The following is a 115,343-nucleotide window of genomic DNA, read 5'->3' on the forward strand; positions in this document are numbered from 1 at the left end:
TAGCCTGGATAATCTTTATTATTATAAATATTTAAAATAGGCCCCGAAGGGTCATTAAATTCCCTCTCTGGAATACTTAAATCACCTGCTTTGAAATAAGGAAGATCTTTATTTATTGCATGACTAACTTGCCGGGAAAGTGCAGTATCAACGTCAACGTTATCATCCGGAGTAAAAGTAAATGTTGTTCTTTTCACTTCCGTATTACTACTATCAGTACAAAAAATAGTTACTAATGAATCATATCTAGCAGCGACCTTTTCCTCACCGGATTTATGTGAATGGGCTATCCAATAATTATGGTTGCTTGGGTATTTATCTAAAAACGTTGAACGTCCAATATATATAGATAATTGTTTTTCCTCTGGAAGATAAGTGAATCCGGAAAAATCCATTTTTTTATTAGAATCAGGGGTTGTCTCAAAGTCAGGATTATAAAGTGAAGGAAGAATCACTCGATAGGCCTCGGGATCCTTATACAATAAAACATCAATGCTAAAATCATCTTGAGATTGATATATTTGATAGACAGAGTTTCCAGTACCATCGGCAGAAGGAATAATATTATATGAACTGGTTAACTGCCCTACCCTAAAAATATCATTTTTCGGATCGTTATTTATACATTCTGCAACAAAATAAGCCAATTCGTTGGAAACATCACCATCACTGGTTGTTGTGAATATATATCTCTCCACAAATATTTCGTTATCACCTAGCATAATAAAAATAGCAATCTCAGGTTTGTATTTATGTTCTTCTTTTTTCTTAGTCGAGTTGTGAGAGGTAAATATGTCTCTGGAGTTGCTGTTGGTATAATCATTCTTGAATAACTTAGGCTCGACATCAACAAGCAGAATGTTACTTTCTTTATCGTATTTATAGCCAGAAAAATCTAAATTCATATCAGGTCGTTCAATAAAGTAGTCATAGCTGGTTCTGATATTTTTTTGAGATTTAACCAGTTCGAAATAAAAATCAACAACATAGATATTTTCGTCAGCGGAGAGCTGATACAAGATATTGTCGCCTATATCTTCCTTGATTTGTTCATCTGCAACCTTACCCATTTTTACAGTGTTTGAAACCTGATTAAAAGCTGTTGCAAACGACTGATTAAAATGCTCACTTTTGGTGATATTTTCGCCAGAACTGGTACTATCAGGCTCGGTGCTGTTGACAGGAACAGTGAACTTAACTGTCTGATAAAACCTCCCATTACGCAGGATTTCAGCTTCAACGGAAGTTGCAATCGTGTATACATAGTCACCCGAGCGATGAGTCAGATCACGAAGGCCTTGCAATCCCATTAAACGATCTTCTCTGGGAGCTGTTTCCGAAAAAGAATAATGGTAGTAATTATTTGATTTGATATCAATTGCGCCTGGCGTTACCTTAACGATATCAGCTTCCCTAAAGTCTATAGGGTCAGCATATTGTGATATAGCCTTGAATTTACCAACTGTATTAACACTCCCACTTCCATTATTTGACTCATTTTCACCAGATAACACATCGAAAATTACACTTATATTAACATTCTTAACCGCCTCGTTTACATACACACCATTCATGCTATTACTACGATAAACAGACCGCTGCCCATGATGATTGATGTTACCCATGAAAATAAAGTTTTTAAATCTTGAGTCATTTATAGCATTTGCTATTAAGAGTGACAATTCATCACTTACATCTCCATTGTGGTCAGTGGTAAAACTTACTTTTATATTTACTGGAAGATGATCATCAGCAGTGATGTGAATTGTAGCATCGGTACTGAAATTACAACTTGTCTTATATTCACCATTTCTACTTTCTTTTATCACAGATAAAGTTAGTTTATTTTTATCAATATAATTTGAAGCCAGTACTGGAGCAGATAAATAACCTTGTTCTTTATTGTAAGTGAATCCTGACAGATCCATTTCTACTCGATCAGTATAACTAAAATCTAAGTGGGAATCATTATCCCCACTTAACTTTTCATCTTTTCTCTCAACGCTAATGGAAATATTGGCTAAATCAGGATTTAAATCTTGCTTAATGAAGAAGTTATTTTCTTCCGGATTTTCACTAACTTTAATTGTACCGCCAGAAAAACAACCATAGCTAAAGATATTATCATCTCCTTCTGCATTAACTTTCTTACCTATCTCATTTACCCAGTCATATTTTTCAAATTTATTGATATCCAGATGAAAAGTTTTTAAAGGATATCCTGGATATCTCATCAGCACTGTAATCGTAGAAGAAAAGTAGAGCGTCTTTGACTTCATTATCATGTTGACTGGCGGGAATGGAAGCTCTTCTAATGTTGGTTTATCACTCAGGGTTTCAGGGTTTAATACTAATTTTAACAGGCCACCTTCACCATCAGGATAGAATCCTTTCAGAACATCAAAATAACCCTTGGCTGTTTTGAAAAATTTTACTGCAGGCAACGGATATTGTTCCGATCCTTTATAAATTTCATAAAGGGGTAATCCTAGCAACTGCCCCCACAAAGGGAAATAACGAAGCTGATCTAAGGAAGAATTCTGCTCTGTAGAAGAATTCTGATCTGAAGAGTTAGCTTGTTCTAAAGAAGAATTATTGGTTGCCGATCTTTTTTTTCTGCTGTTTTCATGATTTGAATTATCTGCAGATAACTCATTCTGAACATTCGTTACTGTATCGCCTTCTACTGGAACACTTTTCTCTTCTGATTCCGATGAGTTAACTGGATCTTTTATTTCTGGATGCGTGGTCAAAATATCAAAAAAGTTAAGGACACCATCAGATGGGATGATATATCCAAATTTATCTAACACAAACTGTATAGACGAGTTGAGCTTATTATATAGGGATGCATTATTTTTTACTGTTTTCAACGTTTCGCGCACTGTGACTAATCTTTCTATTACTTCTCGATTTTTTTTGGAGAAATTCGTGGGAATGCTAAAGATATTGCCAAGTTCATCTGCGATTCGCCTTGAAAGGCTGGTAACTTCATCGGCACTCATTGAAGTTTCTCTTGCAATCTGTCGTATCCAGGTTTCTTTATCAACCCCTTTCCCCGCTTTTCTTATCTGAGACATCGTATTGATATAATCAACTGTAAAATTTACATATTCTGTTTTTTTCGCTGTATTGTTTACAAAATAATCAAAATACTCTTGGTATTTAATTCTATTGGATAATGATGACGAAGGGGGCACTCCTTCGAACGAAAATGCGCTTGAACCTGAACCTGAACCTGAACCTGAACCTGAACCTGAACCTGAGTCTAGACTTGAACCTATACCTGAATCAGAAACTGAACCAGATTCATTCTTCTTTCTCTCTAAGAAACGTTTAAGATCATCATCAATATCTTTGCGGTTTACGGTCTCAAAGAGATCATCTCTATCCACATCTAATGCATTGCTTACATCATCATCAACAGTTCCATTTGCTTTACCCTTTGTAGCAACGTCACGATGAATGGGCTTTTCATACAGAGATAAAAGATCATCTTCTATTTTATTTAGCTCTGCTAAATCAGTTTCAGAAAGAGTATTGCCTGCACGTTTTTTGATATCTTTAACCAGAAATAAGGTGGTATTTTCTGGTATACCCGCGGTTGATGCTATAGACTCATAAACATCCATTCTTTTATTTAATTTAACTCCTTCAGAAATACTCGCCAATGCTGTGAGGAAATCAAATGACTTGTCAGCAACGTTAGAAACAGAACTGCGAAACTCGTTCTTGAATGCGTTAAAGCTATCACCCACAGGGTTAGATCCCACTTTAATTTTTAGTTTATTTATCCCACTAAGTTTCGCGCTCTTTATTATCTCAGTCAATATTGCACCGGCCCCTTCCAGAATTGAATCAGCAACCAGGCCACCCGTTAACCAGTAGCCGAAAGTTCTTATTGCATTTAATTTCGCATCCTGTACTTGGTCATAATTCTCAGCAAGGTCGAATGCAGCGTGAGCTGAGAAAAAATTCACTGCGAAATCAAATGCTAACATTAGATAATATTTCAGACTCATGAAGTTAATACTCAATGGTAATGTCACCAGAGTAAAAGCCGTAATGAAAGTATCCAGGATTCCTTTTCGAACTTTCTGGTCATCTTCGTCGCCGCTGATGAAAGCAGAATCGATATCCTTAAAAAGCTTACTGAATGTCTGCTCATAGAAATGATTTTTGAACTCTTCAGTATTATCTAGTTGATCAAATGAAAACAACGGGAAGGATTCATAATCCCATACAACTCTTGGTTTTCTTTTAACTTCATATGCACTCCAAATAGTTCTATCACCACTGGATTCTGAAACTTCAAACCATTTTTTTGCATCATTTTTTTGATCAATCACAGCGATTCCATTGACTATAAAATCTATTAATTTTGGTGAGAGTATTTTTTCCGAACTTTTTAAAATGCCGAATCTTTCTTTTCTTTCACGCTTATTAAGGTTTATTAATGAAGTATTGACCTTATTCCAGTAGATTGGGAATCTGGCCAACTTACGATTAACAACATCATAAAGCAACCCCTGCTCTGCAGTTTCTATATTATCGTCATCTACAAGTATTAAATAGATGTTACTAAGGTCTACTTTATCCACCTTATCACTGTTCTTTATATACTCATTTACACTATGGATACTTTCATTAGGACGATTAACCTGAAATGGAACTGTAGTTCTGTTAGGGTTAGGTAGATAGTTAATTTTTATTTTATGTAACTTCCTACCGCCAACTTCATTGTTATAATATTTTTTAACTTTTTCGATTGCATCTTTTTCACTTGTAGTAAGGTATTTGCTAGTTATTAACCCACCTTCATTCGGTATAAATACCACCTCCTGTTCTTCATCTTTTAGTGTCGGAATACCGTATAAGAAATTGAGAGAGTCTACAGCACTCTGCTGAATATTTTTTTTAATCTGGGGGTCTCTCTGAAAAGCTTTAACTCTCGATGTTAATATGCTTTGAAAATTATAACTTTGAGATAAAATGCCAATCTCTTTAGCATGTTCTACGTAGTCAGTGTAAGGTATACTCAAGTTTCCTTTGCTATATGATGTTTCCTGAGTTCTGCGCATTGGAAATTTAGTGAGAACCTCATGCATAGGAAGAACTTGCATATTATTATAACTATACAAAGTATCAGCCTGCTCATACATTTCTTTTGTATGTGAGGGCCATCCGTAAAAGATAGTATTAAAACTCGACGCCAATCCGGGATCTGCAGTATAGCTCACTAATAGTTCTGTATCATATTTCAAGCCAGCAGCAGAAAAAACTGAATTCCCTGTATTTAAGGCATCAATGCCTTCCATTATATTTTCCTTGTACATCTCGTTCCAGTTTACTAAAGTTGGGTGTTTAGCCAACTCCTCTCCTGACTGTTTAATTTTATCAGTTATTTCTTCTGACAGAGTTTTTGTTGATATCAAGGTATCAATTCCCGTAACAAGCAGGGGGTTGTAACTTTCCAGGAGTTTTTTAAACTCTTCAGAATTAGCCGGGCTAAAAGCGGGCCTTTTGTAGCGTAAATAAACTTCTTTTAGCACAAATGTAATTGCATAAGACAATTTATTCCTTAGCCTTTCAAAATCGTTGTCATGTATATCTGGTGGAATGAATTCATCAACGTAATCACAAGCATAAATAACTTCGTCATTTATATAACTAATAGTATCATTCGATAGTATATTATTTACCTCCATGTCATGGGCTCTCATGTATTCTTTTCTGCTTATTTTCCCTTTTACATAATCACAATCATCTGAAAGATATTGTCTTGCATTATTAATTTCGATAACACCTGGGCTTGAAATCTTTTTCCTCGATGAACCATACCTTTCAATTTTGCGATCTAATAGATCTTTTAAAATAGCCACTGAGAGAATATCACTGTATTTTTTTAACTGGCAATAATATAAAAACTGATATGCATTCTGCTCGCTAATGACTTCCTTATTCACCTTACGTTTAATATTTAAATTTTTATCCGAATTAATTTCCTGAACAATATTATTGACAACATCATGTTCATCAATACTTTTAGCATGCTCTAACAGAGATTTTTCATTGATGAGTTCAATATAATAAGGCATTGATTCTATTATTTTATTCGTTATTTTAACGTTCATCTCTGGCGAGCTGTAGTTCATCGCTTCGTACCACTCAGCTATTTTTTTATGTACTAGCTGATGAAGCTGCTTGACGACTTCAAGTCTTTTTTGGTAGCTTGATACACCTGTAATGCTCGATAAGTCATCGCCTCGTTTAAAAGTGACTATATTATTAATGTCGGGATCTATTGATTCAAAATCACTTTTTTTGATTTCATTTCTTAGATTATTATTATAATTTTTCGGCATTGTCACCATAAACTTATTCATCATGTAGAGATAATCTTCATTAAATACTGTTCTTTTAATTGTTTTTATATCTACATTATTTACCACGTGTTTGTTAACATCCTTTACAAAATGATCTTCAACTTTGTAGATTGCTGTTAATGTTTGTTCAAGCTGCGATATTCTTTTTCTTGTGCCTACACTCTGATTTAAATGTGCTTTAGCGTAAGCGGCATTAATTTTTCTTGCCTTCCACTCTGGTAATTTTGAAGCGTCAAAATTTTTAAATTTATCTGATATTTTTTTCCTGTTAACCAGTTTGACGATTAAACTAATTGTAAAATAAGCGAGGGCTAATACTGCAATCGTACCTAAAACCACTCCTCTTTTGGTTCTTTTTTTAGAAGGCGCTGTAAAGTTCTGTTTTACGTTAATATCAAATTTCTTGGGTTCGGCTACTAAATTTCGGGGGGCAAACAACCCCACATCCTGTGCTTGCGCGGCACTATTTTCAATAGAGATGTTATTATCTCCATCGTCTTCATAGGAAAGAACATCCGTCAATATTTGACTGACTTCATCTACATCCTCATGCTCAAAAATACGATTGCATATCTGTTTTATTTCTTCTTTTTCTTCTTTAGTAAACAGTAAACCACGCATCTCTAAATGCCTGTCCACCTGGCCTTTATACTGCCTATTCGCTGCTGCATAGCCAAATGCGGCCCCGCCAATCAACCCAGAAGAGAAACCCGCCATAATACGCCAGCGTTCTCTTTTTAAAAGTCGTATAACTCTGCTTTCTTGTGGGTTTTTTATATTATCGGAAGAGGGGTTAGCATGAGGTTTTCCTGAATCGGAGCCTATATCATCAAGAATAAAATTACGCTGCTTATTGCTTGTGCCAGCACTATTATTCAGAAGTGATTTACTTTCAGTATCATCCGTTGTTCCAACCAGCTCGGTATAATTGCCCGTTGGGTTATTAATCAATCGTTCTTTTGCAGATACAACAATCTCTTCGAGGGGGATATCATTTTGCCCTTCATCTACTGCTGATTTACCTTTCTTGTAGATCTTCCAGCCTTTATACGCCATATCTCCGGCGGGAATGAGTAACGCCACAGTACCGATGATGTTGGCCATCAGGCTCCTGTTGTCATATTCACTTCTCTGGCTTTCTAGCTGCTCAAATTTCATTATTTTTAACGTTTCATTCTCTTGTTCATCAGCGCTGGAGAATGTCTGCATGCCTATATAGCCTGATGCAAGCCCTGAGCCTACCGTAACAAGATACATGGCAGCGTTCTGTAGCAGGTGCGTCATCGTATCAAAGCCTTCTGCCGTCCGGTCAACAGCGGAGTAACCCGTTTCTGATGCCTCCGCTTGCGGCAGCGAACTAGCAAGATACGCTGCCGTCCCAACACCCAGAGCGCTCAGGACCGTGGTATGGTTACGGATTAATTCTCTCGTTACTGCAATCGCGAGTTTTTTTGCCTGGAAAAGTGCTCCTCTGGTCACACCCACCGCCAAATTAACGCCACCAATTACCGTATTCGCAGCGCCTTTGGCAGCATAACTCCCCAGGTTTGCCAGCCCGGTTGCGGCATCTTGAATACCATACTGATTAACATTAATATGCGGCTGGACCATGTTCATGACGTTTTCATGCGTCCAGTAATTCATCAGCAGATTGGCGACGGTTTCGGTACTCTTCAGCGACAACTCTTTGCCAGACTGTCGTAATGAGTCAGCGATAATTTCTTTTACTTTCTGACTGACCAGTAGGCGAGTGATAGTTTTAGAGACCAGCAGATCGCGGTCAAAGTGGCCCCACGAGGTCCATGAGCCCCAGATATCGTTTTTGATCACATCCCAGGTGGTTGGGTTATCCTCAATCAGGTCATTAACAAAATTAAACCAGTTAACAATACCAACAAGATGTTTACTCCAGCCATCTGGCACGCTATAGGCCAGTTTGCTCAACTCCTGCAATCTATTTTCTCTTGTTTTTTTATCAGCGATGCGCATGATGTTTACTAATTTATAGACATATCTGAACGCTCTAATTGAGTCGATATATTTATCAAACCCTGTGACATTTACACCTGATTTCATTAGCGCTTCGATTGAGATATGTTCTTCTAACTCAGTACTCTTTTCGTTCATTATGACATCAAACGCATTTATAGCTTCGGCATCCGTAACTCCACCATCACCTTCCTTCCATTCTTCGCCACCATAATATCCCTGAATGAGATTTACAGCAAACCTCCCTGTTTTTAATATTACCGTGCGGTCATTATTATATACCGCTAGTATTGAGTGTTTAACGACGGCATACGTGAGATTTAAAGCAGCCTTGGCTCCACCATCATTGTGGTAGCGAATATAATTCTCTAAAATCTCTAGCCCACCATTCCCCAACACTTGCTTTGGTATTCTGTGCCGCAGTTCAGCAAAGTTGCTGACCAGTTTTTTGGTAAATACGGTATTTTTGGTTTTATTTTTAAGTTCCTGATGATAGCGATCGTTGACCAGGAAATCCCATAATCCCTCTGCTCGGTTAAAGGACTCATGCACCTCCATCATGGCAAAGGTCTCACGGGTTACATCCCATGCAGAGCTGTCTGCTACAACACTCCCTGTCAACTTATAGTATTCGGGTAAAACATACAGATTAAAAAATTGATAATGATTAGCAAGAATCACCTGAAGATAAGTGATTTTTACCCACGGAGAGGGTTCTTGCATCATCTCATTAACCACTTCGACGAATGTATTATATTCATCTCTTGCTTCGCTGCTTAGTTGGTCAAAATTGCTTAGATGGCTTCTGAACCATGCAAAAGAGGTACTGATGGCGTTCATCCAGCCAGCCAGTGGTTCTGGCAAAGTCTGATGATTATAAGATAGTGCTTTTGATACGAAGTCTAATGGGTTTTTCTCCGCAGGAAGATCCTGAATGTCGTTGTAATATTTTATTAAAGCGCCGCTATATTCAGTAAGCGAGATAATTTCATCCCAGTTCCATTGCTCCGGGATCTGACCACCATTCTCTCCCAGACTCCCTTTCACGTATTGCATCGCCCGTGTTGCGTTGGCCTTGATCCAGTTGCCAGAGAAGCTATTTTTTAACAGATGCATGCTTGTCACTACATCATCTATCCCCAGCGCCAACATTTTTTCCCAGCTTGTCGCCGTCTGTGATTTCTCATATGCCCTGACGAGATTGAGCGCTGTTTGCAAATACGTTCTAAACTCCTCTATCCACATCTTGTGGCTAGCAGATTTAGCTTTATATCCCTCTGGAATTAACACACCATAAAAGCTCGTTTGTAAATCTGATTCTAGCTTTTTAACCAGGTCAATAAGCTGTATAGCGGCTTGAAGTCTTTTTACCAGAGAACTCGTGGCGGTAATCTCTTTTATCAGCGATTGAATATGGGCCCAGTTCACCGCGTTGATATTTTTTTCAGTGCTACGCTTAACGTCAGCGCCCTCAGTTTCGCGGGTAAGAGCTGCACTGCTGCTGGTCGACGGTGATATTTTAACTGCCGCAACCGATGCCTGGTCTTGTGCAATTAAATGATTGTTTAATTGCTCCAGTAACCAACTGTCCAGTTTGTCTCGCCATTCATCTATTTGTAATTCTATCCATGAAACCGCCACGTTCCAGACAACATTCATTCCATAGTTAATCACCAGGCCCATAACACCGTCAGACTGCTGTAACCATCCCAGTCCAGCAGCCTGTGCCGCCTTACTATCCGTAATCCCCATCGCCTTAGCAGAATGACCTGCTAATTCCGATAGACTAAAATCCACATCACTACTCTCAGCACTGTTTTTATTAATGCCGGATACTTTTACGTTTTCATTGGTCTCTTCATTTACGCCTTCATTTTTTAATAATTGATCGCTTTCAGAACCCATAAAAAGACCCTCGCGCAAAAGCTTAAGCTAAGATGTGAATTCAGGATGAGACTGGAAATAAAGATGATGTGCTAGCTTGAGGATAGGAGCGCTGCTACCAAAAATCAAAAAACAAGGATCGATTTAATTATCCAAGTAAATCAGATAGATAAAAAAACAACATTGATTTTTAACGACTTTATTCGTGTGATTTATGTCAACTTTCAGAAAACACCCATCAAAAAATCTGGTCCTGGAGGCTGACTACCTGCCCCGTCACTTCATGCAGATAGCCAACGCATCCCGAATTACCGCTCGCGCAGCGCCTCTTTCGCTTTATTAAACGGTTTAATTAAATAATCCATAATCGTCTTCTCACCGGTTTTAATATCCACCGTTGCCACCATGCCGGGGCTGATAGAGAAGCGCGTGCCCGCTTTATTCTGCACGTAATCGTGATCGGTGCGGATATAAACGCGGTAATAATAGACTTCCGGTTTGACTTCATCCTGAATGGTATCCGGCGAAATCCCTTCAACTTTGCCCGGCATACCACCGTAAATTGCGTAGTCGTAGGCGGAGATTTTTACCGTGGCTTCCTGGCCGGGATGGATAAAGGCCACGTCACGCGGTGATACGCGTGCCTCAATCAACAGGCGGTCGTCCATTGGCACAATGGTCATCAGCTCCCCGTTGGGGGGCACTACACCGCCGCGAGTGGTGACTTTGATGTTTTTCACAATGCCACGCACCGGCGCACGGATGGTCAGACGCGTTACGCTGTCTTCACGTCCTTTAATGGTTTCCGCCAGGCTGTCGGCTTCGGCAGTGGCTTTTGCCAGGTCTTCACGCGCCTGCACATAATATTGTGAACGGGTGTCGGTCAGTTTCAGCTCCAGGTCCGATTTATCCCGCTGTAAGCGCAGAACCTCAACGCTACTGGCTGCGCCGGTTTTTGCTAACCGCTGTGTAATACCCAGTTCCTGATTTGCCAGCGCCAGAGACTGCTGAATTTGTCCGGTGGTGTCATTGAGCTGCGCACGCCGGGTTTTGTACAACCGGGTTTCTGAGGCGATAAGATCCGGATAGGCCTGGAGTTCCGCCGGGAATTTCAGCGGTTGATCGTTCACTTCGGCATTCAGACGCGCCGCCGCCGCCAGAGAAGCGCGATAGCGCGCCGCGCTTTCGCCGACGCTGGAAGCAAAGCGGGTGGGATCAAGTTTGGCCACGATCTGCCCGGCTTGTACTTTATCCCCTTCGTGTACGTAAAGCTCGGCGACAATCCCGCCCTCCAGCGAACCCAGCACCTGGTCACGCGAACTCGGGATCACTTTGCCAGTCCCGGTAGAGACTTCATCCAGCACGCCAAACCATGCCCAGACGCCCGCCACCAGCATCAGTAGCAGGCTGAGCAGAATCAGCCGTACCGAGCCAGAATAGTGCGCTTCAGAACGCAAATCCGCATCGAGATCGTCGGCACTGTCGCCGGGTGCGGCACCCACTAACTGTAACTTCGCGAGTTGTTTCATTCTTCATTGGCCTCCGGGCGATTGAGCGCAGGACGCGTAGGCGGCAGGGCATTATCTTTCGGGCTGTCCATCACCAACTGCCCCTCTTTCAGCACCAGAATACGGTCTACCAGAGAGAGAATTGCCGCACGGTGCGTGGCCACAATCAGGGTGCGCCCGTTGAGCCAGTTGCCCAGCCGTTCGATAAACTCCTTCTCGGTGTGATCATCCAGCGAAGCCGTTGGCTCATCCAGCAGCACAATGTTGGGATCGCGCAGTAACATACGCGCCAGCAGCACAGACTGGCGCTGACCGCCAGACAGCCCTACCCCGCCTTCCATCACCGGATGGTCCAGCCCGAGGGGCAACCGGCGGATAAAATCAGCCCCGCCACTCACGGTCAGCGCGGCAAAGATCGCCTCATCGCTGGCGTGGGGGGCACCCATAATCAGGTTTTCACGTAGTGTGCTGTGGAACAGGCGCGCATTCTGCGTCATCAGGCCAACGTTGCGCCGCACGTCTGCCATGTCGATCTGCGGCAGGCTGAGGTTATCTAGCCTGACTTCGCCCCCCACCAGCTCCACACCGCCTGCCAGTGCCTGCAGCATGGTGGATTTACCCGCCCCGTTGCGGCCCAGCAGGGCAATGCGTTCTCCCTGCTTAATGGTGAGACGATTAATGCGCAGCGCGATGGTCAGTGAGTCGTTGTAGTAGCGGAACATAGCGTCAGTAAACTGATAGTTACCAAACAGCACCGGGCAGTGAATGCGCGTCTCTTCCCGGCTGTTCTCAACCGGCAGGGACATCAGGGAATCAAGGCTGGTTTTCGCCGCTTTGACCTGCTGCCAACGTGCCAGCACGCCGCACAGCGTCGCCATGGGGGCAATCATACGTGAGGAGAGCAGCGAAGCAGCCACGATAGAACCGGTCGTGATATCGCCATCAATCACCATTGGCGCACCGACCACGATCACGCTGGCGTACACCAGCCCCTGAATCGTCACACCCCAGGTGATCAGCGAGTGCATCACTTTGCGCATCTCGACGCCCGACTGCGCCGTAATGCGAATGTAGCTGTTCCACTGTTGCAGGAAGCGATCTTCTGCCTGCATCAGCTTGATATCCTCCAGCCCCTGCACACTCTCCACCAGCACGGCGTTGCGCAGCGTGGCTTCCTTGAGATTTTTATGTGCCAGAATCGCCAGTTTCTTCTGCACAAACAGCCCCGGCAGGATCATCAGTAACACCGCCACCGGGGCGATCCACGCCAGCTGCGGTGCAATGATCGCCATCACCAGCAGGAACAGCAGGAAGAACGGCATATCCACAATCGCGGTAACGGTGGTGGACGTCACCATTTCACGGATCGATTCCAGTTCACGCAGTTGGGAGATAAACGTCCCGGTGGAACGGGGAATGGCGCTGTTGCGCAGCCGCAAGGCATGACCAAACACCCGGTCGGAGACGCGCATATCCGCCCGCTTGCCCAGCAGGTCCGTGACGTGATCGCGCGCCACGCGTAACACATAGGTGAAGATCACCGTAATAATCACGCCGCCATACAGTACATACAATGTGGGATAGGATTGGGCCGGGATCACCCGATCGTACACCTGCATTGAGAAGATAATGCCGCCGAGCGCCATCAGGTTAATCAGGAAGGAAGCCAGCATGACATGGCTGTAAGGCCGCATCTCCTGGAACACCAGGCGGCGCAGCCAGTCGGGCTTAGCCGCTTCCAGATAGCGATCGATACGGCTGTCTTTACCGGAAGCCAGCGGGCGGAAAGCCGCCGCATGGCGAATCTCTGGCAACAGTGTGCCGAGCGCCAGCGGCGTGGGTTGTTCTTCTCCGGCAAAATGGACCCGCACTTCATCTTCGCCATCAAAGCTGGTGATAACCCCCACCTGACCGTCGGCCATTTCCACTGCCAGCGGCAAGCGCCAGCTCGAAACCTCAAACTGCTGCTCTTTAAACAGCTGCAACGAAAGCCCCGCTTGCCGTGCCAAATGGCGCAGCGCCTTGTCACGCGTCTGTTTGCCCTGCCATTCGCTGGCGGCGAGGATCATGCCGGGTGAACAGGGTAAGCGATAGTGATTGGCGATCAGGATAATGGCCGTGGCCCAGCCGTGCAGCGGTATCTTTTCCGCCTCGTCGGGCTTTCCGGCTGGACTGTCTGGGATCTGCATCTGTGTCATGGCTGGATCTCCACCGACTGAATTCGCTGATTATTCAGGCCAAACGCCGACCGCATATGCCCGGTGCTGTAGAGGCAGTCGAGTTGCAGTGAGCGCAGCTGGCTAATGGTTTGTTGCAGGGTAAAGCGCGTCTGGAACACTTCCTGCTCGGCATTGAGCACGTCCAACAGCGGACGGGTGCCGAGTTGCAGGTACTGGTCCTGATACAGCTGCTGGGTTTTCTCACCCAACTGCTGCTGACGCGCCATGATCGAGAGGCTAAGGGCGAGGCTCTGCGCCTGATCCTGCGATTCATTCAACTGCTGACGGGCTTTCAGTCGCGCTGAATCCACCGCTGCGTTGGCCGCGCCCACCGCATGGGCTGCGGCATCGCGCCCGGCGGTCAGCCCGCCGCCCTGGTAGAGCGGCATCTGGACTTTAATAAACGCCGAATACTGAGTCTTATCCAGCACTTCACTGCTGGAGTAGTGATTGTTCAGGTAGCGAGTGACTTCCGGCTCCAGCGAGATGGTGGGCATCATCTGCGCATTGGCGTTATCCAGCTTTGCCTGCGCCTGACGCGCCTGCGCCCACGCGGCCAGCACCGCCGGAATCAGCCGGTCATCGTTGCGTAGGTTCTGGCAGGAGTTCATGAGTTTTTGCGGGAAGTCATCACTGACTTTTTTCACCAGCGGCCAGCCGAGGTAAGTGGCAAGGGAGGCACGCCAGCGATCAAGATTGGCCTGGTACTGGGTAAGCGTGGTGCGCGCACCTTCAATACGGGCATCGGTTTGCGTGGCATCCGAAAGTGACGCCGCGCCTTCGTCGTTACGCTGCCGCGCAAGGTCGCCAATTTTTTGTAATGCAGCGAGCTGTTGTTGGGCGATTTTAACCAGTTGTTGATAGCCCTGAACTTCGATCAGCGCGGCGGCGGTGTCATGGGCCACGGTATCAATACTGACCAGCACTTCCGCTTGCTCCTGGGCAACGCCCGCTTCAGCGGAACGCACTGAACTGCTGACTTTACCGAAGTCATACAGCATCTGAGAAACCGACAGCACAAACGACGGACTGTACCCTTTTTCGGTGTAGCTATTGGTGTAGCCGTTGTTCATACCGGCACTCACCTGTGGATAGTATTTCGACTTCGCCACATCCACCTGCGAGCCCTGTTCCTGCAATTTTCCTACTGCTTCTGCGATATCCGGGTGCCACTGCACCGCGCGTGAAACCGCCTGTCCGATGGTTAGCGTATCCGGGACATGGGCCAGTGCCGGGGCAGACACTTCACCGGTTAATGCGGGGAGATCTTGTTGCTGCGCCAGATTGTCAGGCGCGATTTGGGTAATCGATGAGAACGGTGACTCCGCGGCCACCCCTTGAGAACTGGAAAAAAGCATGCCAGCACACAGCATACTGAGTTTGAAGGAACGGCGATATATTGCGCTTGATTGCATCAAATCCATCGATAGTCCACCAATATGTAAGAGAAATGGGCACTTCCTTGTGCCCTTGTGCTTGCATCCTTACGTCGGTATATCAGCCGTTAAACGTTATGGATCTGGTGTGGTTGCTGTACCAGTTCCTCCAGAGTTGCATTGACGCCTTCCAGGGTAATCAGCTGCGTACTGCTGTAAGCCGTACCCGTACCATCACGGTCAATTGATAGCACAGTGTTACCGTCAGAAGTATGGTCCACTTTCACAAAATCATTAATATTACTTGTGGAATCATTCCATCCGATCAGCAGGTTGCTGACGTCAATTTTGTCACCGTTCGCCACAGAGAAATCGGTCCAGGTATCGTGACCGTTTCCGCCCGTCGCATCGGCACTGCTCAACAGGTGATACACCAGGGTATCGGTGCCTGCTCCCGAAGTGATGGTGTCGTCATAGGCGCTACTGGTCAGCGTGTCATTACCACTGGTTCCGGTGATTGTCGGATGCAGCTCAATCGTGAACGTGTTGGTGGTAATGGTGCCGTTGGTAGACGCCAGGCTGTAGCTGAACTCCTCTTTGTGGGTAATGGTCTGCGCATCCAGGCCTGCGGTCAGGGTGTAGGTGTAGCTACCGTCGGCCGCAATGCTCAACGTACCGTAGTCACCCGCCACCTGAGTGGTACCACTGCTGCTCACGGTGGTGGTGTCGCCGTGCTCATTGGTGATGCTCAGGGTGCCGGTATGGCTGGTAGACGAATCGCTGTAGATGCTGCCATGGGCTGAGGTGGCATCACTGTCCGCCGTCTCAACGCTGGCGGTCGCGAACAGACTGTTCGTACTCAGCAGCGCCGCAGAGTGGGTCAGGTCAACCGTCAGCGTGGCGGATGTCACCGCACCGTGGGAATCCGTCACCGAGTAGCTGAAGGTATCGGCACCTGGCAGTGTTGCAATGTCGATGCCGGCCTTCAGCACGTAGGTGTAGTTCCCGTGCGAATCAATCGTCAGCGTACCGTAAGCGGTGGTGATGGTTGTAACACCGGTGCTGCCTACCGTCTGGCCTGCAATGGTGGTCACCGCCGTGCCAGCCGGGATGGTTCCCGCTACGGAGCTGGTGTCATTGGTCAGCAGGTTACCGGTGACCGTACTGGAGACAGAGAGCTGCTCGGTTGACACGTCACTGGTGGTTCTGACGGTGTTGGTGGTCAACAGCCCCACGCCACTGGCAGCAAGGAACACGATATAGGTGCCTGAACCGTTCAGTGTCACCGTGGTACTACCGGAGTTAGTCACCGCGAAGATGGAGACCAGCGTACTGAACAGCGTGGTTGCGGAGACCTTGGTATAGCTGTTGGTGGCTGCATCCGTCAGTTTGTACACCTCCAGATAGACCGTTGACAGCACCGAGATACCGGTTTGCGAACCGGTCACCGCCAGCGTACGGGTCTCACCATTGCCCACCGTGAACGACAGGTATGGGTTGTTACCCAACACGTTGAGGTTGATGACATCCCCAAGTCCCACTGACAACAGCGCTGAAGCAGATTTCGACGTCACACCGTGCGTGGTGGTCTGCGTAGTCGCCGTGTAGTTCAGGTTGGTAACATCATTCACCGCACTGATCAGGATGGCACCGGTTGCCGAGGCGCTGTTAGAAACGTTGCCCGCCGCATCCGTCAGGGTAACCGCGAGCGCCGCGCCGGTGGTCTGAGCGGTGGTCAACGTGACAGAGAAGCTGCCGCTGCTGTTCACCGTACCCGTACCCACCACGTTGCCGCCAGCATCACGGACCGTGACGGTGGTTCCCGCTTCACCCAGACCGGTGAGGAGGGTCCCGGCATCATTCACCACCAGCGAAGTTGGCGCGTTTGGCGCAACAGTATCAACAATCAAGGTTGACGTTGCTGCGTTGCCCACGTTGCCTGCTGCATCCGTTACCGTCACGCTCAGGTTGTGCGTGCCGTTACTCAGCGTTCCACTTTGATATGTCCACGCCCCCGTAGCGGCATTCGCGACCACTGAACCCAGCAGCGTTGCACCATCGTAGATGGTGACCAGGCCACCCGCTTCCGCCGTACCACTCAACAGCGGCGTTGCATCACGGGTATAAGCCCCGTTGGCAATCGTCGTGTTAGGGGTAACATCGTTGTTGGTCACGGTCAGCGTTGAGGCATTCGGCGCTACCGTATCCACCGTCAGCGTGAGCGTAACGTTGGCTCCGGTGTTACCGGCCGCATCGGTCTGGTTGATGACCAGCGTATGGGTTCCCTGAGACAGCGTCGACGTGACGAAGCTCCAGGTGCCGTTGCTGGCAACGGTAGTGGTGCCCAGCAGCGTGGTGCCATCGTAAACACTGACTTTCGCCCCCACTTCACCACTGCCGCTTAACTGCGGTGTGCTGTCGTTGGTGACCGCGCCGTTGGCAATCGCCACTGGCGTGCTGCCGTTGTTGTTGGCCGCTGCCGCCGTCAGACCCACTGGCGCAATGGTATCCACGATGATGGTGGCCGAGGTGGTGCCACTCACGTTACCGGCAGTATCTCTGACGCTGACGTTGAGGGTGTGCGTACCTTCAGCCAACGCGCTGGAGATAAAGGTCCAGGTGCCCGCACTGCCTACGGTGACCGAGCCAAGCACGTTGGTGCCATCAAGGATGGTGACCACACTGCCCACTTCTGCTGACCCGCTCAACAACGGCGTGTTGTCGTTGGTTGCGGCCCCATTCGCCACTGTGACGTTTGGCGTCACGTTGTTGTTGGTGATCGCCAGCGTAGAAGCCGTTGGCGCGATGGTATCCACCGTGATGGTGATGGCCGTTGAAGAGACGCCGGTATTACCCGCCGAATCCGTCGCCTTCACGCTCAGCGTATGGTTACCTTCGCTCAACGCATTGGTGGTGTAAGTCCATGCGCCAGTGGTGGCGTTCGCCGTGACCGATCCCAGCACGGTTGTACCGTCGTAGACGGTAACAATGCTACCGGCTTCAGCCGTACCGGCCAGGGTTGGCCGGTTGTCATCCGTGACTGCACCACTGCTCAGGAAGCCCTGACTGGTGCCCACATCATCATAGACCGTTAACGTACTGGCACCCGGTGCCACGGTATCCACGGTCAGCGTTACCGCCGAAGTGGCACCGATGTTTCCGGCGGCATCCACCTGATTGACGTTCAGCGTGTGCAGACCCTGGCTCAGCGTCGAGGTGACGAAGCTCCAGGTGCCCGCACTGGTGACCGTGGTGCTGCCCAGCAGCGTAGTGCCGTCGTAGACATACACTTTGGCCCCGATCTCACCATTCCCACGCAGCAGAGGTGTGCTGTCGTTGGTTACGCCGTTGTTGGCAATCGCCACGACAGTGCTGCCGTTATTGTTCGCGGCAGAGAGCGTCAGGCCGGTTGGTGCCACGGTATCCACAGTCACTGATGCCGTGGTGGTGCCGCTGACGTTACCTGCTGCATCCGTCACGGTCACGCTGATCGGATGGAAGCCATCGGTCAGCGCGGTGGTGACGTTAAAGCTCCATGCACCGGTGGTGGCATTGGTGGTGGTACTGCCCAGCACGTTGCCGTTGTCGTAAATGGTGATAACCGTACCTGGTTCCGCCACGCCGCTGAGACGTGGTGTGCTGTCGTTGGTGGAACTCCCCGCCGCAATGGTGGTGTTTGGCGTCACGTTGTCGTTGGTCAGCACCAGCGTCGAAGCATCCGGCGCGGTGGTATCCACGGTGATATTCACTGTGGTCGACGCTACGCTGGTGTTGCCTGCGGCATCGGTGACCGTCACGTTCAGCGCATGAGCACCGGTACTCAACGGATTGGTGGTGTAGGTCCACGCGCCGGTAGTGGCGTTAGCGGCCACAGAACCCAGCACCGTTGTGCCGTCATAGATGGTCACCAGGCTACCCGCTTCGGCAGTGCCGCTCAGGGTTGGCGTGGTGTCATCGGTGAAGGCTCCATTCGCCAACGTTCCCTGATTTGGCCCCACATCATCAGTCACCGTCAGGCTGCTGGCGGCTGGCGCGATGGTATCGACAGTGAAGGTCGTCGTTACTGCCGTGCTGGTGTTACCTGCTGCATCGGTTGCCGTGGCGCTCAGCGTATGCGCGCCCTGGCCCAGTGCGGTAGTCACCACCAGGCTCCACTGTCCGTTGCTGCCTGCCGTGGTAGAACCAATCACCGTGGTACCTTCGGTGATCACCACACGACTGCCCGCTTCCGCCACACCGTTCAGGGTTGGCGTGCTGTCATTGGTGATGCCGTTGTTGGCAATCAATACCGGCGTTGCGCCGTTATTGTTGCTGGCACTCAATGTCAGCCCGGTAGGTGCCAGCGTATCGATAATCACGCTGGCGTTAGTGGTCCCACTGACATTACCTGCTGCATCAGTCACTGTGACGCTCAGCGGATGAGTACCATCCGGCAGCGCTGAGGTGATGTAGCTCCAGGCCCCGGTCGTGGCATTCGCCACCACTGACCCCAGCAAAGCACCATTGTCGTAGATTTTGACAATGCTGCCCGCTTCCGCCGTGCCGCTCAGCAGTGGCGTGTTGTCGTTGGTGGTGCCGCCGTTGGTGACCGTGACGTTTGGCGTCACGTTGTTGTTGCTGATGGTGAGCGTTGAAGCCACCGGTGCCGTGGTATCGACCACCAGCGAGAAGCTGGTGGCGGCACTGGTGTTACCCGCCGCATCTTTCACCGTCACGCTCAGAGGATGAGTACCATCGCTCAGGGCGTTAGTCGTGAAGGTCCATGCGCCGCTGGTAGCATCCGCGACCACAGAGCCCAGCACCGTGCTGCCATCAACAATGGTCACAATGCTGCCTGCCTCGGCGGTGCCGCTCAGGGTTGGCGTATTGTCATCCGTTGCCGTGCCGCTGGTGACTGCACCGGTAATCGCACCGACGTTATCGGTCACGGTGAGGGTAGTAGCACCAGGCGCGACCGAGTCGATATTCAGCGTCGTGGTGACCGTGGTGCTGATGTTGCCCGCCGCATCCGTTGCAGTGGCACTCAGGGTATGAAGCCCCTGCGCCAGCGCGGTGGTGGTGATGAAACTCCACGCCCCGCTGCTGCCTGCCACCACTGAACCCAGCAGGTTAGCCCCGTCATACACTCTGACCACGCTGTTCGCCTCTGCCTGCCCGCTCAACAGCGGTGTGCTGTCGTTGGTCAGGCCGCCGTTGGCAATCAGCACCGGCGTAGAGCCGTCGTTGTTGCTGGCGTTCAGCGTCAAGCCGGTTGGTGCCACAGTATCCACCACCACCGTTGCCGTGCTGGAGGCCACACTGACGTTACCCGCCGCGTCCGTTACTCTGGCGCTCAGGGTATGGGTGCCTTCGCTCAGGGCCGTGGTGGTGTAGCTCCACGCACCGGTTGCACTGGCAGTGACCGAGCCGAGAACCAGCGTGCCATCATAAATGGTGACAATGCTGTTGGCTTCGGCCTGGCCGCTGACGGCTGGCGTATTGTCGTTGGTGGTACCCCCGTTAGGGACAGTTACGTTTGGCGTGACGTTGTTGTTGCTGACCGTCAGGCCGGTGGCCGGAGACGGAGCCACAGTATCCACCAGGAAGGCGGTAGTAGAAGAAGGCTGGCTGACGTTGCCCGCTGCATCCGTTACCGTCACGCTGATAAAGTGGCTACCGTTGCTCAACAGCGGGCTGGTGAAGGTCCAGGCACCACTGGTGGCATCGGCAACGGTAGAGCCCAGCACCGTGGTGCCATCGTAGATGGTGACCAGACCGCCCGCTTCCGCCGTCCCCGAAACCGCTGGGGTGTTGTCGTTGGTAGCCGTGCCGTTGGCAATTTCCACCGGCGTTGCGCCGTTGTTATTGCTCACCAGCAGGTTATCCACCGCATCTGGGGCAAGGGTGTCAACGGTAATCGTGACCGAGGCCGTTTCACCAGGGTTACCCACCGCATCGATCACCACCACTGAGAGGGTATGAGGTCCATCCAGCAGCGCAGCAGTAGGGGTATAGCTCCACTGACCGTTAGCATCCACCGTCACACTGGCCGCAACCACGGTGCCATCTATCGAAATATCGACGTAAGTGCCGGTGGCCGTTACCCCGGTGAGAACCGGTGTGGAGTCTTTGGTTTCGCCACCGTCTGCTACCGCCAGCGGTACTGCCCCACTGTCATCGGTGATTTGCAGCGTGCTGGTAGCAGGCGGCAGATCCGCGTCGATGTTAATAGCGAATGATGGGTTCGGTGCCGCACCACTGACGTTACCCGCTGCATCGGTGACGGTGGTGGTGAAGTCGTGGCGACCATTGCTCAACACCGCGGTGGTGAAGGTCCAGTTACCGTCTGCATCGGTCACTGCCGTGCCAAGCAGCGTCGAACCATCATAGATGGAGACGATGCTGTTCAGCTCAGCCGAACCCGAGAGAGTTGGCGTACTGTCATCGGTGATTTCACCGTAGGCCAGCTCACCCGTTGCAGCACCGGCATTGTCGAAGACCACCAGGTCACCAACCGGGTCTGGTGCCACGGTATCGATGGTTAACGTGAAGTCTGCTGACGCTGTGCTCACGTTACCGGCCGCATCCGTCGCGGTGATGGTGAGAATGTGCGTGCCATCCAGCAGCGCAGAGGTTTCTACACGCCACACGCCGTTGTCACCCACGGTGGCCGAGCCCACCAGCACGTCATCTGAGTAGACCTGAATCAGTGAGCCAGGCTCACCGGTGGTGCCACGCAGAACCGGAGTGCTGTCGTTGGTGCTGTCGCCATTCAGGATAGCCACAGGCACCGCGCCGGCGTTGTTATTCACGGTGTAAGTCGTGATTTGAGCCGGTGCAATCGTATCCACGGTGACGGTGACGCTGGACAAGCCGCTGACGTTCCCCGCTGCATCGGTGACGCTGGCGGAGAGAGTATGCGTAGCGTCAGTCAGCGCTGGACTGAGCACATAGCTCCACTCGCCGCTGGAGTTGGCCGTTACAGAACCCTGCTCCACGCCATCCACCAGAATACGTACGATGCTGTTGGCTTCCGCGACCCCGCTAAACAGCGGTGTGCTGTCGTTGGTGAGGCCACCATTGGCAATATCTACCGGCGTTGCTGTGCTGTTGTTTTGCAGCAGCAGTTCGCTGGCAGCATCAGGTGCCGTTGCATCCACCGTAATGGTGTAAGGTGCAGACGCCTGGCTAACGTTGCCGATCTCATCGGTGACGGTGGCGGTAAAGACATGGTCTCCATCTGTCAGTGAAGCCGGGCTAAAGCTCCAGTTACCCCCGGCATCCGCAGTGGTAGAACCAATCACCACATTGTTGTCATACAGGGTAATTATCGCGTTTGCCTCGGTGGTGATGCCCGACAACAATGGCGTATTGTCGTTGGTCAGTCCCGCATCGCCGATTTCAAACGGCGTAGCGCCGTTATCATCGCTGGCAATCAGCGTAGTGACATTAGGATCGGTGGCATCCACGGTGAAGGTGAACGGATCCGTTGCATCGCTGACGTTACCTGCCGCATCAGTGACCGTGACGGTCAAGGTGTAGGTTCCATCGTCCAGCGTTGGCGTGAAGCTCCAGCTGCCGCTGCTACCGACGGCAACGCTGCCCAGCACGCCGAGGTTGGCGTCAATGATTGTGACAATACTGCCCACTTCCGCACTGCCACTGATCAGCGGCGTGTTGTCGTTGGTAGTCGTGTTATCGCCAATGGCGACCGGCGTAGCGCCGTTATTATTGACGATGGTGAGATTGCCTGCGGCATCCGGTGCTATGGAGTCAACATCCAGGCTAATAGAAGCCGGAGCACTGACGTTACCTGCGGCATCGGTCACCGTGACGTTCAGGGTATGTAACCCTTCGGACAGGCTGGCGTTGTAGCTCCAGACCCCCGCGTCATTTGCCACCACAGAGCCGAGCAGGACATCGCCATCATAAACAGTGACAATCCCATTGCCTTCGGTGGTTCCGCTCAACAACGGTGTGTTGTCATTGGTCAGGGCACCATCGGCAATGCCGGTCTCTGGAGTGACATTGTCGTTGCTCAACGTCAGGTCGCTAATCGCCTCTGGTGCCACGGTATCGACAGTAAAGTCATAGCCTTCACTTGCTGGCCCGACGTTACCTGCCGCATCGGTGACAGTGGTGGTCAGGCTGTGGCTGCCATCCGCCAGCGTTGGCGTTGTAAAGCTCCATTCGCCCGTGCCTGCTGCGGCGACCGTACTGCCAAGGACTACGCCGTTATCAGAGATCGTCACGATGCCGCCCGGTTCAGCGGTGCCGCTAAACACTGGCGTGTTATCGCGGGTGCTGCTGTCTGCTGCAATCGGTACGTCAGTCCCACTCAGGTCGTTGTTCAGGGCCAGATCGCCCGCCACAATCGGTGGCGTGGTGTCGATGGTAAAGGTCACCGAGGCCGGATCGCTCACGTTGCCTGCGGCATCCGTGACCGTGACGTCCAGGGTATAGGTTGTGCCTGGCGTACCTTCCGGCGTAATAAAGATCCATTTACCGTCCGCGCCCACACTGACAGAGCCCAGCGCCAGCTCACCGTAGTAAACCGTCACGATACTGCCTGCTTCGGCCGTACCGGTCAGTTCTGGCGTGGTGTCGTTGGTCGAACCGCCATCGGCGATTGGCACCAGCGTTGCTCCGGCGTTGTTGTTCACCACCAGGTCACCCACGGCATCAGGCGCAATGGTATCGACGTTGATCGTGACCACCGTTGACGCCGGGCTAACGTTGCCCACGGCATCGGTTACGGTCACGCTCAACGGATGGCTACCCTCACCCAACGCGTTGGTGTTGAAGCTCCAGTCGCCGGTGATCGCATCCGCCTGCACGGAACCGATCTCTACATCGTTATCGTAAATGGTCACCAGGGCACCCGCTTCCGCGTTGCCGCTCAGCAGAGGTGTGTTGTCGTTGGTCGTCCCCTCATTCGGGACTAGCACGCCCGGCGTCACATTGTCGTTGGTCACGATAAAGTCTGAGGTTTCCGGCGCTGTCGCATCCACGTTCAGCGTGACGGAGTTACCCGCCGGGCTGACGTTTCCTGCGGCATCGGTCGCCAGTGCGCTCAGGGTATGGCTACCATCTGCCAACTGCGGCACGTTAAAGCTCCATGCGCCGGTAGTGGCATCCGCCTGTACGGAACCAATCGGATTATCGCCGTCATACAAGGTGACGATCGCCCCGGCTTCTGCCGTACCGCTCAGGACTGGGACGTTATCGCTGGTTGCACCGCTGAGTGGGTTACCATTCGCATCTTCCGCCACCAGGTTAACTGCTGCCGGTGGAATGGTATCCACGGTGAAGGTGATTGCCGCTGTTGCACCGCTGCTGTTCCCTGCCGCATCGGTTACGACGGTGGTAATACTGTGACCGCCTTCACCCAGCGTTGGCAGCGTGAAGCTCCAGGCACCATCATCCGCCACAATCAGCGATCCAATTGGCGTATCACTTCCGTCATAGATGTATACGGTGCTGCCGATCTCTGCCGTACCGCTCAGGACTGGTGAAGCATCATTGGTGATATCGCCATCGTTAATCACCACTGGTGTACTGCCAACGTTGCTGCTCAGCAATACCGCATCCGCTGCCTCAGGTGCTGCGGTGTCGACCACGAAGGTGACAGGCGTACTGGCCGGGCTGGTGTTACCTGCGTCATCCACCACGGTGGCGCTCAGGCTATGGCTGCCGTCGGCAAGGCTGGCGGTATAGCTCCAGCTTCCGTCATCGTTGACGCTGGCCGTACCCAGCAGGTCATCGCCATCATAGACGTAGACCGTGCTACCCACTTCTGCACTGCCGCTCAGGACTGGCGTTGCGTCGTTGGTGTAGTCGCCGGTGATAATCGCCACTGGCGTTGCGCCATTGTCGTTATTCAGCACCACATCCGCTGGCGTGGCGGGTGCCACCGTATCCACCGTGAAGCTGATAGCGTCACTGCCAGTGCTCACGTTGCCTGCTGCGTCCGTCACTGTCACGCTCAGGCTGTGGTTGCCTTCGCTCAGGACTGGCGTATTGAAACTCCAGACCCCGTCACCATCCGCAACCACCGAGCCGAGCACAGTGGTGCCATCCAGGATAGTGACCACACTGTCGGCTTCAGCATTTCCGCTCAACAGCGGTGTATTGTCCGTGGTGTAGCTGCCATCCGCGATCAGCACCAGACCTGCGCCATTGTCATTGTTGAGCACAATGTCTGTGGCTGCCGCAGGTGCCGTCGCATCGACGGTGAAGGTGATTGGTGAGGTGGCAGAGCTGCTGTTACCTGCCGCATCAGTCACCGTAGCACTCAGGCTATGGTCGCCATTACCCAGCGCTGGCACGCTGAAACTCCAGCTACCATCAGGACCGGCAATCACACTCCCCAGAACGGTATCGCCATCGCTGACAATGACCGTGCTGCCCGCTTCTGCGCTGCCGCTAAACAGCGGCGTTGCATCGTTGGTGAGCCCTCCTTCCCCGATCGGCTGTGGCGAACTGCCGTTGTCGTTTTCCAGCGTCAGATCGCCCGCCGTTGCCGGTGGCAGCGTATCGACCGTGAAGGTGATAGGTGTTGTCGCCGGGCTGCTGTTGCCTGCGGCATCCACCAGGGTGGCGCTCAGGCTGTGCTCCCCTTCGCCCAGAATCGGGGTAGTAAAGCTCCAGCTGCCGTCGTCATTAACGGTGGTGCTGCCCAGCGGGTTAGCGCCATCAGAAACAATGACAATGGTTCCAGCTTCCCCGATGCCGCTCAGCACTGGCGTTGCGTCATTAGTAATATCACCGCTTACAATCGACACTGGCGTATCACCGGTGTCGTTGTTGAGCACCACTTCACTGGCTACGGCTGGTGCAGCAGTATCCACCGTGAAGGTGATGGGATCGCTGGCGGCGCTACTGTTACCTGCCGGGTCAGTCACCGTGGCTGACAGGCTGTGATCGCCGTCGCCCAGGGTCGGTGTAGTGAAGCTCCAGTTGCCATCGGCATCGACCGTGGTGGTCCCAAGGACCGCATCACCGTCAGTCACCGTTACCGTACTGCCCACTTCACCTGTGCCACTCAGCACCGGCGTAACATCGCTGGTTGACTGGCCTTCGGTGATTGGCAGCCCGGTTACATCATTGGTCAATGCAAGGTTATCTGCTGCGGCCGGTGCGGTGGTATCCACAGTGACGGTCACCGGTGCGCTCGCCGGGCTGGTGTTCCCAGCCGGGTCGGTCACGGTGGTGGTCAGGCTGTGATCGCCCTCATTCAACACAGGCGTGGTGTAGCTCCAGTTCCCCTCGCTGTCTGTGGTGGTTGAACCCAGGATGTTGTCGCCATCAGAAACGGTGACCGTACTGCCAGGTTCCGCCGTACCGCTCAATACCGGTGTCACGTCGTTGGTTGAGCCACCATTCGCAATCGGTTGAGGATTTTCACCCTCATCGTTGCTCAACTGGACATTGTCCGCAGCCGCCGGTGCCTGAGTATCTACCGTGACAGCCACAGGATCGGTCGCCGGGCTGGTGTTGCCCGCCGGATCGGTCACTGTCGTCGTCAGGCTGTGGTCGCCATCGTTGAGTGGTGGTGTGGTGTAGGTCCAGGTGCCATCGTCACCCACGGTGGTGCTACCCAGCACGGTGTTGCCATCAGAGATGGTCACGGTGCTGCCCGCTTCTCCGCTGCCGCTGACGGTTGGCGTGTTGTCATTGGTTGCGCCGCCCGCAGGGATAGTATCGCCCTGGTCATTGGTCAACGTCACGCCTGACGCCGGATCCGGTGCCACGGTATCAATGGTGATGTTAATGGTGCCGGAATCCGCCGAGTTACCTGCTGCGTCAGTGGCCACTGCATGGAATGCATAGTCACCGTCTGGCAGCGTGGTGGTCGCAAACACCCACTGGCCGTTTTCATCGGCGGTGGTGCTACCGATCACGTCATCACCGTTGTAGAGAGTGATGGCATCATTCGGGTTCGCTACACCGCTCAGGGTTGGGGTGTTGTCATGGGTATTGGCACCCTCACCCAACTGCACCAGGGTCGCGCCGGTATCATCGGTCACTTCAAGTGAGTTGGTCGCCGGAGGCAGATCGCCTGCGACGGTGACGTTGAACGGTGTCGTGGCAAGGCTAACGTTGCCCGCGGCATCGGTGACGGTCACATTCAGGCTGTGCAGGCCATTACTCAGGGCATCGGTGGTGAAGGTCCAGCTACCATCAGCGCCCGCCGTGGTGCTGCCTAGCAGCACATCACCGTCGTAAACCTTCACGAGGGTGTTGGCTTCAGCATCACCGGCCAGCGTTAACGTGCGGTCATCTGTGGTTGCACCGGCTGTCAGTGGTCCCTGGATGTCGCCAACGTTATCGGTGACCGTCAGGTTGGTTGCCGCCACAGGTGGCACGGTATCCAGAGTGAAGGTGACAGGATCGCTGGTGCCGCTGACGTTACCCGCTGCATCGGTGACGGTGGTGGTCAGGCTGTGGTCGCCGTCGGTCAGGGCTGGGGTAGTAAAGCTCCAGTTGCCGTCGTCTCCCACCGTGGTGCTGCCGATCACGTTGCCGTTATCGGATACGGTGACCACGCTGCCCGCTTCCGCCGTACCGCTCAGGGCTGGCGTGCTGTCGTTGGTTGGCGCGCCATCAGCGATGGTTACTGGCGTTGCGCCGTTGTTGTTGATCAGCGTCAGATCGCCTGCCGCATCCGGTGCCAGCGTATCAATAGTGATATTGATGGTAACGGAGTCAGCGTTGTTGCCTGCCGCATCCGTGGCTACCGCGTGGAAGGCATAGGTGCCGTCCGGCAGCGTGCTGGTATCGAATACCCACTGGCCGTCTGCATCCGCCGTGGTATTGCCAATCACCACATCACCGTTGTACAGCGTGATGGCGTTATTCGCGCCAGCAAAGCCGCTCAGGGTTGGCGTGTCATCATGGGTGAAGGCACCGTTCTGCAACTGAACCAGCGTCGAACCGGTGTCGTCGGTCACCACCAGCGAGCTGGTGGTTGGCGGTACGCCCGCTGCGATGGTCAGGTCAAACGCCGGGCTGGCTGCGCTGACGTTGCCTGCGGCATCGGTCACGGTGGCGGTGAAGCTGTGCGCGCCGTTGGTCAGGGCATCTGGCGTGATGCTCCAGCTGCCATCTGTACCCGCCGTCGCACTGCCCAGCAGCGTATCGCCGTCATACAGCCGGACAATGGCACCGGCTTCTGCCTGACCGGCGAAGGTTGGCGTGTTGTCGTCGGTGGTTACGCCACTGGCGAGTTCGCCCTGGCTGTCGCCCACGTTGTCGGTCACGGTGACCCCGCTGACGCCTTCTGGTGCCTCGGTGTCTACCGTGAAACCGATCGGATCGCTGGCCGGGCTGGTGTTGCCTGCCGGATCAGTGACCGTGGTGCTCAGGCTGTGGTCGCCATCGCCGAGGGAAGGCGTGGTGAAGCTCCAGTTGCCATCGCTGCCAACGGTGGTGCTGCCAATCACGTTGCCGTTATCGGTGACGATAACCGTGCTGCCTGCCTCCGCTGTCCCGCTCAGAGCAGGCGTCGGATCGTTGGTTGCCGTACCTGCCGGAACCGGGACAGAAGCGCTGCCTTCGTTGTTGCTCAGCGTAATGTCTCCCGCCGCCGCCGGAGCCTGAGTATCCACCGTGAAGCTGACGGGATCGCTGGCCGGGCTGCTGTTACCCGCTGCATCGGTGACGGTGGTGGTCAGGCTGTGGTCGCCGTCGGTCAGGGCTGGGGTAGTAAAGCTCCAGTTGCCGTCATCGCCCGCCGTGGTGCTGCCGATCACGTTGCCGTTATCGGATACGGTCACCACACTGCCTGCTTCCGCCGTGCCGCTCAGGGTTGGCGTGCTGTCGTTGGTGGCGCTGCCGTCAGCGATAGTGACTGGGGTTTCGCCGTTGTCGTTCACCAGCGTCTGATCGCCTGCCGCTTCCGGTGCCACGGTGTCGATAGTCACGGTGATGGTGATGGAGTCCGCACTGTTGCCTGCCGCATCAGTAGATACCGCGTGGAAGGCATAAGTGCCGTCCGGCAGCGTGCTGGTATCGAACACCCACTGGCCATCTGCATCCGCCGTGGTATTGCCAATCACCACATCCCCGTTGTACAGCGTGATGGCGTCATTTGCGCCAGCAAAGCCGCTCAGGGTTGGGGTGTTGTCATGGGTGGATGCGCCATCCGCCAGTTGTACCAGCGTTGCGCCAGTGTCGTCGGTCACCACCAGCGAGCTGGTGGTTGGTGGTACACCTGCTGCGATGGTCAGGTCAAACGCCGGGCTTTCTGCACTGACGTTGCCTGCCGCATCGGTGACGGTGGTGGTGAAGCTGTGCGCACCGTTGGTCAGGGCATCCGGCGTGAAGCTCCAGCTGCCGTCTGTACCTGCGGTGACGCTGCCCAGCAGGGTGTCGCCATCGTAGACTTTAACCACCCCGCCCGCTTCCGCCTGACCGGCGAAGGTTGGTGTGTTGTCATCGGTGGTTGCGCCACTGGCGAGTTCGCCCTGGCTGTCGCCCACGTTGTCGGTCACGGTGACCCCGCTGGTCGCTTCTGGTGCCACGGTATCTACCGTGAAGCCGATCGGATCGCTGGCCGGGCTGGTGTTGCCTGCCGGATCAGTGACCGTGGTGCTCAGGCTGTGGTCGCCATCGTCCAGGGAAGGCGTGGTGAAGCTCCAGCTGCCATCACTGCCTACGGTGGTGCTGCCGATCACATTGCCGTTATCGGTCACAATAACCGTGCTGCCCGCCTCGCCAGTACCGCTCAGAACCGGGGTATCGGTGTTGGTCGCGCCGCCATTTTCTACCGGTACGCTGGTGTCGCCGCTGTTGTTGCTCAGCGTCACGTCACCCGCCGCTGCCGGAGCCTGAGTATCAACCGTAAAGCCAATCGGATCGCTGGCCGGGCTGCTGTTACCGGCGGCATCGGTGACGGTGGTGGTCAGGCTGTGGTCGCCGTCGGTCAGCGCTGGAGTCGTGAAGCTCCAGCTGCCGTCATCGCCCGCCGTGGTGCTGCCGATCACGTTGCCGTTATCGGATACCGTTACCACACTGCCTGCTTCCGCCGTACCTCTCAGGGTTGGCGTGTTGTCGTTGGTGGCGCCGCCGTCAGCGATAGTGACTGGGGTTTCGCCGTTGTCGTTCACCAGCGTCTGATCGCCTGCCGCATCCGGTGCCACGGTGTCGATAGTCACGGTGATGGTGATGGAGTCCGCGCTGTTGCCTGCCGCATCAGTAGATACCGCGTGGAAGGCATAAGTGCCGTCCGGCAGCGTGCTGGTATCGAACACCCACTGGCCGTCTGCATCCGCCGTGGTATTGCCAATCACCACATCCCCGTTGTACAGCGTGATGGCGTCATTCGCGCCAGCAAAGCCGCTCAGGGTTGGGGTGTTGTCATGGGTGGATGCGCCATCCGCCAGTTGTACCAGGGTTGCGCCGGTGTCGTCGGTCACCACCAGCGAGCTGGTGGTTGGCGGTACACCTGCTGCGATGGTCAGGTCAAACGCCGGGCTCGCCGCACTGACGTTGCCTGCGGCATCGGTCACGGTAGCGGTGAAGCTGTGCGCACCGTTGGTCAGGGCATCTGGCGTGAAGCTCCAGCTACCGTCTGTACCTGCGGTGACGCTGCCCAGCAGGGTATCGCCATCGTAGACTTTCACCACTGCACCCGCTTCCGCCTGACCAGCGAAGGTTGGTGTGTTGTCATCGGTGGTTGCACCACTGGCGAGTTCGCCCTGGCTGTCGCCCACGTTGTCGGTCACGGTGATCCCGCTGACGCCTTCTGGCACGACAGTATCGATGGTGATGTTGATCGTGTCAGAGTCAGTGTTGTTACCGGCGGAGTCGGTCGCTACAGCGTGGAACGCATAGCTGCCGTCCGGCAACGCACTGGTATCAAATACCCATTTACCTTCGGTATCGGCAGTCGCGAAGCCAATCACGGTGTTGCCGTTATACAGCGTAATCAGCGCACTCGCTGACGCCGTACCACTCAGGGTTGGCGTGCTGTCATGAGTAAATGCACCATTCGCCAGTTCCACCAGCGTTGCGCCGGTATCGTCAGTCACGACCAGAGTTGTCGTTACTGGCGGTGCGCCCGCGTCAATGGTCAGATCAAACGCTGGACTTGCCGCGCTGACGTTGCCTGCGGCATCCGTCACGGTGGTGGTGAAGCTGTGCGCGCCGTTGGTCAGTGCATCCGGCGTGAAGCTCCAGCTGCCGTCCGTACCCACGGTGACGCTACCCAGCAAGGTATCGCCATCGTAGACGCTAACCACTGCACCCGCTTCCGCCTGACCGGCGAAGGTTGGTGTGTTGTCATCGGTGGTTGCGCCACTGGCGAGTTCGCCCTGGCTGTCGCCTACGTTGTCGGTCACGGTGACCCCGCTGACCGCATCTGGCGCAACGGTATCCACAGTGAAGCCAATCGGGTCGCTGGCCGGGCTGCTGTTACCGGCTGCATCGGTGACGGTGGTGGTCAGGCTGTGGTCGCCGTCGGTCAGCGCTGGGGTGGTGAAGCTCCAGCTGCCGTCGTCTCCCGCCGTGGTGCTGCCGATCACGTTGCCGTTATCGGATACGGTCACCACGCTGCCCGCTTCCGCCGTGCCGCTCAGGGTTGGCGTGTTGTCGTTGGTGGCGCTACCGTCCGCAATTGCCACTGGCTCTGCGCCGTTGTCATTCACCAGCGTCTGATCGCCTGCCGCTTCTGGTGCCACGGTGTCGATAGTGATGGTGATAGTGATGGAGTCTGCCGTGTTACCGGTTGGATCGACGGCTACCGCGTGGAAGGCATAGGTGCCGTCTGGCAGTGTCGTGGTATCAAACACCCACTGGCCGTCTGCACCGGCGGTCACGCTGCCGATCGCTTCCGTGCCGTTGTAGAGGGTGATAGCAGAACCAGCCGGTGCCAAACCGCTCAGGGTTGGCGTGTTGTCATGGGTAAAGGCCCCATCAGCCAGTTGCACCAGGGTCGCACCGGTATCGTCGGTCACCTCCAGTGAGCTGGTGGCAGCTGGCGGATTACCATCAATGTTGAGTTCAAAGGCCGCAGAGGCTGAGCTGACGTTCCCCGCTGCATCGGTCACGGTGGTGGTGAAGCTATGTGCGCCGTTGCTCAAGGCAACAGGCGTGAAGCTCCAGCTACCATCGCTGCCCACCGTGGTGCTGCCCAGCAGGACTTCACCATCGTAAATTTTCACGGTGGTGCCTGCTTCCGCCTGACCGGCAAAGGTTGGCGTGTTGTCATCCGTGGTTGCGCCCGACGCCAGTTGGCCTTGTGAATCGCCCACGTCATCCGTCACCGTCAATCCGGTAATGGCTTCGGGGGCTACCGTGTCGACCGTAAACGCAATCGGATCGGAAGCCGCACTGACGTTACCCGCCGCATCGGTCACGGTGGTGGTCAGGCTGTGTGCGCCATCATCCAGTGCCGGAACAGTGAAGCTCCAGCTGCCGTCTTGCCCCACGGTGGCCGTACCCAGCAGTGTAGTACCGTCGTAGATGGAAACCGTGTCGCCCGCTTCCGCTGTGCCGCTCAGGACCGGCGTGCTGTCGTTGGTATCGCTGCCAGCGGTGATTGGCACAACGGTGCTGCCGCTGTCGTTCGCCAGTTGCAGATCGGTCGCCGCTTCTGGTGCAACAGTGTCCAGCGTGAAGGTGATCGGATCGGAAGCCGCGCTGACGTTACCCGCCGCATCGGTCACGGTGGTAGTCAGACTGTGACTGCCGTCATTCAGTTCTGGTGTGGTGAAGCTCCAGTTGCCATCGGCATCTACCGCCGCGCTGCCCAGCAGGGTATCGCCGTCGTAGACTTTCACCACCGTACCCGCTTCCGCTGTACCGCTCAGGGTTGGCGTGCTGTCGTTGGTAGAGGAACCATCGGCGATCACCACCGGTGTTGCGCCATTGTCGTTCACCAGCGACTGATCGCCCGCCGCTTCCGGCACAACGGTGTCGATGGTGATGTTAATGGTGACGGAATCTGCGCTGTTACCTGCAACGTCAGTGGCTACCGCATGGAAGGCATAGCTACCGTCCGGCAGCGTGGTGGTATCAAACACCCACTGACCTGTGGCATCAGCCGTTGCGCTGCCAATTACCACATCACCGTTGTAAATCACGATGGAGGCATTCGCTGTAGCAAGACCGCTCAGGGTTGGTGTGTTGTCATGGGTAAACGCCCCGTCCGCCAGTTGTACCAGTGCTGAACCGGTATCGTCGGTGACTTCCAGTGAACTGGTGGCCGGTGGCAGAGAAGCTTCCACCGTCAGATCAAAGGCCGGGGTCGCCGCGCTGACGTTACCCGCGGCATCGGTTACTGTGACGGTGAAGCTGTGTGCGCCGTTGCTGAGAGCGTCAGGCGTGAAGACCCAGTTGCCGTCAGTGCCCACCGTTGCGCTACCGAGCAGCGTTTCGCCGTCGTAGATCTTAACGATGGAATCAGGCTCAGCCGTACCGCGCAGAATTGGCGTGCTGTCATCGGTGGTATCGCCGCTGGCCAGCGGCCCTTGAGCATCACCCACGTCATCCGTCACGCTGACCAGCGTTGCCGCTTCAGGTGCGACGGTATCAATGGTGAAGGTGATGTCAGTGGCTGGGCTAACGTTGCCCGCAGCATCGGTCGCCGTGACGCTCAGCGTGTAGGTGCCATCGGCCAGGGTTGAGTTGGTGAAGCTCCAACTGCCATCGCTGCCTGCAACTACGCTGCCCAGCACGGTATCGCCGTTGGAGATGGTGATCACCGCACCGGCTTCTGCCGTTCCTGTCAGTTCTGGCGTGTTGTCGTTAGTGATGCCGTTGGCGGCAATCGGTACGTCCACGCTGCCGTTGTTGTTGAGCAGTGCCAGCTCACCTACCGCAACTGGCGGTACGGTATCGACGCTGAAGTTGAACGCATCAGAGGCGGCGCTGGTATTGCCTGCCGCATCCGTCACCGTGGTGGTCAGGCTGTGGTTGCCATCGGTCAGCGTTGGGGTGGTGAAACTCCATTTGCCCTCGGCATCTGCGGTGACACTGCCCAGCAGGGTACTGCCATCGTAAACCTTCACGAGAGCACCCGCTTCCGCCGTACCGCTCAGGGTTGGCGTGCTGTCGTTGGTAGCACCGCCTTCGGCTACGGCCAGCGGCTCAGCGCCGTTGTCATTCACCAGCGCCAGATCGCCGGCGGCGTCAGGCGCGGTCGTATCAATGGTGATGTTGATGGTGATGGAATCAGCGGTGTTGCCTGCGACATCGGTGGCGACCGCATGGAAGCTGTATTCGCCATCAGGTAGCGCAGTGGTGTCGAATACCCATTGCCCGTCAGCATCGGCCGTTGCGCTACCGATAATCTGATCGCCGTTGTAAATCACGATAGAGGCATTGGCCGTTGCCAGCCCGCTCAGGGTTGGCGTGTTGTCATGGGTGAACGCACCGTTTGCCAGTAACACCAGCGTCGCCCCGGTATCGTCGGTCACTTCCAGCGAACTGGTGGCCGGTGGCAGGCTGGCTTCGATGTTGATATCAAAGGCACCCGTCGCCGGGCTGACGTTGCCTGCGGCATCGGTCACGGTCACGGTGAAGCTGTGTGCGCCGTTACTCAGCGCCTGGGTAGTGAAGCTCCAGCTGCCGTCTGAACCGGCAGTGACGCTGCCGAGCAGGGTGTCGCCGTCATAGATGGTGACGATGCCGCCTGCTTCTGCCAGGCCTGCCAGGGTTGGCGTGTTGTCATCGGTGGTTGCGCCGTTGGCAAGTTCGCCCTGGCTGTCGCCGACGTTGTCTGACACGGTCAGGCCGGTTGCCGCTTCAGGCGCGAGGGTATCCACGGTGAAGTTAACAGGATCACTCGCTGGGCTGACGTTGCCCGCCGCATCCGTCACGGTGGTGGTCAGACTGTGTGCGCCCTCACCCAACTGCGGCGAGGTGAAGCTCCAGCTACCGTCACTGCCAACAGTGACCGTACCCAGCAGCGTTGACCCATCGTAGACAGAGACAATGCTGCCTGCTTCTGCGGTACCGCTCAGCACTGGCGTGTTGTCGTTGGTGGATGCGCCATCAGCAATCGCGACCGGTGTCGCGCCATCATCATTGGTCAGCGCCAGGTTGCCTGCGGCTTCCGGAGCGACGGTGTCGATGGTGATGGAGATGGTGATGGAGTCGGCAGTGTTGCCTGCGGCATCAGTGGCAACCGCGTGGAAGCTGTAAACGCCATCTGGCAGAGTACTGGTCGGGAAGACCCATTGACCGTCCGCATCGGCGGTCGCCGTGCCAATCACCACATCGCCGTTGTAGATCACGATGGAGGCGTTAGCGCTCGCCAAACCGCTCAGGGTTGGCGTGTTGTCATGGGTGAACGCGCCGTTTGCCAGTAGCACCAGCGCAGCACCGGTATCGTCGGTGACTTCCAGCGAACTGGTGGCTGGAGGCAGGCTGGCTTCGATGTTGATATCAAAGGCATCGGTGGCCGGGCTGACGTTGCCTGCGGCATCGGTCACGGTGACGGTGAAGCTGTGTGCGCCATTACTCAGCGCCTGAGTAGTGAAGCTCCAGTTGCCGTCTGAACCCGCAGTGACGCTGCCGAGCAGGGTGTCGCCGTCATAGATGGTGACGATGCTGCCTGCTTCCGCCTGACCTGCCAGGGTTGGCGTGTTGTCATCGGTGGTTGCGCCGTTGGCCAGTTCGCCCTGGCTGTCGCCGACGTTGTCTGTGACGGTCAAACCGGTTGCCGCTTCCGGTGCGATGGTGTCCACCGTGAAGCTGATTGGATCACTGGCCGGGCTGACGTTACCGGCCGCATCGGTCACGGTGGTGGTCAGGCTGTGTTCGCCCTCGGTCAGTGCTGGAGTGGTGAAGCTCCAGCTACCGTCACTGCCAACCGTGACCGTACCGAGCAGCGTTGAACCATCATAAACAGACACAATGCTGCCTGCTTCTGCGGTACCGCTCAGCACTGGCGTGTTGTCGTTGGTGGATGAACCATCGGCAATGGCGACCGGTGCGGTGCCATCGTTATTGTCGAGTACCAGGTTGCCAGCGGCTTCCGGAGCGACGGTATCAATGGTGATGGAGATGGTGATGGAATCGGCGGTGTTGCCTGCGGCATCTGTCGCTACTGCGTGGAAGCTATACGTCCCGTCTGGCAGGGTTGAAGTATCAAACACCCACTGTCCGTCTGCATCCGCCGTAGCATTACCAATCACCACATCGCCGCTGTAGATCACGATGGTGGCATTGGCGCTGGCAAGGCCGCTCAGGGTTGGCGTGTTGTCATGGGTAAACGCGCCGTTTGCCAGTTGTACCAGCGTTGCCCCGGTATCGTCGGTGACTTCCAGCGAACTGGTGGCCGGAGGCAGGCTGGCTTCGATGTTGATATCAAAGGCATCGGTGGCCGGGCTGACGTTACCTGCGGCATCGGTCACGGTGACGGTGAAGCTGTGTGTGCCGTTGCTCAGCGCCTGAGTAGTGAAGCTCCAGCTGCCGTCTGAACCGGCAGTGACGCTGCCGAGCAGGGTGTCGCCGTCATAGATGGTGACGATACTGCCCGCTTCCGCCTGGCCTGCCAGCGTTGGCGTGTTGTCGTCGGTGGTTGCGCCGTTGGCCAGTTCGCCCTGGCTGTCGCCGACGTTGTCTGTCACGGTCAGGCCGGTTGCCGCTTCCGGTGCAATAGTGTCCACCGTGAAGCTGATTGGATCGCTGGCCGGGCTGACGTTACCGGCCGCATCGGTCACGGTGGTGGTCAGGCTGTGCTCACCCTCACCCAACTGTGGCGAGGTAAAGCTCCAGGTGCCGTCGCTGCCGACGAGAACCGTGCCCAGCAGCGTAGAGCCATCGTAGATGGATACGGTGCTGCCCGCTTCCGCCGTGCCGCTCAGCTCTGGCGTGTTGTCATTGGTTTCACCACCCGCGCTGATTGGCACGAGTGTCTCGCCGTTGTTGTTTTCCAGTTGCAGATCGCTGGCCGCATCCGGCGCAACGGTATCCACGGTGAAGCTGATAGGGTCGCTCGCTGGGCTGACATTGCCCGCCGCATCGGTCACCGTGGTGGTCAGGCTGTGTTCGCCATCGGTCAGTTTTGGTGACGTGAAGCTCCAGGTGCCATCACTGCCCACAGTCACGGTGCCCAGCAGCGTTGTGCCATCGTAGATGGATACCGTGCTGCCCGCTTCAGCGGTACCGGTCAGGACTGGGGTGCTGTCGTTGGTGGCACTGCCATCTGTGATGGCAACCCCATCGCCGTTATCCAGAGCCAGATCGCCTGCGGCTTCCGGTGCGACGGTATCAATGGTGATGGAAATGGTGATGGAGTCTGCGGTGTTGCCTGCGGCATCGGTGGCTACTGCATGGAAGCTATACGTCCCGTCTGGCAGGGTTGAAGTATCAAACACCCACTGACCGTCTGCATCCGCCGTGGCATTACCAATCACCACATCGCCGTTGTAGATCACGATGGTGGCATTGGCGCTGGCAAGGCCGCTCAGGGTTGGCGTGTTGTCGTGGGTAAACGCGCCGTTTGCCAGCTGTACCAGCGTTGCCCCGGTATCGTCGGTGACTTCCAGCGAACTGGTGGCTGGAGGCAGGCTGGCTTCAATGTTGATATCAAAGGCATCGGTGGCCGGGCTGACGTTGCCTGCGGCATCGGTCACGGTCACGGTGAAGCTGTGTGCGCCGTTGGTTAGCGCCTGAGTGGTGAAGCTCCAGCTGCCGTCTGAACCGGCAGTGACGCTGCCGAGCAGGGTGTCGCCGTCATAGATGGTGACGATACTGCCAGCTTCCGCCTGGCCTGCCAGCGTTGGCGTGTTGTCGTCGGTGGTTGCGCCGTTGGCCAGTTCGCCCTGGCTGTCGCCGACGTTGTCTGTCACGGTCAGGCCGGTTGCCGCTTCCGGTGCAATAGTGTCCACCGTGAAGCTGATTGGATCGCTGGCCGGGCTGACGTTACCGGCCGCATCGGTCACGGTGGTGGTCAGGCTGTGCTCACCCTCACCCAACTGTGGCGAGGTAAAGCTCCAGGTGCCATCGCTGCCGACGAGAACCGTGCCTAACAACGTAGTGCCATCGTAGATGGATACCGTGCTGCCCGCTTCCGCTTTACCGCTCAGGACTGGGGTGTTGTCGTTGGTTTCACCGCCTGCCGCAATCGGTGTGAAGACATCACCGTTGTTGTTTTCCAGTTGCAGATCGCTGGCAGCATCAGGTGCCGTGGCGTCAACCGTGAAGGTGATGGTCGTGGCTGCACTGACGTTGCCTGCGGCATCGGTCGAAGTGATGCTCAAGGTGTGGCTGCCATCGGACAGTGCAGGTGAAGTGAAGCTCCAGCTACCGTCTGCACCGGCAGTGACGCTACCCAAAACCGTGGTGCCATCGGTGATGGTGATGATGCTGCCCGGTTCGCCTTTGCCGCTGATCTCTGGCGTGTTGTCGTTGGTCACACCACCGGCCGCGATCGGCACTGAGGTTTCGCCGTTGTTATTGCTAGCAGTGACATCGCCAACCGCTTCCGGAGCAACCGTATCGACCGTGAAAGTGATGGGGGAAGTCGCTGTACTGACGTTGCCTGCGGCGTCGGTGACGGTGACGGTCAGGCTGTGCTGTCCATCAGACAGGCCTGGTGTGGTAAAGCTCCAGGTGCCGTCAGCGCCAACGGTGACACTGCCCAGCAGGGTGGAACCATCGTAAACTTTAACCACCGCGCCGGCCTCTGCGGTACCGGTAAGCGTTGGGGTGCTGTCATCCGTCACGGTGCCGTTGGTGATAGCACCCTGAATGGTACCCACATCGTCAGTCAGTACGAGGTTCGCGGCCGCATTCGGTGGCGTGGTATCTGAACCACCGCCGTTATCACCACCGCCGTTGTCACCACCGCCATTGTTGCCGCCGCCGTTATCGCCGCCGCCGTTGTTCTGTTCACCGCCCGAGCCGCCGCCTTTGTGCGCTCCGGCAAACATCGCTGCGATCCCTGCCAGAGCTGCGCCGCCCAGACCGAAGGCCGCGATAGCATTGTTGTTTGTGCTGTTTTCAGCCAGCAGGCCATCGGTGCTGTCGATGGCAACAAAGTGGCCGCCATCGGCCGGATCTTCTACCCACCACAGCGCACCTCTGTCATCCTGCAGGACCAGATCGCTGTCGCCGTTAGGGCCGTAAAAATTATGGATCACCACCACTTCACCCGATTTGGTGGTGATGACCAGATCGTTATTGCTGCGCGCGAAAGATTTGATATCAGATTGATTTAAATTGAGTTTAACTACACTCGGAGCAGTCAAATTGACTTGATTACCGCTTAGCTGGGAAGTGAGCGTCCCGCCTTTAGGAGTTACTGAGATGTTATTCATGTTATCTTGATCCCGCCGAGGTTATCAGTATCCATAAAAACGCCCGGCATCCTTAGATACCGGTATCATCAGTGAATATTTTTTAAATATTCACTCCTTCTCGTTACCGACCTCAAAAAAACCGTTGATGAAGTCACGTTGAGCCTTGTTAAGCCTCCATCCTGCGAACGAGCCTTGTGGTTTTTTCCTGTAAACCAGCGGGAAAATGTCATTTTTATCAATTAATTGGGGATGAAAAACAGAGAATTTCCAGAGCCCCTTTCTTGACATTTATGCATCCTCACTGGAGGTAAAAAACCCTGAGCTATTCCAGGATTTCTTCGGCAAATCAATAAAAAGACGTTCGGTCAGAGTTCGCTAGCATGCCGTGAATCGTCTTATTCGATAGCGGCTCAGCCCGGATATTGCCGTGCAACATCCGTAACGCTGAGACCGCTACACAATTCGATTCCTGGTGGTGAAGGTGGGTAATTTATTAAATTAAACAGGTAGTGATCCGCCATTTTTAAACAAGCGGTTAGCTGGCTAAAATTTAATTTTTTAGTACCAGTTTTATGTTGAGGTTTACATTTTACCTGTGCAGAAAATGGATTATTCGCCCTTTCGCTAACACCCAGAAATAAAGGGATGCTTATCCACCCAGGCGTAAAACCTCACGCCTGGGACTGCATAAAACATTTCTTTAGCTAACCGAGTGACCTACTGAAATGTCAGGGTTTCTCATGAAATACGCTAAGGAAACATCGGTAAATCTTATCACCTTTACAAGATGCTAACGCAGCACTTACGTTTTGAAAAATAGATTTAAAGGAATTGAAAATGAACATTTGATAGGTAAATCCAATCGATCCTAATTTTCACTCACCTAAAAGCGACAAAATATCAAGATTAATCCTGGGGTAAATATACCCAGACATCAGCTTGACATCACAGAAAAAATATACACCATTGTTTATTAAAGAAAATAAATAAAAAAATTAGATACCTAATCATTATTTCACTATGTGAAATTTTTCCTCAGACAAAACTGGGGTTATCTGAAACACTCCAAAAAACAAAGTAACTTAAGAAACTATTTCAAAGCTAATGTTTTAGTTTTTGTTATATATAACAGGATATGAATAGCGCCTTATGTAATGCATTTGTGACAACGCCAACCCGGAAACATAAAGTTAAGTAAAGAGGGGTACGGAAGCGGGAAGGCTTTATTAATAAAATTAGGTGGATAGCGTTTTCTCTTTAATGTCATCGTCAGTTAAGAAAATGAAACATATTCTTAAAGGTGACCAGGATCACAAAATAAATACAATCTATCCGAGTGGGGTTATTTTTGCGGGAAATAGAAACCGGGCCGTGATGGCCCGGTGAACATCAGAGTGGATTACTCATCTTCGAGATAGGTGTAGCCGTACAGCCCACTCTCAAACTCTTCAAGGAACTGCTGACGCAGTTCATCGTCGATGTCCGTCTCTTTTACCTGATTGCGGAACAAGGTCATCAGTTCGTTCGGATCCAGCTGCACGTACTCCAGCATGTCAGCCACGGTGTCACCTTCATCAGAGAGTTCAACTTCTAACTCCCCTTCTGCATGGGCATACACGTTAACCGCTTCGGTGTCACCGAACAGGTTGTGCATGTTACCGAGGATCTCCTGATAAGCCCCCACCATAAAGAAGCCCAGCATCGGCGGATTATCCACATCGTACTCTGGCATCGGCATGGTGGTGGCAATCCCATCACCATCAATATAGTGGTCGATGGCACCATCGGAATCACAGGTAATGTCCAGCAATACGGCGCGGCGCTCTGGCTTCTTGTCCAGCCCTTCTAGCGGCAGTACCGGGAACAGCTGATCGATTCCCCATGCATCCGGCATGGACTGGAACAGAGAGAAGTTGACGTACACTTTGTCGGCCATGCGCTCTTGCAGCTCATCGATGATGGGACGATGTGCGCGGTTGCTTGGGTCGAGATGGGTTTGTGCATAGTGACAGATGCTCAGATACAACTGCTCTGCCCAGGAACGCTGTTGCAGATCATAGGTGCCTGAGGAGTAGCCGGTGTGGATGTCATAGAGATCCATCTGGCTATCGTGCAGCCATTCGCGCAGTGAGCGGCGTACGTTTGGCTCGTGCATCTCCTGCCAGGTTTCCCACATGCTGATGATTGGACGAGGCGCATCCGCCGGTGGTGCTTCCGGCAGAGAGGATTCACTACGCTCAACGCCGATGATGTTGGAGACCAGCACCGTGTGGTGTGCCGTCACGGCGCGACCAGACTCAGTGATCACCGTTGGATGCTGCAAGCCATGTTCATCGCAAGCGGTACCAATTGCCCAGATGACGTTGTTCGCATACTCATTCAGGCCGTAGTTAACCGAGCAGTCTGACTGCGAGCGAGTACCTTCGTAGTCAACACCGAGACCGCCGCCAACATCGAAACATTTGATGTTAACGCCAAGCTTAGCCAGTTCAACATAGAAGCGCGCGGATTCACGTACGCCCGTGGCGATATCGCGAATGTTCGCCATCTGTGAACCGAGATGGAAGTGCAGCAGTTGCAGGCTGTCGATACGGCCGGCATTACGCATAATCTCAACCAGCTGCAAGACCTGGGTCGCCGAGAGGCCAAATTTGGATTTTTCACCGCCGCTCGACTGCCATTTGCCTGAACCCTGCGAGGCCAGGCGCGCGCGGATACCGAGGCGAGGTACTACGTTGAGACGTTCAGCCTCTTCCAGTACCAGGCGCACTTCGGTCATTTTTTCCAGCACCAGGTAGACCTTATGCCCGAGTTTTTCACCAATCAGCGCCAGGCGGATATATTCGCGGTCTTTATAGCCGTTACAGACGATCACTGAGCGCGTCTGACCGGCATGCGCCAGAACCGCCATCAGTTCTGCTTTAGAACCGGCTTCTAACCCTAGCGGTTCGCCAGAGTGGATCAAGGATTCAATCACTCGTTTGTGCTGGTTTACCTTGATGGGATACACCAGGAAGTAATCACCGGTGTAGCCGTAAGATTCACGCGCACGCTTGAACGCCGCGTTAATCGAACGCAGGCGGTGTTGCAGAATCTGTGGGAAGCAGAACAGTGCTGGCAGGCGTTGGCCTTGCGCTTCACGCTCTTTGACCAGCTTCGCCAGGTCTACCCGAATCTCTGGGCGGTCCGGGTCTGGACAGACGCTGATATGGCCCAGTTCATTGACGTCGTAATAGTTATTGCCCCACCAGGCAATATTGTAGGTACGCAGCATTTTGCTGGCTTCCTGATCGTTCATCGCGACCTCCTGCATTGAGCGGAGCTTACCCTGTTCGCCAGCTGACGAACCCTTGATTTTCTGCATGTCGTCAGACATCACGAACCTCAATTTTCCGTTGAAAGATGAAACCGTTATCCGGTGTTATTGCCAGTAATCCAGGGCGATGTTGCTTCACCAATGGTTGTGCCTCTTTATCTCTGTGGTCAGCATTCGCACGCGAGCCACAAGACAATAAGTGTAATTCACCAGCTCCTTTACATAAGAAGACCAGGAAAAAACTGGATTGTTCGCGGGCTGAGCCTGCGAAAAAAAACCGCGAGCGTAAGTGTAACGCTGCAGGTTAACCGGCGTGCGTGTCGGGATAATGACGACTTAACGCGCAACTTCGGCAAGATAAAGTGAGGGGGAGGTAAGAGAAAATGGCCGGGGTGCCAGCATGATGCGCAAGAAGGCGCTGAGTAAAAGCCTGGTTCATTACTGCTTTCACCTCTTCACATGCAAAAACATGTGGATAAAAGGTCTGGGTAAGGGTCAAAAAGCGTGCTTTCTGACTGGCCTGGCGTACCTGACGCCATGTGACTTGCGCCTTGCGGCAGTCGCGGCGATTTATACCCCCTACGGGGGTAAAAAGCAAAAACAATATGCCGCCTTTAAGTCAAAACTCAGAGAATTAATCAGGCTTTGGCTGTTGCTTAAAGTGCGGAAACTGAAAAAGGACTGGCAATTCGCTTACACAGTAACCTAAAATGGCCGTCCAGATGGTTTTCCATCTAAACTGATTAACACCCAGGCTAATCACAGCTGTGTTATCTACTGCTTTACTGCTCGCGGCTTTGCCTGAAGGGGCGTTGAGTCAGGCCTGGCCTCTCTTACGCTATGCAGTTGAATTCAAACCATTTGTAAGGTAAAGAACAGAATGGCTAAACATCTTTTTACGTCCGAGTCCGTATCAGAAGGACATCCTGATAAAATCGCCGACCAGATTTCTGACGCAGTGCTTGATGCGATCCTGGCACAGGATCCAAAAGCGCGCGTGGCGTGCGAAACTTACGTGAAGACCGGTATGGTGCTGGTAGGTGGCGAGATCACCACCAACGCTTGGGTAGATATCGAAGAGATTACCCGTAATACCGTGCGTGAAATTGGCTATGTTCATTCCGACATGGGCTTTGACGCCAACTCCTGCGCCGTTTTGAGCGCTATTGGTAAGCAGTCTGCTGATATCAACCAGGGTGTTGACCGTACCGATCCACTGGAGCAAGGTGCGGGCGACCAGGGCCTGATGTTTGGCTACGCCACCAACGAAACCGATGTGCTGATGCCAGCACCAGTGACCTATGCACACCGTCTGGTTCAGCGTCAGGCTGAAGTCCGTAAGAACGGTTCGCTGCCTTGGTTGCGTCCAGATGCAAAAAGCCAGATCACTTTCCAGTACGATAACGGCAAAATTGTCGGTATCGATGCGGTAGTTCTTTCTACTCAGCACGCTGAAGATATCGGTCAGAAAGATCTGCAAGAAGCGGTGATGGAAGAGATCATCAAGCCGGTTCTGCCTTCAGAGTGGATTAACGCCAGCACCAAATATCACATCAACCCAACTGGCCGTTTCGTTATCGGTGGTCCAATGGGTGACTGTGGTCTGACTGGCCGTAAAATCATCGTAGATACCTACGGCGGTATGGCACGTCACGGCGGTGGTGCGTTCTCGGGTAAAGACCCATCAAAAGTTGACCGTTCTGCTGCCTATGCCGCACGCTATGTTGCGAAGAATATCGTTGCTGCTGGCCTGGCTGACCGTTGTGAGATTCAGGTTTCTTACGCCATCGGTGTGGCAGAGCCTACCTCTATCATGGTTGAGACTTTCGGTACTGAGAAAGTGTCTACCGAGCAGCTGACCCTGTTGGTGCGTGAGTTCTTCGACCTGCGCCCATACGGTTTGATTCAGATGCTGGATCTGCTGCAGCCGATCTACAAAGAGACCGCAGCTTACGGTCACTTCGGTCGTGAACACTTCCCATGGGAAAAAACGGATAAAGCTGCTCAGCTGCGCGAAGCCGCTGGCCTGTAATCCTTTTTTCCGGCAGAATGCCTCGCCCCTACGGCGGGGCATTTTTTTTGCCTGTTTGCCCAATGTTTTGTTTATATCCTGCTACATTTTGTAGTCACCGGATTGCAACATGATGTTAACGATTACATTTTGAAACTTTTTAATTATCCAGTATTTAGGAGTTTTTCTGCGTAGTCATTAGCTAAGAAATGCGTTATTTTCATCGCACTCTGATAGCTGAGTTTTATGGTGTTATCAGAAACTTAGTATTTGTAATACCTTACGGGTTATTCGTCTTTTTCGGGCATAAATTTGGGCCTTTACACAACTCTGACATGTGTAAACGATTACATTGATGTGATCTATCTCACTTTTTTATCGGGAAAGGTTTTTTAACATTAATAAATAACAATGATGGTTAAACTCGGAGGCACTATGCCTGTCACTTCACAAAAAAGCAGAACCTCGAACAAGGTTATGACCTTGTTTGTCTGCTTTCTAGCCGCTCTGGCCGGGCTGTTGTTCGGTCTGGATATCGGTGTTATTTCCGGCGCTCTGCCGTTTATCGCCAAGGACTTTAATGTTTCAGCACACCAGCAAGAGTGGATTGTAAGTTCCATGATGTTCGGTGCTGCGGTGGGTGCAGTCGGTAGCGGCTGGATGTCATCACATTTAGGTCGTAAGAAGAGCCTGATGGCCGGTGCGATTCTGTTCGTCATCGGTTCACTGTGGTCTTCTATGGCGGCTAACCCAGAGATGCTGATCACGGCACGCGTGCTGTTAGGTTTGGCTGTGGGTATCGCTTCGTATACTGCACCGCTGTATCTGTCTGAGATCGCACCGGAGAATATTCGCGGCAGTATGATTTCTCTGTATCAGTTGATGATTACCATCGGGATTCTGGTGGCATTCTTGTCTGATACTGCATTTAGCTTTACCGGCAACTGGCGTTGGATGTTGGGCGTGATTACCATTCCCGCGTTGCTGTTGTTGGTTGGGGTCATTTTCCTGCCAAACAGTCCACGTTGGCTGGCGGCGAAGGGGAATTTCCGCGATGCCCAGCGCGTGTTGGATCGCCTGCGTGATACCAGCGAGCAGGCTAAGCGTGAGCTGGATGAGATTCGTGAGAGTCTGAAGATTAAGCAGACCGGTTGGTCGCTGTTTACCAGCAACAGCAATTTCCGTCGTGCCGTGTTCCTTGGTGTGTTGTTGCAGGTGATGCAGCAGTTTACCGGTATGAACGTGATCATGTATTACGCGCCGAAGATTTTCGAGATTGCTGGCTTTACCAATACCACTGAGCAGATGTGGGGTACGGTGATTGTGGGCGCAGTGAATATGCTGTCGACCTTTATCGCCATTGGTCTGGTTGACCGTTGGGGCCGTAAACCAACCCTGATCCTTGGTTTCCTGGTGATGGCTGCGGGTATGGGCGTTCTGGGTTCTATGCTGCACGTTGGCATTCACTCAGCGGGTGCGCAGTACTTCGCTATCGCCATGCTGTTGATGTTTATCATCGGCTTCGCGATGAGTGCAGGTCCACTGATTTGGGTTCTGTGTTCAGAGATTCAGCCACTGAAAGGGCGTGATTTCGGTATTACCGTGTCAACCGCGACCAACTGGATTGCCAATATGATCGTGGGTGCAACCTTCCTGACGCTGTTGAATAACCTGGGTAATGCCAATACGTTCTGGCTGTATGGCGCACTGAACGTGCTGTTTATCCTGATTACCCTGGCGCTGATCCCAGAGACGAAGAGTGTGTCCCTGGAGCATATCGAGCGCAACCTGATGTCTGGTAAGAAGCTGCGCGATATCGGTTCACGCGACTGATTTAGCTTTTACCGGTTTTCGATAAATCCGCACGCCTTCGGGGGTGCGGATTTTTTTTTGCTTATTTGACCGGGCAAGGTCAAGGTCAAGGTCAAAACAGTTGTCTGCCAAATCGAGATACCTCGGCCTGTAAGGGGAATTGGGCTGTACACTTGTCCCCCTTGTGTTCTGCAACCCTGACGCTTATGCTGACGGCTATGAAAGCACCCCGACTCCCCATTGCCCTGCAACAGGCCGCTATGCGCTCGTTGCGTCACTATTTGCACATCGCCAATCTGCACTTCAAGCGTGAGTTTCCTGAGCCGAGCCTGATCTACCAACAACGGGGCACCAGCGCGGGTACAGCATGGCTGGAACGCTGGGAAATCCGCCTTAATCCAGTATTGCTGCAAGAAAACCAGCAAGCCTTTGTTGATGAAGTGGTGCCACATGAACTGGCACATCTGCTGGTATGGAAAGTGTTTGGTCGCGTTGCGCCTCACGGCAAAGAGTGGAAGTGGATGATGGAAACGGTGCTCGGCGTACCCGCCCGACGTACCCACAAATTCGAAACCACCTCAGTGCGCAGTGCCACGTTCGCTTATCGTTGCCAGTGTCAGCAGCACAACCTGACAGTACGCCGCCACAACAGAGTGGTGCGCGGTGAGGCGGAATACCGCTGCGTCCATTGCAGCACTATATTGAAACCTGGTGAGTTTCAGCCAGATGACAGCTCAGCACCTTAACGCACATCACTGGCTGTATGCTCTGATAAAACGGCTACCCGCAGCCAAAAAATCTTGGCCCTGGATATGACTCGCACACCCGCGCTACTCAAGCCAGCACGAAACTGACCGATATTCTCATACCACCGGCTGCGGGGTTCTGCTAACCTCCCGCGCCTGAATAATTTTTCGTAAGTATGGAATATGTTTCGCAAAATTTTACTGGCAGCCCCTCTGTTACTCTCCCCGCTGATGGCATGGAGCCTCAATCTCGACAACTACCATCAAAACAATTTTCAGCAGGCAAAAGCCTACGCAGCAGAGATCAATGCCAATGCGCCGGGCACCTTCTACTGTGGCTGCAAAATCAGCTGGCAAGGTAAAAAAGGCGTGCCCGACCTGCAAAGCTGCGGCTATCAGGTACGTAAAAACACCAATCGGGCGGAACGTATTGAATGGGAACATGTGATGCCCGCGTGGGAGTTCGGCCACCAGCGTCAGTGCTGGCAAAACGGCGGGCGTAAAAACTGCGCCAAAGATGCCGACTATCGCCGCATTGAAAGCGACCTGCATAACCTAGAACCGGCGATTGGTGAAGTGAACGGCGACCGCAATAACTTCCCTTATAGCCAGTGGAACGGGGGTGAAAACCAGTATGGCAAATGTGAAATGCAAATCGACTTCGCTGGCAAACGTGCCGAGCCACCAGCCCGCGCCCGTGGTGCCATTGCCCGCACCTATTTTTACATGCGTGACCAGTACCATTTGGTGATCTCACGCCAGCAAACCCAGCTGTTTACCGCATGGAACAAACTCTACCCAGTCACCGCCTGGGAGTGCGAACGCGACCAGCGCATTGCACGCGTACAGGGCAATCACAACCCTTACGTACAGCAGGCCTGCGCTCAGCGCTGATCATCATTAGGGCGATGCGTAAGTGTCGCCTTAACACATAATGAGAGTACGGATGGAGTATCTATCATGGTTAAAAAGTCAGACATCAATTATGCCAACTCGTTAAATAGTCGAAGATGCTACTGATTACATTCGCTATGATACGAATGATGTTATAAACGCACTTAATGAGTTTCTTAATGAAAGTCAGAAAACTAAAGCGGCGGGACTGAATTTTGCAGGCAACAACTTCCCAGATCAAAAACCCTGCTAAAAACAACCACAGCCACCACCACTCATACAGATAGTACAGAAAAACCTCTTTAGCTATTATCAAACCAAAGAAGACATAACCAAGAAAATCACCCATTAGCTTTAGTTCCTCCATGAAAACACACTAGGGGATTTAAACATTGAATTCAACAAGTATTCAACACTCCCTCACAATAAAATACTTTATAGCAAACCCATTTAGCACCCGAATTTAAATATATTTATTAGGGTAGAATTTCACATAAATTATCATTAATACAACTAAACTAAGTGTGGTTAGGCTTCCCCAGTAATCAGGGAAAAACTCCAGCCAGAAGATCCCAATTCCGACTATTGAACAAAGCAATAAAATCTCTGCTATTACAGGAATGAAAATCCTTTTTAACAGGCTGACAATAAAACTGGATATAAAATTCAAAAAAACCTCGCAGATCGCTCTAAATATAAAACTTATCACCGAGACACATCTTTCTGTTACTCGTACCTCACTACATATATTTTTTCGGATAAAAAGACACTAATAGCGCCATCAAAATAATCACCGTTGCAACAGTAAGCCTCCACCAGTACTCAGGGAAGAACTTCACATAAAACACACCTGGAATAATCATAATCATCCAGATAAGAACCTGATATGAAATGATGCCAATAATTCGCATCATTACCGAAAGTAGCTTTATCAAAACATAGATTATAAATTCCTTCATGCCGACACCCTTTTGCAACTTAATTATTACCATTTTATCAAGGGACTACTCCACCATCCAGACCCTGACTTATAAAAAGAAATTTTCTTATTTTCCTTTGTATGTTTTATACAAAGGAAAAAGAAAATAAAACAAAGCCGTGAATAATGTCAACTGCCACCAGTAAGATGGAATGAATGTCATAAATATCACTGCTAAAATTATCGTCACAATTGGAAATTCATATGCGCGTAAAAGCTTCCATGGCAGATAACAAATGCACTTAAGGATAAAGATAAAAATTCCCCATGAATTTATTTTCATAAACCAAAAGCCTCTCTTAAATGCTTTTCCTTCTCTTTTAAAGTATACGTCACATAAAATTTCATTTTATAGATAACAAACTTTAAAAAAGGCTCTATGAAAAAATATAACATTTCCAGATTAAAAGAATAAAGAACCTCATAGTAAAAAGGATAGAGTACCTTCAATCTTCTTGCCGATAATGCAGCCTTGTGCACATATCCATAAACTGCCATGAAGCTAAAAAAATTTTCAGCCCTTTGGTTTAAAACTTTTCGCATTCGCAGATCTATTTTTGTATTACGTGTAATCTCTCTGGCCATAATATAGGCGATACCGGCATTGACCGTAGATCCTACTGCAATCTTTTTTGCAAGATTAGTCCCCATGATAATGACGGATTTTGAATCCTCAACTGTCTTTTTAGTATTGTCTTGCAATACGCACTCTATATAAAGAGCAATCATATCCAATATGACATTTGACCTTCCGATTAGCTCTTTCAAAGATGAAACCATCCTGGTATCTTCATGCTTTAGTTCTTCACAAACCTCCTGGTATTTAGAGGTAAAACATGACGAATACCAGCTCAATCGTTCGAAACCACCCGCAAGGTTTTTCAGCGCGTTATTCACTTCCTGCGGCAAATTGCGAACCCCGCCTTCCAGACTCATCGCCAGATGCCGCTCTCCATCCAGCTTCCATTTCAAATAATCCGAATGATTCATCTCCTTATCCTCAGAACACAGAAACGTTATTTTTTACATTCCAACCAGCACGAACTTCGGCGGCACGGCCCCCGTCTGGGCGTTGATCCCAGTACTGGATTTTGAAACAGTCAGCTTCAAACTCATACTCCGCCAATGTGCCTTCTGAAGTTTCATCCAGACTGAATGCGACAACACGAGCGCCTTCGAGGGTAATACGATAAAACTCCTGCTGCACACCTCCAGCTTTACACGCTGCCAGCACCACCTTACTCAGTGGATTACCATTGGCGGCATACAGCACCAGCGGCGGTGTGGCTTGATCCAGCATGGTGTTAACACGTAAGTTGCGAAAATTCACTGTGCCACCAAAACGCTTATCACGCTGGCCGCCCCAGTGATAATCCATCACGTCCAGCCAGCCGGTATGTTGTTCATCCTGACTGGAGCCGTTGATATGAGATATTTGTAAATAGAGTGCATTCATTCCTTTGCTCCTTTTTTATTTCGGCGGAGTGTAAAAAATTAACCATGCCCAGAAAACCAACTTTACAAAATTAGAAAAAACATAAACTCAAGATCTCAATGAACTTAATTGAACAGCTAAATAAACATTCGTAAATCTATTATCCAGCGACACAATATGTCGCAAAACCTCAGTTCAAATCAGGCTTCGATATATTATTGGGTAAAAGGCGGCCACAGAGGCCTTCAGCCTGATAACGTCCACAACCTTTCTTGCCCTCACGGCCTGGCACTGCTGTCTGCCCCGGTATCTGAATCAATTTCACCTCACCGGAGAAACAAAGCGTGATACGCTCAGGTGAATCACGTAGACAAGCAATGTTGAGGAAAAAAGTAAAACCATGGACAGAAATCTTACCGTGAATGCTGCACAACACAGCGATATCGAAGGCGTGCTGGCGCTGCTAAAAAAATATCACGCTAACAGCATCAGTGATGAAGACCGCAAAGACGGTTTCGTCACCACCAATATCGACGCAGTGCAGCTGGCAGAGTTGATCGACAAGGAAAATGGATTAGTTGTCGCGAAAGATGGCGATCAGGTGGTGGGATTTGTTATTGCCGGTTCCTGGCAGTTCCTGCAGCGCTGGCCTATGTTCGAATACATGACCGGTGAACTGCATAAGTACACCCCTTACGGCGAACAGCTGGACAGCAACAACAGCTATCAGTATGGGCCAATCTGCATTGACGGCGCTTATCGCGGCAACGGCCTCGCGAACCAACTGTTTGACTGCTCAGCGCAGATTATGGCGCAGCGCTTTGCTTACCTGGTGACCTTCATTAACAAGATCAATGGCCGTTCCTACGCCGCCCATACCCGTAAACTGCAGCTGGATGACAGCGGTTCCTTTGGCTTCAATAATAATCAATACCACCTGATGACGCTGGATCTCCGTCCACTCACTGCATAATCTCCAGGCCCGGTCAGGCTACCTTGCCTGGCCGTTTTGCCCTTTCCCCTTGCCAGCCAGGAAATCACTGCCCTAAACTACCCTTTTTCCGTTCGCCGTGACCGTTCACGGCGCGATCCAGGCAGGAACCACATGCGTATACCTCGCATTTATCACCCCGAACCTCTCACCGTTGGCAGTGACATTTTCCTTGAGGAAGATGCTGCCAATCACGTTGGCCGCGTGCTGCGCATGGGAGCGGGACAAGAGCTGGAATTGTTTGATGGCAGTAATCTGACTTTCAAAGCAGAGATCGCACAAGCCGATAAAAAGCGTGTCAGAGTCTCTGTGCTCTCCAGCCAACTGGACGATCGTGAATCTCCGCTGCACCTGCACTTAGGTCAGGTGATGTCCCGTGGCGAAAAAATGGAATTCACCATCCAAAAATCGATTGAACTGGGTGTAAATGTCATTACCCCCTTGTTTTCCGAACGCTGCGGCGTAAAGCTGGATGCAGAACGTCTGGCGAAGAAGATCCAGCAGTGGCAAAAAATTGCCATTGCCGCCTGTGAACAGTGCGGGCGTAATCGCGTACCGGAAATTCGCGAGGCAATGACGCTGGAAGCATGGTGTGCAGAGCAGGAAAACGGTTTAAAACTCAATCTGCATCCGCGCGCCAACCAGAGCATTAACACCTTACCGCTACCGGTTGAGCGCGTAAGACTCCTGATTGGCCCAGAAGGCGGCCTGTCAGCAGATGAAATTGCCATGACGGCACAACAAGGATTCAGCGATATTTTACTTGGGCCACGCGTGCTGCGCACTGAAACCACGGCATTAACCGTGATCACGGCACTCCAGGTGAGGTTTGGCGATCTGGGTTGAGGGATAATCAGCCGCGATATTCCCCCCACAGCGAACGCTGCACACAACAGGTCTCTTGAAGGAGAGAGTAATGATTAAGCTTGGCATCGTGATGGACCCGATTTCATCCATCAACATTAAAAAAGACACCAGCTTCGGTTTCCTGCTGGAAGCACAGCGCCGTGGTTATGAAATTCACTACATGGAGATGGCCGATCTCTCCCTGCGTGGCGGCGTTTCTTATGCCCGCACTCGCCTGCTCAGCGTTGAACAGAACTATGATAAGTGGTACGAGTTTGGCAGTGAGCAGGTGATCAAACTGGCCGATCTGGACGTTGTCCTGATGCGTAAAGATCCGCCATTCGATACTGAATTCATCTACGCGACCTATATTCTTGAGCGTGCAGAAGAGCAAGGCACATTGATTGTGAATAAACCACAAAGCCTGCGCGACTGTAACGAGAAGCTCTATACCGCATGGTTTGCCGACCTGACCCCAGACACCCTGGTGACACGCAGCAAAGAACAGCTGCGCGCGTTCTGGCAAGAACATGGTGACATCATCATGAAGCCACTGGATGGGATGGGCGGCACCTCGATTTTCCGCGTTAAGCAGGACGATCCTAACTTCTCGGTGATCACTGAATCTCTGACCAACTACGGCAACTTCTACTGCATGGCGCAGAACTATGTGCCAGCCATCACCGAAGGTGACAAGCGCGTTTTAGTGGTTGATGGTGAACCCGTGCCTTACTGCCTCGCACGTATTCCGAAGTCTGGTGAAACCCGCGGCAACCTGGCTGCAGGTGGACGTGGTGAAGCGCGTCCACTGACCGAGAAAGACTGGGAAATTGCCCGCCGCGTTGGGCCGACGCTGAAAGCCAAAGGGCTGATCTTCGTCGGTCTCGATATCATCGGTGATAAACTCACCGAAGTGAATGTGACCAGCCCAACTTGCGTACGTGAGATTGAGGCAGCGTTTCCAATCTCCATCAGCGGTATGCTGATGGACGCGATTGAGAAACGCCTGGGCTGAGTTTAATGCATGTGCCAGATAAGGCACAGCATTCCACCCGCAACCGGTGCGATCGCCCGCACCGGTTTAAAAATTTTGGTAGCACAGTGACGATGAATTTACAGCATCACTTTCTGATAGCGATGCCTTCGCTACAGGATCCATTCTTCAAGCGCGCAGTGGTTTATATCTGTGAGCATAATGCTGAAGGTGCGATGGGGCTGATAGTCAACAAGCCCATGGAAAACCTGACGGTAGAAGGGATTCTGCAGAAACTTAAAATTACCTCTAATGAACGCGATCCCGCCATTAGCCTGGATAAGCCGGTTTTTTCCGGTGGGCCACTGGCTGAAGATCGTGGTTTTATCCTACATTCCGGGCCGCGAGTGTTTAACTCAAGCATCCGAATTTCTGATACCACCGTAATTACCACCTCCAAAGATGTCCTCGAAGCCATGGGAAGCCAGCAACAGCCCGAACAGGTTTTAATGGCGCTAGGCTACTGTGCCTGGGAGAGCAATCAGTTAGAGCAGGAGCTGTTAGACAACGCCTGGCTCACCACTCCCGCTGATAGCACCATTTTGTTCCACACCCCGATTGCTGACCGCTGGCGTGAAGCCGCTCGCTCACTGGGTGTAGATATGCATAACATGACTAACGATGCCGGACACGCCTGATGAGCAGCCAGACACTACTCGGTTTTGATTTCGGCACCAAAAGTATTGGTGTTGCTGTCGGCCAACAACTTACCGGCACTGCCCGCCCGCTGGCAGCGCTGAAAGCCCAGGAAGGTACGCCCGACTGGCAACTGATCGAGAAACTCCTGAAAGAGTGGCAGCCTGATTTCGTGGTAGTCGGATTGCCACTGAATATGGATGGCACCGAACAGCCATTAACGGCACGCGCACGTAAGTTTGCTAACCGCCTGCATGGCCGGTTTGGCGTGCGGGTTGAACTTCAGGATGAACGTCTCAGCACCGTCGAAGCACGTTCGACCCTGTTTGAGCGCGGAGGTTATCGCGCGTTGAACAAAGGCCAGGTAGATTCCCAGTCCGCAGTGATTATCCTTGAAGACTGGTTTGAAACGCATTACTGAAAATCCGTGCCAGCCGTTACTGCTGGCACATTTTCAGCACCTCAGTATCTGAACATCTCAGCACCTCAGCACCTCAGTACCTGAGTACCTCAGCACCTCAGCACCTCAGCACCTCAGCACCTCAGCACCTCAGCATCTCAGCATCTCAGCATCTCAGCATCTCAGCATCTCAGCATCTCAGCATCTCAGCATCTCAGCATCTCAGCATCTCAGCATCTCAGCATCTCAGCATCTCAGCATCTCAGCACAACATTAATCTGTAGTGCGCTTTACCAGCCAGAGTGATTCCATGCCTGGCACGCCAGCATTACTCTGCCGCAATCAGCTCCTGATCAATACGCTGCTGCTGAGACTGAGCAAAAGTTTGCATACCGTGTTGCACCCCGGTTTCCAGCACGCCGGGCAGTTGATGTAACTTCCCTTCACGAATCAGATTAGCTGCCGCCGGGGTGTTCACTAACAGTTCATGCAGCGCAACGCGCCCACCCGCTTTCGCGGCAACCAACTTTTGCGCCAGTACCGCATTCAGGCTCCCCGCCAGTTGGGTGCGTACCAGGTTTTTCTCCTCCGCCGGGAAGACATCAACCAGTCTTTCAATCGCCTGTGCGGCCCCTCGGGTATGCAGCGTTGCCAGCACTAAATGACCGGTTTCTGCGGCAGTTAATGCCAGGCGAATAGTCGCGCTGTCGCGTAGCTCGCCGATCAGAATGACATCAGGGTCTTCACGTAATGCCGCTTTTAACCCCAGGCTAAAACTCTGGCAGTGTTGGCCTATTTCACGCTGCTGGATCAACGATTTCTGACTGTGGTGCAGAAACTCAATGGGGTCTTCTAGCGTGATGATGTGCCGCGCTTGTTGCCGGTTCAATGCATCAACCAACGCCGCCAGCGTGGTCGTTTTACCACTGCCAGTAGCCCCCGTCACTAACATCAACCCATGTTCCCGCAGCATGAGCTGCGGCAGTTGTGCAGGCAGCAGGAGATTTTCCATCACCGGTAACTGGTTGCTGATGATACGCAGCGCCAGTGACAGCCCCTGGCGCTGAATAAACAGGTTGGCGCGCAGCCGCTGTCCGTTGGTCAGGGTGATGGCAAAATCTAACTGTCCTTCGGCTTCGAGCTGTTCACGCTGGAGGCTGTCCAGCCAGGGTTCTATGGCGGCTTCAAGTGCCTGTGCGCTAATTTCCGCCCGATCGGGCACCGGCTTAAGCGTTCCACCGCAGCGCCACCACGGCAAATGTCCGCTACAAAGGTGCAGATCGGCGGCGTTATGCTTTACACTAAGCGCCACTATTTCATCCAGCTGCATAATGTTCTCCTGACTATGACCTCAATCCAGCACAACTTACAGCATCTGCGCGAGCGTATTAGCGCCGCTGCGCAGCGTTGCGGGCGCGATCCGCAGGAAATTACTTTACTTGCCGTGAGCAAAACCAAACCTGCGAGCGCCGTCGTAGAAGCGATTGCCGCCGGGCAGCAGGCCTTTGGCGAGAATTACGTGCAGGAAGGGGTTGAAAAAGTGCAGGCGCTGGCCGCATCTCAAGGCATTGAGTGGCATTTTATTGGACCGTTACAGTCCAATAAAAGCCGTCTGGTGGCTGAGAATTTTGCCTGGTGTCATACCGTAGACCGGTTGCGCATCGCCCAGCGTCTGAGCGATCAGCGCCCGTCACATCTGCCACCGCTGAATGTGTTAATTCAGGTAAATATCAGTGACGAGAACAGCAAATCTGGCATCATGCTGGAGGCGTTACCAGCGCTGGCTCAGCAGGTCGCAGCACTGCCTAACCTCTGTTTACGTGGGCTAATGGCCATTCCCGCACCGGAGAGTGATTACACGCGTCAGTTGGCGGTATGCCAACAGATGGCCGCTGCGTTCAACGCCCTGAAACAGGACTTTGCCACCATTGATACGCTCTCTTTAGGCATGAGCGATGATATGGATGCTGCCATCGACGCAGGCAGCACGATGGTGCGTATCGGTACCGCTATTTTTGGCGCTCGTGATTATACGGGCTCCGTACAACAATAACTGAGGACATCCATGTTAACACTGACGTTTTTAGTCAAGACGCTGATCGATCTCTATGTGATGGTTTTACTGCTGCGAGTCTGGATGCAGTGGTCGCGTTGTGACTTTTATAATCCGCTCGCCCAGTTTGTGGTGAAGCTGACCCAGCCCGTCATTAAACCCCTGCGCCGCATTATTCCGGCCATCGGTCCAATCGACACCGCTTCGGTGCTGTTAGCCTTTGTCCTGACCACCATTAAGTACCCAGTGCTGATGTTGGTGCAGTCCGGTGACTTTGCCATTTCGGTTTATAACCTGCTGTTTGGCCTGATTTCTCTGTTAAAAGCCGCCGGTAGTCTGGTGTTCTGGGTCATTATCATCCGCTCCCTGCTGAGCTGGATAAGCCAGGGCCGTAGCCCAATTGATTATGTGTTGATCCAACTGACGGAGCCGTTAATGGCACCGATTCGTCGCGTGTTACCTGCCATGGGCGGTATCGATTTTTCCGCGATGGTGGTGATTCTGATTCTGTATGCGTTGAACTACCTTGGCATGGACCTGTTCCAGGGCCTGTGGTTAGCGCTGTAATGTCTGGAACTGTTATGCAAAAAGTAGTCCTTGCGACCGGAAACCCCGGCAAAGTACGTGAACTGGCGGACCTGCTGTCCGCCTTTGGTCTGGATATCGTCGCGCAGACCGATTTGGGCGTTGAATCCGCAGAAGAGACCGGCCTGACTTTCATTGAGAATGCGATTCTGAAAGCCCGCCATGCGGCGCAGCAAACCGGCTTACCGGCAATTGCGGATGACTCTGGTCTGGCTGTTGATGCGCTGGGTGGCGCGCCGGGCATCTATTCGGCGCGCTATGCTGGTGAAGATGCCAGTGATGAGCAGAACCTGTTGAAGTTGCTGGACGCATTAAAAGCCGTGCCAGATGGCGAGCGCCAGGCACAGTTCCACTGTGTTCTGGTGTATGTGCGCCATGCGGCTGATCCGACTCCGCTGGTGTTCCACGGCAGTTGGGAAGGTGAGATTGCCCACACGCCTGCGGGTTCCGGTGGCTTCGGCTACGATCCTGTTTTCTACGTGCCTGCGTTGGGTAAAAGCGCCGCAGAGTTAAGTAAAGATGAGAAGCGGGCCGTTTCTCACCGGGGTAAAGCATTGACGCTGTTACTGGATGCGATGCGCAATGCCTGAGTTACCTCCGTTAAGTCTGTATATTCACATTCCGTGGTGTGTTCAGAAGTGCCCCTATTGTGATTTTAACTCCCATGCCCTGAAAGGTGAGGTGCCGCACATGGAATATGTGCAGCACCTGCTGGACGATCTGGAACAGGATTTACCGCTGACACAGGGCCGCGAAGTGCGCACCATTTTTATCGGTGGTGGCACGCCAAGCCTGCTGAGCAGCAACGCCATGCAGTTCTTGATGGATGGCGTGCGCGCACGTCTGCCGCTGGCGGCAGATGCTGAGATCACGATGGAAGCCAATCCTGGCACAGTTGAGGCCGATCGTTTTAGCGGTTATCAAAAGGCTGGAATTAACCGTATTTCCATCGGTGTGCAGAGTTTTAGCCCGCAGAAACTGGAGCGCTTGGGACGAATTCATGGCCCGGATGAAGCCAAACGGGCTGCACATCTTGCCGCCGCGTTGGGTCTGCGCAGTTTCAATCTCGACCTGATGCACGGTTTACCGGATCAGTCGATTGAAGAAGCGCTGGACGATTTACGTCAGGCGATTGCCCTGAATCCTCCGCATCTGTCTTGGTATCAGCTGACCATCGAGCCGAATACGCTGTTCGCCTCGCGTCCGCCGGTGCTGCCGGATGATGATGCCCTGTGGGATATTTTTGAGCAGGGTCACCAGTTGCTGACAGCGGCAGGCTACGAGCAGTATGAGACCTCGGCGTATGCCAAACCGGGTTATCGCTGCGAGCACAACCTTAACTACTGGCGTTTCGGCGATTATCTCGGCATTGGCTGCGGCGCACACGGCAAGTTAACCCAGCCCGATGGCCGGATTGTACGCACCGTGAAAACGCGGCATCCGCGTGGATTTATGGCGGGCAAGTATATGGATAAGCAGCATGATGTTGCCGATGCCGATAAGCCGTTCGAGTTCTTTATGAACCGTTTCCGCCTGCTGGAAGCCGCTCCCCGCGCCGAGTTTACGCGGTATACCGGGTTGGATGAGTCCGTGATTCGCCCTCAGTTAGATGAAGCGTTACAGGCTGGCTATATCAGCGAGAGTACCGAAGAGTGGCAGATTACCCATAAAGGTAAGCTGTTCCTCAACTCGCTGCTGGAGCTGTTCCTGGCGGAAGAGTAAGCCCAGTTGCCTGAAACGCCCTCGCAATGACCTCAAACCGCACAGGCTTCTGACAGCAACACGGCTGCCTGGTGGGAAGATGATGGGGGCTATGACAGCGAGTGCTTGCCCGACATGGACGTCGGGCCAGATCGGCATGGAGCGATCTTTCCGAGCAGTCATAGCCCCCATTGTCTGACCTTACCACCGAGCTGGAAGCGGCATTCACTGCCATCACTAACAACTAATTCAGCAATCCATTCTCATATTAAGCATATCTATTTAATGGAAATTCCATTGCCGCCTTTAATTACGCGTATATAAGAAGAAAAATTAAATCCATCGATAAATGATTGCCAGAAGCACATAACTTCCGCATATAAGTTATAGGCAAACAGTATTTACCTGAAAACGCCAATTTCCTATGCTGCATCTCATTAACCACCTGTTTCCATTGCCCACTTCGGGCAGGTTCTGTGTCGCTTAAAAACATCAGGTGCGGACCTGAATATCTCACCAATTAAAAATGAAGATGCAATATGAAAAATAAAAATAAACAACCGCAAGGCTCAGGTAAAAAACTGGCCACCAAACTCACCGCTGCCAGCCTGTTATTAGCGACGCTCGGCCTGCCTTTTGCCGCCAATGCTGAAGGTCAAATTCGCATCGCTCAGCAGTTCGGTATTGTCTATCTGCTGCTTAACGTGGCACAGGATCAACACCTGATTGAAAAACAGGGCAAGGCCGAAGGCCTGGATATTAAAGTCGATTACCGCCAGCTCTCAGGCGGAGCAGCCGTTAATGAAGCGCTCCTTTCAGGATCGGTGGATGTGGCGGGTGCTGGCACAGGCCCGCTGTTCACCCTGTGGGACCGCACCAAAGGCCGCCAGAACGTCCGTGCGATTACCACCACCGGACAGTTCCCTTACTATCTGATCAGCACCGACCCGAAAGTCAAAACCATCGCCGACTTCACGGAAAAAGATCGCATCGCTATTCCTGCGGTAGGCGTTTCAGCACAGTCTCGTACCCTGCAAATGGCCTCGGCCCAACTCTGGGGTGACAAGAACTACAACCGTCTCGATAAACTCCAGGTCGCTGTACCACACCCGGATGCCACTGCCGCCATCATCAGCAACGGCACTGAAATCAATGCGCACTTCGGTAACTCCCCTTTCCAGGAACAGGAACTGGCGGCTAACCCGAAAGCACACATCGTACTCAACTCCTACACCGTCGCCGGTGGCCCGACGACACCCGTGGTGCTCTACACCACGCAAAAATTCCATGACGAGAACCCACGCACCTATCGCGCGTTTGTTGCCGCGCTGGATGAAGCCGCGAAATGGAGTGCCGCTCACCCGGAAGAAGCCGCTGATGCCTTTATTCGCGTCAACAACTCGAAAATCGACCGCAACCTGCTGATCAAAATCCTGAAAAACCCGGAAGTGAAATTCACCATCGAACCGGAAAATACCCTTTCGATGGCGCAGTTCCTCTATCGCGTGGGAGCCATCAAAAACAACCCACAATCCTGGAAGGATTATTTCTTCGCAGACCCACACCTCGTCAACGGCAGCTGAGCCGGCCTGGGAAACTATCATGAGCATTCAGACCAATGAAAACAGCCACCCGCTGCTGCGCGTCAACCAGCTAAATCTGGAGTACGTCACGCCAGAGCGTCGGGTTCGCGCCACCCATGACGTCAGCTTTGATGTCTACCCGGCAGACCGCTTTGTGCTGCTCGGGCCGTCAGGCTGCGGTAAGTCGAGCCTGCTGAAATCCGTGGCGGGCTTCTTACCTGCCGTGAGCGGAGATATCACGCTGGAGGGCCGAACCATTACGGCTCCCGGCCCCGATCGCATGATGGTATTCCAGGAGTTTGACCAGCTTCCCCCGTGGAAAAGTGTGGCTGATAACGTCGCTTTCCCGCTGCGCGTCACCGGCAAGCTCGGCAAAAAAGAGGCCAGAGAACAGGCGCTACACTACCTGGAAAAAGTCGGGCTGGCCGATTTTGCCGATGCCTGGCCGCACACGCTGTCAGGTGGTATGAAAGCCCGCGTGGCTATCGCCCGGGCGCTGGCGATGAAACCCAGCATACTGCTGATGGATGAGCCCTTTGCCGCCCTGGATGCTCTGACGCGCAGAAAAATGCAGTTCGAACTGATGGAACTCTGGGAAGAGGTGCGCTTTACGCTGCTGTTCGTGACCCACTCCATCGAAGAGGCGTTGCTGGTGGGGAACCGCATTCTGCTGCTCTCGCCCCATCCTGGTCGGGTACGAGCGGAACTGAACAGCCACCAGTTTGATCGCCATGAAGAGGGCAGCGAGAATTTCCAGGCCGCTGCGCGCCGTATTCACGATCTGCTGTTTACGCCACCAGTGGCTATCAACACCGCTAGCGCACCACGCCCCGTGTCGCTGGCCTCGGTTAACGGATAATCCCATGACTGAACATTCACATCCGCCGGTTCGCCCGGAATATCTCAAAGAGCTGGAGCCGATTGGCGACGTTCAACTCGCACAACCGCTGCCCCTCACACAACGCCTGTGGAACTTTGCACCGCTGCGCAAAACCTTACTGCTGCTGGTGCTCGCACTGCTGTGGGAAGCGGGCGCTCGCTGGCAGAACAACGATCTGATGTTGCCAGGCCTGGTGCAGGTGATTCACGCGTTTGTTGAAGATACCCTCAGCGGTGAGCTACCCGCCAAAGTCGCCATCTCGCTCAGCACGTTAATCAAAGGCTATGTGATTGGCACAGTACTGGCCCTGAGTCTCAGCGCATTGGCGGTATCAACACGTATTGGGCGCGATCTGCTCTCCTCACTCACCGCCATGCTTAACCCACTGCCCGCCATTGCACTGCTGCCCGTGGCGCTGCTGTGGTTCGGCCTTGGCAACAACAGCCTGATTTTTGTGCTGATTCACTCAGTGCTGTGGCCAATGGCGCTTAACACCTACACCGGCTTTATGGGCGTGTCAGAAACACTGCGCATGACAGGACGCAACTACGGCCTGAGTGGGTTGCGCTATGTCTGGCATATTTTAATTCCTGCGGCGCTGCCCTCGATTATCTCAGGGCTAAAGATTGGCTGGGCCTTCTCCTGGCGTACGCTGATTGCCGCAGAACTGGTGTTTGGGGCCTCCAGTGGGCAGGGTGGATTGGGCTGGTATATCTTCCAGAATCGCAACGAACTGTATACCGACCGCGTCTTTGCCGGGCTGGCAGCGGTGATCATTATCGGATTGCTGGTGGATGCGTTGGTGTTCTCTACGCTGGAAAAACTGACGATTAAACGCTGGGGGATGCAGCGCTGAAAAGCAAACGGCCCGGTTTAACGGGCCGTTGATATTATCGCGGGATAGCGCGCATCAATCCTTTGCGCTGATCTTCCAGTCGCGTCACGCGATTACACACTTCATGACCGAAATTCTGGAAATCCTGCTCCTGATTGCTCCACTCCGCCTGAATCGACTGCTGCAAGCCGCCCAGGTTACCCATAATGGCCTGGAGCGGATTATCTCCGCTGGCGGTCTGGCGAGTGCCCATCTCATTCAGGCTGTCCTGTAAAACGCCGCCCATGGTGCTCTGCACCAGGCGTTCGCCATCCGCACGCACTTGCTCAATGGCAGCGTGGTGGAACGTCAGGCCATCGCTACGCTGCTCGATGATACGATTCATCTGCTGCTTCAGCTGACCATCCAGCGTCGTTAAACGCTCACGGACGTGGCTGTTTGGCCCTAGCTTCTCGACAATCACCCGATCCAGCGCAATCCGGCCTTTCTCCAGCCGCGATTTAGCCCCGTTATCAATCCAGGGCAGATCGCGACGCAATCCATCCTGATAATCCAACGCCTGCTGACGCGCTGCCGGGCTGATGTTTACCGGCTGGCCGTTGAAGCGCACATCACCACGCGGAGAAATCTGCAAATTGCCGTTCGCGCCTACCACCTGCACGCTATCCGGTTTGATCACCACATCATCCTGTGGCTTCACCGGACACTCATATGCCGCCTGTGCCTGCGCGGCTACCAGCAGCAGGCCAACAACTAACGCTTTACGAACCATGGTCTCTCCTTTAACTCTCAGCGGTGAGCGTTAGACCTGGAATCACTTAATGCGTTCAAACATCAGATCCCAAACGCCGTGCCCAAGGCGATGGCCACGCTGCTCAAATTTGGTCAGTGGACGGCTGTCCGGGCGTGGCACATAGTCTTTCGTGGCAGACTGATTGTGATAGCCTTCAATGCTGCTCATCACTTCCAGCATGTGGGTCGCGTAATCTTCCCAGTCCGTTGCCATGTGGAATACGCCACCCAGTTTCAGCTTACGCTTCACCAGATCGGCAAAAGGCACCTGCACAATGCGGCGTTTATTGTGACGCGCTTTATGCCACGGGTCCGGGAAGAATAACTGCACCATGTTCAGTGAGTTGTCTGGAATCATTTTTTCCAGCACTTCAATCGCGTCGTGGCACATCACACGCAGGTTCTCAACACCCGCTTCTTTGGCTGAGCCTAAGCAGGCACCTACGCCTGGCAGATGCACTTCCAGCCCAAGAAAATCCTGATGCGGATTGTTCTGCGCCATGGTCACCAGAGAGGCACCCATGCCAAAACCGATCTCCAGCACCAACGGTGCCTCGCGGCCAAACAGCGCGGGAATGTCCAGCGGCTCCGACTGAAACTCTACCCCTTTTTCTGGCCAGTAGAGATCGAGCGCCTGCTGCTGCCCTTTGGTTAAGCGTCCCTGACGGCGTACAAAGCTGCGGATACGGCGTAATGGCCGCCCGTTCTCATCATATTCTGGGGTGATAACGTCATTAATCATCTTCAAGCCTGCTGGTTAACCCGATCTGGAAACGGGCATTATGCAAAGTTAATGAACAGAAGCAAGTCCTGGCACTCTTCCGGTTTACTCCTGTAGTGGTCTGTGCTGGAATGCCTGCCTGAGTGTAGATAAACCACGGAAAAATTCCTCCTTATGATGCAAGCGCCGCAGTTCGCGCAACAGGTGCTGGACTGGTATCAGCGCTTTGGCCGTAAAACCCTGCCATGGCAGCAGGAAAAAACACCGTATAAAGTCTGGCTGTCCGAAGTGATGTTGCAGCAGACCCAGGTGGCTACTGTCATTCCTTATTTTGAACGCTTTATGGCGCGTTTTCCTACTGTCACGGATTTGGCGGCAGCTCCGCTGGATGAAGTGCTGCACCTGTGGACTGGCCTTGGCTATTATGCGCGCGCGCGTAATCTGCATAAAGCGGCGAAGCAGGTGGTTGATAAGCATCAGGGCGAGTTCCCACGTAATTTTGATGATGTCGCCGCACTGCCTGGCGTTGGGCGTTCTACCGCCGGAGCTGTGCTTTCACTCTCTATGGGGCAACACTTCCCGATTCTTGATGGCAACGTAAAACGCGTGCTGGCTCGCTGCTATACCGTCGCTGGCTGGCCGGGGAAAAAGGAGGTGGAAAACCGCCTGTGGCGCATCAGTGAAGAGGTCACCCCCGCACAAGGTGTCAGCCAGTTTAATCAGGCGATGATGGATTTAGGGGCGATGGTGTGTACCCGTTCACGTCCTAAGTGTGAAATCTGTCCCCTGAGCAACGACTGTGTCGCCTATGCTAATCAGAGTTGGGCGAGCTATCCCGGTAAGAAACCGAAGCAGACGCTGCCCGAGCGCAGCGGCTGGTTCCTGATGATTCAGCATGAAGACGACGTGTGGTTGCAGCAGCGCCCACCGGTGGGCCTGTGGGGCGGACTGTTCTGCTTCCCGCAGTTCAGCACTGAGGCCGCCATGTATGACTGGCTGCACGCGCACGGCATTCATTCGCGGCCGCAGCAACTCACTGCGTTTCGCCATACCTTTAGCCATTTCCATCTCGATATCGTCCCAATGTGGCTGTCATGGCCTTCTGCCGGGTCGCTGATGGATGAAGCGGACGCGCTCTGGTATAACTTAGCGCAACCACCGTCAGTTGGGCTGGCCGCGCCGGTTGAACGTCTGTTAAATGAACTACGTCATCCCCTGCAACTGGGCATGACCGAAGAGGAAGAGTTATGAGTCGCACCATTTTCTGTACCTACCTGCAACGTGAAGCTGAAGGCCAGGATTTTCAGCTCTACCCTGGTGATATCGGCAAGCGCATCTACAACGACATCTCGAAAGAAGCCTGGTCGAAGTGGATGGCAAAACAAACCATGCTGATCAATGAAAAGAAACTCAACATGATGAACCCCGGCGACCGTAAGGTACTGGAGCAGGAGATGGTCAATTTCCTGTTCGAGGGTAAAGACGTTCACATCGATGGTTATACCCCACCCGAAGCATAATTTCTGGGCCGCAGTTTGCGGCCCTCTTTTCAGGCCAGGCACGCATTGCGAATGAATAAAAAACTGATTGCTTTGATGGTCATTGCCCCTTTACTGGTTTCCTGTTCTGGCAACAAAAAACCTAAATACAGTGAAGAGTGGGTCAAGGATACCAACGGCTTCGATATCCTGATGGGCCAGTTCGCCCACAACATTGAGAATATCTGGGGGATTAACGAAGTCCTGATCGCCGGACCAAAAGACTACGTTAAGTACTCTGATAACTATTACACCCGCAGCCACATTAACTTTGAGTCGGGTAGCATCACCATTGAGACTATTTCCGGCACTGACCCGATGGCCAGCCTGCGTCAGGCAATTGTCACCACCTTGCTGATTGGTGATAACCCCGGCAACGTTGACCTCTATTCAGACGCCAACGATATTCAGATCAGTAAAGAGCCGATGCTGTATGGCGAAGTGTTGGATAACACCGGCCAGCCGATTCGCTGGCAGGGGCGAGCCGCCAACTTTGCTGACTATTTGATTCAGAACAAGCTACAACGCCGCACCGTTGGGCTGCATGTGATCTACTCCGTCACCATTGCGATGGTGCCAAACCACCTTGATAAGCGAGCACACCGATACCTGCCGCTGGTGCGTAAAGCCGCCGAGCAGTATGGCGTTGATGCCTCGCTGATTCTGGCGATTATGCAGGTGGAATCGAGCTTTAACCCCTATGCGGTCAGCAATGCCGATGCGCTGGGGCTGATGCAGGTGGTGCAGCATACCGCGGGCGTTGATGTGTTCCGCATGAAAGGCAAATGGGGCCAGCCAAGTCGTAGCTATCTGCTCGATCCGGCCAATAACATTGATGCCGGTGCTGCCTATCTTTCGCTGCTGCAAAATAGCTATCTGAGCGGCATTCAGGACCCAACCTCACGACGCTTCGCGATGATCACCGCCTACAACGGCGGCGCAGGCAGCGTGCTGCGCGTGTTCTCCAGCGATAAAGCGCAGGCGTTTGCGACCATTAACAACATGCCGCCAGGAGCGGTGTATCAAACCCTGATTAATCAGCACCCTTCCGCTGAATCACGCCGTTACTTGTCTAAAGTCACCAGCGCACAGCGCAGTTATCACCGCTATTAATTATTCCTCCCCCCATTTCGCCAGGCGCGAAATGGGGCCAAGACCCGTCTTTTTTCAGCCGTTCTTACGCGTTCCGCTAATGTATATGTCTGTTTTTATTGATAATGTTTGTATCTTTAATCGCCGAGGAACAAACAGCGACTGATGACTATTGCAGAGCAACTAAAACAGGAAGGTAAACAGGAAGCTTGTGAAGAAACAGTCGAAAAGATAGTGCTGCGACTTTTACTACAAGGTATGGATATCCGCACCATCCAGGACCTTATTGGCCTCTCAGACAGCGATATCGAAAAGATTAAGCACTGATGACTATTGCCGAACAACTCATTGCGGAAGGTTATAGAGAAGGTCTTGAGTTTGCCCAATAGAATCAGCCGTCGCCACCTGCCATGTCCGGCTCCGGCTCCGGCTCCGGCGTGGCGAACTTACCCTGTATCACCCCACAGACTAAATTCTCAGCCTTGTGCTGCGTGAATGATTAAAGGAAACGCAAATGGATACTTCTCTATTAAACTCAGTAAACAGTCATGGACGTGAGCAGTTTGAATCTGTTTTAAATGCGCTTCAGGGAGACATATCTGCTGCCGCTGCGCGCCTATTAATTGATCCTCGTTTACGTCTGGAGTATGCAAAACGCATTAAAGAGATGGCTGAAGATCTCCGATCAAGAGCAAACATTGGCCTCATCAGCTGGGAGCAGGCCGCGAAGCAAGCTCAGGAAACACGTAATTTGATCATGGATTTGGTCCGAACCCGGAGTACCCCTCTCGGACGTGCAATGGCTCAACAGATGAAGTCTTCAGGTAAAACACTTAATGAATTAGTGGCTAAAAAAGCCCTCTCTCTGTTCGGACCAAGTGCAAATTTCAATCTGCTCTCCCAGACTCAGAAAAATCAGGTCTATGCCAGTATCGTTGAATCTGCGGGTAGATCAAATCCCCAGGTTAATCTCAGAATGCTCAAGCTCTCTCGGTTGGGAAAGGGGCTTGTCGTCCTTTCAATCGCTGTATCCCTGTACGAAATTTATGCGTCTGATGATAAGGTCAAAGAAACGGGACGCCAGTTGGCAATCAATAGCGCTGGTATTGCAGGCGGTGCCACTGGAGGCATGGTTGCGGGACTAATATGTGGCCCAGGAGCACCCGTTTGTGTTCTCATCGGTGGGTTTATCGGTGGTGCGCTAGCCGCATGGGAAATGGGGTATTTTTGGAGATAATTATGCAACAGCTCAGCACATTGTCCCTTGTTGAACACTTCGGGCAAACCGAGTTTTCGCAGGCGAGATCAGAGATTTATTTTAACGGCAGATCCTCTGGCATACTGGTATCGGGAAAGATACTGGAAGCGGCTTTTAGTACAGATGATGACAGATGTTTAATCTTTACCACTGATGACATCCTGTTTGAAGAGTCTCTGACCATTGCCTTGGTCAGCCGTGAGCAAGGGGTGATTGATATTGCCCATGTTGGTGGTGAATACGTTTCAGGCGTATTTAAAAATGCCGTTTCAGAGGGGGACGTTGTTCACTTTCAGTTCATAGATGGTGTCAGATGGACAATAAAAATTTCCAGTACACCCCATTTTCGTATTCCTTTCCTGTCTGATCCGCGTGGCGTGCAGCGCCCTTCTGGATTAAAAACCTATATGACTTTTTCGACAGTTCCATTGTGATCGTCAGAAAATACCACTACACAATGAGCCATATTTTTTCAAAAAACCCCGCAATCAGCGAAGATCACGGGGTTTTTACCGCTCACAAGGCGTGATTAGTCGCCCAGCAGCACCGACTCCAGCGCGATTTTAATCATATCGTTGAAGGTGGTCTGGCGTTCTGCTGCCGTGGTCTGCTCGTGGGTGCGGATGTGATCCGACACGGTGCAGATGGTCAGGGCTTTAGCACCGAACTCAGCAGCAACACCGTAGATGCCCGCTGCTTCCATTTCGACGCCGAGGATGCCGTACTTCTCCATCACGTCGAACATCTCTGGGTCCGGGCTGTAGAACAGATCGGCAGAGAACAGGTTGCCCACGCGTGCATCAACGCCCAGGGTTTTAGCCGCATCCACCGCGTGACGCACCATATCGAAATCGGCAATGGCTGCGAAATCGTGGTCTTTGAAACGCATACGGTTCACTTTGGAATCGGTGCAGGCACCCAGACCGATCACGACGTCACGCAGTTTCACGTCAGCGCGTACTGCGCCACAAGAACCCACGCGAATGATCTTCTTCACGCCGAAATCGGTGATCAGCTCTTTGGTGTAGATTGAGCAAGATGGGATGCCCATACCGTGGCCCATCACCGAGATTTTACGGCCCTTGTAAGTTCCGGTGTAACCCAACATGCCGCGCACGTTGTTCACTTCAACCGCATCTTCCAGGAAAGTTTCTGCGATGTGCTTAGCACGCAGGGGATCGCCAGGCATCAGTACTACGTCCGCGAAGTCACCCAGTTCTGCATTAATGTGCGGAGTTGCCATTGTATTGTTCCTTATAAAAATTGGTGGGCTGTTTTACAGCATGTTGGTGCCGTAGTCCATCGCGGACAGGCCAAAGTAGTGCGCAACGGTCTGGCCGATATCCGCAAACGTCTCGCGCTCTCCCAGCGATCCGGGTTTTACCTGCGGACCGTAGATCAGCACAGGAACGTGCTCACGCGTATGCTCGGTGCCCGGCCAGCTTGGATCACAGCCGTGATCGGCGGTGAGGATTAAAATATCCCCCTCTTTTACCAGCGCCATCAGCTCTGGCAAGCGACGATCGAACAGCTCTAACCCACCCGCATAGCCTGGTACATCGCGGCGATGGCCCCATGCGGAGTCAAAATCCACGAAGTTGGTGAAGACAATCGACTGATCCGGTGCCGTTTTCATCTCGGCAATGGTGGCGTCAAACAGCGCATCCAGCCCGGTGGCTTTCACCTTTTTGGTGATACCCTGCTCGGCATAGATATCGGCAATTTTCCCCACCGAGATCACCTCGCCCCCCTGCTCATCAACCAGCTTCTTCATCATGGTAGGCGAGTGTGGCTCAATCGCCAGATCGTGGCGATTTCCGGTGCGCTGGAAATCATGGGCGCCGGTGCCCACAAATGGACGAGCAATGACACGGCCAATCAAGCCATACTCCGCTTCGTCACGCGTCAGAATTTCACGCGCCAGCTCGCACAGTGCATACAAACGATCGAGGCCAAACGTCTCTTCGTGGCAGGCAATCTGGAACACCGAATCGGCAGAGGTATAGAAAATCGGCTTACCGGTTTTCATATGCTCTTCGCCCAGTTGCTCCAGAATCACCGTACCGGAAGCGTGACAGTCACCGAGATAGCCCGGTAATTCTGCCCGCTCGACCAACTCATCCAGCAGTTTTTGCGGGAAGCTGTTTTGTTTATCACTGAAGTAACCCCAGTCAAACAGCGCCGGAACACCGGCAATTTCCCAGTGTCCAGAAGGGGTGTCCTTGCCGGAGGAGATCTCACGGGCATAAGCATAAGCCCCTTTGATTTCAGCCTGTGCATCCATGCCCGCCGGGATTTTTCCGGTGGAGAGCTCAGCGGCTTTCGCCAACCCGAGAGAAGTCAGATTAGGCAGGTGTAGCGGCCCCTGACGCCCCACATTCGCTTGCCCGTCAAAACAGGCTTGCGCAATGTGTCCAAGCGTATCGGAACCTTCATCGCCGAACTTAGCGGCGTCTTTGCTGGAGCCGATTCCAAAGGAATCGAGCACCATGATAAAAGCACGTTTCATGCAAGTCTCCTGCGCGACCGCGCGTGACAAGTCAAAAAAAAGCGATCAGATCAGTATACCCGAATGGCTGTTGCCTGGCACGCTCCCCGCTTAAGTCAGGGCGCCGCTGCACCTCATTAACCGGATGAAACTGACGCTAACCGGCTGAGTTCAAAGGTGTTCCTGCGTTAGCAAACCACGATGGATTTTCTTAGTTAGCGTCACCTCAGCGGATGAGGCTTAAACACCAGCCCGTCAGGCTGTAATTCGGCGATAGATGATCGGCTGTGCGGCTAATGGCTGCTCGCTCAGCTTCACAGCCGCTTTCACCGCACGCGCTGCGTCATGCCAGGCGTTTTCGCTGGCGGCATGGATCACGGCCAGCGGCCTCTGGTTATCTGCGCGTTCACCCAGCGTAATGATGTCACTCAGGCCCACGCTGTAATCGATGCTATCGCTGGCGCGCTGGCGGCCACCGCCGAGCGCCACAATCGCCATACCCAGCGCACGGGTGTCCATGCCGGAGACAATACCGGGCACATCGGCGTACACCGCTTTGCTCATTACCGGTGCCGGCAAATAGCTGTCGATACGCTCAATAAAGTCACTTGGGCCTTTCTGCGCCGCCACCATTTGTGCAAACACTTCCGCTGCGCGGCCATTATCCAGCACCTGTTGCAGCTGAGATCGCGCCTGCTGCTCATTCGCTGCCAGGCCACCCGAAATCAGCATTTCACTGCTCAGTGCCAGAGTGACTTCAGCCAAGCGAGGATTGCGGTAATCTCCGGTAAGAAACGCAACTGCTTCCCGCACTTCCAGTGCATTACCGGCACTCGAAGCCAGCACCTGATTCATGTCCGTGAGCAGTGCGGTGGTTTTACAGCCCGCACCGTTCGCCACGCCCACAATCGCCTGCGCCAACTGTTCGGAGGAGGCAAAGTCAGGCATAAACGCGCCCGAGCCAACCTTCACATCCATCACCAGCGCATCCAGCCCTTCGGCCAGTTTTTTCGCGAGAATGGACGCGGTGATCAGGGGAATAGAATCCACCGTGGCGGTGATATCACGCGTCGCGTAAAAACGTTTATCCGCTGGAGCCAGCGAGTTGGTCTGCCCGATGATGGCAATCCCGGTTTGCTGAATGATCTGGCGAAAACGTTCATCGCTGGGGAAGATATCAAACCCAGGAATCGCTTCCAGCTTATCCAGCGTGCCGCCGGTGTGGCCCAAACCACGACCCGAGATCATGGGCACGTAGCCACCACAGGCTGCGACCATCGGCCCGAGCATCAGTGAAGTGACATCACCTACGCCACCCGTTGAGTGCTTATCCACGACCGGCCCGTTCAGGTGGAGGGATTGCCAGTTCAGCACCTGGCCGGAGTCACGCATCGCCATCGTCAATGCGACCCGCTCTTCCAGATTCATATCGTGGAAAAAGATGGTCATCGCCAGCGCGGCGATCTGTCCTTCTGAAACGCTGTTATCACGCACGCCGTTAATAAAGAAGCGAATTTCGGCTTCACTTAATGGCTGTCCGTCGCGTTTTTTCCGAATAATTTCTTGCGGCAGGAACAAGGTTGCCCCCTGGTTGCAAAGGAGAGGTTGGCGCGGCACGGTTGCCGCGCCGTCAATCAGTAGCCGCTCTGAGCGGTTTCGGTGGCGACACCCAATGTCTTGAGCAAGCTACCCAACAGGCTGGAAGCGCCAAAGCGGAAGTGACGTGCATCTGCCCATTCGCTGCCAAGGATACGATCGGCCAGTTGCAGGTAGAGTGCGGCATCTTCTGCGGTACGCACGCCGCCAGCAGGCTTAAAGCCGACCTGCTGCGCTACACCTTTATCACGGATCACCGTCAGCATGATTTCTGCCACTTCTGGCGTCGCGTTAACCGGCACTTTACCGGTAGAGGTTTTGATAAAATCAGCGCCTGCTTCAATCGCGATTTCGGACGCCTGACGAATCAGCGCCTCCTGCTTCAGCTCGCCGCTTTCAATGATCACTTTCAGCAGTACGCCCGCTTCGGCACAGGCGGTTTTGCAGGCGCTCACCAGATCGAAACCGATCTGCGTGTTACCGGCAATCAGGGCGCGATACGGGAACACCACATCCACTTCATCGGCACCATAGGCGATCGCCGCGCGGGTTTCGGCCAGCGCAATCTCAAGGTCATCGTTGCCGTGGGGGAAGTTGGTGACGGTGGCAATACGAATCTCCGGCGTCCCCTGCTCACGCAGCACTTTACGCGCATGGGGAATAAAGCGTGGATAGATGCAGATTGCAGCGGTATTGCCGACCACGGATTTGGCCTGATGGCACAGCGCCGTCACCTTTTCGTCGGTGTCGTCGTCATTCAGGGTGGTCAAATCCATCAGTTGCAGGGCGCGGCGCGCCGCAGCGGTAATATCAGTCATGAAACTCTCCACAGAGCAGAACGAGATGTGATAATTCTAACAATTTTACGCCGACATTTTGCGATCATAATCACATGAGACGGTAAATCAGCGTAATATGATTCAATTATATGTGATTTTTATCACAACCCATCGCACTTTTCATGACAGCGTAAACAACCGCTGGCTGTTATGCCACAACGCCTCGGCAATCACCTCAGGGGCTTCCGGGCGCAGCTCACACAGCGTTTGCCACACATTGCGCGCCCGTTCAGGCCGGTTAGGCTCCCCCTGGAAGCCATTCAGCGGCATGTCTGGTGCATCGGTTTCCAGCAACAGGGCTGAGAGCGGCAACTGCGCAATCGTCTGACGGGTTTTACTGGCACGTTCATAAGTGATGGTGCCCCCTACCCCGATGGCATACCCCAGTTTGATAAAGGCCTGAGCCTGTTGCAGACTGCCCGCAAAACCGTGCACCACACCACAACGCGCAACCTGGTGGCGGCGCAGTAACAACGCCAACTGATCGTGCGTGCGGCGCGAGTGCAAAATCAGCGGCAAATCATACTTTTTCGCCAGTTTTAGCTGCGCTTCGAGCAGCCATTTCTGCCGCTCAAACTGCGGCTCCGGCATATAAAGATCCAGCCCAACTTCACCAATCGCTACCCGTTTGCTGTCGGGGGATTGCAAACAGGTCTCCAGCGCATCGAGGTCGCTGTCCTGATGGCGCGCAATCGCAATTGGATGCAGTCCCAACGCGGCGTACAGCGCATCATGCTGCTGCGCTAGCTGGCTGACCGTGGCAAAACGGCTGGCCTCAACTGCCGGGATAATAATCCGCTCCACGCCGGCGGCGGCGGCCCGGGCGATGCTGCCAGCGACATCATCGATAAACGGGGGAAAATCAAAATGGCAATGGGTGTCGATAAACTTCATGCTAACGACCCTGCATCATAATCGGCATCGTTATCCGCCACTTCCGGCGTCATAATTGGCCGATTATCCGGTGCATTAGCCACGGGCGCAGGCGGTGTGACTCGCACTGGCGAGGCGATTTCCGCATCGCTTAACCACTGTCCCATAGTCGCGAGGAAATAGCGTCCACAGCGCCGCCCCAGATGGTAGTCATGATTGAGCGCGTTCACACGGCTACCCAGCGCACTGCTGGCCAACGGGTGCGGCGGATAGATCTCAATAATGCGCAGATTCTCCGGCGGGTCTTCAATGAACTGCTGAATCTCACGGTAGCTCTCTTCATGCTGCTGCACGATGCGCACCATCGGTTGCAGCATGCTGCTCTCTAGCCAACGTTCCATCCGCTTAAACCATTTGGGCGTATAAAACGTTTGGGAAGGGACGGTTCTGATCACCACGATGGTATCTGCACCACGTCGCGCCGCCTCTCGCACCGGAATCGCATCGCTAATCCCACCATCCAGGTAATTCACGCCCTCTAGCTCAACGCCTGAACGGTAAAAACCGGGAATCGCACTGGAAGCGCGGATGTAATCCAGCCAGTTTCCCTGATGCGGCGAGAAGTAAGCTGGCGTGTAATCATCGCTGCGACAGGCGCACATGTAGAACTCGCGCCCCGCATCAAAATGGCCGTGTGCCACATCCACTGCCAGCGGTAGCTCACTGCTGGTGATATCCACCAACCAGTCGAGATCGATCAGATGACCACCGCGTACAAAACGCAGGGGATCGAAAAAAAGTTTGTTAGTGGTGTAACGCGTAATCACGCGCCGGGCATAGCCTTTTTGGCCACAGACAAAGGCCGAGAGATTTTGTGCGCCAGCGGAAGTGCCAATGAACAGGGAAAAGGGATTAAATTTTTCGCGCTGAAATTCATCCAGCACCCCGGGGCGGTGAAAATACCGCGCTGCCCACCGCCTTCACACACCAACGCTATTTTTCTGGCTTTAAACGGCAACAGCGCCAGAGGCTCAATAGCCCCCAGCGTCACTGGAATGCGAGTACCCAAGATCATCCCCTAATCGTGCGGGCTCTCTCGGGGATACTGATAACGGATTAGATGAGGTTAAGCATCCCGGAGAACCAGTTATTTAATCCCTCAGACCGGAAACCGCGCAAGAGCGCGCGGTTTTCCATCGCAGCCAACAGCGTAACGGCCTTGTTACTTGATATGTGGCTGCCGATAACTGGTCTCCGCTGTATGCTTAATGCAGTGGAGCTGTCGTGGTTAGTCAGAGTCTTTTACGCCCGGTAAACAGGCTAACAAGGAATATGATAATACCGACCACAAAGACAAGTTTAGCTGCCCATGCTGCTGTACCCGCCAGTCCGCCGAATCCTAATGCCGCAGCGATGAGAGCGATAACCAAAAAGATAATACCCCAACGAAACATAAGCTTCTCCTTAACCTATTGGAATTGAATTGCTTATTCCATCCCCGACATGGGTTTTCTGTAATGGTGCGCCAGTCAGAACCCGGCGCACCTGCACACCGTTAAGATTTCACCGTCAGGTCATTTTTAACGCTTTTCACGCCTTCAATGGCCTTGGCAATGCTTTCTGCACGGTCCGACTGTGCTTTGGTAGTAACAGTACCTGACAACTGTACGACTCCATCGGTGGTTTCAACTTTGATGTTGCGTGATGGAACGATGTCATCAGCTAAAAGTTTAGCCTTTATTTCGCTGGTTGTTGCGGCATCACCCGCATAACCTTTCAACGAGGACGATTTACTGTCACGCACGTGAAGTTTGTCGCTAACTGATTTCACGCCCTCAACTTTTTGCGCTACGGCTACCGCCGCTTCTGCCTGGCTTTGAGAGGTCACAAAACCGCTCAGGGTCACCACACCTTTTTCTGTGGCGACTGAAATGTCCGTGCTTTTAATCGCATTGTCATCGACCAGCGCGGCTTTAACTTTTGCGGTGACAGAGCTGTCACCCATAAAGCTGCTGACTTTATTCGCTGAACTATCGATTTTATTTCCCAGTGAGCTAGAGGTGGATTCGGTTGCTGCCAGCGCACTTCCGCTCAGCAATGCACTACCTACCATCACGGCCATCAGAGTCTGAGTAATTTTGGTCTTATTCATCGATAAATTCCTTCTGTCAGTGTTATTGGCTTTCAAGCTGAAAGCGGCAGCAACAAACGGCGTCACTGCGTTACTGGACGGCAGCGTTTTTGCCGTCCGACAGAACTAATCATAGATGCTATTGGTGTTTTTGCTGGCTGGAGTGGTTGAAAACTCGCCAAAAAAGGGAAAATGCAGCGGTTTTAGGAACAGTCTGTATCGGAATAAAAACGGGCCATTCATTACTGAATGGCCCGTTACGCCTGGCTTTGACACCCATCACACCAGCCGATTTATTTACGTCTTAACGCGCAAATATCATCAGCCCAAATCATTCATGTCACAGGAAGGCGGCTACGCCAACGCTGCTTTTCCAGTCATTTATGCCTTTACGCACAAATATCATCAGCCTAAATCATTCGTGTCACAGGAAGGCGGCTCCGCAGCGAATCCCCGGGAGCATACTTTAGTATGTGACCGGGGTGAGCGAGGACAGCCAACGCACCTGTGGCGCGAAGGATGACGGCTGATTAGTGTTCACGGGTTTTGCGGAACACAACTTCTGGATAGCGTTCCTGGGTGATGTTCAGGTTCACCATCGTTGGCGCGATGTAGGTCAGGTTATCGCCGCCATCCAGCGCGAGGTTAACCTCGTTTTTACGCTGGAACTCGTCGAATTTCTTCGCATCGCTGCACTCAACCCAACGTGCGGTTGAAACGTTGATCGCTTCATAAATCGCTTCAACGTTGTATTCGCTTTTCAGACGCGCCACGACCACATCAAACTGCAGCACCCCGACGGCCCCAACGATCAGATCGTTGTTGTGTACCGGACGGAATACCTGAACCGCACCCTCTTCCGACAGCTGTACCAACCCTTTCAGCAGCTGTTTCTGCTTGAGAGGATCGCGCAGGCGGATACGACGGAACAGCTCTGGGGCGAAGTTCGGAATACCGGTGAACTTCATGTTCTCACCCTGGGTGAAGGTATCGCCGATCTGAATGGTGCCGTGGTTATGCAGACCGATGATGTCGCCAGGGTAAGCTTCTTCAACGTGGGAACGGTCGCCAGCCATAAAGGTCAGCGCGTCAGAGATCACCACGTCTTTACCGGTACGCACCTGGCGCAGCTTCATGCCTTTTTCATATTTACCTGACACTACACGCATAAACGCTACGCGGTCGCGGTGTTTCGGGTCCATATTGGCCTGAATTTTGAACACGAAACCAGAGAACTTCTCCTCTTTCGCTTCAACGGTACGCGAATCAGTTACGCGTGGCATCGGGGTTGGCGCCCAGTCAACCAGGCCATCCAGCATATGATCAACACCGAAGTTACCCAATGCGGTTCCAAAGAATACCGGGGTAATTTCGCCGCTCAGGAACAGGTCGTGATCAAACTCATGGGAAGCACCCTGCACCAGTTCCAGCTCATCACGCAGCTGGCTAGCCAGTTCTTCACCCACGGCAGCATCGAGATCCGGGTTATTCAGCCCCTTAACGATACGCACTTCCTGAATGGTGTGACCTTTACCGGTCTGATAAAGATAGGTTTCATCTTTGTAGAGGTGGTAAACCCCTTTGAACAGCTTGCCGCAGCCGATAGGCCAGGTGATTGGCGCGCAGGCGATCTTCAGCTCGCTTTCAACTTCATCCAGCAGCTCCATCGGATCGCGGATGTCGCGGTCAAGTTTGTTCATAAAGGTGATGATCGGGGTATCGCGCAGACGGGTAACTTCCATCAGCTTACGGGTACGATCTTCGACGCCTTTCGCGGCATCGATCACCATCAGGCAGCAGTCAACCGCCGTTAAGGTACGGTAGGTATCTTCGGAGAAGTCTTCGTGCCCTGGGGTATCCAGCAGGTTGACCAGGCTGTCACGATACGGGAACTGCATCACCGAGGTGGTAATCGAGATCCCACGCTGTTTCTCCATCTCCATCCAGTCAGATTTTGCATGCTGGTTGGATCCACGGCCTTTTACCGTTCCGGCGGTCTGAATCGCCTGTCCGAACAGGAGCACCTTCTCGGTGATGGTGGTCTTACCGGCATCCGGGTGCGAGATGATCGCGAAGGTGCGGCGGCGAGCCACCTCTTCTAAAAAGAGAGCAATAGACATCAGTGAGTTCTTCAGTTGGGGCAGCGCCGCAGGCGGCACTGCTGATAATTCACGTAGCCGGTATGACGAACCGACAGGAGCACGGGCGCGCTCACCCAGCTGCCCGGCACAATTGAGGCGGCATATGATACAAGATTTAGTGCCGGATCACTATGACGTTAAATTGTTCAACCTTCGCGCGTGAGGGTCAGCGCGATGCCGCGCTCGCTCAGGCTACGCCCGACTGTTTCATCCAGATGGCAGTCAGTGACAATATCCGTGAGTTTATCGAGCGGAGCGGCACAGAACAGCGACCACGAGCCATATTTGCTGCTGTCTGCCAGCAGAATACGCCGCCGGGCGTTCATCAGCAGATCGTGCTTCAACCCTGCTTTCTCTTCGGTTGGCGCAGTAATGCCGCGCTCCAGACTCCAGGAGTTACAGCTGACAAACGCGATATCCGGATTGATGGTGCGCAGCATGCGGCGACCATGTTCGCCAATGCATGACTGGCTGGAGTCATCAATGCGTCCGCCAATGATCGTCACTTCAATCTGTTTGAATTCAGACAAGAACAGCGCAATGTGCAGGTCAGCCGTGATCACCCGTAATTGCAAGTGCGTCAACTGCCGCGCCAGTTCCAGCATCGTGGTACCGGCATCCAGCACAATCGCATCACCGCTACGGACAAAGCTGGCCGCTTTCACCGCAATAGCATGCTTTTCTGCCAGGTGACGCTGGGATTTTTCCTGCGTAGTGGGCTGATTGGGAATAAACCGGTTCAGCGTGACACCGCCGTGGCTGCGGCTAACGACACCTTCCTTGTCCAGCTTAATCAAATCCCGTCGAATGGTCGCTGGTGAGGCAGAAATTGCACTCACCAGTTGGTCAACGGTCACCAGATTATGGCTCTTTAAATAGTCCATAATCTGGTCAAGGCGACTTTGTCCCTTCATATATCCTTAAGCAAGCTGCATCGCGAGTTTGATGGAGATTGCCATGCTCTCAGACTTCGCTTTTCCTGTCCAGGCGATATCGAAAGCGGTGCCATGATCGGCAGAAGTACGAATAAATGGCAGGCCAGCGGTAATGTTTACGCCATCGTAAAAACCAAGTAATTTCAGTGGGATATGCCCCTGATCGTGGTACATAGCCACCACGATATCGTACTGCCCTTCCTGGCATTGCAGGAACACAGTATCTGGCGGGCAAGGGCCGGAAACATTAAGGCCTTTGGCCTGCATCGCTTTAACAGAAGGTCCTACGATGGTGATCTCTTCATCACCAAACAGGCCATTCTCACCGGCGTGTGGATTGACTCCCGCCACGGCGATACGTGGGTTTTCAAAACCAACGCGGCGCAGGAACGCATCCGCCATGCCGATCACGGTTTCGATACGGGTGCAGTTCAGCGTATCCAGGAACTTGCGCAGTGCAATATGCGTGGTGACGTGAATCACTTTCAGCTTATCGGTATACAGCACCATCGCGTAATCTTTGGTGTTGGTCAGGTGCGCCAGCAGTTCGGTATGCCCCGGATAGATATGACCGGCAGAGTGCAGCGCTTCTTTGTTCAGCGGCGCAGTTGCGATGGCATGCACATCTCCGGCCATGGCCAGTTCCGTGGCACGCTTGATGCAGCGCCAGGCAAGATCGCCCGCCTCTTTCTGCACAACACCCGGCTTCAACGCCTCAGGATTAGCCAGTGGCTCATCGATGACATTCAGAATACCTGGCGCAAAGTGTGCCTGCTGCACATTATCCACCACGCGCAGTTCAACCTGTGGCGTGATATTCAGCGCCAGAATGCGGCGCAGCGTGCTCGCACAGCCAACCACAACGGCCGGTGCGCCAGAGAGATCGCCCTCAGCCAGCGATTTAATAATGATCTCCGGGCTGATTCCCGCCGGATCGCCCATGGTCACCGCAATAATTTTACTCACTCGACTTCTCCTCAATAAAACGAATGGCTTCTACCAGGGTATTTTCATCACCAAAGCCGCCCGCTTTGGTCATCACCGGCAGGGTAAATTCACTGTTAAGTAAGCGCCCGTGGGGAACACATCCCGCCACCAGCCCCTCTGTCTGAAATCCGCTGGCACCCAATGACCGGGCGACAGCAATCGCCACATCCCCACCTGACAGATAAAGCGCCGCAGGCAGGCATGCGTGGCATAACTGTTGGCTCAATTCGCCAAGAAACTGGCAGATAGATTCGCCTAACTGCTGGCGCGTGATCTGGTTCTGCTGGCACAACGCATCAATCTGGTGGCGCTGGTCCGCCTGCTGGCAGGTACGAATCACCACATGCTGGCCCTGACGTAGCGCGCTCAGGCTACGCTCAAACCAGTGTGCTTTATCCGGCCACGCCGGTTGGGCAAAGAGCTGAGTGATATCGATATCCACCAGCGTGATGTCACGCAGCCTTGCCAGTTGAGCGATCTGCTGCTGCGCACTGAGGCTCATAGAACCAATCACCGCCAGCACCGGCTGAGGCCGTTTTACGGCGGCGGGCTGAGCTGTGACAGGTCGCACAGCGTCCTGACCAGACTGCCGCGCTAAGGCATCGCTTAAGCCTGCGGCCCCAACCAATAGCGGCGTCGGAGATAACTGCGCCGCAGCGGCAATCAGCAACGAGAGGTCGGCTTCGTCTTCAGCATCCACCACCACAACACCTTGCTGACGGGAAAGCCACTGGGCCAAATCCGGCTGTTTTAACTGTGCACGGGAAAGCACCTCGCCCGGCAGCTGGAGCTGAGTCAGTACCCGGCTACTCATCACTGGCGTTTTGGGATCGCTGGCAAATTCGGTTTCGGTCAGCGCAACGCCATCAATCAGCACTTCTCCGTGGCGAGTAATCCGCCCCAGTTTGGGCACCGCAGGCGCGACCAGCGCTAACTGTTTGCTACTGCTGCTGAGTGCGGCGGCGATTTCAACGCCGACATTACCGCGCAACGTGGAGTCGATTTTTTTGAAGATCCAACCACGATCCGCAGCCTGCTGATGGTGATGCAGCGCTTCAGTCACGCGGCGAGCGGCTTCAGCGGGCGCTACGGCCCGGCTGTCAGTGCTGATCACCCACACATCAGCAGCCTGCGTGCTGGCTGCCGTCGCGGCATCAAACAATACGTGCACTCGGGCACCGGCCTGAGCCAGTCCACTGCCTGCATCATTGGCACCGGTAAAGTCATCGGCAATCACCAGAACCGGGGTTTGCCATGTGGGTTGCGCCATCGTTTCTCCTGTTCGCTGCACCATCAGATTACGTTTATGATTATATTCAATCACGATTGATTATATGTGAGCAAGATCAAATTATTTGAAATCAATTTAACCTATAAATTAGTCCACAGGCAGTGAACACACCCACTGTAATCGCTGCAAACACGGCAGTGAGCAAATTTAATCATTCAGTCAGTAAACTGTAATAAAGGGCATGTGATGAATATCAACAGCACGGTGATTAGCGGCTACCAGGCGCTGAACGACATTAGCTACCTCCTGCAAGGCAAGGGCAAAGCCCTGCTGGTAACCGATAAAAATATTGAAGGTATCCCGGCGGTACAGGCATTGATCGCTCAGCTTAAGCAGCATGTTGCCAGCGTTGCGGTTGTTAACAGCGTGCCGCCAGAGCCGAGCCAGCATGATGTCGCGGCGATTGTTGCTGCTCTGCCAACGCAAGATGTCGATATCGTGATCGGCGTCGGCGGCGGTAGCGTACTGGATGTCGCCAAACTGCTCTCGGTGCTCTGCGTCGCAGGCGCGCCAACGCTGGATGCTTTGTTGGCCGGTGAAAAACCCCACTCGCGCACCTGCTCGTTGCTGATACCGACCACCGCCGGAACCGGCTCTGAAGCCACGCCGAATGCGATTTTAGCGATCCCGGAAAAAGAGACCAAAGTCGGTATCATTTCCCCGGTGATGCTGCCGGATTACGTTGCGTTAGTGCCAGAACTGACCACCAGCATGCCAGCGCATATCGCCTCATCTACCGGCATTGACGCCCTGTGCCACCTGATTGAGTGCTTCACCGCCACGGTTTCCAACCCGGTCAGCGACAACTACGCGTTGATTGGTATGAAAAAGCTGTTTAAAAGCATCGAAACTGCGGTTAACGAGCCAACCAATCTTGAAGCGCGTCTCGATATGCTGTGGGCTTCTTACTATGGCGGCGCAGCCATTGCCCACGCCGGTACGCATCTGGTTCATGCGATGTCTTACCCGCTGGGGGGCAAATATCACCTGCCGCACGGCGTTGCCAATGCCATTCTGCTGACCTCCTGCATGCGCTTTGTGCGCCCGGCAGTCGTGAGCAAATTTGCTCAGGCATACGATTTACTGCCAGATGCGGATGCTTCACTGGATGAAGAAGCCAAATCCCATGCGTTGGTCGACTATTTTGCCGCTCTGGTACAGCGCCTGAAGCTGCCAGACAGCCTGGAAGCACTGGGCATCGGCCCCGATCACCTGCCCTACTTAGTGGAAGCTGCGTTAGACGTGCAGCGTTTAATGAAAAACGTGCCAACTGCCGTCAGCGCCGAAGATGTGCGCGCGGTCTATCTGACGCTGTTCCCTTCTCACCAGGCTTAATTTGAGGTTTTGTCATGAGCAAAAAAATTAACGGCGTACTGACCGCCATCGTTACCACCTTCGATAAAGAAGGCGCTTTTAACCCGGCCGCTCAGCGTGAGCAGGTACGCCGCCAGCTGAACGCGGGCAACGGCATCTTCTGCGGTGGCACCAACGGCGAATTCTTCGTTCTGAATGAACAGGAAAAAGTCGCCGTCACCGCGACCTGCATGGAAGAAGTCAACGGGGCCGCACCGGTGGTGGCACACATTGGTGAGATCTCCACCCGTGAAACGATTCGCCTCGGCAAGCAGATTGCAGCGCTGGGCGTGAATGCTGTCTCGGTGATTACCCCGTACTTCGTACCACTAAAACAGGAAGAACTGGAGTACCACTACCTGACCGTGGCTGACGCGCTGGACGTGCCACTGTTCCTCTACAACATCCCGGCACGTACCGGCAACACCCTGCTGCCAGAAACCGTGCGTAAGCTGGCATCGCACCCGAACATTATCGGCATTAAAGACAGCGCAGGCAGCTACGAGAGCCTGAGCGGCTATCTCAATGCGGTAAAAGACATCGACGGTTTCGACGTGCTGAACGGCCCAGATTCACTGATCCATCAGGGCTTTGTGGACGGTTGCTCAGCCTGCATCTCTGGTCTTGCCAACGCCGCACCAGAGGCGATTAACGCCATCTGGGCACGCTTCAACGCTGGTGATATCGAAGGTTCACGCCAGGCACAGGAAAACGTTACCGGGCTGCGTACCGATCTCTACAGCGTGGCGTTCTCCCCTGCTGCGGTGAAGAAAGCGGTAGCCCTGCAAGGCTATGACGTGGGTGACAGCCGCTACGCGGTGCAGTTCAGCGCTGCCGAAGAGCAGAAGATCCGCCAGATCATCAGCCAGTACCTGTGATTTTTCTGCCCGGATCGTTGTATCCGGGCTACTCAGCCTGACACCGGGAACCGTTATGAAAGTGATTTGCACCTCGCCGTCGTTTGCCAAATATGATGCTGCGCCGGTTGAAACCCTGAAATCTCACGGCTTTGAACTGGTCACGCTGCCAGCCGATGCGCCGCTGTCCGCACTGGAGCCGCATCTGGCTGAAACCGTAGCGATGATCGTCGCCTTCACCGAGGTGAACGCCGAGCTGCTGGCAAAAGCGCCACAGTTAAAAATCGTCTGCAAACATGGCGTGGGCGTGGATAACATCGATCTGGATGCCACCCGCGAGCGCGGGATCTATGTCACCAACGTGCCAGACGCCAACAAGCACGCAGTAGCAGACTTCGCCTTTGCCCTGATCCTCAATAGCGCCCGTCAGGTTACGCAGGCCGCTGTCGAGACTCGCGCGGGCAACTGGCCTCGTATTTTCGCGACCGATGTCTATGGCAAAACCCTCGGCATTATTGGCCTTGGCAATATCGGTAAGCAGGTAGCACTGCGCGCGAAAGGCTTCAACATGCGTGTGATTGCCTTTGATTTCTACCCGGATGAGAAGTTTGCGGCCGAACACGGCATTGAATTTGTCAGCCTCGATCGGCTCACGGAAAGCAGCGACTTTATTACGCTGCACACGCCGCTCACCAATGAGACGCGCAACCTGTTTGATCGCGCACGTCTGAGCCGTATGAAGAAAAGCGCCTTCCTGATCAACGTCTCTCGCGGTGGTGTGGTGAATGAACAAGATCTGTTCCACGCCCTGCAAGATAACGTGATTGCCGGTGCCGCGGCGGATGTCTTCGAACAGGAACCGCTGGCGCAACACCCGTTGTTTACCTTGAGCAACTTTATCCCTACGTCCCACATCGCGGGCTACACCGACGGGGCGATCAGCGCCATCGGCGAGCGTTGCGTACAACAGATTATTCAATGTCTTCGCCAGGCAGAACGCCCGGTGAACGTGATGAACGGACTGGCATAACGCCAGCCAAGTCCCGACTTTCGCTGCAGGATCGCGGCATATAACAGGAAACCGGATCGTTTACCCTACGCGATCCGGCAGTCTCAGGCCGATGCATCTGCAGAGAGATGCGCCCTTTTTTAGGTGATTATTATTATGAACAACACCTTGTCCTCTACACGTATTCGCTGGTGGATCGCAGGCCTGATGTGGCTGGCGATCGCCATTAACTATATTGATCGCACGGTGCTTTCCGCTGCGGCTCCGCATCTGATCAAAGAGCTGAACATTAATCCAGAGATGATGGGCTTTATCATGGCCGCCTTCTTCTGGTCTTACGCGCTGTTGCAGATCCCGGCGGGCTGGTTTGCCGATCGCTTCGGCCAGAAGAAAGGCCTGGGTCTTGCGGTTGCCTGGTGGTCCGTAGCGACGATGGCGATGGGACTGGCAACCGGCTTTAAATCCCTGTTGGCGCTGCGCCTGGCACTGGGTGTGGGTGAAGCGGCGGCTTATCCAAGCAATGCAGGGATCACCGCACGCTGGTTCCCGGATCGTGAACGCGCCACCGTATCTGGCCTGTTCGACAGCGCCTCAAAATTTGGCGGTGCCGTCGCCATGCCGCTGATCGTCTTTATGATCGCAATGTTCGACTGGCGCCTGACCTTCCTGGCGATCGGTGCGATCGGTCTGATTTGGGTGATCGCCTGGTACTTCATCTACTCCGAGAATCCGGAAGATCATAAGTCGATCAGTCAGACCGAAGTGCGTTTGATCCGTGACGGTCAGGCGCAGAAACATGGCGATAAAAGCGTACGCCCAATGAAGTGGTACAAACTGCTGCGCTATCGCAATATCTGGGCGATGTGCATTGGTTTCTTCACCATTAACTACACTTCCTACTTCTTTATCACCTGGTTGCCGACCTACCTGGTGAAAGATAAAGGCATGGACTTCCTGAAAATGGGGATGGTCGCTGCGCTGCCACTGATTTGCGGCATGGTGATTGAAGTGCTGGCGGGATGGGCTTCTGACCGTATGGTGCATAACAAAGTGCTCTCCCTGACGGCAACCCGCAAGCTGTTCCTGACCATTGGTCTGCTGATGGCGCTGTGCATCGGTTTTGCGCCCTTCACTGACTCCGTATTCATGACCGTGCTGCTGCTGTGCATCGCCAAGTCGGGTACCACCGTTGCCGCCTCTCAGGTCTGGGCTTTACCGGGTGACGTGGCTCCACAGAACAGCGTGTCTATTGTTGCCGGATTACAGAACACCGTTTCCAACATGGGCGGTGCCGTCGGCCCGATTATTACGGGCGCTATCGTCGGTGCTACCGGCCACTTTACCTGGGCGCTGGTCTTCTCTGCCGTACTGGTGGTGATTGGCATCCTTAACTATCTGTTCCTGATGGGTAAAGTTGAGCCTATCGTCGATGAAGAGCAGGTTAAGCATCCCCATGGTGCCGCCAGCGTACACTGATTTTTCCTGACTTTCGTGCCGTGTGGAATTCCTGCACGGCACCGGTTTTTCACAACAGATAAGGCCACCCGTAACGCTAAAAAACCAAAAATAACCCGGCCCTGCCAATGCAGGCACCGGACATCTCCTTTGTTCCCTACAGGTTGAGTGAGACGCGCCCTAAGGCCGCCGCCAGCCACACCAACGAGGTTAAGATGAACGCATTCTCTACCGAAAATACCCTGCTGATTGTTGGCATGGTGATAGCCTACATACTTTTTACCACCTGGCTTACGTGGCGTTTACGCAGTAAGAGCAGTGGCGACTTTATGGAGGGTTCCCGCGCGATGCCGGCATTGATCGTCGGGATTATGCTGATGTCAGAGTATATCGGCGCAAAATCCACCATTGGTACAGCACAGGCCGCGTTTGAGGATGGCTTCGCCGCCTCCTGGTCAGTGATTGGCGCAGCGATCGGCTTCCCGCTGTTTGGCCTGCTGCTGGTTAAGCGCATTTATAACACCGGAAAGATCACTATTTCCGGCGCAATTGCCGAGAAATATGGCACTTCTACCCGCAATATTATCTCGATCATCATGATTTACGCCCTGCTGCTGGTTAATGTGGGTAACTACATCAGCGGTGCTGCGGCCATCTCTACCGTGCTGAAGATCAATCTGACCCAGGCCGCCTTTATCACCGCCATTGTCAGCACCTTCTATTTCACCTTTGGCGGCATGAAAGGCGTGGCATGGGTGACGATGCTGCACAGTGCGCTGAAGTATGCGGGTATCCTGATTATCCTGTTTGTGGCACTGAAAATGACCGGTGGCATTACGCCGATGATCAAACAGATGCCTGATTTCTACTGGACGTGGGATGGGCACGTAGGTGCCAGCACCATTGTGGCCTGGTTAATCGGGACCGTGGGTTCCATCTTCTGTACGCAGTTTGTGATTCAGGCCATCTCCTCCACTAAAAGTGTGGCATCGGCTAAGCGCGCAACCTGGGTCGCCTTCTTCTTCTGCCTGCCGATTGGATTGGCGATGGCGCTGATTGGTGTGGCGGCGAAGTTCGTTCACCCGGAAATCAAGAGCCTGTATGCCCTGCCGGTGTTTTTGCAGGATATGTCACCGTGGTTGGCGGGCATTGTGACCACCTCGCTGGTGGCGTCGATTTTTGTCAGCGTGGGAACGGTGGCCCTGGCTATTGCTTCGCTGGTGGTTAAAGATTTTTACGTGCCGTACCGCAACCCAACGCCAGAGCGTGAATTCCGCATGACGCGCTGGATCTCGATTGGCATCGGCTTCTTCCCGCTGCTGTTTGTGCTGTTCTTCCCGGAAGTGCTGAAGCTGTCGTTCTTCACCCGCGCCATTCGCTTGTCGATTACCGTGGTGGCCATCATGGCCTTTTACCTGCCGTGGTTTAAAAGCACGCGCGGAGCCAACGCCGGCCTGATTGGTGCCTGTGTCGTCACTTCCGTGTGGTTCCTGCTGGGTAACCCGTTTGGTATCGACAATATGTACATTGCCCTGATTACACCAGCGGTGATCATGGTTATCGATCGCTGTATCCCTTCCCGTCAGACCAGGACGCACACTCAGCCGCGTCACAATATTCAGAAAAGTGGAGCTTAATATGTCTCAGGAAACCGTAACCGTTGAACGTAGTGGCGTTGTCGCGGCTCACCCCCAGGATGCGCAACAGCAGGTAGCGATGTTACCTTCCGGCTGCCCGCAGAATCATGCAGCTAACTTGCTCCCGCTGCCGGATGGCGATGTGCTGTGCGTCTGGTTTGGCGGTACGCAGGAAGGGATTGCCGATATCTCCGTCTGGTGTTCACGCCTGAGCAAAGGGAGCCAGCAGTGGTCAGCGGCGGAGAAACTTTCCGACGATCCGACCCGCTCTGAGCAGAATCCGGTGCTGTTCCTCGACCCGGACAACACCCTGTGGCTGATGTGGACGGCGCAAAAATCCGGCAATCAGGATACCGCCATTGTGCGCTTCCGTCAGTCATCGGACTTTGGTCGTAGCTGGGGGCCAATTGCCACCTTGCTCGATCAGCCTGGCACCTTTATTCGCCAGCCTGTGGTGGTACTGCCAAACGGTAACTGGCTGCTGCCGGTGTTCTATTGCACCATCAACCCAGGAGAAAAATGGGTAGGCAACCACGATACCAGCGCCGTGAAAATCTCCAGCGACAAGGGGCAAAGCTGGCGTGACGTTGCCGTGCCGGACAGCCTTGGCTGTGTACACATGAACATCACGCTGCTGGCTGATGGCTCGCTGCTGGCACTGTATCGCAGCCGCTGGGCCGATCACATCTATCAAAGCCGTTCACAGGATGGCGGCGAGAGCTGGAGTGCGCCACAGCCACTGAATCTGCCGAACAACAACTCATCCATTCAGGTGACAACGCTGCGCAACGGCCACCTGGCGCTGGTGTTTAATGCCATGAGCGCTGCGGATGCCACCGAGCGTCGCCTGTCACTGTATGATGAAATTGAAGATGAAGAAGATGAGGTTGCCGTTGCTATCGAGCCGGTAGTGCATACCGGACGTACTGCGTTTTGGGGAGCGCCTCGTGCGCCGATGACGCTGGCCATTTCTACCGATGGCGGCCAGAGTTGGCCGTGGCAGCGTAATCTTGATGAGGGCGACGGTTACTGCATGACCAACAATTCACAGCAGAAACTCAACCGCGAATTCTCTTACCCCAGTATTAAACAGGGCATTAATGGCGAGCTGCATATCGCCTATACCTATTTCCGCCAGGCGATCAAATACGTGCGTGTTGAAGAGAGCTGGGCCACTGGAGGTGCTGCGTGAAAGCCAACACCGCGCTGGTCACCGGAGCCAGTTCCGGCATTGGCCAGGCGATAGTTCAAAACCTGCTGGCTTCGGGCTGGCAGGTGATCGGTCTGAGCCGTTCAGCAGTGGATAACACCCACCCGGCGCTGCACACCCGCCAGGTGGATATCAGCGATGCCACCGCATTACAGCAGGTGCTGGATGACCTGCCGATACCTCAGGCTTTAATCCATGCGGCAGGGATGATGCAGGCAGCCCCGCTGGGTCGGCTCGATCTGGCGGCGAGCCAACGCCTGTGGGCGCTGCATATTAGCGCCGCTGAGCAACTGGCAAACCACATCGCGCCGCAAATGCAGGCTGGCGGTCGCATTGTGTTGATCGGCAGCCGAACCGCCACGGGCGCCGCGGGCCGCAGTCAGTATGTTGCAACCAAAGCCGCAATGGTGGGAATGGTGCGCAGTTGGGCAGCTGAGCTGGCTCCGCGCGGCATTACTGCCAATATCGTCGCGCCTGGAGCCACAGAAACGCCGATGCTAAAACAGCCAGGGCGAGAGAGTTCACCGCCGAAGCTGCCGCCTATTGGTCGTTATATTCAGCCACAGGAGGTGGCAGACCTGGTGAGTTACCTGCTTTCACCCAGCGCCGCGCCAATTACTGGCCAGCAACTGGTGCTGTGTGGGGGAGCTTCGCTCGGGTAATCTGGAGGGCTGAGCGTGACTTCACTCTCAGCGCTTAGCACCATACTGCTGCATGAACTGGCGATAGGCGGCGATCACTGCGAGGAAGTCTTCGACGCCGCAGAAAGAGAGGCTCTCTTCGTCGTAGTAGTTCATGCCCTCTTCAATGCCGTCATCTTCCAGTTCCAACTGGTTGGCGCGAATCATCACCTCTTCTTCATCCAGCCAGATAGTGTATTCACAACCCACCCGCTGCCACTGGCGCTCACTGCCTTTCACTGACGCAATCGCGGCTTCAACTTCTTCCAGCAGGCCGAAATTGTCTTTCACTTCTTCATTGAACCAGTGCCCTACGGCTTCATGGTCCATAGACATACGCACGCGGACCTGCCCGCTCAGATCGCGCAGAAATTCATATTCCATAGGGTTTTCCTCAAACAAAACGCGACGGTTGCGCGGCATAGCTTCAGTGTTGTGCACAACCGGAATGTGATATGTGATCGTGGCCGCATTATGCCCGTAATCTGTGAGGAAATCAGCCTCAGCGGCGGGAAACCACCGCTGTTGGAATGGCTTGAACGTTATGATTGATGGCGATTAAACAGCGAGCCGATCCCGGCTGAAACAGCCCGCGTAATCCGCTTCAGACTTCGGCCAGCGCTGACTAAAGTATCGGGAATCATCCGTTTTACCCGATGGCGTTTTTTTGACTTCGGCAACACTGACTCCGCGTTCTTAGCATCATCGCGCAGCGTAGCAGCAATGTAGGCGTTATTGAGGGGCCGCGTGACAGGTGCGGAAATAGAACCGGGCGTGGAAAGTGAAGATGTTGTGAGTGGCCGTTTGGGATGGGTGGCGATAATACGTGGTGTATGGGCATCGTTAGTCAGATCTGGCCCCATAGCCGCGATCTTCTCCTGTAAAACCCCACGCAGCTGCTGGCGTAGCATTTCACGATGGGTTGCAATCGCCATCGCGCTGCGGCTCTTTTTATGGCTGAACAGCGCCAGCGCCAGGGAATCCAGAAACGGGAACGAGGCCGGGGTGGTAAAAGCGGGATTACCCGGGTCATTACGGATGCCAAACCCACCCTGAGGATGTCGGTCAAATTTTACATATCCCCTGTCGTTGTGGATTACCCGGAAACAGCCATCCGCTTCCTGCTCACTCCGTTCAATGATCAACTGCTGACTTTTACTCAGATTGACGCTGGCCGCATCCAGCTCTCTACCGTTACGTAAGTCGACCGCCTTGAAAATATTCTGCTGACGATCCAGCACAATCAGCGTTGCGGCCCGGCCCTTCAGCAAGGGTGTTTTCGCCAGTTCAGAGACCAATGCCCCTGACATCCGGCTGGTCCATAATGCCGGGTGATCCAATGTGGCAATAAGCTGCTGATAGGTTTGTCTGGCTTTGTCTACCACCTCTGATCCCACCGCGTTGGCAGGTGGTGTAGCGCCAGTAATGGTAGGTTGTACCGCGTTGATTCCCATGGCGATCTCCTTACAGTTAGGCGTTACATTGGGTTAAAACACATCTTTTAACGGACGCCATGTCTCAGTGGAGAGCGCAGGCTGTGGGAATGAATGCGAGAAAAGATAAGCGTGTGTTGCCAGTGCCGCCGCAGCGGAAGAGTGACTGATGATCGCCATAATTAAGCTACCTGTATAAAACGCAGAGTTCAGGCCTCCTGCCCACCGCAGTGAACAGCACGACCCGGCTTGAGATTTTCAGGCTATAAGTGGGCAACAGTCGTCATGAGTTTAGAGGTGCGCAAAATAAAGTTGTCACGCTGATTTTCAGGCAAAAAAAAGCCACCCGAAGGTGGCTTAGTCGGCGGCGTTCAGACTCAGACTGCGGTCTGGAAAATCACGCCATCTGCTTTATCAGTGTACTGATTCAGCTGATCGAAGTTGAGGTAGCGATAGGTGTCATCAGCGGTTTTATCCACCTGAACCATATACTGCTGATACTCTTCCGGCGTTGGCAGTTTACCTAACAGTGAAGCCACGGCGGCCAGCTCGGCTGAGGCCAGGAACACGTTAGCGCCAGTACCCAGGCGGTTCGGGAAGTTACGCGTTGAGGTAGAAACAACCGTTGCGCCATCTTTCACGCGCGCCTGGTTACCCATGCACAGTGAACAGCCAGGGATCTCAATACGCGCGCCACTCTTACCGAAGACGCTGTAATAGCCCTCTTCCGTCAGCTGTGCTGCATCCATCTTGGTTGGCGGTGCCACCCACAGACGCGTTGGCAGCTGGCCTTTGTGCGCATCCAGCAGTTTACCTGCTGCACGGAAGTGACCGATGTTGGTCATGCAGGAACCGATGAACACTTCATCAATGGTTTCGCCCTGCACGTCAGACAGCCAGCGCGCATCGTCTGGATCGTTTGGTGCACACAGAATTGGCTCTTTGATCTCCGCCAGATCGATATCGATCACCGCGGCGTACTCTGCATCCGCATCGCCTTCCAGCAGTTGCGGATCGGCCAGCCATTTCTGCATACCTTCAACGCGGCGCTCCAGCGTACGACGATCGCCGTAGCCTTCAGAGATCATCCACTTCAGCAGCACGATGTTTGAGTTCAGGTACTCAATGATCGGCTCTTTATCCAGCTTGATGGTACAGCCTGCCGCAGAACGTTCAGCAGATGCATCCGTCAGCTCAAACGCCTGCTCCACTTTCAGCTTAGGCAGACCTTCGATTTCCAGTACGCGGCCAGAGAAGATGTTTTTCTTCCCTTTTTTCTCAACGGTCAGCAGGCCTGCTTTAATGGCGTACAGCGGGATCGCATGCACCAGATCGCGCAGGGTAATGCCCGGCTGCATTTCGCCTTTGAAGCGCACCAGCACTGACTCAGGCATATCCAGCGGCATCACGCCGGTCGCAGCAGCAAATGCCACCAGACCAGAACCTGCCGGGAAGGAGATACCGATTGGGAAACGGGTGTGTGAATCGCCGCCGGTGCCGACGGTATCTGGCAGCAGCATACGGTTCAGCCAGCTGTGGATAACGCCATCACCCGGACGCAGTGAGACACCGCCACGGTTCATGATGAAGTCTGGCAAGGTGTGGTGCGTGGTCACGTCAACCGGTTTCGGGTATGCCGCAGTGTGACAGAACGACTGCATAACCAGGTCAGCAGAGAAGCCGAGGCATGCCAGGTCTTTCAGTTCATCACGGGTCATTGGACCGGTGGTGTCCTGAGAACCCACAGAAGTCATTTTAGGTTCACAGTAGGCACCCGGACGGATACCTTCAACGCCACAGGCGCGGCCAACCATTTTCTGCGCCAGTGAGTAACCACGGGTGCTGGCAGCCACGTCTTTCGCCTGCACAAACACATCGCTGTGCGGCAGACCGAGAGATTCGCGTGCTTTGGTGGTCAGGCCACGGCCGATAATCAGTGGAATACGGCCACCGGCACGGACTTCATCCAGCAGCACTTCGGTTTTCAGCTCGAAGGTCGCCAGCAGTTCGTCGGTTTCGTGATTACGGACTTCACCCTTGTACGGGTAAACGTCAATCACATCGCCCATGTTCAGACGGTCAACTTCCACTTCGATCGGCAGTGCGCCAGCATCTTCCATGGTGTTGAAGAAGATAGGGGCGATTTTACCGCCGAGGCACAGGCCGCCACCTTTCTTGTTAGGCACGTAAGGGATGTCATCCCCCATGAACCACAATACGGAGTTAGTCGCAGACTTACGGGAAGAACCCGTACCCACAACGTCGCCCACGTAAGTCAGTGGGAAGCCTTTCTGCTGCAGCGCTTCGATCTGTTTGATTGGGCCAATCACGCCTGGCTCATCAGGCTGGATACCTTCACGGGCGTTCTTCAGCATAGCCAGCGCGTGCAGTGGAATATCCGGGCGTGACCATGCATCCGGTGCCGGTGACAGGTCATCGGTGTTGGTTTCGCCGGTCACTTTGAACACGGTGGTGGTGATTTTTTCTGCCAGTTTCGGACGCTTCAGGAACCACTCTGCATCCGCCCATGACTGGATGATTTTTTTCGCGTGAGGGTTGCCTGCTTTGGCTTTCTCTTCAACATCATAGAAGTTGTCGAACATCAGCAGCGTGTGAGACAGCGCTTCAGCGGCAATCGGTGCCAGCGCTTCTTCGTCGAGCGCCTCGATCAGCGCATGGATGTTATAACCGCCCTGCATGGTGCCCAGCAGTTCAACGGCTTTTTCACGGGTGACCAGAGGAGAGGTCGCTTCGCCTTTGGCGACAGCGGCAAGGAATCCAGCTTTTACATAAGCAGCTTCATCAACACCTGGTGGTACACGGTTGACCAACAGATCGGTCAGAAATTCTTCTTCGCCCTCGGGTGGGCTTTTTAGCAGTTCTACCAGCGCGGCCATCTGGGAAGCATCTAACGGCTTAGGTACGATCCCCTGGGTAGCACGCTCAGCAACGTGCTTACGGTATTCTTCTAGCACGACGTTCTCCTCGCTCTCATTGTATGGGTTTCCGGTGCACCCCGATGACAAAGCATTCCATGAAGTAGGGTAAGGTGCCCGGTTCCGCGTTGGCCAGCATAGCAGGATTCCGCCTGTTTGTTAATCTGTTTACAAAAAAGCAACATCTCCTTTGCTGACAGTGGATTACGCTGAACGGATGCCATATAACAAAAAAGCAGACCATAATTGGTCTGCTTTGCGTGGTTATTACGCAGTATTGTTTATTTATCAACCAGAGAAAATTCGGCTTCGGTGTAGCGTTCTCCATAAATTTTTTGTGGGTTAAACAAGCGGTCGAGTTTTTCGACATCCACAGGGTTCAGCGCCAGTTTGACCGCACCACAGTTATCTTCCAGGTGGTTGATTTTACTGGCTCCCGGAATAGGCACGATGTCATTTCCCTTCGCCAAAACCCACGCCAGCGCAAGCTGAGCTGCGGTGGCGTCATAACTTTGTGCCATGTTATTCAGCTCGGTCACTAACTTCTGGTTATGCTCATGCGCCTCCTGTTGAAAACGCGGTAGATAGCGGCGGAAGTCATCTTCAGCCAGCATTTCTGCTGCCGGGAATTTCCCGGTCAGGAAGCCGCGTCCCAGCGGGCTATAAGGCACAAAACCGACGTTTAGTTCGCGACAGGTGGCGAGAATCTCCTGTTCAGGATCGCGACTCCACAACGAATATTCGCTCTGTAGCGCGGAAATCGGATGCACCAGATGGGCACGACGTAGCGTCTGGGAAGAAATTTCTGAAAGTCCGAGATAGCGCACTTTTCCTTCACGCACCAAATCACTCATCACGCCGACCACATCTTCAATGGGCACGGCGGGATCGAGGCGGTGCTGGTACAGCAGTTCAATGGTTTCTACCCCGAGGCGTTTAAGGGATGCTTCTACCGATTGGCGGATATGTGCCGGATCGCTGTTGACGCCGGTAATCCGTTCCCACCCCTCACCGTGCTCAGTAATACGAAAGCCAAATTTGGTGGCGATTTTAATTTTGTCGCCTCGTCCTTTAATCGCCTTTGCCAGCAGTGCTTCATTGGTAAACGGGCCGTAAACTTCCGCCGTATCGAGAAAATCAACGCCCAGCTCAAACGCCCTGGCCAGCGTGTTTAGCGCCTGTTGTTCATCGTTTTTGCCGTAGGCAAAGGTCATTCCCATGCAGCCCAAACCCAGCGCTGAGACCTGTAATCCCTGATTACCCAGTTGACGTTGTTGCATTGTTTTATCCTCATCTCAGTTGATGTTAATGTTATAAACCTCAACAATAACGGCAACAATTGGCGTTAATTCGCCGATTTACTGAGTAAAATTCACCAATGAGCCAATACCGCGCCACACTGCAAGAGCTGGAGATGTTCACTGCGATTGCCCTGCACCGCAGCTTTCGCAAAGCGGCTGAAGAGCGCAATCTCACGCCCTCCTCCCTTAGCCACGCGATGCGCCATTTTGAGCAGCGCCTGGGTGTCCGTTTGCTGAATCGCACCACACGGACGGTCTCATTAACGGAAGCCGGGGAACGTTTTTTGCTGCGCATTCAGCCCGCGCTGCTGGATCTGTCGCAAGCGGTAGATGAGCTGAACAACTGGCGCGACTCACCCCGTGGCACCCTGAAACTCAGTATGCCGCGCTCTGCTGAAGCGCTGTTTTTCTCGCGCCTGATTCTGCCGTTTGTGCAGCACTACCCGGAAATCAGCGTTGAAATCGACAGCAATGATGCCCTGCTGGATATCGTTGATGCGGGTTTTGATGCTGGCGTGCGCTACGGCGACGTGCTGGCTCAGGATATGGTTGCGGTCCCCTTTGGCCCGGAGGTACGTGCGCTGGCCGTTGCCAGCCCAGCGTTTATTGCGCGCCACGGCGTGCCACTGCAACCGGAAGATCTGCTGCGTTTTCCCTGCATTGAGCGCCGTTTTCCCAGCGGCCGCCGCTATCGCTGGGAGTTCTGGAAGGAAGGACATAAGCAGGAAGTCGCCGTGCGCGGTTCGCTGACGCTGGACAATAATGAACGCATTGTTGAAGCTGCACTGGCCGGTGTGGGCATTGCTTTTGTGCATGAAGATAGCGCAGCACCAGCACTGGCTGATGGCCGCCTGGTTGAATTACTGGCGGATTATACCCATTACGCAGAAGGCTTCTGGCTCTATTATCCGAGCCGTCGTTATATCTCTACGCCGCTACGCTGTTTTATTGACTGGTTAAAGTCGAACAACAATTATAAAAATTAGATGATCAATTTAATCATACAACTTAAATAAACATCCAAATAAAAGACAATAAAATAAAGGCAAAAAAATAGTGCCAGAGGCACTATTTTAAGTAGAATATAACCCGGCGCTTGAGGCTATTTCGTCTCAACCTAGCCGTTGAAACGAATAGCTGGTAGCACTCATCAAGCATTATAACAATGCAGGCGTTGGGCTACCCTATTCACTTAGAGACGGTGAAAAGAGTAGCTTTGTGCTTGCCATAAATCAAGGAGACAAATGCTGATCCTGTACGAAGAGCAATTAAACCGGCCTGCGCACAAAACCTGTACTTAAACTGGTACAGGTGTATATTGTTTATACACTGTCTTAAATCAGGGGTAGTACACCATGCAGGTCTTAACATTCACCGATGCCCGGAAACATTTTGCCGAAACCATGCAGCGAGTATCAGACGATGCTGAGCCTGTCCGCATTGTTCGTCGTGATGCACCGGATGTGATTATGATCGATGCCGCGGAATATGACGCAATGATTGAAACCCTGTACCTTTTCAGTAACCCTGCTAACGCTGCTCATCTCAATGCTTCGTTAGATGAGTTAGATAACGGCGATATTGTGGAAATTGACGTTTGAAAATTCGCTTTACTAAAAGAGCGGCCGCAGACTTTAATTACTGGAAAGATAACGATCCTAAATTAATAGAAAGGATAAGAGAACTGATTAAAGCTTGTCAGGAAAATCCTTTTGAGGGAATAGGAAAACCAGAGCGGCTAAGGCACTTCAAAAACCCTGCACTTTATTCACGAAGAATAAACAGAGAGCATCGGTTAGTTTATAGTATCAACGAGGGTGAACTGACGATAATCGCCTGCTGGTTCCATTACGAAATTTAATCTGAAATTTTTTACTATTAACAGTTGCCTCTTTACATGTTGAATGAACAATAAAAAACAGCAGCCATAAATGACTGCTGTTTTTTTATGCCTAATCATCTTCTAACAAGATGATTACGAAGAGATGTTACTTCTTCTTCGCCTTGGCATTTGGCAAGTCGGTGATGCTACCTTCGAACACTTCTGCTGCCAGACCGATTGACTCGTGCAGCGTTGGGTGTGCGTGGATGGTCAAGGCGATGTCTTCTGCATCACAGCCCATCTCGATAGCCAGACCGATCTCACCCAGCAGCTCGCCGCCGTTGGTGCCGACAATCGCACCACCGATAACACGGTGAGTCTCTTTGTCGAAGATCAATTTGGTCATACCGTCTGCACAGTCAGAAGCGATTGCACGACCAGAAGCAGCCCACGGGAAGGTGGAAACTTCGTAGCTGATGCCCTTCTCTTTCGCTTCTTTCTCGGTCAGGCCAACCCAGGCAACTTCTGGCTCAGTATAGGCGATAGAAGGGATCACTTTCGGGTCGAAGTAGTGCTTCAGACCAGAAATCACTTCTGCCGCTACGTGGCCTTCATGCACGCCTTTGTGCGCCAGCATTGGCTGACCAACGATGTCACCGATAGCGTAGATGTGCGGCACGTTGGTACGCAGTTGTTTATCCACACGGATAAAGCCACGATCGTCCACTTCCACACCAGCTTTGCCTGCATCGAGGTTTTTGCCGTTTGGTACGCGACCAATCGCCACCAGGACTGCGTCATAACGCTGTGCTTCGGTTGGCGCTTTTTTGCCTTCCATCGTCACGTAGATGCCGTCTTCTTTGGCTTCTACCTGGGTGACTTTGGTTTCCAGCAGCAGGTTGAACTTCTTGCTGATGCGCTTGGTGAACACTTTCACCACATCTTTATCCGCCGCCGGGATAACCTGGTCGAACATCTCGACCACATCAATTTTTGAACCCAGCGCGTGGTAAACGGTGCCCATTTCCAGACCGATGATACCGCCGCCCATAACCAGCAGACGTTCTGGAACTTCTTTCAGCTCCAGCGCATCGGTGGAATCCCACACGCGTGGATCATGATGAGGAATAAATGGCAGTTCGATTGGACGTGAGCCCGCAGCGATGATGGCGTTTTCGAAGTTGATGGTGGTAGTACCGCCTTCGCCTTCAACCACCAGGGTGTTAGCACCGGTAAATTTACCGAGACCGTTCACTACCTGCACTTTACGGCCTTTAGCCATACCTGCCAGACCGCCGGTCAGCTGGTTGATGACTTTCTCTTTCCACGAACGGATCTTGTTGATGTCGGTAGAAGGCTGGCCGAAGACGATGCCGTGCTCTTCCAACGCTTTGGCTTCTTCAATCACTTTCGCAACGTGAAGCAGCGCTTTTGACGGGATACAGCCAACGTTAAGGCAGACACCACCCAGGGTGCTGTAACGTTCAACGATAATGGTTTCCAGACCTAAGTCAGCGCAACGGAAGGCAGCAGAGTAACCTGCAGGGCCTGCTCCCAATACCACGACTTGAGTTTTAATCTCTGTACTCATCATGACCTCATTATTGTATTACCGGCGGGTCAGACGTAGAGCCTATCCCATTAGGCTATCACCAGGCCTAATGGAATAGGCTCTTCATGCCCTTCATCCACCGGGACATTTTCACCGCAAGAGTTTACAGAATTGTTAAAAAACTGCAAACCACGGTGCCATCAATGCCAACAAGAAGGCCGGCATTTGCCGGCCCGGATTGTCTTACATCACCAGACGGCGGATATCTGCCAGCAGGTTGTTAATGATGGTGATAAAGCGTGCACCATCAGCTCCGTCGATCACGCGGTGGTCGAAGGAGAGTGAGATTGGCATCATCAGACGTGGTGCAAACTCTTTACCGTTCCACACTGGCTCCATCGCAGACTTGGAGACACCGAGGATCGCAACTTCTGGCGCGTTAACAATCGGCGCGAAGTGCGTGGTTCCCAGGCCACCCAGGCTGGAGATGGTGAAGCAACCACCCTGCATATCACCGGCAGTCAGCTTGCCATCACGCGCTTTCTTCGAAATCGCCATCAGCTCACGTGACAGTTCAGTGATGCCTTTCTTATTAACGTCTTTGAAGACCGGAACAACCAGACCGTTCGGGGTATCTACCGCAACACCAATGTTGATGTATTTCTTCAGCGTCAGCTTCTGGCCATCTTCAGACAGAGAGCTGTTGAAGCGTGGCATCTGCTCCAGCGCGGCGGCAACGGCTTTCATGATGAACACGACAGGCGTGAACTTCACATCCAGCTTACGTTTTTCCGCTTCGGCGTTTTGCAGTTTGCGGAACGCTTCCAGATCGGTGATATCGGTTTTATCGAAATGCGTAACGTGCGGGATCATTACCCAGTTACGGCTCAGGTTAGCACCAGAGATTTTCTGGATGCGGCCCAGCTCTACTTCTTCGATTTCGCCAAACTTGCTGAAGTCCACTTTCGGCCAAGGCAGCATGCCCGGAATACCGCCGCCAGCAGCAGCTGGTGCGCTTTCAGCACGCTTAACCGCATCTTTCACGTACGCCTGTACGTCTTCTTTCACGATGCGACCTTTACGGCCTGAACCTTTCACTTTCGCCAGGTTCACACCGAACTCACGCGCCAGACGACGGATAACCGGCGTAGCATGCACGTAAGCGCTGTTTTCCGCGAACTCATCTTTGCCTGCAGCTGCTGGTGCAGCAGCAGGGGCTGGTGCCGCGGCTTTCTGCTCAACAGGTGCTGGCGCGGCTTCTGCTTTAGGTGCAGGCGCTGCGGCTGGTGCGGCAGCAGCAGGTGCTGCGCCTTCTGCTTCGAAGACCATGATCAGAGAACCGGTGCTGACTTTGTCGCCGGTGTTGATTTTGATCTCTTTAACGGTACCTGCGAACGGTGCTGGCACTTCCATTGAGGCTTTATCGCCTTCAACGGTGATCAGCGACTGCTCTTCAGCGACTTTATCGCCTACTTTCACCAGGATCTCGGTGACTTCAACTTCATCACCACCGATGTCAGGTACGTTAACTTCTTTGCTCACCGCTGCAGCAGGTGCTGCTGCCGGTGCAGCGGCTTTCTCTTCCGCTGGTGCTGGTGCTGCCGCAGGAGCTGGAGCTGCTGCTGCGCCTTCCGCTTCGAAGATCATGATCAGCGAGCCAGTTTCCACTTTATCGCCAGTATTGATTTTGATCTCTTTCACGACACCGGCCTGCGGTGAAGGCACTTCCATTGAGGCTTTATCACCTTCAACGGTGATCAGCGACTGTTCAACTTCAACGGTGTCGCCAACCTTGACCAGAATCTCGGTCACTTCAACTTCATCGGACCCGATATCCGGCACTTTAATTTCGATAGCCATTACTCTTTTACCTCTTATGCCAGACGCGGGTTAACTTTATCGGCATCGATGTTGAATTTGGTGATCGCATCCGCCACCACTTTCTTATCGATTTCGCCACGCTTAGCCAATTCACCCAGCGCTGCAACCACAACGTAGGACGCGTCCACTTCGAAGTGGTGACGCAGGTTTTCACGGCTGTCAGAACGACCGAAGCCATCAGTACCCAGTACGCGGTAGTCGCTGGCTGGAACAAAGCTACGCACCTGCTCAGCAAACAACTTCATGTAGTCGGTAGAGGCTACCGCTGGCGCTTCGCTCATCACCTGAGCAATGTACGGTACGCGTGGGGTTTCGGTTGGGTGCAGCATGTTCCAACGCTCACAATCCTGGCCATCACGCGCCAGCTCGGTGAACGAGGTTACGCTGTAGACGTCAGAACCGATGCCGTAGTCGTTAGCCAGGATCTGTGCCGCTTCACGCACGTGACGCAGAATAGAACCTGAACCCAACAGCTGAACTTTACCTTTGTTACCCGCCACAGTTTCCAGCTTATAGATACCCTTACGGATACCCTCTTCAACGCCTTCTGGCATTGCTGGCATGTGGTAGTTTTCGTTCAGCGTGGTGATGTAGTAGTAGATGTTCTCTTGCGCTTCGCCGTACATACGCACCAGACCATCCTGCATGATCACCGCCACTTCATATGCGTATGAAGGATCGTAAGAGATACAGTTAGGAATCGTCAGTGACTGAATGTGGCTGTGGCCATCTTCATGCTGCAAGCCTTCGCCGTTCAGCGTCGTACGACCCGAAGTACCACCGACCAGGAAGCCGCGCGCCTGTTGGTCGCCCGCCAGCCACATCAGATCGCCGATACGCTGGAAACCGAACATCGAGTAATAGATGTAGAATGGAATCATCGGCAGGTTGTTGGTGCTGTAAGAGGTCGCCGCTGCCAGCCAGGATGAACCTGCGCCCAGTTCGTTGATCCCTTCCTGCAGAATCTGGCCTTTCTCGTCTTCTTTGTAGTAAGCAACCTGCTCACGGTCCTGCGGGGTGTACTGCTGGCCGTTCGGGCTGTAGATACCGATCTGACGGAACAGACCTTCCATACCGAAGGTACGCGCTTCATCCGCAAGGATTGGCACCAGGCGATCTTTGATCGACTTGTTCTTCAGCATAACGTTCAGGGCACGTACAAACGCGATAGTGGTTGAGATCTCTTTGCTCTGCTCTTCCAGCAGTGGCTTGAACTCTTCCAGCGTTGGCATTTCCAGCTTTTCAGTGAAGTTCGGCTGGCGGGTTGGCAGATAGCCACCCAGCTTCTCACGCTGACCGTGCAGGTAGTTGTACTCTTCTGAGCCTTTTTCGAAGGTCACATACGGCAGGCTTTCGATATTTTCATCAGTCACTGGCACATTGAAGCGATCGCGGATGTAGCGAACGCCATCCATGTTCATCTTCTTCACCTGGTGAGCGATGTTTTTACCTTCCGCAGTGTCACCCATACCATAACCTTTGATGGTATGTGCCAGAATCAGGGTCGGCTGACCTTTGGTATCCTGCGCTTTTTTCAGTGCTGCGTAGATTTTCTTCGGATCGTGACCACCACGGTTCAGCGCGAAGATCTCTTCGTCTGACCAGTCTTTCACCAGTGCTGCGGTCTCCGGGTATTTACCGAAGAAGTGCTCACGCACATACGCGCCATCACGGGATTTGAAGGTCTGGTAGTCGCCATCAACGGTTTCGTTCATCAGCTGGATCAGCTTACCGCTGGTGTCCTGCTTCAGCAGTTCATCCCAACGTGCGCCCCAGATAACTTTGATCACGTTCCAGCCAGCACCGGCAAAGATGCCTTCCAGCTCGTTGATGATTTTGCCGTTACCGGTGACCGGGCCATCCAGACGCTGCAGGTTACAGTTGATGATGAAGACCAGGTTATCCAGTTTTTCACGGGTGGCGATGGTGATCGCACCTTTAGATTCTGGCTCATCCATCTCGCCATCGCCCAGGAAGGCATAAACGGTCTGGTTAGCGGTATTTTTCAGGCCACGGTGTTCCAGGTACTTCAGGAACTTCGCCTGATAGATCGCATTCAATGGACCCAGACCCATAGATACGGTCGGGAACTGCCAGAATTCTGGCATCAGTTTCGGGTGCGGGTAAGAAGAGAGACCGTTGCCGTGTACTTCCTGACGGAAGTTGTTCATCTGATCTTCGGTCAGACGGCCTTCCAGGAACGCACGTGAGTAGATACCCGGTGAAATGTGACCCTGGAAGTAAACCAGATCGCCGCCATCCTGCTCGCTACGCGCGCGGAAGAAGTGGTTAAAGCACACTTCATAGATAGTGGCAGAAGACTGGAAGGACGAGAGGTGACCACCCAGCTCCAGATCTTTTTTCGACGCACGCAGCACCGACATAATCGCGTTCCAGCGGATCGCTGAGCGGATGCGACGTTCCAGAGAGTGGTTACCCGGATATTCCGGCTCATCTTCAACGGCAATGGAGTTGATGTAGTTACTGATGGCTGACGATCCCGCCGCCACTTTCACGCCACCTTTACGGGCAGCATCCAGCACCTGATCAAGCAGATACTGCGCACGCTCAACACCTTCTTCACGGATGACCGATTCGATCGCCTGTAGCCAGTCACGAGTTTCGATCGGATCCACGTCATTGTGTAAACGTTCTGACATGGGGTTAATTCCTTATCTGTGTCTAATACGTTGAATATTCGGGAACCTGTAAAGAGTAAGGGGACAGGCCCGTCGCTATAGTCCGCACGCTCTTTGTCGCGCGTTAATCCTTACGTTGCTGTAACCGGCGTAGGGAGCGTTCACGACGACTCTGCTCCCGACTTCTGTCCAGCAATATCTCCTCAATGAACGCCAGGTGACGGTGTGATGCTTCACGAGCCTGTTCCGGCTCACGCGCCACAATCGCCGCGAAAATACTGGCGCGGTGCTCGCTCACTTTTGCCAGCATCTCCCGGCGCGAGTAGAGCAATTCAAAATTCTGACGAACGTTCTGTTGTAACATCGGCCCCATTGAGCGCAGCAGATGAAGCAACACCACATTATGGGCGGCTTCCGTTACAGCGATCTGATACTGCATTACCGCGTTCGATTCGGCATCGAGATCGCCGCTGTCCTGCGCTGTCTGAATGAGGATGTGGCAATCGCGAATACGCTGAATGTCCTCGTCCGTACCACGTAACGCCGCATAGTAAGCCGCCACGCCTTCAAGGGCATGGCGCATTTCAAGCAGGTCAAACTGGGATTCGGGGTGTTCGGCCAGTAGGCTGACCAACGGGTCACTCAGGCTTTGCCACAGATTTTCTTGTACGAAGGTGCCGCCACCCTGGCGGCGCAACAGCAGACCTTTGGCTTCCAGTCCCTGAATGGCTTCGCGCAGTGAAGGACGAGAAACATCAAACTGTTTAGCCAGCTCGCGCTCGGGAAGGAGTTTCTCCCCTGGGCGCAGCGTCCCTTCCATGATCAGGGCTTCCAGCTGCTGCTCGATAGCATCGGAGAGCTTAGGTTGGCGAATCTTACTGTAGGCCATCTTCCCTTCCATAAGGTCGCTGCTTCGTCCGGAGTAAATTGGTAATACCAATTATCTTTAGGTGGCGGTAAAGTAACAAAGTATTCACCTTGTGTCTATATGACGGCGGTCACACTCCAGCGGCAAATGCGCGCGGGATCACGCTAAATCACCGTAATTTCAGATGAAAATGACATGATAAATTTTTGTTAATTTTGATTGGTTTTATGTAGCGTAATCGCATATTTAGTGCGCTACGTGTCTGATTGCCCATAAGAATATGCTATTCGTCATTCAGTAAAATCTGTGGCAGAAATGGCCGCGCGAACAGAGAGTGTAAAATGATGTTTTTTCAGGCAACTCTTAGCACAAAAAGCGAAAGCGGATGCAATGAATCGGACTTACTACTATTCTGGACGCCTGGGTTACATCTGCTTACACACAGTGACCTTTAACCCTAAAAAAAACAACAAGTTATAGCAACCCCTTCCTGACAGTGCCCTGCGCTGATAATGAAGAGAAACAACGTCACGAGGTTTTTTTATGGAACAACAACAGGGCGAAACGCTACACCGAGGGCTGAAAAATCGTCACATTCAGCTCATCGCGTTAGGGGGTGCGGTTGGCACCGGCCTTTTCCTTGGTAGCGCATCGGTAATCAAAGCTGCGGGTCCGGCAGTGATTCTCGGTTACGCCATTGCCGGTTTTATTGCCTTTCTGATTATGCGTCAGTTAGGTGAAATGGTGGTTGAAGAGCCCGTTGCTGGCAGCTTCAGTCACTTTGCCTACAAATACTGGGGCAACTTTGCCGGTTTTGCTTCAGGCTGGAACTACTGGGTGCTGTACGTATTGGTCGCGATGGCTGAACTCACCGCCGTAGGGAAATACATTCAGTTCTGGTATCCCGACTTCCCGACCTGGGCTTCCGCCGCCATCTTCTTTGTAATGATAAATGCTATAAACCTGACCAACGTTAAAATGTTCGGCGAAATGGAGTTTTGGTTCGCCATCATTAAAGTTGTGGCCGTGATGGGTATGATCCTGTTTGGTGGCTGGTTGCTGTTCAGCGGCCACGGCGGCCCACAGGCAACCGTGCGCAACCTGTGGGAGCAAGGCGGCTTTATGCCACACGGCTTCTCCGGGCTGGTGATGATGCTGGCTATCATTATGTTCTCGTTTGGTGGACTGGAGCTGGTGGGGATTACCGCAGCAGAAGCGGATAACCCAGAGCAGAGCATCCCGAAAGCAACCAACCAGGTTATCTGGCGTATTCTGATCTTCTATGTGGGCTCATTGGCGGTTCTGCTGTCGCTGATGCCGTGGACCAAAGTCACCGCGGAAACCAGCCCATTCGTACTGATTTTCCACGAACTGGGTGATGGCCTGGTAGCCAATGCACTGAACGTGGTTATCCTGACGGCGGCACTGTCGGTTTACAACAGCTGCGTATACTGCAACAGCCGTATGCTGTTCGGTCTGGCTGAGCAGGGTAACGCGCCAAAAGCGCTGCTGAAAGTGAATAGCAACGGCGTGCCGGTTAACACGATTTTCGTCTCAGCCTGCGCCACTGCGCTGTGTGTTTTGATCAACTACCTGATGCCTGGTGAAGCTTTCGGCCTGCTGATGGCGCTGGTGGTCTCTGCTCTGGTGATCAACTGGGCGATGATCAGCCTGGCGCACATGAAGTTCCGTAAAGCGAAAAATCAGCAAGGTGTCACCACCCGTTTCCCGGCATTCTTCTATCCATTAGGGAACTGGGTCTGCCTGCTGTTCATGGTGGCTGTGCTGGTGATCATGCTGATGACCCCAGGCATGGCGATTTCGGTTTACCTGATCCCGGTATGGCTGCTGATTCTGGCCGTTGGCTTCTTTATTAAGACGCGTAGCCAGAAGGCCTAACCGCCTAAACCCGCCAGCCCTAACGTTGGCGGGTTTTCTTTCCCCCCTCTCCTTATATCTGCTGACGGCAAAAGCTAAGCGATTCAAATTCACTCCGCCGACCATTCCCTCTGTTAACATCCAGCTCACACCACATCCACCGGCGGGTTAAAGGTTACAAATAGGCACTGACGCCTTGCCGATGCTGGGTTAAGGTCAACCTTCACCGTCTGAGGACGATAGTATTGCTGTTAATCACGAGGAATCATCATGCCAGAAGTCGTAGTCTTTGCCGCAGAAGGCCGCAGCGATGCGCAGAAGAGAACGTTGTTGAAGAAAATCACCGAAGCGGTTGTTGAAAGCTTTGGCGTCGATAAAGAGAGTGTGATCGTCTCCATTCAGGAAACACCCAAAAAGCATAAATCACGCGGCGGCGTACCGTTTGACGAACGTTGAGTGATATTCACCGGTCAGTGATGACCGGTGAAAGTCACTGTAGATAAGGAGGTGAATTCATTCCCTCTATTCGCTCTCATTATCGACGGTTAAAGACATCACTTTTCTACCTGCACTCTCGTCGGATTCACGTTTAGAAACGGTAAACGAAACTTTGTACAGCCTGGCAAATGGCGTGATTTCCTTTCTCTTTTTATCCGCATCGATGGCGTAGACTGTCATCACATAATATTTTCCGGCTGCGAATTTATACCCCAAAACCGGAATGCATTTTGAAGGCGAAAGCTCAATCGGAGTGTCACTATTAGCAATGAGCATATCCCGCTTATGGTTTTCACGATCGACTATGCTGATAATCTCCATACCGGAAAGAAACTCTCTGCCCGCCACTGGAGCCAGAATACAAACGTTATTTGCAACAACTACGGCTTTTGCCGGATAGGATTTGGGTCTGGGATCGCCTAAATGGCAGCCAGAAAGCAGAAGAGTGAAAAAAACAAAAATAAACTTATTCATTTTCTTAACTCCCTTATAAAAATCCCGAAAGTGTTTTCCTATACATTTCTAGTAATCTCCCTCCTGATGCTTTTCCTATATAGCTCACATTTTTGTTTATTTTCAAAAGGTCAAAGCTATCGCAACCATGATAATTCAGAATGTAATGATCTGCGATGATTTGTGCCTGCTGTTCAAGGCTATAGTCGGTGAGTCTTTTTCCTTCAATCAAATCATAAGTGTAATCAGCCATCCAGCTGAACATACCTCTCATCCTTACCCATTGGTGATGTTGAAACTGCCAGACGTGTGCCATTTCATGAATAAAGGTGTGCTTTTCATCAAGTCGTGTGCAGATATCAGAAAAATCTTTCCGGTACAGGTTTTTGCGGAACCAGATTTCACCGTTGGGGGCCATTGCAACGTTTTCCCCCTGTAGGCCGAAAGGCAAATAGCTAGCGCAGTGTATCCAGACCCGATGATAAACAATCGAACCACCAAACACTCGCCGCGCGAGGGCAATCTCACCCAGCGTCATCAGCCTTAGCGATCCTTCTTTGGTTTCTTTGTTTTTTTCCTGCGTTTCAGTCATACAACTTCCTGTCATCTTTTAACCCCGGCATTTATTAAAATAAAATCGGCGTAGAAAGTAACATGATGAAGAACATCCTTGAATATCGCTTATTAACAATCGAGACAATACTTGATTAAGATCAATTAACCACGACAGAAATAAATTACCGCTTTAATTAAACTAACACCTTAAATAAAACACTAACGCATTCCGCTATTATTTATCCCTATTTACAGACAATGCTTTCCATTTTTGACATCCTCCCCGCCCTAAAGGGCGGGGATTCCTACAGCCAGACGGCAATGTCCTGCCGCGAGAATGTTCTTTGCGGCGTTTACGTCGCGGTCATGAGCGGTTCCGCACTCACAACAAGTCCAGTCTCTTATTCGCAAGCCTGCTCTACGTTTCGGACTGTTGTCGGATATCGATCCGCAACACGAACACGCCTGGGTGGAATAGGATTCGTTAACAACTTCAAACATAACTGATCGCGCAATCGCTTTATATTTCAGTTGTGTTTTGAGCATTGACCAGCCAGCGTCTAAAACACTCTTAGCCATCTTTGTTTTGATTAGCTTGCTGGCGCTCACGTCGCCTACGAAAATTACCGCATTCGCTTTCACCATTGCCGTACTGAATTTGTGCAGAGTGTCTTTGCGGCGGTTTTTAATTTTGGCGTGGATAGCCTTAACGCGGCGCTTTTTGTTCGCCCGTTGTGCTTTTCCTAATGCTGGCTCAAGATCACGATAGAACCGTCCAGCCGCCAGCTTATCACCGTCTGACGTGGTGGCAATATCCTTTAAGCCTAAGTCGATACCAACGGCGCTGACGCCTTCAGTTGGCTGTTCCTCATAGTCTACCGCTACGTTGAAATACCAGCGCCCCCGGCTGTCTTCTGAAAAGCTGCCAGCACGGAATTTACAGGCGCTCAGGCCGTAGCTGTCCCATACCTTAAACAGCCTGCCAGCAAACTTAACCTGCCCGTTTTGCCACTTCGCAAAACCGACTTTAAACGGGATCCAGCCCAGCGAACGACGAGCGCCGCCGCTAATACGCCAGCGAAGTTTTGACCGTTTAAACTGCCTGCGGGCTTTGCCGTGTACGGCGATCACTTCCTGAATGCTGGCGCTGTCGATCTGATAGCCCTTTTCCTTGCGGAGTCCGGCAGTCTGCTTTTGAACATCATATGCGGTTAGCCATTTTGGAACCTGCGGACCAAAAGCGCCCGCGTTGCTGTAGGCAGCGCGGGTTATCTCGTTTGCCAGATTAAAGACCTGATTGACCTCAAACGCCATCTGCCGCAATAGGGCGGCGTGTTTGTCTTTAACCCGGACTGACAATGTTTTGGTCTGGATGCTCATGGCGCGCTAAATTACAGGCCAAAATTAAATCAATAAAGGTGAGTTTATGGAGTTAGCAGCAGAAACATGACATGGCACCATTAAGACCTGCATAAACCTGCACGGAAGCCAAATATGCTGTGATCGCCGTCGTACTTCGCGGGTCGCGTGGGCGGTGCGCCACGTGAAGTCATTAAGAAATACATTGAGCAACAGAGCCGCCCTCATTAGCCCGCTTACGCAGGCTTCGCTCTACATCCCCTACCTCAAAGGAAGGGGCTTTCCGCGAAAAGCCTGGTAACTGTAATAAAAATGTCACGACCCAGTGCTAGCGTGGAAAAAAAAGCTACTTAATCTATTGATTGCAAGGAAAAATAAATGAAAGTTCGCTTCGCGTTAACGGCAGTGGCACTTCTACTTGCGCAGCAAAGCTATGCTAAAGATCAGCAGCCTTCACTTATGCAGGCGGAAGCTGTCGCGACCACCACTTCCCCGGCTAACGCCTCTCAGGCTTATCAGGCACTGGATGCGCAAGCAGTAGCAGCGCTGCGTAGCGCATTACAGGGTGACAGCAGCAAGTTAACCCAGGAACAGGTTGATAAGGCAAAGCAGAGCAAAACCCAGGCCGACTACGCCTGGTTGAAAGCCAGCGGCTATGACTTCCAGACCAAAGCCAATCAGCAGGCGGGGATTGAGCTGCTGTCAGGCTTTAGCGCGTTACCGCAAAGCGTATTAGATGAGAACCTGAAAACCGTTACCGCCATCAACCTGAATGCCACACAGGGTGCGCGTAATCAGGCGGTTGCGGACGCTGATGGTATCAGCTACCTCTATTTCCTCGCCGACTCCCTCGGCCCTCGTCTCGGTAAAGCGTTTATTACCGCCTACGACAAAGGCGAGCTGAGCAAAGCCGCCGCGCTGTTAAAAGCCTCTGAAGTCAGCACCAGCGCGGCCAAAAAACACTTCAACTATCTGCGTCCGTTCCTGATCAAAGGTAACAGCATTCACCTGGTGCCAGATGAAGTGATCCTGAAAGATGGCAAACCTTACGGTGCCGATGGTGGCTCGTTCCCGAGCGGCCACACCAATACCGGTTACACCGATGCGCTGTTACTGGCGGAAATGATTCCAGAACGCTTTGATGCCATTGTTGAACGCGGCGCACGCTACGGCTATTCACGCATCGTGTTGGGCGTGCATTATCCGTTGGATATCATGGGCTCACGTATGCTGACCCAGCGTAACGTGGCGCATTACCTCAACGATCCAAAATACCGCGCGCTGTTTATTGAAGCCCGTGACCAACTGCGTGCGGCGCTGGAAAAAGAGTGTGGCGCATCACTGGCCCAGTGTGCACAGAACGATCGCGCAGCCGATCCGTATCGCTCACCAGAGATGAAAACCTTCTACCGTTACACCATGAGCTATGGCCTGCCACAGCAAAAAGTCGCCAATACCAAAGTAAAAGTGCCGCAGGGTGCGGAAGTGCTGCTGGAATTTGCCCTGCCGAACCTCTCGGCGGCACAGCGTCGCGCACTGATGGTACAAACGGCTGCCCCGGCTGGCTACCCGCTTTCTGGCTCAACGCCGGACCAGGCTTTCTGGCAGCGTCTGAATCTGCCAGCGGCATACGCTCAGGCTAAAGGGCACCATTAATTCCGGCTACGTTGTTCCGTCCGCGTTGCGTCACATTTAGCGCTTCAGGCGCTTGCTGTTAGCCACCAGCAGATTACTATAGACGCGGATTGTTACTGTGTTTCCACAGGCAAAACCTGACACCTGCTTCGGCGGGGGGTCAGGTTTTTTTATTTTCAGGGTATGTCATGAAAATCGCGAAGATACTGAATAACAATGTTGTGGTCATTCTCGACCCACAGCAAAAAGAACAGGTCGTGATGGGACGTGGGCTGGCGTTCCAGAAACGGGTGGGCGATGAGCTGGATCCGCAGTTGATTGAGAAGACATTCACCCTGCAAAACCACGCACTCACGCAGCGGCTGAGCGAGTTACTGGCCGAAATCCCACTGGAGGTGATCACCACCTGTGAACTGATTATTGACCGCGCGCGGCAGAAGCTAGGCAACAAGCTGCATGAAAGTGTGTCGGTAGCCCTTTGCGATCACTGCCATTTTGCACTTGAACGGCATAAGCAGCAGTTACCGATTCGCAACGTGTTGTTGTGGGAAATCAAAACGCTCTATCCGGCAGAGTATCAACTCGGTCTGGAAGGGTTGGGCCTGATTGAGAAACGCGTGGGCATACGCCTGCCGGAAGATGAAGCCGGATTTATCGCCCTGCATCTGGTTAATGCACAGCTAGACAGCAATATGTCCGATGTTTCGCACATTACTCAGTTTATGCAGGAGATCCTGCATATTGTGAAGTATCGCCTGGCGCTGGACTACCGGCTGGAGAGCCTGAGCTACAACCGTTTTGTCAGCCACCTGAAGTTCTTTGCCCAGCGGATGTTAGGCAAGCGCGGCGTCGACAGCGACGATCAGTCACTGCATGACGTCGTGCGCGATCGCTATCCGCTTGCCTATGCGTGCAGCGTGAAAATCGACCAGCATATTCAGCAGAAATACGCGTATGCGCTGTCAGACGAGGAGCGGATGTTTCTCACAATTCATATTGAACGCGTACGGAAAGAGACGCTTTCCATACAGACTGAAGATGACGAAGCCTAAAGAGCGCCGCACCTGAGTGCGGCACCGTTCCGTTAGCTCAGGGATTCACCGTGGGTGCTAATCACCTGCTGATACCAGAAGAAGCTTTTCTTGCGCGTACGCGCCAGCGTACCGTTGCCGCTATCGTCACGGTCAACGTGGATGTAGCCATAGCGCTTTGAAAACTCCGCTTTGGAGGCGCTCACCAGATCAATCGGCCCCCAGCTGGTATAGCCCAACACTTCAACGCCATCTTCAATCGCTTCACGCACCTGAACCAGGTGGTCGTTAATGTATTGAATACGATAGTCATCATTGATGCTGCCATCGGCCTCGACGGTGTCTTTCGCTCCAAGACCATTTTCCACAATAAACAGCGGTTTTTGATAACGGTCATACAGCAGGTTGAGCAGAATACGCAGCCCTTCCGGGTCAATCTGCCATCCCCATTCGGAGCTGGCGAGATGCGGATTAGGGATCATAGACAGAATATTGCCGCGTGCCTTCTGGTTCTCTTCTTCGTTGGTGGTGACACAACCGGTCATGTAGTAGCTGAAAGAGATGTAGTCGATAGGATTTTGCAGATCGAGCCGATCCTGGTCACTGATTTGCAGGCTGATATTGCGCTCAGCAAAGAAGCGTTTCATGTAGGCCGGGTAGCGACCGCGCACCTGTACATCTCCAAAGAACAGCCATTCACGGTTCTGTTGCAGCGTCTCCATCACATCTGCCGGGCGACAGCTTAACGGGTAGAGCAATGCGCCAAGCAGCATGTTGCCGATTTTTCCCTCAGGCACAATCTCATGACAGGCTTTCACGGCCCGGCCACTCGCCACTAACTGATGATGGATCGCCTGATAAACCGCCTGCTGATCGCTCTCTTCCGGCAGACCCACGCCAGTGAACGGGGCGTGCAGCGACATATTGATCTCATTGAATGTCAGCCACAGCTTGACCTTATGCTGGAAGCGCTGGAACACTGCGCGCGCGTAACGTTCAAAGCAGTCAATGGTGGTGCGGCTGGCCCAGCCACCGTATTTATTGATCAAGCCCCACGGCATTTCATAGTGCGAAAGCGTGACCATCGGCTGGATATTGTACTTCGCCATTTCATCAAACAGGCGGTCGTAATAGGCTAATCCGGCTTCGCAAGGCTCTGCTTCATCCCCTTCGGGGAAAATTCGCGTCCATGCAATGGAAGTGCGCAGCACCGTAAAGCCCATTTCGGCAAACAACTTCACGTCTTCCGGGAAACGGTGGTAAAAGTCGATCGCCGTGTCCTTAATGCCAAAATCACCCTCGGTGCGCGTCACGCGCTGACCAAAAATCCCCTGTGGCTGCAAATCTGAGGTAGACAGGCCTTTACCGTCGGTCTGGTAAGCCCCTTCGACCTGATTTGCGGCGACAGCTCCGCCCCATAAAAAGCTATCCGGGAAACGCTTATTCATACTCTGGCTCCTTATTTACTTCAGCACGCTAAGCAACGGCGCACAGGCCGTTACGGAATGAGAGGTGAGGGTTAATACATCGACATAGTCATCGCTGTTGCTGACCAGCACCGGAGTGGTGAGGTCATAGCCCGCGTCTTGAATGGCGACCATGTCAAATTCCAGCAGCAGATCGCCCACTGCAACGCGGTCATCGGTCGCGATACGCGGCGTGAAGAACTGGCCATCCAGTTTCACGGTATCAATACCGACATGAATCAACACTTCAGCGCCATCATCTGCCGTCAGGCCAATGGCATGACCAGTGCGGAACAGCGAAGACACTACGCCATTCACAGGTGAGACTACCCGGCCTGAGGTAGGCACAATCGCGGCACCTTTGCCGAGTAATCCACTGGCAAAGGTTTCATCGGCGACCTGTTCAATGGGCAGCAGGCTGCCGCTCATCGGGCTGTAGACCACATCTTTTTGCATCAAGGGTGCCGCTGCACTGACCTCGGAAGTTTCCTCTGCCACCTTTGGCTGCACTGGTTTTTCAACCGGCCAGCCCCATGCCCAGGTGGTGAGCGTGGCAAACACCAGCGCGATCGCTGCACCGGCAAAAGCCGCGTAAACGCTGGCGTCAAAGCCACTGGCCGGAATCACCTGGATAAAGGTAAACACGCTCGGGAAACCAAATGAGTAGATGGTGGTGTGCCAGAAGCCGAGCACTGAGGCCCCCAGCGCGCCACCAAGACAACCCAAAATAAACGGTCGCCGGTGCGGTAACGTCACGCCATAGACCGCCGGTTCAGTGATGCCAAACAGGCTGGCAGATAAAGCCGAACCGGCCATGGCTTTGGTTTTGATGTCGCGGGTACGTAACATCACGCCCAACGTTGCCCCCGCCTGCCCCATCACCGCCGGCATCAGCAGCGGCAGGAGTGTGTCCTGGCCCAGCGTGGCGAGGTTATTCAGCATGATCGGCACCAGCCCCCAGTGCAGGCCAAACATCACACAGACTTGCCAGATAGCGCCCATCACGGCACCAGCAATAGCGGGACTCAGGCTATACACCAGCAGATAGCCCTGCGCCAGCATCTGGCTCAGCCAGGTCGCAGCAGGTCCAATGGCGAGGAAAGTGAGTGGCACGGTGATCATCAGGCATATCAGCGGCGTAGTGAAATTACGCACTGCCCCAGGCGTTCGCGGATGAACCCAGGATTCGATTCGGCTGGCGACCCAGGCAGCAAAGACAATGGGAATCACGGAAGAGCTGTAATTCAGGATCTCCAGTGGAATACCGAGAAAGCGCAACGACGCTTTCTGATCCGCCGCCGCAATCATCATCGGATGAACCAGTGCCGCGGCGATGGCCATACTCACAAACGGATTGCCACCAAACTTTTTTGCCGCGCTGTAGCCCAGTAAAATAGGCAGGAAATAGAACAGGCCATCGCTGGCGACAAACAGCAGTTGATAAGTACCGGTCTCTGGCCGCATTACGCCGAGCACCAGCGCCAGCGCTAACAGGCCTTTAATGATCCCCGTGGCGATCATGACACCGATAAACGGGGTAAAAATGGCGGAAACCATATCGATAAAACGGGCGAACAGCGGCTCTTTTTTAACCGCAACGGCGGGTTCGCCCTCCTGCCCCACGTTATGTCTTGCCACCAGCTGTGCATAGACTTCACTGACGTGGTTGCCAATTACCACCTGATACTGCCCGCCGCTCTGTACCACCATAATAATGCCCGGATTGGCTTTCAGTGCCTCGGTTTGCGCCCTGGTTTCATCCTGCAACTTGAAACGCAAGCGGGTGGCGCAGTGCACCACACTCAGCACGTTTTCCCTGCCACCGACTCCGGCAATAATCTCATCAGCCAGCTGTTGATACTGCATAAGCACACTCCCATCAATGCCACACGTCTTGATGCCGTTACGGATTGAAGGCAAAAAAAAACCTGAATCACGCCCCACTCGGGTAAACGAGTGGGGCGTGATTCAGGTTTTGCCTGCGACCAGTAACAATCCTTAATCGCGGTTATGATGGCTCTCTTGTCGGGAAATTAACAACCCCCTCCGGGGGCATTAATGCAAAACTGCGAGCAAGATCGAATTTTTCCCGGCACTCACACCGGGCGACGTGGCAGGCAGATACAGACCAGCCCGGTCAGAATCAGCACCATACCGGCCAACGCAGTCCAACTAAAGGCTTCATGAAAACCAGGCAGGCTAATCGCCGCCAGCCACACCAGTACGTAGCTGAGGCTGAGCAGCGGATAAGCGCGGCTCAACGCCAATGAACGTAACGCCAGCGTCCAGCACAGCATCGACAGTCCATAAGCAAGAAACCCTACCAGCAGCAGCAGCAGCGGTTTGAGGCTGATTTTCAAGGCACTCAGCAGCAAAGAGAGAGACATCACGTCCGGCAGTTGTGTCATCGCATGGCGCAGTAACAGCTGCGCCAGCGTCACCAGCAGCACGCTGCAAAGCGCTAACAGATAGCCTTTCATACATGCACTCCCATCAACGCCACTCCGGCCACAATCAGCAACGTGCCAAAAAGCTGCACCGCGTTCAGCCGTTCGCGCCAGATAATCCGCGCCGCCAGCGCCACCAGCACAAAGTTAATGCTGAGCATCGGATAGGCCACACTCACCGGCACACGCTGTAGCACCACCAGCCAGATCAGCATGCCAATACCCAGCAACAACACGCTTAACGCCAGCCAGCGCAACAGCAGGCGGCGCTGATGACTATGCGCCGCCTGTTTCTGACAAAGTTGTGCCGCGCAGCTCAGCAGGCTGACCAACACAATCAACAACCACATCATGGCGTTTGATCGTATTGCAGGT

The 115,343-nt window shown here is 53.2% G+C and carries 77 protein-coding genes and 2 pseudogenes (2 of these 79 running past the window's edge); 39 read left to right on the forward strand and 40 right to left on the reverse strand.

Annotation, left to right across the window (positions count from 1 at the left end):
* The 6 genes from F3J40_RS06160 to speA form a co-directional block, all read right to left on the reverse strand.
* Positions 1 to 10,280 carry the 5' portion of a hypothetical protein gene (locus F3J40_RS06160; protein WP_167012942.1) on the reverse strand. Its footprint begins 532 nt before the window's first position, so the window shows 10,280 of its 10,812 coding nt (coding positions 1–10,280); the start codon lies at positions 10,278 to 10,280; the stop codon falls past the left edge of the window.
* A gap of 287 nt (positions 10,281 to 10,567) precedes the next feature.
* A complete protein-coding gene (locus F3J40_RS06165; RefSeq protein WP_167013013.1) occupies positions 10,568 to 11,788 on the reverse strand; it encodes an HlyD family type I secretion periplasmic adaptor subunit in 1,221 nt (406 codons plus the stop codon).
* On the reverse strand, positions 11,785 to 13,965 hold the full coding sequence (locus tag F3J40_RS06170) for a type I secretion system permease/ATPase (RefSeq protein ID WP_167013014.1): 2,181 nt from the start codon (positions 13,963 to 13,965) through the stop codon (positions 11,785 to 11,787). The genes F3J40_RS06165 and F3J40_RS06170 overlap by 4 nt, the downstream gene beginning before the upstream one ends.
* Positions 13,962 to 15,410: a TolC family outer membrane protein gene (locus F3J40_RS06175; RefSeq protein WP_167013015.1), complete on the reverse strand. Its 1,449-nt coding sequence runs from the start codon at positions 15,408 to 15,410 to the stop codon at positions 13,962 to 13,964. Before F3J40_RS06175 ends, F3J40_RS06170 begins: the two co-directional genes overlap by 4 nt.
* 80 nt (positions 15,411 to 15,490) lie before the next feature.
* On the reverse strand, positions 15,491 to 39,613 hold the full coding sequence (locus tag F3J40_RS06180; RefSeq protein WP_167013016.1) for an Ig-like domain-containing protein: 24,123 nt from the start codon (positions 39,611 to 39,613) through the stop codon (positions 15,491 to 15,493).
* Positions 39,614 to 40,994: 1,381 nt separating this feature from the next.
* Complete coding sequence (gene speA, locus F3J40_RS06185) at positions 40,995 to 42,971, reverse strand: biosynthetic arginine decarboxylase (RefSeq protein ID WP_071524410.1); 1,977 nt, start codon at positions 42,969 to 42,971, stop codon at positions 40,995 to 40,997.
* Positions 42,972 to 43,311: 340 nt separating this feature from the next.
* Here speA and F3J40_RS06190 point away from each other — a divergent pair, with 340 nt between their 5' ends.
* From F3J40_RS06190 to endA, 5 genes are all read left to right on the forward strand, one after another.
* Positions 43,312 to 43,620, forward strand: a complete 309-nt coding sequence (locus tag F3J40_RS06190) for a hypothetical protein (protein WP_167013017.1) — start codon at positions 43,312 to 43,314, stop codon at positions 43,618 to 43,620.
* A 171-nt stretch (positions 43,621 to 43,791) separates the two neighbouring features.
* On the forward strand, positions 43,792 to 44,943 hold the full coding sequence (gene metK, locus F3J40_RS06195) for a methionine adenosyltransferase (protein WP_017348358.1): 1,152 nt from the start codon (positions 43,792 to 43,794) through the stop codon (positions 44,941 to 44,943).
* 414 nt (positions 44,944 to 45,357) lie between these two features.
* Positions 45,358 to 46,755 carry a sugar porter family MFS transporter gene (locus F3J40_RS06200; RefSeq protein WP_167013018.1) on the forward strand — a complete coding sequence of 466 codons (1,398 nt, stop codon included), beginning with the start codon at positions 45,358 to 45,360 and terminating at the stop codon, positions 46,753 to 46,755.
* Between the two features lie 197 nt (positions 46,756 to 46,952).
* Positions 46,953 to 47,480, forward strand: a complete 528-nt coding sequence (locus F3J40_RS06205) for a SprT family zinc-dependent metalloprotease (protein ID WP_167013019.1) — start codon at positions 46,953 to 46,955, stop codon at positions 47,478 to 47,480.
* A 183-nt stretch (positions 47,481 to 47,663) separates the two neighbouring features.
* A complete protein-coding gene (endA, locus tag F3J40_RS06210) occupies positions 47,664 to 48,374 on the forward strand; it encodes a deoxyribonuclease I (protein WP_167013020.1) in 711 nt (236 codons plus the stop codon).
* Positions 48,375 to 49,632: 1,258 nt separating this feature from the next.
* On the opposite strand, the gene F3J40_RS06215 is transcribed toward endA, so the two are convergent.
* On the reverse strand, positions 49,633 to 50,343 hold the full coding sequence (locus F3J40_RS06215) for a hypothetical protein (protein ID WP_167013021.1): 711 nt from the start codon (positions 50,341 to 50,343) through the stop codon (positions 49,633 to 49,635).
* 10 nt (positions 50,344 to 50,353) lie between these two features.
* Entirely contained in the window at positions 50,354 to 50,809 is a 456-nt protein-coding gene (locus tag F3J40_RS06220; protein ID WP_167013022.1) for an Hcp family type VI secretion system effector, read from the reverse strand.
* Between the two features lie 379 nt (positions 50,810 to 51,188).
* Here F3J40_RS06220 and F3J40_RS06225 point away from each other — a divergent pair, with 379 nt between their 5' ends.
* The 6 genes from F3J40_RS06225 (at position 51,189) to F3J40_RS25170 (ending at position 54,978) form a co-directional block, all read left to right on the forward strand.
* Positions 51,189 to 51,761 carry a GNAT family N-acetyltransferase gene (locus F3J40_RS06225; protein ID WP_167013023.1) on the forward strand — a complete coding sequence of 191 codons (573 nt, stop codon included), beginning with the start codon at positions 51,189 to 51,191 and terminating at the stop codon, positions 51,759 to 51,761.
* A 132-nt stretch (positions 51,762 to 51,893) separates the two neighbouring features.
* Positions 51,894 to 52,625 carry a 16S rRNA (uracil(1498)-N(3))-methyltransferase gene (gene rsmE, locus F3J40_RS06230; protein WP_017347671.1) on the forward strand — a complete coding sequence of 244 codons (732 nt, stop codon included), beginning with the start codon at positions 51,894 to 51,896 and terminating at the stop codon, positions 52,623 to 52,625.
* A gap of 70 nt (positions 52,626 to 52,695) precedes the next feature.
* Positions 52,696 to 53,640 (forward strand): glutathione synthase, encoded by a 945-nt coding sequence (gene gshB, locus F3J40_RS06235; protein WP_017347670.1) that lies wholly within the window; start codon positions 52,696 to 52,698, stop codon positions 53,638 to 53,640.
* A 92-nt stretch (positions 53,641 to 53,732) separates the two neighbouring features.
* A complete protein-coding gene (locus tag F3J40_RS06240; protein ID WP_167013795.1) occupies positions 53,733 to 54,296 on the forward strand; it encodes a YqgE/AlgH family protein in 564 nt (187 codons plus the stop codon).
* Entirely contained in the window at positions 54,296 to 54,715 is a 420-nt protein-coding gene (gene ruvX, locus F3J40_RS06245) for a Holliday junction resolvase RuvX (RefSeq protein WP_017347668.1), read from the forward strand. Before F3J40_RS06240 ends, ruvX begins: the two co-directional genes overlap by 1 nt.
* Positions 54,716 to 54,744: 29 nt before the next feature.
* Entirely contained in the window at positions 54,745 to 54,978 is a 234-nt protein-coding gene (locus F3J40_RS25170; RefSeq protein ID WP_167013797.1) for a DUF2345 domain-containing protein, read from the forward strand.
* Positions 54,979 to 55,022: 44 nt separating this feature from the next.
* Here the strand turns inward: F3J40_RS25170 and F3J40_RS06255 are convergent, their stop codons facing one another.
* Entirely contained in the window at positions 55,023 to 56,024 is a 1,002-nt protein-coding gene (locus F3J40_RS06255; protein WP_167013024.1) for a type IV pilus twitching motility protein PilT, read from the reverse strand.
* A gap of 15 nt (positions 56,025 to 56,039) precedes the next feature.
* Between F3J40_RS06255 and F3J40_RS06260 the strand changes: the two genes are divergently transcribed.
* The 7 genes from F3J40_RS06260 (at position 56,040) to F3J40_RS06290 (ending at position 62,352) form a co-directional block, all read left to right on the forward strand.
* Positions 56,040 to 56,747, forward strand: a complete 708-nt coding sequence (locus F3J40_RS06260; protein WP_167013025.1) for a YggS family pyridoxal phosphate-dependent enzyme — start codon at positions 56,040 to 56,042, stop codon at positions 56,745 to 56,747.
* 12 nt (positions 56,748 to 56,759) lie between these two features.
* Entirely contained in the window at positions 56,760 to 57,314 is a 555-nt protein-coding gene (locus F3J40_RS06265) for a YggT family protein (RefSeq protein ID WP_017347665.1), read from the forward strand.
* A gap of 14 nt (positions 57,315 to 57,328) precedes the next feature.
* Complete coding sequence (locus F3J40_RS06270; protein ID WP_167013026.1) at positions 57,329 to 57,922, forward strand: XTP/dITP diphosphatase; 594 nt, start codon at positions 57,329 to 57,331, stop codon at positions 57,920 to 57,922.
* Complete coding sequence (hemW, locus tag F3J40_RS06275) at positions 57,915 to 59,054, forward strand: radical SAM family heme chaperone HemW (protein WP_167013028.1); 1,140 nt, start codon at positions 57,915 to 57,917, stop codon at positions 59,052 to 59,054. The genes F3J40_RS06270 and hemW overlap by 8 nt, the downstream gene beginning before the upstream one ends.
* Before the next feature lie 518 nt (positions 59,055 to 59,572).
* A complete protein-coding gene (locus tag F3J40_RS06280; protein WP_167013030.1) occupies positions 59,573 to 60,616 on the forward strand; it encodes an ABC transporter substrate-binding protein in 1,044 nt (347 codons plus the stop codon).
* A 19-nt stretch (positions 60,617 to 60,635) separates the two neighbouring features.
* A complete protein-coding gene (locus F3J40_RS06285; protein WP_167013032.1) occupies positions 60,636 to 61,475 on the forward strand; it encodes an ABC transporter ATP-binding protein in 840 nt (279 codons plus the stop codon).
* A gap of 4 nt (positions 61,476 to 61,479) precedes the next feature.
* Entirely contained in the window at positions 61,480 to 62,352 is an 873-nt protein-coding gene (locus tag F3J40_RS06290) for an ABC transporter permease (RefSeq protein ID WP_167013034.1), read from the forward strand.
* A gap of 34 nt (positions 62,353 to 62,386) precedes the next feature.
* Here the strand turns inward: F3J40_RS06290 and F3J40_RS06295 are convergent, their stop codons facing one another.
* Together F3J40_RS06295 and trmB are read right to left on the reverse strand one after the other, a co-directional pair.
* Complete coding sequence (locus F3J40_RS06295) at positions 62,387 to 63,103, reverse strand: YggN family protein (RefSeq protein WP_167013036.1); 717 nt, start codon at positions 63,101 to 63,103, stop codon at positions 62,387 to 62,389.
* 42 nt (positions 63,104 to 63,145) lie between these two features.
* Positions 63,146 to 63,865: a tRNA (guanosine(46)-N7)-methyltransferase TrmB gene (gene trmB / locus F3J40_RS06300; RefSeq protein WP_017347658.1), complete on the reverse strand. Its 720-nt coding sequence runs from the start codon at positions 63,863 to 63,865 to the stop codon at positions 63,146 to 63,148.
* 153 nt (positions 63,866 to 64,018) lie between these two features.
* On the opposite strand from trmB, the gene mutY reads away from it, so the two are divergent.
* The 6 genes from mutY (at position 64,019) to F3J40_RS06330 (ending at position 68,166) form a co-directional block, all read left to right on the forward strand.
* Positions 64,019 to 65,095 carry an A/G-specific adenine glycosylase gene (gene mutY / locus F3J40_RS06305; protein WP_167013038.1) on the forward strand — a complete coding sequence of 359 codons (1,077 nt, stop codon included), beginning with the start codon at positions 64,019 to 64,021 and terminating at the stop codon, positions 65,093 to 65,095.
* Positions 65,092 to 65,364: an oxidative damage protection protein gene (locus F3J40_RS06310; RefSeq protein ID WP_017347656.1), complete on the forward strand. Its 273-nt coding sequence runs from the start codon at positions 65,092 to 65,094 to the stop codon at positions 65,362 to 65,364. The genes mutY and F3J40_RS06310 overlap by 4 nt, the downstream gene beginning before the upstream one ends.
* Positions 65,365 to 65,415: 51 nt before the next feature.
* Complete coding sequence (mltC, locus tag F3J40_RS06315) at positions 65,416 to 66,495, forward strand: membrane-bound lytic murein transglycosylase MltC (protein WP_167013040.1); 1,080 nt, start codon at positions 65,416 to 65,418, stop codon at positions 66,493 to 66,495.
* 144 nt (positions 66,496 to 66,639) lie between these two features.
* Positions 66,640 to 66,801 (forward strand): hypothetical protein, encoded by a 162-nt coding sequence (locus F3J40_RS06320; RefSeq protein WP_205297232.1) that lies wholly within the window; start codon positions 66,640 to 66,642, stop codon positions 66,799 to 66,801.
* Positions 66,802 to 66,988: 187 nt separating this feature from the next.
* The gene (locus F3J40_RS06325; protein ID WP_167013042.1) at positions 66,989 to 67,711 is read left to right on the forward strand and encodes a hypothetical protein; all 723 of its coding nucleotides are present in this window, start codon (positions 66,989 to 66,991) and stop codon (positions 67,709 to 67,711) included.
* Between the two features lie 2 nt (positions 67,712 to 67,713).
* Positions 67,714 to 68,166 carry a hypothetical protein gene (locus F3J40_RS06330; protein WP_167013044.1) on the forward strand — a complete coding sequence of 151 codons (453 nt, stop codon included), beginning with the start codon at positions 67,714 to 67,716 and terminating at the stop codon, positions 68,164 to 68,166.
* Positions 68,167 to 68,261: 95 nt separating this feature from the next.
* Here F3J40_RS06330 and deoD read toward each other — a convergent pair whose 3' ends face one another.
* The 12 genes and pseudogenes from deoD to dtnK form a co-directional block, all read right to left on the reverse strand.
* Entirely contained in the window at positions 68,262 to 68,975 is a 714-nt protein-coding gene (gene deoD / locus F3J40_RS24725) for a purine-nucleoside phosphorylase (protein WP_017347651.1), read from the reverse strand.
* Positions 68,976 to 69,008: 33 nt separating this feature from the next.
* A complete protein-coding gene (gene deoB / locus F3J40_RS24730) occupies positions 69,009 to 70,241 on the reverse strand; it encodes a phosphopentomutase (protein ID WP_205297233.1) in 1,233 nt (410 codons plus the stop codon).
* A 234-nt stretch (positions 70,242 to 70,475) separates the two neighbouring features.
* On the reverse strand, positions 70,476 to 71,798 hold the full coding sequence (gene deoA / locus F3J40_RS06340; RefSeq protein WP_167013046.1) for a thymidine phosphorylase: 1,323 nt from the start codon (positions 71,796 to 71,798) through the stop codon (positions 70,476 to 70,478).
* Between the two features lie 56 nt (positions 71,799 to 71,854).
* Positions 71,855 to 72,634, reverse strand: a complete 780-nt coding sequence (gene deoC, locus F3J40_RS06345) for a deoxyribose-phosphate aldolase (RefSeq protein ID WP_167013048.1) — start codon at positions 72,632 to 72,634, stop codon at positions 71,855 to 71,857.
* 141 nt (positions 72,635 to 72,775) lie between these two features.
* Complete coding sequence (locus tag F3J40_RS06350) at positions 72,776 to 73,549, reverse strand: TatD family hydrolase (RefSeq protein ID WP_167013050.1); 774 nt, start codon at positions 73,547 to 73,549, stop codon at positions 72,776 to 72,778.
* Positions 73,546 to 74,597: pseudogene (locus tag F3J40_RS06355) on the reverse strand (patatin-like phospholipase family protein). Before F3J40_RS06355 ends, F3J40_RS06350 begins: the two are co-directional and overlap by 4 nt.
* A gap of 223 nt (positions 74,598 to 74,820) precedes the next feature.
* On the reverse strand, positions 74,821 to 74,982 hold the full coding sequence (locus F3J40_RS06360; protein WP_167013052.1) for a DUF1328 domain-containing protein: 162 nt from the start codon (positions 74,980 to 74,982) through the stop codon (positions 74,821 to 74,823).
* Between the two features lie 101 nt (positions 74,983 to 75,083).
* Positions 75,084 to 75,680, reverse strand: a complete 597-nt coding sequence (gene osmY / locus F3J40_RS06365) for a molecular chaperone OsmY (RefSeq protein WP_017347644.1) — start codon at positions 75,678 to 75,680, stop codon at positions 75,084 to 75,086.
* A gap of 509 nt (positions 75,681 to 76,189) precedes the next feature.
* Positions 76,190 to 77,779: a peptide chain release factor 3 gene (gene prfC / locus F3J40_RS06370; RefSeq protein WP_167013054.1), complete on the reverse strand. Its 1,590-nt coding sequence runs from the start codon at positions 77,777 to 77,779 to the stop codon at positions 76,190 to 76,192.
* A gap of 167 nt (positions 77,780 to 77,946) precedes the next feature.
* Positions 77,947 to 78,714 carry a DeoR/GlpR family DNA-binding transcription regulator gene (locus F3J40_RS06375; protein ID WP_167013056.1) on the reverse strand — a complete coding sequence of 256 codons (768 nt, stop codon included), beginning with the start codon at positions 78,712 to 78,714 and terminating at the stop codon, positions 77,947 to 77,949.
* A gap of 6 nt (positions 78,715 to 78,720) precedes the next feature.
* Positions 78,721 to 79,701, reverse strand: a complete 981-nt coding sequence (locus F3J40_RS06380; RefSeq protein WP_017347641.1) for a D-threonate 4-phosphate dehydrogenase — start codon at positions 79,699 to 79,701, stop codon at positions 78,721 to 78,723.
* Positions 79,694 to 80,992 (reverse strand): D-threonate kinase, encoded by a 1,299-nt coding sequence (gene dtnK / locus F3J40_RS06385; RefSeq protein WP_167013058.1) that lies wholly within the window; start codon positions 80,990 to 80,992, stop codon positions 79,694 to 79,696. The genes F3J40_RS06380 and dtnK overlap by 8 nt, the downstream gene beginning before the upstream one ends.
* 207 nt (positions 80,993 to 81,199) lie before the next feature.
* On the opposite strand from dtnK, the gene F3J40_RS06390 reads away from it, so the two are divergent.
* From F3J40_RS06390 to F3J40_RS06420, 7 genes are all read left to right on the forward strand, one after another.
* On the forward strand, positions 81,200 to 82,348 hold the full coding sequence (locus F3J40_RS06390) for an iron-containing alcohol dehydrogenase (protein WP_167013060.1): 1,149 nt from the start codon (positions 81,200 to 81,202) through the stop codon (positions 82,346 to 82,348).
* Positions 82,349 to 82,362: 14 nt separating this feature from the next.
* The gene (locus tag F3J40_RS06395) at positions 82,363 to 83,244 is read left to right on the forward strand and encodes a dihydrodipicolinate synthase family protein (RefSeq protein ID WP_167013062.1); all 882 of its coding nucleotides are present in this window, start codon (positions 82,363 to 82,365) and stop codon (positions 83,242 to 83,244) included.
* A 55-nt stretch (positions 83,245 to 83,299) separates the two neighbouring features.
* Positions 83,300 to 84,253 carry a phosphoglycerate dehydrogenase gene (locus tag F3J40_RS06400; RefSeq protein WP_167013064.1) on the forward strand — a complete coding sequence of 318 codons (954 nt, stop codon included), beginning with the start codon at positions 83,300 to 83,302 and terminating at the stop codon, positions 84,251 to 84,253.
* Between the two features lie 135 nt (positions 84,254 to 84,388).
* On the forward strand, positions 84,389 to 85,708 hold the full coding sequence (locus F3J40_RS06405; RefSeq protein WP_167013066.1) for an MFS transporter: 1,320 nt from the start codon (positions 84,389 to 84,391) through the stop codon (positions 85,706 to 85,708).
* A 194-nt stretch (positions 85,709 to 85,902) separates the two neighbouring features.
* On the forward strand, positions 85,903 to 87,324 hold the full coding sequence (locus F3J40_RS06410) for a sodium:solute symporter family protein (protein WP_167013799.1): 1,422 nt from the start codon (positions 85,903 to 85,905) through the stop codon (positions 87,322 to 87,324).
* Between the two features lies 1 nt (position 87,325).
* The gene (locus F3J40_RS06415; RefSeq protein ID WP_167013068.1) at positions 87,326 to 88,516 is read left to right on the forward strand and encodes a sialidase family protein; all 1,191 of its coding nucleotides are present in this window, start codon (positions 87,326 to 87,328) and stop codon (positions 88,514 to 88,516) included.
* Positions 88,513 to 89,196, forward strand: coding sequence for an SDR family NAD(P)-dependent oxidoreductase (locus F3J40_RS06420; protein ID WP_167013070.1), 684 nt, complete (start codon positions 88,513 to 88,515; stop codon positions 89,194 to 89,196). Before F3J40_RS06415 ends, F3J40_RS06420 begins: the two co-directional genes overlap by 4 nt.
* Before the next feature lie 27 nt (positions 89,197 to 89,223).
* Here F3J40_RS06420 and yacL read toward each other — a convergent pair whose 3' ends face one another.
* The 5 genes from yacL to F3J40_RS06440 all read right to left on the reverse strand — a co-directional run bounded on the left by yacL (position 89,224) and on the right by F3J40_RS06440 (position 94,863).
* Positions 89,224 to 89,598, reverse strand: a complete 375-nt coding sequence (gene yacL, locus F3J40_RS06425) for a protein YacL (RefSeq protein WP_017347630.1) — start codon at positions 89,596 to 89,598, stop codon at positions 89,224 to 89,226.
* 158 nt (positions 89,599 to 89,756) lie between these two features.
* On the reverse strand, positions 89,757 to 90,668 hold the full coding sequence (locus F3J40_RS06430; RefSeq protein ID WP_167013072.1) for a hypothetical protein: 912 nt from the start codon (positions 90,666 to 90,668) through the stop codon (positions 89,757 to 89,759).
* 33 nt (positions 90,669 to 90,701) lie between these two features.
* Positions 90,702 to 90,827 carry a hypothetical protein gene (locus F3J40_RS25045; RefSeq protein WP_255464839.1) on the reverse strand — a complete coding sequence of 42 codons (126 nt, stop codon included), beginning with the start codon at positions 90,825 to 90,827 and terminating at the stop codon, positions 90,702 to 90,704.
* A 197-nt stretch (positions 90,828 to 91,024) separates the two neighbouring features.
* Positions 91,025 to 93,622, reverse strand: coding sequence for a bifunctional aconitate hydratase 2/2-methylisocitrate dehydratase (gene acnB, locus F3J40_RS06435; protein WP_167013074.1), 2,598 nt, complete (start codon positions 93,620 to 93,622; stop codon positions 91,025 to 91,027).
* A 242-nt stretch (positions 93,623 to 93,864) separates the two neighbouring features.
* Positions 93,865 to 94,863, reverse strand: a complete 999-nt coding sequence (locus F3J40_RS06440) for an aldo/keto reductase (RefSeq protein ID WP_167013076.1) — start codon at positions 94,861 to 94,863, stop codon at positions 93,865 to 93,867.
* A gap of 98 nt (positions 94,864 to 94,961) precedes the next feature.
* On the opposite strand from F3J40_RS06440, the gene F3J40_RS06445 reads away from it, so the two are divergent.
* The 3 genes from F3J40_RS06445 (at position 94,962) to F3J40_RS06455 (ending at position 96,745) form a co-directional block, all read left to right on the forward strand.
* The gene (locus F3J40_RS06445) at positions 94,962 to 95,870 is read left to right on the forward strand and encodes a LysR family transcriptional regulator (RefSeq protein ID WP_167013078.1); all 909 of its coding nucleotides are present in this window, start codon (positions 94,962 to 94,964) and stop codon (positions 95,868 to 95,870) included.
* A 369-nt stretch (positions 95,871 to 96,239) separates the two neighbouring features.
* Positions 96,240 to 96,485, forward strand: coding sequence for a type II toxin-antitoxin system Phd/YefM family antitoxin (locus tag F3J40_RS06450; RefSeq protein WP_017347624.1), 246 nt, complete (start codon positions 96,240 to 96,242; stop codon positions 96,483 to 96,485).
* On the forward strand, positions 96,482 to 96,745 hold the full coding sequence (locus F3J40_RS06455; RefSeq protein ID WP_167013080.1) for a Txe/YoeB family addiction module toxin: 264 nt from the start codon (positions 96,482 to 96,484) through the stop codon (positions 96,743 to 96,745). Before F3J40_RS06450 ends, F3J40_RS06455 begins: the two co-directional genes overlap by 4 nt.
* 127 nt (positions 96,746 to 96,872) lie before the next feature.
* Here F3J40_RS06455 and lpdA read toward each other — a convergent pair whose 3' ends face one another.
* The 4 genes from lpdA to pdhR form a co-directional block, all read right to left on the reverse strand.
* Complete coding sequence (gene lpdA / locus F3J40_RS06460) at positions 96,873 to 98,297, reverse strand: dihydrolipoyl dehydrogenase (RefSeq protein ID WP_017347623.1); 1,425 nt, start codon at positions 98,295 to 98,297, stop codon at positions 96,873 to 96,875.
* A gap of 204 nt (positions 98,298 to 98,501) precedes the next feature.
* Positions 98,502 to 100,118, reverse strand: coding sequence for a pyruvate dehydrogenase complex dihydrolipoyllysine-residue acetyltransferase (gene aceF, locus F3J40_RS06465; protein ID WP_167013082.1), 1,617 nt, complete (start codon positions 100,116 to 100,118; stop codon positions 98,502 to 98,504).
* Between the two features lie 14 nt (positions 100,119 to 100,132).
* On the reverse strand, positions 100,133 to 102,799 hold the full coding sequence (aceE, locus tag F3J40_RS06470; protein ID WP_017347621.1) for a pyruvate dehydrogenase (acetyl-transferring), homodimeric type: 2,667 nt from the start codon (positions 102,797 to 102,799) through the stop codon (positions 100,133 to 100,135).
* A 103-nt stretch (positions 102,800 to 102,902) separates the two neighbouring features.
* Positions 102,903 to 103,667: a pyruvate dehydrogenase complex transcriptional repressor PdhR gene (gene pdhR, locus F3J40_RS06475; RefSeq protein ID WP_017347620.1), complete on the reverse strand. Its 765-nt coding sequence runs from the start codon at positions 103,665 to 103,667 to the stop codon at positions 102,903 to 102,905.
* Between the two features lie 522 nt (positions 103,668 to 104,189).
* Here pdhR and aroP point away from each other — a divergent pair.
* Together aroP and F3J40_RS06485 are read left to right on the forward strand one after the other, a co-directional pair.
* On the forward strand, positions 104,190 to 105,545 hold the full coding sequence (gene aroP, locus F3J40_RS06480) for an aromatic amino acid transporter AroP (protein WP_167013084.1): 1,356 nt from the start codon (positions 104,190 to 104,192) through the stop codon (positions 105,543 to 105,545).
* Between the two features lie 249 nt (positions 105,546 to 105,794).
* Positions 105,795 to 105,980 carry a tautomerase family protein gene (locus tag F3J40_RS06485; protein ID WP_017347618.1) on the forward strand — a complete coding sequence of 62 codons (186 nt, stop codon included), beginning with the start codon at positions 105,795 to 105,797 and terminating at the stop codon, positions 105,978 to 105,980.
* A gap of 66 nt (positions 105,981 to 106,046) precedes the next feature.
* On the opposite strand, the gene F3J40_RS06490 is transcribed toward F3J40_RS06485, so the two are convergent.
* The 3 genes from F3J40_RS06490 to F3J40_RS06500 all read right to left on the reverse strand — a co-directional run bounded on the left by F3J40_RS06490 (position 106,047) and on the right by F3J40_RS06500 (position 108,410).
* Complete coding sequence (locus F3J40_RS06490; RefSeq protein WP_167013086.1) at positions 106,047 to 106,496, reverse strand: putative T6SS immunity periplasmic lipoprotein; 450 nt, start codon at positions 106,494 to 106,496, stop codon at positions 106,047 to 106,049.
* A 13-nt stretch (positions 106,497 to 106,509) separates the two neighbouring features.
* Positions 106,510 to 107,067, reverse strand: coding sequence for a type IV secretion protein Rhs (locus F3J40_RS06495; protein WP_205297235.1), 558 nt, complete (start codon positions 107,065 to 107,067; stop codon positions 106,510 to 106,512).
* Between the two features lie 251 nt (positions 107,068 to 107,318).
* Positions 107,319 to 108,410: an RNA-guided endonuclease InsQ/TnpB family protein gene (locus tag F3J40_RS06500; RefSeq protein ID WP_167013088.1), complete on the reverse strand. Its 1,092-nt coding sequence runs from the start codon at positions 108,408 to 108,410 to the stop codon at positions 107,319 to 107,321.
* Positions 108,411 to 108,458: 48 nt separating this feature from the next.
* On the opposite strand from F3J40_RS06500, the pseudogene F3J40_RS25340 reads away from it, so the two are divergent.
* From F3J40_RS25340 to licT, 3 genes and pseudogenes are all read left to right on the forward strand, one after another.
* Positions 108,459 to 108,620 (forward strand): annotated as a pseudogene (locus tag F3J40_RS25340) (transposase); the annotation flags it as partial.
* Positions 108,621 to 108,767: 147 nt separating this feature from the next.
* Positions 108,768 to 110,045 (forward strand): acid phosphatase, encoded by a 1,278-nt coding sequence (locus tag F3J40_RS06505; protein WP_167013090.1) that lies wholly within the window; start codon positions 108,768 to 108,770, stop codon positions 110,043 to 110,045.
* A gap of 167 nt (positions 110,046 to 110,212) precedes the next feature.
* Positions 110,213 to 111,076, forward strand: a complete 864-nt coding sequence (gene licT / locus F3J40_RS06510; protein WP_167013092.1) for a BglG family transcription antiterminator LicT — start codon at positions 110,213 to 110,215, stop codon at positions 111,074 to 111,076.
* 32 nt (positions 111,077 to 111,108) lie between these two features.
* On the opposite strand, the gene F3J40_RS06515 is transcribed toward licT, so the two are convergent.
* From F3J40_RS06515 to arnT, 5 genes are all read right to left on the reverse strand, one after another.
* Positions 111,109 to 112,503, reverse strand: coding sequence for a glycoside hydrolase family 1 protein (locus F3J40_RS06515; protein ID WP_167013094.1), 1,395 nt, complete (start codon positions 112,501 to 112,503; stop codon positions 111,109 to 111,111).
* A gap of 15 nt (positions 112,504 to 112,518) precedes the next feature.
* Positions 112,519 to 114,387, reverse strand: a complete 1,869-nt coding sequence (bglF, locus tag F3J40_RS06520; protein WP_167013096.1) for a PTS beta-glucoside transporter subunit IIABC — start codon at positions 114,385 to 114,387, stop codon at positions 112,519 to 112,521.
* Between the two features lie 230 nt (positions 114,388 to 114,617).
* A complete protein-coding gene (gene arnF, locus F3J40_RS06525; protein WP_167013098.1) occupies positions 114,618 to 115,001 on the reverse strand; it encodes a 4-amino-4-deoxy-L-arabinose-phosphoundecaprenol flippase subunit ArnF in 384 nt (127 codons plus the stop codon).
* A complete protein-coding gene (arnE, locus tag F3J40_RS06530; RefSeq protein ID WP_205297236.1) occupies positions 114,998 to 115,321 on the reverse strand; it encodes a 4-amino-4-deoxy-L-arabinose-phosphoundecaprenol flippase subunit ArnE in 324 nt (107 codons plus the stop codon). Before arnE ends, arnF begins: the two co-directional genes overlap by 4 nt.
* Positions 115,318 to 115,343, reverse strand: the final stretch of a protein-coding gene (gene arnT / locus F3J40_RS06535; protein WP_167013100.1) for a lipid IV(A) 4-amino-4-deoxy-L-arabinosyltransferase. 1,627 nt of this gene lie beyond the right edge of the window; 26 of the gene's 1,653 nt are visible here — the last part of the coding sequence; its start codon lies off the right edge, out of view; it ends in the stop codon at positions 115,318 to 115,320. Before arnT ends, arnE begins: the two co-directional genes overlap by 4 nt.

It is taken from the genome of Candidatus Pantoea multigeneris, from assembly GCF_011752615.1.
Classification (GTDB): Bacteria; Pseudomonadota; Gammaproteobacteria; order Enterobacterales; family Enterobacteriaceae; genus Pantoea; species Pantoea multigeneris.

Coding starts and splice junctions, on each gene's coding strand:
- F3J40_RS06165 (WP_167013013.1), bottom strand. CDS start 11,788: ATGAAACAACTCGCGAAGTTACAGTTAGTGGGTGCCGCACCCGGCGAC.
- F3J40_RS06170 (WP_167013014.1), bottom strand. CDS start 13,965: ATGACACAGATGCAGATCCCAGACAGTCCAGCCGGAAAGCCCGACGAG.
- F3J40_RS06175 (WP_167013015.1), bottom strand. CDS start 15,410: ATGGATTTGATGCAATCAAGCGCAATATATCGCCGTTCCTTCAAACTC.
- F3J40_RS06180 (WP_167013016.1), bottom strand. CDS start 39,613: ATGAATAACATCTCAGTAACTCCTAAAGGCGGGACGCTCACTTCCCAG.
- speA (WP_071524410.1), bottom strand. CDS start 42,971: ATGTCTGACGACATGCAGAAAATCAAGGGTTCGTCAGCTGGCGAACAG.
- F3J40_RS06190 (WP_167013017.1), top strand. CDS start 43,312: ATGATGCGCAAGAAGGCGCTGAGTAAAAGCCTGGTTCATTACTGCTTT.
- metK (WP_017348358.1), top strand. CDS start 43,792: ATGGCTAAACATCTTTTTACGTCCGAGTCCGTATCAGAAGGACATCCT.
- F3J40_RS06200 (WP_167013018.1), top strand. CDS start 45,358: ATGCCTGTCACTTCACAAAAAAGCAGAACCTCGAACAAGGTTATGACC.
- F3J40_RS06205 (WP_167013019.1), top strand. CDS start 46,953: ATGAAAGCACCCCGACTCCCCATTGCCCTGCAACAGGCCGCTATGCGC.
- endA (WP_167013020.1), top strand. CDS start 47,664: ATGTTTCGCAAAATTTTACTGGCAGCCCCTCTGTTACTCTCCCCGCTG.
- F3J40_RS06215 (WP_167013021.1), bottom strand. CDS start 50,343: ATGAATCATTCGGATTATTTGAAATGGAAGCTGGATGGAGAGCGGCAT.
- F3J40_RS06220 (WP_167013022.1), bottom strand. CDS start 50,809: ATGAATGCACTCTATTTACAAATATCTCATATCAACGGCTCCAGTCAG.
- F3J40_RS06225 (WP_167013023.1), top strand. CDS start 51,189: ATGGACAGAAATCTTACCGTGAATGCTGCACAACACAGCGATATCGAA.
- rsmE (WP_017347671.1), top strand. CDS start 51,894: ATGCGTATACCTCGCATTTATCACCCCGAACCTCTCACCGTTGGCAGT.
- gshB (WP_017347670.1), top strand. CDS start 52,696: ATGATTAAGCTTGGCATCGTGATGGACCCGATTTCATCCATCAACATT.
- F3J40_RS06240 (WP_167013795.1), top strand. CDS start 53,733: ATGAATTTACAGCATCACTTTCTGATAGCGATGCCTTCGCTACAGGAT.
- ruvX (WP_017347668.1), top strand. CDS start 54,296: ATGAGCAGCCAGACACTACTCGGTTTTGATTTCGGCACCAAAAGTATT.
- F3J40_RS06255 (WP_167013024.1), bottom strand. CDS start 56,024: ATGCAGCTGGATGAAATAGTGGCGCTTAGTGTAAAGCATAACGCCGCC.
- F3J40_RS06260 (WP_167013025.1), top strand. CDS start 56,040: ATGACCTCAATCCAGCACAACTTACAGCATCTGCGCGAGCGTATTAGC.
- F3J40_RS06265 (WP_017347665.1), top strand. CDS start 56,760: ATGTTAACACTGACGTTTTTAGTCAAGACGCTGATCGATCTCTATGTG.
- F3J40_RS06270 (WP_167013026.1), top strand. CDS start 57,329: ATGCAAAAAGTAGTCCTTGCGACCGGAAACCCCGGCAAAGTACGTGAA.
- hemW (WP_167013028.1), top strand. CDS start 57,915: ATGCCTGAGTTACCTCCGTTAAGTCTGTATATTCACATTCCGTGGTGT.
- F3J40_RS06280 (WP_167013030.1), top strand. CDS start 59,573: ATGAAAAATAAAAATAAACAACCGCAAGGCTCAGGTAAAAAACTGGCC.
- F3J40_RS06285 (WP_167013032.1), top strand. CDS start 60,636: ATGAGCATTCAGACCAATGAAAACAGCCACCCGCTGCTGCGCGTCAAC.
- F3J40_RS06290 (WP_167013034.1), top strand. CDS start 61,480: ATGACTGAACATTCACATCCGCCGGTTCGCCCGGAATATCTCAAAGAG.
- F3J40_RS06295 (WP_167013036.1), bottom strand. CDS start 63,103: ATGGTTCGTAAAGCGTTAGTTGTTGGCCTGCTGCTGGTAGCCGCGCAG.
- trmB (WP_017347658.1), bottom strand. CDS start 63,865: ATGATTAATGACGTTATCACCCCAGAATATGATGAGAACGGGCGGCCA.
- mutY (WP_167013038.1), top strand. CDS start 64,019: ATGATGCAAGCGCCGCAGTTCGCGCAACAGGTGCTGGACTGGTATCAG.
- F3J40_RS06310 (WP_017347656.1), top strand. CDS start 65,092: ATGAGTCGCACCATTTTCTGTACCTACCTGCAACGTGAAGCTGAAGGC.
- mltC (WP_167013040.1), top strand. CDS start 65,416: ATGAATAAAAAACTGATTGCTTTGATGGTCATTGCCCCTTTACTGGTT.
- F3J40_RS06320 (WP_205297232.1), top strand. CDS start 66,640: ATGACTATTGCAGAGCAACTAAAACAGGAAGGTAAACAGGAAGCTTGT.
- F3J40_RS06325 (WP_167013042.1), top strand. CDS start 66,989: ATGGATACTTCTCTATTAAACTCAGTAAACAGTCATGGACGTGAGCAG.
- F3J40_RS06330 (WP_167013044.1), top strand. CDS start 67,714: ATGCAACAGCTCAGCACATTGTCCCTTGTTGAACACTTCGGGCAAACC.
- deoD (WP_017347651.1), bottom strand. CDS start 68,975: ATGGCAACTCCGCACATTAATGCAGAACTGGGTGACTTCGCGGACGTA.
- deoB (WP_205297233.1), bottom strand. CDS start 70,241: ATGAAACGTGCTTTTATCATGGTGCTCGATTCCTTTGGAATCGGCTCC.
- deoC (WP_167013048.1), bottom strand. CDS start 72,634: ATGACTGATATTACCGCTGCGGCGCGCCGCGCCCTGCAACTGATGGAT.
- F3J40_RS06350 (WP_167013050.1), bottom strand. CDS start 73,549: ATGAAGTTTATCGACACCCATTGCCATTTTGATTTTCCCCCGTTTATC.
- F3J40_RS06360 (WP_167013052.1), bottom strand. CDS start 74,982: ATGTTTCGTTGGGGTATTATCTTTTTGGTTATCGCTCTCATCGCTGCG.
- osmY (WP_017347644.1), bottom strand. CDS start 75,680: ATGAATAAGACCAAAATTACTCAGACTCTGATGGCCGTGATGGTAGGT.
- prfC (WP_167013054.1), bottom strand. CDS start 77,779: ATGTCTATTGCTCTCTTTTTAGAAGAGGTGGCTCGCCGCCGCACCTTC.
- F3J40_RS06375 (WP_167013056.1), bottom strand. CDS start 78,714: ATGAAGGGACAAAGTCGCCTTGACCAGATTATGGACTATTTAAAGAGC.
- dtnK (WP_167013058.1), bottom strand. CDS start 80,992: ATGGCGCAACCCACATGGCAAACCCCGGTTCTGGTGATTGCCGATGAC.
- F3J40_RS06390 (WP_167013060.1), top strand. CDS start 81,200: ATGAATATCAACAGCACGGTGATTAGCGGCTACCAGGCGCTGAACGAC.
- F3J40_RS06395 (WP_167013062.1), top strand. CDS start 82,363: ATGAGCAAAAAAATTAACGGCGTACTGACCGCCATCGTTACCACCTTC.
- F3J40_RS06400 (WP_167013064.1), top strand. CDS start 83,300: ATGAAAGTGATTTGCACCTCGCCGTCGTTTGCCAAATATGATGCTGCG.
- F3J40_RS06405 (WP_167013066.1), top strand. CDS start 84,389: ATGAACAACACCTTGTCCTCTACACGTATTCGCTGGTGGATCGCAGGC.
- F3J40_RS06410 (WP_167013799.1), top strand. CDS start 85,903: ATGAACGCATTCTCTACCGAAAATACCCTGCTGATTGTTGGCATGGTG.
- F3J40_RS06415 (WP_167013068.1), top strand. CDS start 87,326: ATGTCTCAGGAAACCGTAACCGTTGAACGTAGTGGCGTTGTCGCGGCT.
- yacL (WP_017347630.1), bottom strand. CDS start 89,598: ATGGAATATGAATTTCTGCGCGATCTGAGCGGGCAGGTCCGCGTGCGT.
- F3J40_RS06430 (WP_167013072.1), bottom strand. CDS start 90,668: ATGGGAATCAACGCGGTACAACCTACCATTACTGGCGCTACACCACCT.
- F3J40_RS25045 (WP_255464839.1), bottom strand. CDS start 90,827: ATGGCGATCATCAGTCACTCTTCCGCTGCGGCGGCACTGGCAACACAC.
- F3J40_RS06440 (WP_167013076.1), bottom strand. CDS start 94,863: ATGCAACAACGTCAACTGGGTAATCAGGGATTACAGGTCTCAGCGCTG.
- F3J40_RS06445 (WP_167013078.1), top strand. CDS start 94,962: ATGAGCCAATACCGCGCCACACTGCAAGAGCTGGAGATGTTCACTGCG.
- F3J40_RS06450 (WP_017347624.1), top strand. CDS start 96,240: ATGCAGGTCTTAACATTCACCGATGCCCGGAAACATTTTGCCGAAACC.
- lpdA (WP_017347623.1), bottom strand. CDS start 98,297: ATGAGTACAGAGATTAAAACTCAAGTCGTGGTATTGGGAGCAGGCCCT.
- aceF (WP_167013082.1), bottom strand. CDS start 100,118: ATGGCTATCGAAATTAAAGTGCCGGATATCGGGTCCGATGAAGTTGAA.
- aceE (WP_017347621.1), bottom strand. CDS start 102,799: ATGTCAGAACGTTTACACAATGACGTGGATCCGATCGAAACTCGTGAC.
- pdhR (WP_017347620.1), bottom strand. CDS start 103,667: ATGGCCTACAGTAAGATTCGCCAACCTAAGCTCTCCGATGCTATCGAG.
- aroP (WP_167013084.1), top strand. CDS start 104,190: ATGGAACAACAACAGGGCGAAACGCTACACCGAGGGCTGAAAAATCGT.
- F3J40_RS06485 (WP_017347618.1), top strand. CDS start 105,795: ATGCCAGAAGTCGTAGTCTTTGCCGCAGAAGGCCGCAGCGATGCGCAG.
- F3J40_RS06490 (WP_167013086.1), bottom strand. CDS start 106,496: ATGAATAAGTTTATTTTTGTTTTTTTCACTCTTCTGCTTTCTGGCTGC.
- F3J40_RS06495 (WP_205297235.1), bottom strand. CDS start 107,067: ATGACTGAAACGCAGGAAAAAAACAAAGAAACCAAAGAAGGATCGCTA.
- F3J40_RS06500 (WP_167013088.1), bottom strand. CDS start 108,410: ATGAGCATCCAGACCAAAACATTGTCAGTCCGGGTTAAAGACAAACAC.
- F3J40_RS06505 (WP_167013090.1), top strand. CDS start 108,768: ATGAAAGTTCGCTTCGCGTTAACGGCAGTGGCACTTCTACTTGCGCAG.
- licT (WP_167013092.1), top strand. CDS start 110,213: ATGAAAATCGCGAAGATACTGAATAACAATGTTGTGGTCATTCTCGAC.
- F3J40_RS06515 (WP_167013094.1), bottom strand. CDS start 112,503: ATGAATAAGCGTTTCCCGGATAGCTTTTTATGGGGCGGAGCTGTCGCC.
- bglF (WP_167013096.1), bottom strand. CDS start 114,387: ATGCAGTATCAACAGCTGGCTGATGAGATTATTGCCGGAGTCGGTGGC.
- arnF (WP_167013098.1), bottom strand. CDS start 115,001: ATGAAAGGCTATCTGTTAGCGCTTTGCAGCGTGCTGCTGGTGACGCTG.
- arnE (WP_205297236.1), bottom strand. CDS start 115,321: ATGATGTGGTTGTTGATTGTGTTGGTCAGCCTGCTGAGCTGCGCGGCA.